We start from the raw sequence: 114,484 nt of genomic DNA, 5'->3' as shown, positions 1-114,484 counted from the left end.
TTGCTGTAATGAAAATTTCACAGGATGAACCTAAAAATTTTTTCAAAGGGAAGCTGAACTCTCTTTCAATTGGCGCAAAATTTCACGTAAGGCAACCGTACGATGAGAATGTTGATTTTTGAATTCTGGAGGCAACTCTGCAAATGTGTGATGCAAAGGAGGGTAATAAAAAAGCGAATCGTACCCGAATCCTCCATTACCTTGCTCTTTGCGAAGAATCATACCTTGCACCTTCCCCTCACTTGCAGCCATCACGTTGCCATTTGCATCGACTACAACAAGTGCAGCCACAAAATAGGCTTGACGCCTTTCATCTGGAATAGCTTCCATCTCCATGAGAAGCTTTTGACGATTAGCCGCATCATCGCCATGTTTCCCTGCAAAACGGGCAGAATAGATACCCGGTTTGCCTCCAAGTGCTGGTACCACCAATCCTGAATCATCCGCCAACACAGCCATCTGGGTATGTAAAGCATAGAAACGCGCTTTTTGAAGAGCAATTTCCTGGAACGAATGACCTGTTTCCGGCGCCTCCTCCACATGTATCGGAAGTGGTAACAAGTCATATGAGTTACCCATCATAGCTTGGAATTCTTCAAATTTGTGCTTATTTTTTGTAGCCACGCAAATTTGCAGAAAAAAAACCTCCATGTAGATATTTGAATTTTATAAAATACCACATGATTAAAGGTTAGAAATGGATTGTAAGGATTCGTGAATATCTAGATGAGCCACAGTTGCTCCACTCAAACCAAACCACGATTGTAATACAGTATTCATAAAAGATTCCTGACCTGTCGTATAAAACATATGCCGAGACTCAGAAGTTCCGTTGGCGAGCATCTCTCTTTCACTCAGAAACGAATGGACTAACTGAGTGACAGAACGCGCAGAGGAAATAGTTTGGATGCTAGGACCGATTACTTTTTGAATACTTTTTTCTAATAATGGGTAATGCGTGCATCCTAAAATGAGCGTATCAATTTTTTTTTCCAAAAGAGGTTCAAGTGATTGACGAACTATAGATTCTACTTCTGCTCCATCCCACTTCCCCGCTTCCACCAGCGGAACGAAAGCAGGACAAGCTTGAGAATGGACAATCGCTTCTGGCAACAGTTGGTGCACAGCCTGTGTGTAAATACATGATTCTATAGTTAACGGCGTACCAATGACGCCTATTCTCTTCGAAATGGAATGGGATACAGCCGCTTCAGCACCCGGTTTGACAACACCTAATACAGGGATGGGGAGATGCATTTGCAAATAACGCAACGCAACCGCAGTGGCAGTATTACAAGCAATAACAATTAACTTAACACCTAAAGCACAAAAATAAGTACAGATTTCAACGGCATAGCGCCGAACTTCATCAGCGTGTTTTTCACCGTAAGGACAACGAGCGTGATCGCCCACATAGATGATAGATTCATTCGGCAGAGCACGAATGATTTCTGTAGCCACAGTGAGGCCGCCAATGCCAGAATCGAACACTCCGATAGGCGCGTTGCTGTTCAACATATTTTCCTCATTTCTCTTGTTGATGTTATCCTTTAAACTGCACCTCTTCCGACATGCGCCTGTTCAGGAGTTCGAGGACTTCCAATATGCGAGATTTTTCCTCTGCAGAGACAGCTTGCAAAACAGATCCAAGGTAAGCCCTCCGAGCATCGAGGACGCGCTCAATTAATTCTGCACCATGAGCCTTCAATTGAACTCGTACTACCCGGCGATCTTCCGAATCGCGCATACGAACAACAAAATCTGCTCTCTCCAAGCGATCAACAAGATCAGTTGTTGTACTGTATGCTAAATAAAGACGATTGCTCAAATCACCAATCGTCAATTCGCCGTCTCGATTTAGAATCACCAACGCATCGAATTGCGGAGGCGTAATGCCATACTGTTCTAAAAGAGACCGCCCGCGCCGTTTGACAATGCTATAAATCTGACGCAGGCAAAATTCTATTTCTACCACGTCATCCGGAAAGTTAGGCATGGGGTTCTAGCACCTCAATTTCATTCTTGACAGGGTGACAGATTGAAGTGAATTGTATCATCTGCGCTTGACGAGATCAACGAAACACCACCTCTGCCTGCCTCAATATTCCCTCTAAGGAACAAGCAGTGTAATGCCTCCATCCATGCGAATGGTTTGACCTCGTATCATTTCTGCTTCTTTTGATGTCAAAAACAGTGCCAAATGAGCCACATCTTCGGAAGTGACCATCCGATGATATGGAAGTCGCTCTTTCACTTGCTCCCAAGTACGTTCAATTTCCGGAAAATGTTCCAAAGCGCCTGTTTCTACCGCTCCTGCCGAAATTGCATTCGCGTTAATGCGCTGCGGCGCCAATTCGATGGCCAGATAGCGAATCAGAGATTCAATGGCTGCCTTTGAAGCTCCAACAGATGTATAAAAGGGAAAAACGTGATCGGACCCAAACGAAGATATGGCCAATAAACTACTTCCTTCAGCCATCAAGGGCACTGCACGCTGTGCAGCTATGAGCAGTGACCGAGCATTGACATTTTGCGTCCAATCCCAACCTTTGACATCCACGTCTAACGCCTTACGATTTCGTCCAGAAGCCGCATTATGCACATAGACATCCAATTTGCCGTAATATTTTTCAATCTCGTCAAACATGGAATGAATTTTATGTTCTTCAGCAAGGTTAGCTTTGACCATCAGCGCCCGTCTGCCTATTTTCTCCACTTCAGCTACCACTTCGCGTGCTGCTTCGCCGTTGCGAAAGTAGTGAATGACTACGTCAGCACCTTCCTGTGCATAAGCAAGTGCCAGCTGTTTCCCAATCCCTCTTGAACTCCCGCTCACGCAGACTACCTTATCTTTATACCGCCGTTGTTGGCTATGGCTGCTCATGCCAATCGTTTCCCCCTCGCTTTGTAAGCCGAGCATGCACAACTCATTCAGTGGGTTTTACCACTATTCTGCCGGCACTACGTGTGTCTGTTTCAAACACCTGTGGCAATTCATGAAGTGTTGTTACACGCTCAATCATTGCGTGACTATTGAGAATCCCTTGTTCTGCCATAGAAATGAGTTCTACAATTTCAACCTTTTCTGAAGCATAACTGCCCGTAACCGTAATTCCTTTGCGAACAAACTGTTGCATCTGAGCAATCTGGACGTCCCCATCGTGCATGCCCAGAACCATCACTGAACCGCCAGGACGGACAAAATCAAGCGCTGTTTGTAACGAGCGAGAATTTCCGTAGGTATCCAACACCACATCAACTCCACCGCCCGACCAACGTCGAATCTGTCTACCCAGTGCGCGCGCATCCGTTTCCAGACTTTCCACCTGTTCGGCTCCAGCCCGTTCAAACAAAGCTAAACCTTCTGTGCGACTCGAAAGTCCCATGGCCCGCACACCCAGTACGTGCAAAAGCATCACAGCCGCTACACCCAGTCCTCCGGCACCAAGCACTAACGCCGTCATGCCCGCTTCAAGATGAGATTGACGAATTGCGTGATAGGGTGTTGCAAAAGCATCCACCAATAGAGCAGCAACTTCTGGAGTCAATCGGACACCATCATAAGGAATCAATTGTGATTTCGGCACTTTGACCAATTCAGCATAGCCGCCCCACATCTGATAACCAATTACCTTTTGCTGAAGACAGAGATGATGGTATCCTGTTTGACAAAGTCGACATTGCCCACAAGGTACAAATGGGTAGACCAGCACGGATGAATGGACTGAAGAAACGTTAGCATCGCAAATCCTGCCCGCAATTTCATGACCTAACACTGCCGGAACAGGAGAACCAAATGGCAAGGGCATCCGACCCTCAACCACTTGACGATCGGATCCACAAACACCACACGCTTCAACTTGAACAAGCACTTCCTCGGAAGTTAAAACCGGATCGTCCACCGTATCCACATACAGACCCTTTTCTTGAGAAAAAAGGACAGCCAGCATGGTTTAAGACTCCCGTTTTTGCCGATCACGTTGACGAGCGGCAGTCAACATAGATTCGACAATGGTCATTTTCTGCATCTCAGCCGTGCCCTCTTCAAACCAGAGTGAACGAGCATCGCGATAAAGTCGTTCTACCGGACTGCCTACCATATACCCTACGCCGCCATAGAGAGCAAGTGCCGCGTCAGTAACTTCGCCTACCATTTTAATGGCGTGCGCCTTAGCCATGGAAGCTTCAACAGAAATCGTTTCACCGCGATCGTACTTATGAGCCGCATCCAAACAAAGCAGTCGTCCAGCCTGAATGGAGATGGCCATCTCGGCCAGGCGCATCTGTACCGCTTGACGGCTAGCCAAAGCTTTGCCAAATGTGGTTCTGCGTCGAACGTGCAAGAGCGCTTGCTGTAACGATTCTTCTGCTACCCCAACTGCACTCTGGGCAATACAGGCACGGCTCTGATCGAGAAAACCACGCAACGCCAAGTCAAATCCTTGTCCAATTTCACCCAATACATTTTCCTCAGGAATTCTACAGTTGCTAAAAGTTAGAATGCCGTGCGTGCTGCCTTTGTCACCCATCATTTGTGGTTGCATTTCTATATGTAAACCGACCTGATGCCGCGGCACAATAAACGCTGTTAATCCCTGACGGCCAGCATTGGCATCTGTTTTAGCAATCACGACAAAAATAGTCGCTTCGTCAGCAAAGGTGATTAAATGCTTGCGGCCATTCAAAACAAACTCGCCGTTTTCGTAAGTTGCAGTGGTGCGTAAATCAATCCCTGTGCCGTTGTCTGGCTCAGTTAACGCAAACGCCACCAAACATTGTCCGGATGCTACTTGTGGCACCCATTCTTTTTGCTGTTCTGGGCGACCGTTACCAACAGTTCTCCAGATACTGTTGTAGGCATGCACCACCATGCGAATGGAACCGTGACAGCGAGCTACCTCTTCTAAAATCGGAAAATACATGGCCAGAGGCAAACCTTCTCCTCCAGCCCACGTCGGTTGTGTCAAACGGTGAAAACCAAGCTGGCGAATACGCTGCCACAACTCTGGAGGAATTTTCTCATCACGCTCAATCTGCTTAGCCCATTCCACAGCCTCTTCAGTACGAAACTGAATAACTCGTTGACGGATAGCTTCCGCTCTCTCCTGAAGCAAAGTGCTTGTCTCCTCAATCAAAATGGATTCTCCTCTCCATCAACATTCTCACTTAACGATGCTAGATTTCTTTTACTTAAGTAGACTTGGCTATTTATTAAAGAGCTAACATCTGGCGTAACTCTTTCTTTTTAATTTTTCCGGAATGCGTCATTGGCAATTGTTCCATAATTTTTAATCGATCTGGAAGTTGAAACTTGGCTAATCCAGCCTCAGATAAAAACTGGCGTAACTCGTCCAATTGCAGAGTGGTTCCTTCATGAAGAACTACACAAGCTACTGTATGTTGGCCCAGCGTTTCGTCAGGCGCACCAACTATAGCCACTGTTTGAATGGATGGATGGGCGGCGCACACATCCTCTACACTCTTTGGATCAATCTTTGTACCGCCACGATTGATAATATCGTCAGCACGTCCCATAAATATATAGCGGCCTTTTTCATCTTGGCGAAACAAATCCCCAGAGTGAAACCAACCTTCACTATCCCATTGGCGCGCCGAAGCCTCGGGATTATCGTAGTAACCTGCACTGAAATTAGGTCCTCTTGCCCACATCTCACCAGGTTCTCCTGGTTGAACAGGCTGGTATTCTTCGTCCATTAGCACAATCTCGATACCGGGTACCGCTTGACCAACGGTTTTACTGATGGCTTCAATACCATCATCAGGCCGCGTGCAACAAGCCACAAAACCTTCTGTCCAACCAAACATGCCGCCGACTACAATGCCAGTTTCCTCTTGCAACCGTTGCAAAATGGCACTTGGTACAGGTGCGCCAGCATAAATGAAAAGTTTTACAGACGAAGTATCAGCATCCCGCAATTTAGGCGCACTGGCTACATGAATCAGATGGGGCGGCGCACCACAAAGAAAAGTGGGCTTTTCTTTGGCAATCCATTGCAGAACTCGACTCACGGCAAAACGCTCCATCAATACCATTCGCCCACAGGTGGCAATAGGCATCATCACGCCAACCAACATCCCTGTTTGGTGACAAATCGGCGCCATATTCAGCGTGGCTAAACCCCTTTGAAAACCATAAATTTGCGCATAAGCTCGACAAGACCATAAGTAATTGGCGTGTAACTGCACAACTCCTTTCGGCGATCCGGTTGTGCCTGATGTAAACACCATGACAAACGGATCGAGCGGATCTGGACGAAATTCATCAAGTAAGGAACAATTTTCCGGCGTAGCGCTGCAAAGTTGTTCAAAAGAACGAACCGGCAAGGATGGGGAGGATTGTGAACCTTGGAGAATGACGTGCTCTAAGCTAGGCAACTGTTCTTTGACAGCGAGCGCTGTTTCAATCAACAACTCGCCGCGGAAACTTTCTGCCACAATCCAAATCTTAGCTGCTGACTTACGCAAGCTGTACACTAATGCCTCGCGACCTAAATCGGTTTGCAAAAGAACCGCAACGGCTCCAATTCGAGCGGCGCCAAAAAGAGCTACAACATAGTCCAAACTGTTTGGCATCTGAATAGCTACCGCATCACCTTTACGAACTCCAAGTTGGAGGAGAGAGGAAGCAACAGATTCCACCTCCCGCCATAACTCAGCATAAGTCAATTGCCTTTTTTCATCACGATGCAAAAGGTCAGGCGCAAGTCGGGCATTTTGTTCTAAAACATCAACAAATGATTCTTTGGACCATATATTTTGCTGCAGATAATGTTCTGCCCGTTCTTCTGTCAAGACCATGCCTGGAAATCGCTTCATAGCCCTGTCTCCTTTTTATTTCGCAATAACCTGCCTTCAATGATCAGATATGGACAGTCTCCCTTTGAGGTACTCCACTACACCAGACACCGTGCTCAAATGATTGAAATCCGAATCAGGGATTTCCAAATCAAATTCATCTTCAAAAGCGATGGCCAACTCGGTTAAATCCAAAGAATCCGCGCCGAGATCGTCCACATAATGATTTTTTGGGCGAATGGACTCCACATCCACCTGTAATTGATTCGCTGTTACCTGCTTGACACGACGAGTGATTTCTTCCACTGTCCACTGTTCTGCCATATTGAAAACATCCTTTCCTTGTATCAAATGAATATTTTCTGTCTATCTTCAAAAACTTTCAAATCCGCCAGTGAGAAGCGTCAAACCGCCGTCAATGCGGATAGTTTGTCCAGTGATAAAACGAGATGCGTCACTCGCCAAGAAAACGGCTGCATCGGCTACATCCATTGGATTGGCCAACCTTCCGAGTGGAGTGTGACGAATCACATCTTTGCGATACGCTTCGTAATGATTGCCGCCATAATAACGAGCTGAATCTGTGTCCACAACGCCCGGATTCAAAGCGTTGCAAGTAATGTTTTGCGATCCATACTCAGCAGCAATATATCGAACAAGCGATTCCAGCGCAGCTTTGGCACTTCCTAAAACTGCGTAACGCGGTAAGGTAAAGTCACTGCCCATACTGGACATGGCAATGATTCTGCCATATGAGCCTGTCATGAGCGGCACAGCCTGCTGCACGCAGATGACTAAACTATGTAACACCATTTTATAGGTGCGCTCCAAATGATAATCCTTTAATTCTGCAATGGATTTAAAGGCACTGGCGGCTGCGTTTGCTACAAACACATCCAAACGTCCCCAACGTTGGCGAATCTCTTGAAACATTTGCTCAATCTCTTCTTGCGATTCCATCTCTGCCCGCAAAACCAGACAATCTCTGCCCATTTGACGAATTTCTTCAGCAGTCTCATGAGCGGCAGCTTCATCACGACGATAATGCACTGCCACGTCTGCTCCAGCCATTGCCATAGCTAAAGCTGTCGATCTGCCAATTCCCCGGCCGCTACCCGTGATAAGAACTTTTTTCCCGGATAGTCCAAAAGTTTGCATATACTTTTCTGACCCTGGATTCATGAAAAGTCCCACCCTTCCTACTCTTGATTTACAAAGCGTACGCCGCTTCAAAAGCTTCACGCATCGCTCGAACTGCATTCAATTGACTGGCGTCCTTGGCACCACCCACTCGAAAAATGGGTATGCGTTTAGCTAATACTTCGACATCGAAAGAAGATGTTTCCTGGCCTGTGCAGAGAATAATTTGATCGGCTTCGAGAAGTTTTTCTCCTTCAGGAGTCTGGCCCCATAAACCTGTTTCGCGAATTTCTAGCGGTTGAAATTGCTTAACCAACTTGACTTCTGGACGATTTAATTCTCTGCGCACAATCCAGCGTGTCGTTTTGCCAATGCCTGTTGCCCATTTGTCCGATCGCGACACAAGCGTAATGGTTCTTTGTACAGGAACACTTACTTCCGTTACGTCATACTGCTTTGCAAAGCGACTCACTTCGGCAGGAGGTGCGGCGGTTTCCAGTAAATACTTGGTTACATCACAACCGATTCCTCCCGTTCCTAGCACCAAAAGACGCTTGCCAAGGATGACTTGTCCAGTCAAAACTTCAGGATAAGTGACCACGTGCGGCAATTCAACCCCTGGAATGGAAGGAATGCGCGGATGGACTCCCGTAGCCACAATCACTGCATCAAACGAGGTCAATTCGCTCGCATGGACATTGTGCGACAAACGCACTTCCACATGCAATTGCTGCAACACATGCTCAAAATAACGCAGTGTTTCATAAAACTCCTCTTTGCCAGGGACACGTGCCGCTAAGCGGAACTGTCCACCAAGTTGCGCTTGACGTTCAAAAAGCACCACCTGATGTCCACGAGAAGCAGCGGCTCTTGCAGCTTCTAAACCAGCAGGACCTCCGCCTATCACGGCAATCTTTTTCTTTTTTTGAGCAAAAATAATTGGATAAAGACTCTCTGCGCCAGTACGCGGATTCACCATGCAACTGACTGGCTGTGGAGGTTGAGCCATTGTGTGATCCAGGCATGCTTGATTACAAGCCACACAGACGTTTAAAAACTGCCGTTGCTGTGACAATGCTTTGTTAGCAAATTCTGCATCAGCAAGCCAGGGTCTAGCTGGTGCAATAAAATCTGCCCAACCTTGAGAGAGAATGTGTTCAGCTACTTCTGGTGTATTCACGCGATTCGCAACAAGAATTGGGATATTCACCACTTCTTTTATACTTGCTGCTACCGTTGAAAATGCTGCTCGAGGCACTACAGCAGCCACCGTAGGAACCTGAGATTCATGCCAACCTATGCCAATATTCAAAGCATCTACGCCAGCCATTTCTAAACATTTGGCAAATTCCAAAGTTTCATCAGGGTTCGTGCTTCCCGGCATACAATCTAGGCCAGACATTCGAAAAATCAGCGGAAAATTTTCTCCCACCTGTTCACGAATGGCTCTCACAACCTCCAAGCTGATACGCATTCTGCCAGCTAACGAACCGCCATATTCATCCTTACGGTGATTTGTCAACGGAGAAAGAAATTCGTTCAGCAAATATCCTTCAGACCCCATCACTTCAATGGCGTCATAACCCCACTTTTTCGCTTTCAGAGCTCCACTAGCAAATGCCTGGATGGTTCGTTGAATATCATCGATTGACATTTCCACAGGTGTCTCACGTGTCCAATTGGATGCTATAGCGCTTGGGGCATAGGACGGCATACCTGTCTCTTTAGAAAAAGCATAGCGTCCAGAATGAAATAGTTGCATGGCTACTTTGCCGCCAACTTGATGGATTCGTTGAACCAATTCAGCAAGAAAAAAATCATGTTCCGAATCGGTGAGACAAAACATATGGTCCCCACCGCCTTCAGGCAACACAGCGACTCCGCCAGTGATCATCAATGCAGCGCCTCCCTTGGCGCGCTCTTCGTAAAAAGCAACGAGACGTTGAAAGACTTCAGGCTCTGCCTCTAACCCTAGATGCATAGAACCCATCAATACACGATGTGGCAAATGAAGTGTGCCAATCTTCCCAGGATTTTTCAAATTTGAAAACTCATTGATCTGCTCTGCAGAATATGACATGGCGGCCCTCCTGCAATTGAAAATAGCAAATATAGGGTGTAAGATATTTTTCGATTTACAAAATATCTGATTCTCAATCTCGACGATCCTCTCTATGAAAAGGACTATACTATATTTTGGCGTAATTTTATAATCAGGTCATAAATTTTTGCCCAAAAATTATCATCAGGTACTAAAAATCTGTGGTTATTCATAGGAGTAGAACAAGGGGGATAGGTCAGATGATGGAAAACCTCTTCCACCATTCCGGATTTCTTGAATCTATAAAGCAGCACGTGAGAAAATTCCCTACCAAAACTGCTGTAGTGGATATCAGCAACCCTCAATCGATAACTATGAGTTATCAAGAATTGCAAGAGACTGCTGAAACGATTGCTGCTAATCTGCTGGCCAAAGGTCTGCAAAAAGGCGAAGCGGTTGCCTACCAATTGCCAAGCGGATGGCAATTTATCGTGATCACCATGGGAATTTGGTATGCTGGCGGCGTGCCATGCCCACTTTTGCCCTCACTTCGCGAACGTGAGGTTCGGTTTATTCTGGAGCGTTCCCAAGCTCGCTTTTACATTTACCCGGATACATACAGAAACTTTGATTACAGCCAATTGGCGCATTCCTTAGAGGACAAATTTGCGGATCTGCAATTCTTCTGCATTCCTCAGTCAGAACAAATTCCTGCGCTCTCTTCACTAGCTGGACTCGCTGATCCACTTGATCACGAGTACCATTTGCAACCACACGCCCCTACCCTGGACTCTATTGCTCAATTGTTATTTACATCGGGTACAACAGGAGAACCCAAGGGAGCTTTGCATACTTTTTCCACATTGTCTTATGCTTTGTTTCGCCATACGCAAACTTTACGCCTTTCTCACCAAGACGTTATTTGGGTTCCTTCGCCGCTGGCTCATCAAACCGGTTTTCTCTACGGCATGATGCTTTCACTCTTCCTTGGCGCCACTGGCGTGTATCACGCTGCATGGCATGTGGAGAAAGCCAAACAGGCCATTGAGAAGGAAGGAGCCACATTTGTCCAAGCGGCCATGCCCTTCCTCTCAGATATCACACATATGTCAGAGCCACCACAGGGATTGCGCATTTTTGTGGCAACGGGCGCCGCTATACCAAGACAATTAGCTGATTTAGCCAAACAAAAGCTCGCTTGCAAAATTGTTGGCGCATGGGGTTCAACAGAAACCTGCTTAGTTACGGTTGGTCATCCGGACGATCCGGTTGAAAAACTCTGGGGCACGGATGGACGAGTCATGGAAGGAATGTCTATTCGCGTAGTCGACGAGAATGGACAAGTTCTCCCCCCTGGTACAGAAGGTAATTTCCAAGTCAAAACACCCGCTATGTTCATTGGTTATCTGCATCGCCCCGATCTTTATGAGGCTGCTTTGACGAAAGATGGTTATTTTGACACAGGCGATTTAGCCATTGTGGATGAAGACGGATTTATCAAAATCAGTGGTAGAAAAAAAGACATCATCAATCGTGGTGGAGAAAAAATTCCGGTAGCCGAAATTGAAAATCTGCTTTATACGCACCCTTCTATCGCTGATGCAGCTTTGGTCGCCATGCCAGATCTTCGTCTTGGTGAACGTGCTTGTCTCTTTGTCGTTGGCAAAGAAGACAGCCAGCCGTTGAAACTGGAGGATATTACAGGATTCTTACAACAACAGGGTGTTGCTAAAATTTATTGGCCAGAACGTCTCGAATGGATTGCTGAGATGCCTCGCACAGCCAGTGGAAAAATCCAAAAATATTTGCTTCGTCAGCGGCTTCAAGAAAAGTCACTCGACGCATAAAAAAACTGGTTAAAAGTGGACAACGCCTTGGAAAGGATGAAATCAGATTGCAAGATGAGATCTCTTTTCAACAAAAACTCCAAGAAGTACAGGATTTTGTTGCCACACGCGGCCGCCTCTTCAGTAAACAAATTGAGGCTTCTGGACATGTTGATAAAAACGTCATTGAAGAATTGCGCCAGCGAGGCTACTTTCGCTTAACTGCTCCAGAAAATCTAGGTGGTCTGGGTTTCAGTATGCATCAATACCTCGAGATGCTCTTTTATTTTGCTCAGCTGCACGGTTCATTGCGGGTGCTTATTCACGTGACCAACAGTTTATGGCGATCACTTGCATCTAAAGCAAGCCAACAACAGTTAGAAAACTTTGTCCGACCTTTTGTCAACAGTGAAAAGTGGATTACTTTTACTCTCACGGAGCCCCATTCCGGATCGGGAGCGGACTTAAAAACAACTGCCCGGCGCGATGGAGATGACTACCTTCTGAACGGGGAAAAATGGATGATTATTTTTTCCGATTTAGCAGATTACTTTTTACTTTTCTGCCGTTTGGAAGATAGCCAGGGTAGCGAAGGTACGCTTGCCTTTCTGGTCCCCCGTGACTCGCAAGGATTAACCATCGAACTGATGCAAGATGCTATGGGAGTTACTGGAACACGTCACGGACATCTATACTTACGTGACTGTCGTGTTTCTGCCAGTATGCGACTTGGAGAAGAAGGCGACGGACTAACCGTAGCTTTTCAAGGTTTTCTAGACCCTAGCCGTTTAGCGATTGGTATGACTTGTGTAGGACTTGCAGATCGAGCCCTGCAATTAGCTGTGCAGCATGCTTCAAAGCGAGTAACATTTGGCAAAACGCTTTTGGAGCGCCCCACCATTCAAATGTGGATTGCGGAAATGGCTACGGATATTGAGGCTGCTAAACAATTGGTGTTTAAAGCTGCCGCAGATTTTGAATCTGGCTTAACCATTGCTCGACAAGCCTCTATGGCCAAACTTTTTGCATCCGAAATGTTGCAACGCGTGACTGATTTGGCCCTGCAAATTCATGGTGGAATTGGGTATTTCAAAGGAGAGATGGAGCGCATCTACCGCGATGCTCGAATGTTACGCTTTGAAGAAGGTACCTCAGAAACACAGAAAATGACAATTGCTCGCAGCGTTATTCGACAGTACCGTCAAAACCAGTCATAAAACTGATTCGCCACAGTAATTCAACTTGAATGGAAGAGAGGCAGAACACATATGTCAAAAATCCCCTACCCATTAGCAAGCCGTGAGAACCATCCTGAGAATAGTGTGGTACAAGTGGGTGATATCCAGATTGGCGGAAAATCTGCAACTATTATAGCTGGTCCATGCTCTGTAGAATCTAGAGACAGCTATGTGGAAATCGCTATTGAATTGCAAAAGGCAGGCGCACAAATTTTGCGTGGAGGTGCTTACAAACCACGTACTTCTCCGTATTCTTTCCAGGGTATGGGTGAAGAAGGTCTGCGAATTATGGCCGAGGCAAGCGATATTACAGGATTACCAACCATTTCAGAAGTTATGGATGTAGAAACGCTGCCCCTCGTTGCACATTATGTTGACATACTGCAAATCGGCGCAAGAAATATGCAAAATTATCCTTTATTAAAAGCTGTCGGAAAAACCAAAAAGCCAGTCATGCTCAAACGAGGTCTAGCGAATACCATTGAAGAATGGCTAATGTCCGCAGAATATATTTTATCAGCAGGAAATCCTTCTGTGATTCTCTGTGAACGGGGAATTCGCACGTTTGAAACAGCTACTCGTTTTACACTGGACTTAAACGCCGTTCCAGTCATAAGAAAACTCTCTCACTTGCCTATTTTAATCGATCCGAGTCATGGAACAGGACATTCTGGATATGTGCCTGCACTTTCTCGGGCTGCTATTGCTGTTGGCGCAGATGGCATTATGGTGGAGGTACATTCCAATCCTGCTGAAGCTCTTTCTGATGGTCCCCAGTCGCTTACAGTTGAAGAATTTCGCAGACTTGCTCCGCACATTCATCAGCTATCCGACTTTTGCCAACCCTTCTTCGAAGAGGCGAAGAATGCGCGGACTGCGAAAATCAGCGTCTCATGACGCAACATTAACGTTTAAAGGAAGCTGCTCCATCATCCACGTAAAATTCGTGACCGTTGACAAATGAGGCTTCATCGCTAGCAAGAAATGCGACAACTTGGGCAACCTGCTCCGCAGTGCCAAACTGTTGTCGCATTTGCGCTTTACGCACATAATTCCATACGCGTTCGTCTTCACGCCACCTGTCAACGAGTGGCGTATCTATCATACTCGGAGCTATAGCCACTACTCGGATATTGTATTTAGCCAAATCGAGTGCAGCCGCCTTTGTCATACCGACTACTGCCGCTTTCGTTGCGTGATATGGCAACTGTCTACGATCAGCCAAGAAAGCGTAGATAGAGGCTGTATTGATAATTACTCCGCCACGCTCCTTCATAACCGCCGCCGCCGCTCGAATGCCGTAAAAAACCCCATTTTGATTGATGGCTACTGTACGAAGATATTCTTCCAACGGCATCTCCAATAAGTCCAGTTTACCTTCCCCAAATATTCCAGCATTGTTAAACATAATATCAAGTTGCCCATAGTGTTTTACAGTGGTTTCAACTAGTAACTGAACGCTTTCATAGGAAGAGACATCTACCGGAACAAATATAGCTTTACCGCCTTTAGCAAGAATCTCATCAGCGATTTTTTTTCCTCGTTCTTCTTGAATATCTGCTACCGCAAGTGAAGCCCCTTGTTGAGCAAGCAATTTAGCACTGGCCGATCCGATTCCACCGGCAGCACCAGTGACTATGGCAACTTTCCCAGCAAATCTTTGCATATTCATGAGCTACTCCTTATCTTTAACCATATTTTCAAATAACTGAATACGCGTTCTCCATTCCTCGGGTATAGGTAGAGGTTTCTGCGTTTCCAGATCCATATGCACATAGACAGTATGAGCACGGACGAGCACATCTTGATGGCGTTTAATTTCAAAATCTACTTGCAGGCTTGTCCTTCCCATCGATACGGTGCGAACGCCAATAGCCAGTTCTTCATCGTAACGTGCAGAAGAGAAAAACTCTAATTCCGTTTTGACTATGACTGTATTGCGCATTTCTCCTTGGTGAACGGCGACTCCTCGCCTTATGTATTCTGCAAATGCTACGTCAAGATAAGTTAAATAATGCGCGTTGAAGACCACGCGCTGAGCGTCTACTTCATCCCAACGCACGCGCAATCGATGATGAAAACGATAATGATTCAAGATAGGTCACTTGCCCCCTGCCTGGTAAGTTTATTCCTCTGTTATCTTACACGATTCTTTGCGTTGCAACGACATGGATTTTTTCGGCTGGGGGCTTTTATCAAGAATGATCCCCTACAGATGGTTGTAGGGGGTCAACAGTTCAAATTGATAATTCTCCCATACGTACAAGTTCCACAACCGCTTGCGAACGACCCTTTACATTCAATTTTTTCATCACATTAGAGATGTGATTTCTCACTGTTTTTTCGCTCACGAATAGTTGGGACGCGATTTCTTTTGTCGTTTTGTCCTGTACTAATAATTCAAAAACTTCTCGTTCGCGATTGGTGAGCAATGACTTGGCACTCGCCTCTTTGCCCGAAGACATTTCGCTTATCCCTCCCTGCCGCATCGAGTACAAGAGCGGGATACAGTCAGGGTATAGTATGTGAGACTCGATTTCTCTGTGCATGCCCTCATCAACATAGGCGGAACTGACATATTGTATGATAAGAAGGGTTTTGTACACATGCGAGGAAATGTAATGCTCTAGAAAGTAAAATCCATTTGACTTCAGTAATACAGGACGAAGCAAGAGCTTCTATTAAACGTGTGTATAGGAATGCAAATAAGGGGGAACATGCATGACAATGCCGATTTCACGTCGGCCTTTGGGTAATTCTGATACTTTTCTGTCGGCCATTGGCCTTGGATGTTGGCAATTTAGTCTTGGCAAAGGACTGGTGGGAAAGTTTTGGGATGTTCTAGACAAAGAACGCATTCAAGAAATTGTGGATGAAAGCCTTCAGAATGGCATCAACTGGTTTGATACAGCAGAAATATACGGACGAGGAGAATCAGAACGCGCACTTTCACAAGCACTCCTAGCCAACGGGTGTCAACCGGGAGAAGTCTTTATTGCTAGCAAATGGTGGCCGATAGGTCGTCGCGCCAGCCATATTCTATCATCTATTCAAGAACGTCAAGAATGTTTGGCGCCTTATCCTATCGATTTATACCAAATTCACCAACCGTATGCTTTTTCAAGCATTCGAAGTCAAATGGATGCTATGGCTAAATTAGTCGAAAAAGGAGCCATCCGATATGTCGGCGTAAGCAATTTTAACGCCAAGCAAATGCGAATAGCTCATCAAATATTAAGTAAATATGGTATCAAGCTAGTTTCCAATCAGGTAAAATACAGCTTACTCGATAGAAGAATAGAGCGTAATGGCATTATAGACGTTGCAAAGGAATTGAAAATAAGCATTATTGCCTATTCGCCCCTTGAACAAGGACTCTTAACTGGAAGATTTCACGAAAATCCCAGTGCGTCAACAACGCTATCCGGTCCACGCAAATTTCAGGGCAAGTTTAAACGTCAAAATCTGTTAACCACCAAACCTCTGATTGACGTTTTACGATCACTTACTGAAAAATATCAAGCTACTGTCAGCCAGTTGGCACTCAATTGGCTCATTACGGCTCATGGAGAAACTGTACTGGCTATTCCTGGTGCTTCAAAAGTCAAGCAGGCCCGTGACAATGCTGGTAGCCTTCAGTTTCAATTAGAACCGGAAGATATAGAGAAAATTGATAAAATCAGTAAATCTACCCAAAACAGATAGAGAATTTTTCTCTGTTTTTCTCTCAGGTTACAACCGTTTGAAAAGATAAGAAGCCCTTAACTTTCGAGGGCTTTTCATCTTTTTCAAATTAAGTATTCCACGCCTGCCTTCTCTACTTTTCAAACTGCGGAAAATAGGACTCTTGTATCTAATTTATCGAGCCGTTGTACCGCCATCTACAGCTAGAATTTGTCCAGTGACATAATCGGAAGCTTGACTGGCTAGAAAAAGAGCTGCCCCTTGCAAATCGCGATCGGTCCCATAACGACGAAGTGGAATACCTTGCAAAATAAAATCCCCCCGATGAGCAAGCACATCTTTTGTCATTTTGGTTGGGAAAAATCCGGGTGCTATGGCATTGACATAAATTCCATAGCGAGCCCATTTGACTGCCAAATCTTTCGTCAGTGTAACAATACCACCCTTACTGGCGTTATAAGGTACTGCGTCAAGTCCTTCAGGATCCGTTCCGCGCAATCCAGCAACTGACGCAATATTAATAATTTTTCCCCTGCCCTGTTGCTTCATTTGTCGGCCCGCAAATTGTGACATCAGAAATGTACCCGTTAAATTGGTATCAATGACTTTCTTCCATGCATCCAGAGGAATATCAAGAGCGGGAGCCCCCCAAGAAGCACCAGAATTATTCACCAAAATATCTAGACGGCCAAATTTTTCAAGAGTAGCTTCGACAACTCGCTGAATGGACGCTGATTCAAGTATGTCAAGCTCCATCCCTTCAGCCTGAAATCCTTTTTCCGTAAGTTCCCGAGCAGCCTGAAGGCAATTTTCAACTCGTCGAGAGCAGAGCACAACCGTTGCTCCTGCTTCCGCATAAGCTTCTGCAATTTGCAATCCGAGTCCACGTCCACCTCCGGTGACTATGGCAACTTGACCATCCAATCGAAATAAATTCAATACGCTCATTCACGAGCCCTCCCGACCGTTAGTTAGAAATCGTTCTAAACGCTTTCATTGTGCCATAGACAACAAGCTGCTGGGAAGTCAGACAAGAACAAATTTTATTCTCCTCTTCCTAATTCATCGACAAGAGAATATAATAAAATCGCGTTTCAACTTGTAGTGATGTTATATCGTTATGATATTTCCATACATCAACAAGTCAAGAAACCAAAATGATTTGAAACGAATCTTGAAAATCTAAAAAATGACCCTTCATGAGGAGGTGAATTGGTATTGCGTGGTGGCGTACCCATGTATCAAAAAATTAAACGCCAATTGATCGAACCCATTGAACGTGGCGAATGGCCAGTGGGCCATCCTCTGCCATCAGAAGCCGAATTATCTCAACAATTTCAGGTCAGCCGAACGACGATTCGACAAGCTATTGGAGATTTGGTCTCGATGGGCTATGTCACTCGGCAGCAAGGGAGAGGCACGTTTGTCTCGCAAGCACGGCCGCATATTACGGCAACCAAACTGTATGGCTTTGCAGAAGAATTGAGACAGCGTGGTGAAGAGGTTCAAATTCAAATTCTTTTTATGCGTGCATTTCATTTCATAGACAAAAGTGAAATTGTCCTTCCTTGGACATTGGATGGTCAAACATGGGAACTACAACGGATTGCTCACATTGATGGGCAGCCTGTTTTTTGGGAAACCTCATATCTGCGGTTGCCAAATGACTTAAGCGTAGCTTCTTGGGAAGAAGACAATACTTCATTTGAAAATGTTTATGGATATTTTGAACGTTGTGGCGTTAGAATTGCTTCCGGATTGCAGACGATTCACGCCGAAACAGCCATGGAAGAGACTGCCGCCCTATTACAGGTAGCAATTGGCTCTCCCTTGCTCGTAGTAGAGCGCATCACGCAAGATGATACGGGTGATCCTGTTGAGTACTCTATTGTCAAATACCCTGCCGCTCTCTATCGATACGAAGTGAAATTGTTGCGCCAGGAGGATAACTTTTCCATATCCTGAGATATTCAGAAGCTTCTTAACAGACCCATTCGTTTATTCGTCTCTTTGACAGAAAGGAATGTGAAGGTTGATGCATACCCCGCCAAGCGTTACAACAGAACCCAATTCGCCTCACAGAAAAAGTTTTTTCGATCATTTACCGCTTCCTTCAGTCCGTAACCGTAAAGGATACCACTGGTTTGTGGTTGGAACCGTTTGTATAGGCGCTTTCATGGCTGCGCTAGATGCAAGTATTATTAATATTGCCTTGCCCACCATGCAAAAAAGTTTTCAAGTAACCATGGGCGCTGTCGAATGGGTAAGTTTGACCTATCTTTTAACGCTTGCTGCACTCATCATACCGCTCGGAAGAATGGCCGATATTTTTGGACGACGCTGGATGTATGCCATTGGTTTTAGTGTTTTTATCGTTGGTTCATTTCTTTGCGGCATTTCTCCAACGCTCGCCATCATGAACGGAGCGCGAGTTCTCCAAGCCATTGGCGCCGCTATGCTACAAGCCAATAGTGTAGCCATCATTACTGCCGCTACTCCTTTGTCCGATCGCGGTAAAGCCATCGGTATTCAGGGGAGTGCGCAAGGAATTGGTTTATCGTTAGGTCCTGCCATAGGTGGAGCCATCCTCTCCACCATTGGTTGGCGTTGGATCTTTTTTGTCAATGTACCTGTAGGTATTATTGGTACATTGTTGGGTATTTTGCTCCTGCCAAGAGATGAAGAACGCAAGGAGAAACGAGAACCTTTTGATATCTGGGGAGCTATTGTTCTCGCCCCTACCCTGGTTGGCATCATTTATTTTGTCAAAGAAGGCCAAAGCGCCGGATGGACGTCTCCAATTGAACTGGTTGCACTGATTGTTGGCGTTCTGGGACTGATTCTTTTTATTGCAATGGAATTGAAGAAAAAAACTCCTCTATTGGATTTGAAACTGTTTAAATTCCCGCAAATCACGATTGGAAATATTACTGGCGTGCTGTCTTTTGCGAGTATGTATTCCGTCACCTTGCTCGGACCTTTCTTTCTCGATCGCGTTATGCATCTTGAACCATACCAAGCTGGACTTCTGATGATGATCGTTCCGATTGGTATGACCATTTTTACACCCATATCTGGAATTTTAGCCGACCGCTATGGAGCTCGTATATTGACCGTTTCTGGAATGGCAGCAACGATGTTGGGCGGGCTAGCATTATTTTTAGCGAGTGGAACGCTCACCTATCCAATGCTGGTTGTGGGACTGTTTTTAGTCGGTTCTGGGCTCGGCCTGTTCACTCCGCCCAATAATGCGAGTGTTATGAATGCATCTCCCAGAAATCGATTAGGAGTAACTGGCGGCATTCTCAATATGGCAAGAACACTTGGCATGAGTCTTGGCGTTACACTCGGTGGTGTTTCCTATGAGGTGATGCTCTCTTTGCAAGGCATTCATAATGAATCGACAGCTACCCTGTCCGAAATGAACATTGCCTACCACCAAGCCTTTTTGATCACTGGTGCTGTGGCACTCATTGCTATGTTCTTGTCTTTCAGTAAACGAGCCGCCAAAAAAGTAGAAGAAGCGGCGTAAAGATTTCCTGAATTCCCCTTCTCCTCATGAGGATATTCGACCTGGTACATGCACATGATGAACATGTCAAGGAGATATTGAAATGGAGGAGGGGAAACGTTGAACGTCGATCCAGAATTGGTATGGTATATAGGTATATTTCTCTTCATTTTTTTACTGCTCGGTGTACTCCGAATGGTAATGACCAAATATGACTGGTGGAGCTTTACCAAAGATGAGTTTGCTGTCGCCAATGTACCGGAAGGCGGTATGGCTCATGGAAACGATGAAGCGTACCATATCGCACGTATCACTCAAAAAGCAAGCGGCCATCGTCAAGATACACCAGAGAATATGGCCATACAACTTTTTCGTTGGATGCAGCCCGTTGCCCCCTATTTACCCGCTACTTTAGCTGAACCTGATGTGGTCAATCGAGAATACGCTATTTTGCAAGCTTTTTGTTTTGTAAACGAAATGCGTCAACAAGTGAAAGATGAAAACATCCAAAAGCAAATTGAAAATAAATTCTGGGAACTTTTTCGTGACGCAACTCCTTATACACATGACATTTCGGACAAAATGGACACTTACCACCAAGCAGTCCATACTACAGAATCCAGTAAAGAACAATCTATACTCGTGGGGAAAAAATTTTCCTCCTTTTGTCATCAACCAGAAGATAAACGTCTTCAGCATATGGGCAGTGAAACCTATGAACGTTTAACTCATCGAGTCAAACACCTATTTTCGCTGAAGCAAGTCGTTGCTGTTTAGAAGAGTTTCAAAAAATTGCGAGCAAGCTTGCTTTAAACATACATGACCTCCAAGTCCATCAAAAAGATATCGACTTAGAGGTCATGTAGGGCTTTGAATAATAATGATTAAGCCTAACACAAAACAGGCTATGGTTAGCGAGCCGCAGAGATGGTTTGTTCCAAAACAGGTCTTGCAGCAGGGACTCTTGGATCGACTCGATTCTCTTCAAGTGCGTGTTGCCTGCAAGCTTCCGAACAAAAACCTTGCAATTTCTCTTGACAAGAAGGACAACTCAAATGGCGTCGATGACAATCCAAATAAGCACAATTCACGTGGATGTCCCATGCTGTTCCACAATGTTCACAAGCACTGATGACGACATCCTCTTCGGTACGGTTAATAGGAACTGCCATCCGATTATCGAAAACGTAACATTTTCCATCATATAATTTCCCTTGCACTTCTTCGTCCTGTGAGTAGCGAATAATACCGCCATCTAATTGATAGACATCAGTAAATCCTTTGTCTATTAAATAACTCGTCAATTTTTCGCAACGAATGCCACCTGTGCAATACGTAAGAATTTTTTTTCCTTTTAACATCTCTTGATGCTCATCAATCCACAGTGGAAATTCACGAAACGTCTCCACATCCGGAGTAATTGCACCACGAAAATGCCCAATTTCTGACTCATATCGATTCCGTCCATCAATAACGATAACATCTTCGTTTAAGAGCATTTCGTAAAACTCTCTGGGAGATAAGTGTTTTCCAGTTTTCTTAAGCGGATCGACCGTATCACCGAGTCCAAGATTGACAATTTCCTGTGTCACACGAACTCGCAACTTATCAAAGACAAGTGTATCTGTTACATCCTCTTTGATATCCATATTGGCAAAGCGTACGTCTTTTTTGGTTTCGAGACAATACTGCTGGATAGCTTCCACCGCACCGCAAACGGTACCATTTAATCCTTCACGAGCAATCAGCAACCTCCCTTTCAGTCCCAGCCGCTCGCAAAGAGAACGTTGCCATTCAGCAGTCTCCCGTGGATTCTGAATCTCCACATATTGATAGAACAGCAGTACTCTATAGGATGATTGCAATGGTTTTCCCCTCACTTCAAATTAACAAATGCCTCATAGACTAGACTTAGAAATGGACAAAAGTCTTGTCTATCATCATGAATCATTATATCACGATCCTTTCGAGACGATGAACTTTTACGATTTAAACCAAGACGACAACTCTTTCTCAATACTGCTCTTTACTTCCCGCCATATATACTGAGCTTTAGCAGTTTCATGCGCAGAATCCTTTTGAACATGTAAGGCATCTGTAGCAATCCAGGAAGTCAGAGCAGCCATAGAAATAAAAAAAACAGCTTCAACCTTTCTCGGCAATCGCATCAGTTTATCCCCCAAGATAGATCAAACTCTTAGACTTCATTCTTGCCAAGCTTCCGTTCAGAAAAACAAGGAGATGTCTTCAAGCAGTGAAATCTGCTTGAGACATCTCCCAGGAAAACTTTCGTTACAATAAGATTACTTATTTATGCAACCATGCGCCAATTGCATGATATGTTACTTGACGATTCATGGCTGCAATGGATGTGGTTAACGGTATACCCTTGGGACAAACCTGAACGCAATTCTGTGCGTTGCCGCACTCCTGAATTCCGCCCTCACCCATTAAAGCTTCCAATCGTTCTTCTCGATGCATGGCGCCAGTTGGATGCGCATTAAACAGGCGAGCTTGTGAAATGGCAAAAGGTCCAATGAACGAATTTCTGTCATTAACATTTGGACATGCCTCAACGCAAGCACCACAAGTAAAGCAACGTGAAAGTTCATAAGCCCATTGTCTATCCACTTCTGGCATACGTGGACCTGGACCCAGATCGTATGTACCATCGATTGGAATCCAAGCCTTCACTTTTTTCAACGCTTCAAACATGCGGCTGCGATCGACAACGAGATCGCGCACTACCGGAAACGTACGGGCTGGACTAACTCGGATAGGCTGCTCCAAAGTATCTACCAGTGCGGTACATGCCTGACGAGGTTTACCATTGATAACCATCATACAAGCACCGCAAATTTCTTCCAGACAATTCATTTCCCAAGTAACCGGAGCTACCCTCTTGCCAGATTTATTGACCGGATTTCTCTGAATAGCCATTAAACAAGCAATAACATTCATTCCTGGCTTGTAATCGACTACGAATTCCTCTTTATAAGGGCTTGAATTGGGTCCATCTTGGCGCTCAACAATGAGGTGCACCTTACGAGTTGCTGTAGTTGTTGCTGTACTCATTCTTTCGTAGCCTCCTTTGTAACCGCATAGTTACGCAGACGAGGTTTAATGAGCGATACGTCCACTTCCTCGTAGGTAATGACAGGTCCATCTGGAGTATATTTTGCCAAGGTGGTTTTCAAGAAATTCTCGTCATCTCGATCGGGAAACTCTGGTTTATAGTGCGCACCACGGCTCTCGTTACGCAACAAAGCTCCATTGGTAATGGCACGAGCGGAAATTAACATGTTTTTTAAATGGCGAGTAAATTGCGCCATTTGATTTTCCCAGCGCGATTTATCAACAACGCCAACTCGTTTATAGCGTTCCTGTAATTCTTGAATCTTTTCATCAGTTTCTTTTAATTTCTTGTTTTCTCTGACAACCGTAACATTGGCGTTCATCCAATCACCAAGTTCACGATGCAATTGATAAGGATTTTCATCCCCATCCATTTTGAGTATCTCTTCAAATTCATTTTCATATTTTTTGCGATACTGCTCATACAGGGTATCGGGTAAGGCATCCACCGATTTACGGACGTTTTTCGCGTATCGTACAGCGTTAGGACCAGCAATCATACCACCATAAATGCAGGAGAGCAGTGAGTTGGCTCCCAAACGATTGGCACCATGATATTGATAATCACATTCACCAGCCGCAAAAAGACCGGGAATATTCGTCATTTGGTCAATGTCCACCCAAAGTCCGCCCATTGAGTAGTGAACGGCTGGGAAAATTCTCATAGGCACTTTGCGAGGGTCATCGCCCACAAATTTCTCATAAATGTCTAGGATATTGCCAAGCTTAACGTTCAAAACGTCAGCCGGAATATGAGACAAGTCAAGATAAACCTGATTTTGTCCGTCAACTCCCAATCCCATTTCTACACAAACTTTGTGAATGGCACGCGTAGCAATATCGCGAGGAACCAAATTACCGTATTCTGGATACATTTCCTCAAGAAAATACCATGGTTTGCCGTCTTTGTAAGTCCAAATTCGGCCTCCTTCACCACGCGCTGATTCCGACATCAAACGCAACTTGTCGTCACCAGGAATTGCAGTAGGATGAACCTGAATCATCTCAGGGTTAGCGTAAAACACGCCTTGTTGATAAAGTTCAGACTGGGCTGAACCTGTATTGATCATGGAATTGGTACTCTTGCCAAAAATCAGGCCGTTTCCACCTGTGCACATCACGACTGCGTCAGCTCGGAAAGATCGGATCTCCATTGAACGCAAATCTTGCGCAATAATGCCGCGGCACTGACCTTCATCGTCAATGACAGCACCTAAGAAATCCCAACCCTCATACTTTTGAACCAAGCCTGCCACTTCAAAACGTCGCACTTGTTCATCAAGCGCATACAACAGCTGCTGTCCAGTCGAAGCACCAGCAAATGCAGTACGATGATGTTTGGTTCCGCCAAAACGGCGAAAATCCAGCAAACCTTCCGGAGTGCGGTTGAACATGACCCCCATGCGATCCATCAAATGGATAATTGCTGGAGCAGCTTCGCACATACCGAGTACTTGCCGTTGGTTGGCGAGAAAATCTCCGCCATAAACCGTATCGTCAAAATGTTCCCAAGGAGAGTCACCTTCTCCTTTGGTGTTTACAGCTCCATTGATTCCTCCCTGAGCACAAACCGAGTGGCTGCGTTTGACAGGAACCAGCGAAAACAAATCAATGGGCACGCCTGCTTCGGCGATTTTAATCGTAGTCATGAGTCCGGCGAGACCGCCGCCTACCACGATGATTCGTTGATTGCTCATGGCATGTCCCTCCTTAGGCCGGGTGTGTAAAGGCAATGAGAGCATCCACGCCAATGCCGGCTAACACGACAAAAACAACCATGCTCACCCAGGCTGTAATCCGTTGCGCGCGCTGGCCAACGGTGATGCCCCAGTGAATGCAGAATGACCATAATCCATTGGCAAAGTGGAATGTTGAAGCTACGATACCTACGATCATAAACCAGAAATATGCAGGATTTGAAACTAGCTGGTGAACCATGTTGTACGTCGGGGCATTTCCAGAAAACCTCGTGGTCGCCAAGTGATAAATGATGAAGACGAAGGTGATGATGCCCGTAATTCTTTGCAACGTAAACATGAGGTTTCGCCGCCAACTATACTGCCCCGAATTGTATCCGGAAACAAAGGCGACATAGAGGCCAAAAATAGCATGATACGTTAAAGGCAAAAAAATGAAGAAAAACTCAACAAAATGTAATAATGGAATGGATTGAATGGCTGCCACAGCCTGGTTGAAGGCTGCTGCTCCGTCTGTCGCAGTGGCGTTGGTCAGTAGGTGCTCAATCAAAAAGAGCCCAACCGGAACCACACCTGCCAAGGTATGCAGACGCCTGAGAATAAACTCCGCATGACTCTGGGCTTTTGCCACCTGTTTGCCCCCTTTCGTCGGGCTTTTGCGTACCTCTAAATGATAGATTTTAGAAAGTTGTTAGGATTGAACGTATGTGCTTTTCCCAACCAATCTGTCTATCATGGTTTGAAGCCGCAGCCCTGTGCCAAGTAAATTGTAATGATGATATGAAAGGAGATCAAGGAAACACCGGAACTGAACTTATTTCTGCAATTCGTTCGTGTTCACAGTTTGTTCATTTTCTGGCGGCTTTTGCTGTAAGTGATTTAAAATTACTCTTGCAAGATGATCTCCAATGCCTATTTCTCTAAAATCAACTAAACTTGCTTCCCGAATGGCTTTGACAGAACCAAAGTGTTTCAACAATGCTTTTTTTCGCACAGGCCCTATACCAGGAATGCTATCCAACACGGACAACAAGCCTGTTTTGCTACGTACTTGGCGATGAAAGGAAATGGCATAGCGATGTACCTCTTCCTGAATGCGCTCAAGTAAATAGAAGGCCTGTGAATGCCGATCTAATTCAACTGGATAATCTTCATCACGAAAAAACAGCTGACTGGTTTTATGCCGATCATTTTTCGCCAGCCCACATACAGGCAATTCTAAATCGAGTTCATTCTCCAGCACATCAAGCACTGCCCGTAAATGCCCCTTGCCTCCGTCGATCACAATTAAATCAGGCAGGGGAAGCTGTTCTCGCAACACGCGTTGATAGCGTCTGCGCACAACTTCACGCATAGATTCATAGTCATCAGGACCTTGAACCGTGCGAATTTTATATTTGCGATACTCCTGACGAACGGGTTTACCGTCGATAAAGACAACCATCGCTGCAACAGGATCTGTTCCTTGAATATTAGAATTATCAAAAGCCTCAATCCGCATTGGCGTTGGAATCGCCAATACCTCTCCCAATTCTTGTACTGCGCCCAGCGTTCTGTCCATATCACGTTCCATCAAGCGCAGCTTCTCAGTCAATGCAATTTCCGCATTTTTCCGAGCCAGATCCACAAGTTGACGTTTCAGGCCTCGTTTGGGCTGCAAACATTTAGCATGCAACCATTCAGCAAGTGTCTGATCAGGGACACCGTCCGGAAGCAAAATCTCCTGAGGTGGTTTGGCGCCATGGAAATAGAATTGTTCCACAAAAGACATGAAATCTTCTTCCGGCTGGTTATAGTGGCGTACGATAGAAACAGATCGCTCAATGAGCTTTCCTGAACGCACGTAGAAAACTTGCACACAAAGTAGTCCACGATCTGCAGCGAAAGCAAAAACATCGCGATCGACCCTATCCGTTACAGTGACTTTCTGTTCTTCCATCACTTTATCTATGCTTTGAATCAAATCACGCAATTCCCTGGCTCGTTCAAAACGAAGTTGTTCAGCAGCTTCTTCCATTTTTTTTTGCAAATCAGCTTGTACTTCTTTGTGACCACCAGATAGAAAACTAGTAATTTCCTTACCAATCGTTTGATACTGGGATGGTTCGACTGGCAATTCGCAAGGTGCTAAACATTGGCCAATATGATAGTAAAGGCAGACTTTCTTTTTTAACGTTTTGCATTTGCGCAGCGGATAGAGCCTATCGAGCAATTTTTTGGTTGTTTGCGCTGCTGTCGCGTTAGGGTATGGACCGAAATATTTTGCTTTGTCATGATGGACACGCCGTACAATCTCTAATTTCGGATGAGATTCATTCGTCAGTTTGATATACGGATAGGTCTTGTCGTCACGAAGCATGATGTTATAAGGAGGGTTGTACTGTTTAATGAGATTACATTCCAGTACCAGAGCCTCTACAACTGTGTCTGTGACAATATATTCAAAATCGACAATGTTACTCACCAATAACTGCGTTTTTGCGTCATGAGTTCCAGTGAAATATGAACGTACGCGATTCTTCAAAACTTTTGCCTTGCCAACGTAAATCACCTGACCACGCACATCTTTCATAAGATAGACGCCGGGTTTATCTGGGAGCAACTGCAGTTTGTCCTGTATCAACTGACTCACGATTTCACCTCCAGACCACGCAGTTCAGCCACCACACAGGCTGTCTCGTGATGAATGCTTTGCAACCATATTAAATCTCTGCCATGAACCTGAAACATCTCTACTTGGCCGTTGAGTGAAAAAACTGTCGGTACTTCGCCAGCCTGGACACTTTCAACTCTAGCCATTTTTACTTGCCATGTTGTATCAGCAGATTTTGACGCAGAATAGGTCCCTATCCACCATGCTTTACCACGAGTATCTTCTGATAAATAGATTTGATGGGCTGATAACGCATCTTGTGGTGCAGAAAAAAGTATCAACTGCCCCTGGTAACTCAATTTACCCCAACTTTGTGATTTTTTTGGATGAGCTGCTTGCAAGGTTTGGTCTGTACCTGTGAAATAAATTCCATCTTCATCTATTAAAGGTGATTGTATCCAGCCAAACGATCCAGACAAGATTTTTTTCTGTGACAAAGCAGTGAGTGGATTTTCTCCTTGTAATTGATACAACTCAATCGGCAAAGATAAGGAAGCCTGCCCTGATCCTGTCACTTGCATCTCAGACTGAATGAGCAACTGATGATGTCCTACAGCAAATACGTATTGAAGAGGGTGCTGAATATCCATAGGATAAGACTTCACCAAACTTGATTGTTGGCTCTCGATATTGGCCAGATAAACCTGTGTGACTTGGGAATGCGTGATTGAATGACTCCAATTGACAATCGCCACAAGCCAGTAGCCGGTTGAAAATAGTTTCCAACTGTGAATTTTCCAATCTATACCAATTGATTTAGAAACCGTTTGCTTAGAATCTGGCGGCAAAAGATCGATATTGAACTGGCTTTGTCGATTAGAGTTGGAAAGTACCTCTCCCGTTTTAGCCAATTCATACATTGAAATATTGAGTCGAGGCCAATTGTCAACAGGTGTCTGCAAAACAGGAACCACAAACTTGTTTTGAACAACGAGCGCCTGACTTAAAACAGTTGAATTCATACCATCCGGTAACGTATACACGCCAATGGTTTCAAGTGGACTCGCTTGATAAGTAGTCCAATCCAGTGGTTGATGTTCATGGGGCGTAGGAAATCCATAGTTTTTTATATTTTCTATGCTCGATCCGGACAAGCCATAGGCAAGTAAACCGCAAGAAAGCAAGATGACAGCCACGAGTGACCATAATGTCCATACTGAACCTCGCTGACGTTTTAAAGCATGTTGAGCCACTATCATAGCTCGCATTTTTTGCAAGGTCTGAGTCCAAAAAGCTTCTTCTTTACAATCCAATGAAGGTGATAGGGCAAAACCGGTTTCAACCTCTTCATTGATTGTATGATTTGGAGACAAAAACAATTGGCTAGGTATTTGTACTCCAATTCGTTTCGCAATTTGTCGGCTTAAGCGCCTGGCTGTACTCGGACGAGATAATAGAGAACTTTCAAATTCCTGGCGACTTGGCAAATGGGTCACGAGAAAACAGAAAATTTCTTGAGTACGTTCTTTCTGTTCAGTTTTGTCAGTTACCTGAGATGAAACTGATTGCACGATAACTTGAAAATAAATTTCGAGCAACTGTTCTGCTGCCCATTCTCGCCATGATATCGTCGTACGCCCTGTCAGCACCGCTCTCACCTCTGCTTTCCTACAATACAACGGACATCGCATATAAACAATAAAATCCCTGACAAGTCAGGGATTTTATCAGGATGCATAGATGATATGGTGGGTCATGAAGGACTCGAACCTTCAACCTGCCGATTAAGAGTCGGATGCTCTACCAATTGAGCTAATGACCCACATATGGTGACCCTAAGGGGATTCGAACCCCTATTACCGCCGTGAGAGGGCGGCGTCCTGAACCGTTAGACGATAGGGCCATGGCTGCCGGACTAGGACTCGAACCTAGACTAACTGATCCAGAGTCAGTCGTGCTACCATTACACCATCCGGCAATTCGCATCGACAATTGGAGATTATACAGACACCTCCTGCGCTTGTCAATGCTCATTCTAGGTTATTCCACACGAGTCATAACCTAATTTGATTTTTCTATAAAATTCGCAGCTTCCAATAAACGGTTGTGACATTCCTTGCGTCCCAGTAAAGTCATAACATCAAACAATCCAGGCCCCACAGTAATACCTGTCAAAGCAAGGCGGGTAGGATGGATCAAATCCGCTGCTTTGCATCCGATTTGCTCGCTAGTTTGACGATAAAGCTGTTCGAGAGGCCAAGCTGCAAAAACTGGCAAGGTTGCCAGCAAGTCTGCCAATTGACGCAGACGTTGAGCTGTTTCAGGATGTTGGAAATGCTTTTTGACTCCCTTGTCATCATAAGAAACAGGCGGGCGAAAGTAACACTCCAACATATTCCACACATCTGCTTCCTGACGTGATTTTTGTTGCAAAAACTGAAGCAATGTGCGCAACCAAGCCAGTTTTTCCCGTGATTCCTCAGTTGACACCCATGCTTTTTCTAACAAACCTGGCCACATTTCATACAACAACTGATCGACTGAACGCGTTCGGAAATAATATTGATTGAGCCATTCCAGTTTTTTGACATCATAAACAGCAGCATGTTTCGCCACTCGTTCTAAACGAAAACATTCAATAGCCTCTTCACGTGAGACAATCTCCCTATTTTCTCCTGGCGAAAAACCGAGCAACAATAAATAATTGACAAGTGCTTCTGGCAAAATACCTGCTTCTCGGTACTCCTCCACACTCGTTGCACCATGTCGTTTGCTGAGCTTACTTCGATCTGGTGCAAGAATCATTGGAACATGGGCAAATACGGGAATTTCTGCATGAAAAGCCTGAAAAAGTTGAATATGGCGTGGAGTATTTGACAGATGCTCTTCCGCGCGAATAATATGCGTAATGCGCATTTCCACATCATCAACACATGAAGCAAAATGATAGGTAGGCGTGCCATCCGCTTTCCAAATGATAAAATCATCGATTTCTTCGTTCTGAAAAGTCACATCACCACGAATCAAATCGTGGACTGTAGTTTCGCCATGTACATCCGTCTTCAAGCGAAAAACAGCACGTTCTCCTGCTTCAATGCGACGTGCGGCCTCCTCGGGCGCCAGATGTCGGCAACGCCCACTGTAACGCGGTGCTCGTCCCTCCTTTTGGGCAGCCACACGCTCTTTTTGAAGCTCTTCAGGAGTACAGAAACAAGGATACGTCAAGCCCTTTTCTTGTAATTTTCGCAAATATGCTTGATAAATTTCCGTTCTCTGCGATTGCCGATAAGGCCCGTAAGCGCCACCCACTTCAGGACTTTCGTCAAAATCCAATCCCAGCCAGGCAAAAGAATCAAGAATTTGACGATAAGACACCTCGGTGGATCTCGAAATATCCGTATCGTCAATACGCAGTATCACTTTCCCTTGATTCTGCCGGGCAAACAACCAATTAAAGTAAGCCGTTCGAGCCCCACCTATATGCAACGTTCCCGTAGGACTGGGGGCAAACCGGACACGTATAGAAGTTTTATCGGCAGTTCTGATTTCTGTTGTCATGGTTGATTTCCTCACTTTGGTTGAAAAAATGTATGTAAGTCAGTCTCCTCGTTCAAACTATCGACAAAACAACGAGGTGAGATACGTCATGGAAAAAGAACAGCGGCCAAATAACCAACCTGTGCAAAGTAAAAATTCAGGCAGTTATCATCCGGTATCAAATCTTGAAGAGCCAGCAAGTCGGGAACTTGGGATGGTAGAACATCAACGTCTCGATCTCGCTTTAGAAGAATTTCCGGAAGGACCTTACGGAGCGACAACCAACGAGATCAAACTCGGTAAAGTGTCTGAGTGGAAGCCCGGCCAAGCATACTCGGGTCGTTTTCGAGACAGTAATCCTGTCTCTTCAGACCGAACTGTTGCCGAAACAGAACCTCCCTTCGATAGTTCAGAAGGCTCGATAGAAGGACAAAACTAATTCCCAGCTTACCCTGATTCCCCTTGCAAAGCGAGACGCAGCAGAGCTTCCACACACTGCTCGTTCTCGTTTGCAAGACCGATGGAGATGCGGATGTACTCACTGAGTCCAAAGCCAAAACGTACCAAAACACCCTCTGACATCAGCTTCTCAGCAACTTGCCGACCATTTCCCACGCGTACAAGTATAAAATTGGCGTCTGATGGAACCAATGTATAACCCGCTTGTCCGAGTCTTTCGTATTGCTGTTTTCCTTTCCGCACCAGTTGCAATGACTTTTGACGATGTTCCTCATCATAGAGCGCAGCAGCGGCAGCTCTCTGAGCTAAACGATTGACATTAAAAGGTTCACGAATGCGATGAGCGTATTGCCAAATATCTGGGCTACCCAGCGCATAACCAACTCGCAATCCAGCTAAACCATATAGTTTGGAGAACGTGTGAAGGACAATCCATCTTCCTGTCTCGAGCAAATCCTGAGACCAAACCGCTCGATGGGGTGACATGGCATATTCGTCGTAAGCAGCATCCCATATGACAATGACTTGCGGGGGCAAACGCTTGACTAACTCTTCCAGCTGATTCTTCTCAAGTACGGTTCCACTCGGATTATTTGGAGAACATACATACAACAGTTTTGTGCGTGGATTGACTGCTTCTAAGAGACGTTCCGGGTCAAAGCGAAAACTCTCTGCCTCAAGGGGTACAGTGACCACTTTCGCCCCCATTAACAGTGCGCCTGCTCGATATTGTGAGAATGAAGGAAAAGTGACAATAACCTCATCATCGGGCGAGAGAAACGTTTCCGACAACAGGCGAATGATTTCGTCCGATCCATTTCCAACAAGCACAGCGTCCTTCTCACAGCCATGATATTGGGCAATCGCATCACGTAGATAACTGCTGCTACCGTCTGGATAATGATGCAGTTGACCCAATTCGTCAGCTATTGCTTGCAATGCTTTTGGGGATGGGCCGAGAGGATTTTCATTAGCATTCAGCTTTAAGACAGCCTTTCCACCAAAGCGCTGAACAATCTCATCATCCGTCAGTCCAGCTTGATACGGATCAATCGAGTGAAGAACAGGTCTTACTCGCTGTTTGACAAACATGACGTTTCCCCACACTTTCTCCACACAAATTCACCAGAGTCAGGTCATTATCTGCTAGAATAAACGCATTGTATCACAGCTTATTTCGAGGAGAGAATTTTTTATGGTCCATTCGTCCAAATTTCAAATACCTACCTTGGAGGATATTCGCGACGCCGCCAAGCGCATTGAAGGCATCGCTCAAGTTACCCCTCTCGATTACAGCGCTACCTTTTCAGAATTTACGCGTAACAATATCTATATTAAAATGGAGAACCTTCAAAAAACAGGTTCTTTCAAAATTCGAGGCGCATATAATCGCCTGGCTACGATGCCCATTGAACAATTGCAACGCGGTGTGATTGCTGCCTCGGCTGGCAATCACGCACAAGGTGTGGCTTTTGCAGCGTCACGTCTCCACGTTCCTTGTACAATTGTAATGCCAGAGAATGCTAGTCTTGCCAAAATTGCCGCTACTCAACGCTATGGTGCCAACGTTGTGCTGTACGGAGAATCTTATGACGACGCCTATCAACAAGCACTGGAACTTTGTCAAGAGCAAAGCCTAAGCTATATTCATGCTTTTGACGATCCGATGATTGTAGCTGGTCAAGGTACGGTAGGTCTGGAAATTCTCTCATCGCTCCCCAAAGTAGATGCGATTGTGGTTCCTATGGGTGGAGGAGGTCTGGCTACAGGAATCGCGATCGCCGTGAAAACGCTATCGCCAAATACGAAAGTTTATGGTATTCAATCAGCCAACGTCTCATCATTTCGACAATCACTGGATATTGGTGAGGTGACTACAGTTCAGGCTTCAGCAACCATCGCAGATGGCATTGCTGTAAAACGTCCGGGAAATCTGACATTCGCACTGGCTCAACAGTGGATTGACGATGTCCTGACTGTTGAGGAAGAGGAAATTTCACGAACAATGGTCATGCTGCTCGAACGTTGCAAATTGGTAACGGAAGGAGCTGCAGCCTCTGCTATGGCCGCTGCTCTATACCATAAAATACCTGAGAATCTCGGCAATGTTGTGGTTGTACTTTCCGGTGGCAATGTGGATGTAACGATACTTTCTAAAATTATTGAACACGGACTCATTGAAGCTGGACGCTATGTCAGATTGTCTGTAACCGTACCCGACAAGCCCGGCTCATTACGCGATGTGCTGGACATTGTAGCGGATTTACGAGCCAATGTACTTAGCGTCCAGCATCATCGAGTGGGGAGCAAAATCCTCTTTGGCTACACTGAGATTGAAATTGACTTGGAAACGCGCGATAAGAGACATATCGAAAGACTGACAGCCGTATTGACATCACGTGGATACCAGCCAACGTTGGTGGATTAGGAAGTCGTGTCCATTTCCACTTGAGCTTGAAATTCTTCGCTTTGTGTACGCACTTTTTCGGCTCGCCGCTTTTTCTTTGGCGGCGGTTCGATAGGTGCGTTTTTAGTCTCCGCTCTTCCTAATCCAGCCGAAAGAGCAAATTGCAGGGCCTGATCAACCGTAAGGGAGCAATCCTGCACCTGGTCACGTTCTACCAGAAATGTCGGCCCGGCAAACTGGAAGGCATTCGGTACATAAACAGAAAGCATTTTCCCTTCCGGATCAATCTCTACTGGCAAAGACTCGGCCGTTACAAAACCGATCACTTTCGTACCCATTTCGGGCGGCCACTCCACCAAGACCACTCGCTGAAACCCTTTTCGTTTGCCCAGTAAATTATCAACTACTTCTTTACTCATAGTATAAAGGGATTTTATAAATGGAATCCTGCTCATGAGTCTATCAATGAGCTCCAGGGCTTGTCGGGATACATAAAATCTTGCCATCGCCCCAACCAAGGTGATGCCCACAATCACGATTAAAAATCCAATTCCAGGAACATAAACTCCGTCTATCCAGTTCACAGCATTGCCAAACAAACTGTCCACTTGATTAAAAACAAACACGACCAACCAAATGACAAAAGCGATTGGCAAAACTGTCACCAGGCCGACGCCAAAATATTGAGCCAGCCGTTTCAACATACTGCGACCCCTCTCTTGCGAAACTTCACCCTGTTATACTTGGTAATCAAAACTTACACTCTATTGTACGCCGAAACCCTCAATGTAGGATATAAAAACCTATCGCCATAACAGCATAAGCCCCTACAGCCATGGCACCCTCCAACCAATTCGACTCTCCATCCACCATCAATATGGCTACAAGAAGAATGGCAGCCGTCAAACTGACCAATTCTGGTACAGAAAATTGAAAGAACATAGGATGTCCGACAATGATTGAGAAAAAATATAATACTGGCGCAACAAACATAGCCACTTGCAAGCTGCTGCCGACAGCTATTTCGAGTGACAAATCCATACGATTTTTCCAAGCCATCCAGACCGCAGAAGCATGTTCTGCGGCATTGCCAATAATAGCGACCACAATAACGCCGAGAAACATCTGGCTCCATCCAGCATGGCTTGCCAAATGCTCGACAGAATGGACAAGAAAGTCACTCTCTACAGCAACCAAGACAGTGACAATCAGCAATATCAATAAAGAGACAGGAAGATTGACAAAAAGAAGGTTCGAATTCTTGATTCTTCCCGGATCTTCTATATCCTCATTTCTTTCTTCCTCCAAGTCCCCAAGCAATTGGCGATGGGTATAGAGTGAAAACACCAATCCTAAAATATAGACCAAAAACGATACTGAGCATACGGCTCCAGTCATAACGAGCAGTGAGTGATATCGACTGGCACTAAAAATCACAGGCAAAAGAAACATAATCGGTATTCCGAGCATCAGCATGGCTGTCTGGCTGTGGGCTACTCGAATATTGAAACGTTGAACAGGATGTTTTAACCCCCCAACTAAAAAACTCAACCCGAGTACAAACAGCAAGTTACCTAAAATGGAACCTGTGATAGAAGCTTTCACCAATGTAGTCAATCCCTGTGACAGTGCAAAACAACCAATAATAATTTCTACTGCATTGCCAAAAGTAGCAGAAAGCAGACCACCTAGTCTAGGACCAACTTTGACTGTAATTTCTTCTGTTGTCCTCCCCATCCAGCCTGCCAAAGGGATAATGGCTAAACAAGCAGCCATAAAATTTAAGCCTGCCGAAGGAACAGTCATATGACACAAAACGCTCAGCGCCACCAAAAGAAGGGTTGCAGCTAAGAGCAAGAGCGTTTTCAAAGCGTTTCACCTCGTAGATAAAGCAATATATGATACAATAGTTCTCACAGCTTGCAGGAGGCGCGTACCCAATGATTCATTTTCCTTCTGTCAAATCTCTGCGCGGAGAATTAAAACGCAGTGAAATACGCGGCAACATGAGATATCAATTGACAACCAAAGAGTTTATACAACAACGTGAATCTCATACCTACCGTATCGCACTACAAAATATCCTCGGCATGACTGAATGTGATGAGAAAGAGGCCAAAAATTTAAAGATGAGTTGGACGAATTCTTCAAAATATGGAAAACTTTATAAAATTGTAGCCAACGCTATGTTTGTGATATTGCCAAACCGTGTAGTCGAACAGCGATCTGTGCAATTTTACACCTGGCTATCTCCTGCTTTTGCTGAACAAATGGAAGCTTTGCTATCCAATCCAGTCACTTAATTAAAATTTTACAGATTGAAAATTCGTTCCATATACTCATTTATGACATGAAAGCCTTCGAATATCATCGAAGGCTTAGTTTTAGAATGTAGGCGATATTTTATCGGTTTTTCTTGATATTCTGGCAGACTTACAGTAAAAATATTGATCTTTACATATTTAAAGTTCCACCCACAGTCGAATTATTGAATGGCGCAGTGAGTACATAGCGTGTTTTATCTGAAAATCCCCACACAATCCACATGATTTCATAAACAGGTGTTAAAAAGATATACATCCATACCCAGGCGCCGCTTTTATCATAGGCCTGTAACAATTTTACTTGCCAAAGAATCAGGTATACGATGTTAACTATCGGAATGAGCAGTATTAAAACCCACGCACCATTTTTTCTAATCAATAAAAGTTGTTGAACCCTATTGGCGACAGGCACCCATGCCATCCAAGCAATATCCCGCCGTCCTGCCAACTTTGCCAAGTTCATAAACGCAAGAGCATTCAAAACATAAAAAGTAATAGAAATAAACCCATAAAACAAAATAATGCCTCCCAAACCCATACCTCCCATACAATCGATTTGAAATCTAATGTTAGATATTTATATGACTTATCTGTATGTCATAAATACTGAGTTTTCATATGATTTGTATTTGCCATCACCAGATTTTTCAACTGAGGGTAGCAAAACTGCCAAAACTGAAGTGGTCTGTTTTCTACGTTTTACACTTATCGTGATCGGGAGCATCTCCTATACCGAATGTATCAAACGTGTCAGTCCACTTCAATATATGAACCCCTCCATATGGTATTCTAAAGAACGTTTGAGCCACTGAATTTCAATAAAATACCCTTGAGCGAAATACAAATCCATTGCCCATTGTATAATTTATTTCGATTAATCCTATATGCTTGCAGTGAATTTATCTCTATCCGTATAATAACCTAGAATCGTGCATTAGATTGAGAGGGGCGTACCTGCATGTCTGGCCAATTTACTGTTGATGTTTTTGTGGAAATCCCGAAAGGCAGTCAAAATAAGTACGAATTTGATGAAAAAGAAGGAGCTTTCCGCTTAGACCGTGTTCTTTACTCTCCTATGCACTATCCAGCTGAATATGGTCATATTCCTCATACGCTGGCTAAGGATGGCGATCCGCTCGATGCGCTTGTCTTAACATCTGTACCGACGTTTCCTGGATGCCTCATTGAAACCCGAGTTGTGGGTGTGCTGGTTATGTCAGATGAAAAAGGCCAAGATGAAAAGCTGATTGGTGTGGCAGAAAAAGATCCACGCTTTGCACAAATTCAGACACTAGAAGACATTCCACCGCACATTCTCAAAGAGATAGCCCATTTCTTCCAAGTATATAAAGATTTAGAAAATAAAGAAGTAAAAATTGAAGGATGGAAAGGAACTAAAGAAGCTCAAGAAATCCTTCAAGACGCTATCAATCGCGCAAAACATTAAAGTAAGAATGAAAATAGTCATCAAATTTTGGGCAGAACAGTTTCTGCCCTTTTTCATATCTTTAGGTCTGATTCATTTATCCAGCTATTCAGGCAAACGTTTGTAAAGGAGAAGATTGCATGACTATACAGTTCCCAAGAATTGTATCACTTTGTCCTAGCAATACTGAGTGGATTGATGCATTGGGTCTGATAGACGCAGTGGTTGGTGTAGATGATTATTCTGATTATCCTGACCTATCAAACCATCCTGCGAAACGTCTTGGTCCTGACCTGCATATCCGAATGGAAGAAGTCATCTCACTAAATCCTGATTTGGTTGTAGCATCGCTTTCTGTACCAGGAATGGAAAAGGTAATTGAACAACTTCAAGAGACTGGATTACCCTATATCGTAATTTCTTCACATCGGTTAGAGGATATCTGGAATGATGGTCTTAAAATTGCTGACGCTCTTGATATGAAGGAAATCCGTTTGCGTGCTCATCAGTTACAAGACAATTTAAAGAGGAGAGTAGAACTCATTCGAGAGCAAGCAGAAAAGTTCACTGTAAATAAAAACAAACTGAGCGTCTATTTTGAATGGTGGCCCCATCCAATATTCTCACCTGCAAGAGATAATTGGCTTAGCGATGTATGTGAAATCATCGGTGTGAAAAATTGCTTTCAGGATATCCCTGGACAACAGATGAAAGACGAGACAGGTGAACAAGTTGTAGCAGCCGCTCCCGATGTGATGGCAGCTATTTGGACCGGTATTCCTCAACACAAGGTTCCGGCCAAAAAATTATTGTCCAGATCTTGGGTTCCAAAAATACCAGCTTTTTCATCAAGAAGAATCTATATTCTCTCAGAAGGACTATATTGTCGCCCTTCCCCCCGTTTAATGGAAGGCATTGAACAATTGTTTAGACTGCTTCACACGAGTCAAGAAAACCTGTCTTCACAGGATGCAGAACAATACGGACCTATTCGCTATCCGTTTCTAGAACTATCAGATTCAAAAGATATTCTTGATACTCTGAATATCTAAAGTTTTTATCCAACAACTCAAATCTATCAGTAAGACTGCCAATCGTCGGAATCTGGATTTTCAGGGCGCCGTCTTTTTATCACCCAAGACTTCCCTTTTCTTATCCCTATAATCATGAGACAAATTAAAATAATTGCGTAAGAAATTTTTAAAGCATAGGGAACATGGAGGGAGGAATGCAACCAATCTGCAATTTCATAGGCTGCAATAGCAATAGCAGCAAACATCCAATTAGGAAAACCGTAATTCATCAAACCCCTCCATTTCGCTCTATTCATTATACACTATTGATAAACTCTATCGGGACAACTTTCTTGTTCCTATGACGTTTGGTCATTTTTCTTGCATTCGCTATACTACTTTAAGAAGCAACTATGCTCAAAGGAGAGAATTAAATTGGCAGGTCAAGCTCATGCAATTCACTGTCCGAAATGTGATAGCGTTCTGTTTCGAGAAGAAAAAATTGTTGAACTCGATTCTAGTGTGGTTATTCGAGAGGATTTACCCGTAAGTGCACGGGCCATTAAAACTCAATATCGTTATGTATGCTTATCTTGTGGAAATCTTTTACATCATGAGTGGACAGGCACACACCCATCTTAATCGTCAAACTTAATGTAGAACAGAATTTTCAAAAAAGCGGCGTAATCTATACGCCGCTTTTTACAATGCTTACACTACTGTATCAATTTATTCAAATGATAAGGAACCTGATTTACTCTCTATTTTCGCATGAAATTCCTAATTGGAGGGCAAAGTAAAATCGGATGGATTGCCTATAGAGAGGATGAAAGTTTTCGATGCCGGGACGCCACGCAAGAAAGCATCGTACACCTGTTAAAAAAATTAGTTCCGTTTTTTTTCTTGCCGGAGCATTGGTCACCGGAACCTTATTGGGTTTACATAAATTCCCCAAACACACGATTCATGCAGCACATTCCCAATCGCAGACATCGCGTCTCCAGATGAACGAGCCCTATCAACTGCTGATTCTTGGCACAGATGCTCGACCAGGTGACAAAAATGGCAACAGTGACGTCCTTATGATCATGCGTGTCGATCCTGAAGCTCATCGAATTGCACTACTCTCCATTCCTCGCGATACACAAGTGGCATTCCCAGATGGCCGATTCCGAAAGATTAACGAATCCATGCAAATCGGCGGTGCCACTTTAAGTGAGAAAGTCGTAGAAAAACTAATAGGCTTACCTATAGATGGTTATGTAGTGGCTCATTTCGACAGTGTTGTTCAACTTGTTAACTTGCTGGGGGGAATCACACTGCATATTTCTAAACCCATGCACTACGATACAGGCGATAAGGTACACCATCGTATATGGCTCAATCCTGGTTTACAGCATGTAGATGGAGAAGATGCCCTAGGTTTTGTGCGCTTTCGCCACGATGAATTGGGGGATATCGGAAGAACAGAACGGCAACAAGAATTTATACAAGCCATTTATCAGCAAATTTTACAACCCAAAAACTTATTACACCTTCCTGAAATATCCAAAATTATGTGGAACTCTGTAGATACCGACCTCTCTATGTGGGATGTTATTAAAATGATTGGACACATGGAACAGTACAAAAACTATTCCATCATTCATGAAACACTTCCTGGTTCCTTTCATAATCCTAACCCACTTTATGCTGGAGACTTGAGTTATTGGGTAGTCAATCCGCAACAAGCCAAATTTGAAGCTCACAGATTTTTGCTTAACGGAATTTGCAACACGCAGACCATCCAAAATCCTTCTGAGACAAATAATTGGAAACCACCGCATCACTAAATGGATGGCTTCTTGGTCAGGCTCAACCGCGATCGCGCGTGACAATGACTCTGCGGTCAGGTTTGGGAAGAGATAACTTTTTCCCTCCCCAGGTCAAATGGCGATTTGCCTGATAACTCCATATAGTGGAGATTAATATGCCAATGGTTTGACCGACCAGCACTTGTATACCTATCATTTCCAAACCGCGCATAATCCAAGTCGTCAATGCGACACTTACAGCAGATATCGCCATAAACAGCAACATCCGAATCCAACCCGGCTTGTGTTCTTTTTGCTTAGCATCACGCCAAGTTAAAGCGTCATTCCATATGTAATTGTTCACCATAGCCATTAAAGATGCCAAAACGGAGGCCAAAACATGATTCATTCCAAGCAAATAAATAAATCCGGCCATCAGTCCTAAATTGACCCATACACCACTGAAGCCAATCATTGCGAAAAGTGGAAAACGACGATCTTCCTCACTTTGCCACATCAATTTCCAAAGATGAATCAGGTAATTCCACTGTTCACGGATACTCATCTTTGACTCTCCTGCGTCTCTAGCTTTAAATTGATAGGGTATCTCATGAACTGTACGATAGTTAGCTTTCATCAAAATTTCTATAAGTATTTTCCAGCCAAGTGGTTGTAATTTAACCCCTTGTACAACTGTACGTTTAAATCCAAAAAAACCACTCGTACAATCAGAAATAGGCCTTAAGCGCTTGAGTAATAACCGTCCAATAGAACGTGCTCCGAAAGAGATCAGCTTTCGCACTCCGACTAAACCGCCATCTGAACCGCCTTCAACAAAACGGCTAGGAATAACAATATCAATACCTGCTTTTAATCGCTCCACCATAGCGGGCAAAAGTTCAGGTGGATGCTGTAAATCAGCATCCATAACAATAATCCATTCCGATTCTGTTTGGTGAATGCCTTCGACAACAGCTGTACCAAGACCCTTTCCATTCTCACGATGGTAATAGCGAACGCGTTGGTCCAGAGCGGCCATTTTCTCCAATTTTTGTGGTGTTTCATCCGTACTATCATCAACAAAAAAAATTTCATAATCAATATTTGTATCTGCAAGTGCTTGATGAATCTGCTGCACTAAATTTTGAACGTTATCTTTTTCATTAAACGATGGTATGACCAAAGAAAGTTCCAACCGCCACCGTTCCTCTCCAATACTTCATCTTATATATCATACCATAGTCGGGATGCTGGAGAGGAGAATTTTTTTCTTACATAGGCCAATATCCGTGAAGTGTCCAATCAGAAAGAGGGGGTAAATCGCAAGGTGAATTAGAAGATAAAAAGGGCCAAGGATAATAGGGATGTAAAGCAGGATAGCTGGAAGTCATCCAATAGACAAATGTATTTGACGATCTCGATTTACTGATTTGTTGACGCAAATTCCATGGCAAAATGTAAACTTTTCCTCCTAAACAATAAGGCAGACTGACTGCAATTTCCGTTGAAAAATGCCCTTCCTTTACGGACGGATTATCATGTTCACGCATTCTTATCGTCTCCTCATAACTGTAGACGTCCTGCAACATGCCGTTTGCCATCCGTCAAAGCATGCACAATTACATTATCTTATGTTGTGCAGCAACTTACGGTCACAAGTGAGACGAAAAGAGATTAAGAAGAGATGTCTGTAGTTTGGCGAGTTTTGCGTTCAATCGGTTGCATTTCCATAAATTCTACAACTCTGCCCATCAATCGAATAAATTGTTCAGCATCTTCAGATCCTAATTCTGTAAGCAATTGTCGAGCAATATTACAGCGCTCCTGTTGCAATCCACTTAAAATTTCAAATCCTTTGTTTGTAATTTCGTGAAAGACTACCCTTCGATCTTCTTGAGAACGTTTTCGTTCAACCATTTGCATCTTAACTAATTCATCACACACTTGCGTCACTGCTCCAGGACTCAGATCAGCAACTCGGGCTAAATCAGACGCTTTTGTTTTACCTTCCTGATATAAGTGACGCAACAAATAGGCTTGAGTGGGTGTTAACCCAAAACGCTTAATGGGTGAATGAGCCTGTAATACCCGCGACAGTTTGGTCAAAACTTCTTCAAAAGTGCGCACTTGTTCTTCTGAAATGGCGCTGTGCATCATATTTCACCTCGTGAGTCATCATTACCACCAGTTTAGTCCTCTAATGCCTGACCAGCAAGTCAAGAGTAGGTGCGCTTTTTGGTTTGCTGATGAAGCCAGTAGCCCCCGGCCCCTACAATAAGAATGGGAATGATACCCACCAAGAGATACAAATTATTCCCCATAATTCCTGCATACACTAAGGATACCCCTATATAATACGGAACAATAGAAATCGCTGCAGTCCACACATAAGTCCAAAGACTAACAGATGACATCATACCAGCGGCGTAATTTACAACAAATGCAGGAATCGGCAGTAATCTAGCAAAAAGTAAGCCTAATCCACCTTTTCTCTCGACCCATCCATTCACCTGCTGCCACTTTTCCTCCGATACAAAGCGTCGAATGACCGGCACTCCTAGCGTACGTGCCAAAATGTAAATCAAAAGAGCACTTAAAGTTGAACCCAGCCATGCATAGAAAATACCCCATCCTATACCATAAACCTTTAAATACATGACCAAAAGACCTTCTGATGGAATGGGTGTCATGCAAAAAAAGACCATCAGCAAGATAGCCGCACCAATCCCCAGCCATCCCCAGGATTTGAGTATATTGGACAGTTGATGATGACGATCAGCATACAAAGCTGCAACAAAAATAGCGACTCCAACCAAAAAAATGGCCAGACTCTTCCACGATAAAGCCTTACCTATAGTTGACATTCGGCTTCGCCGCCAATTCTTCTTTAAGTGTATATTTACACAGTATCAAACTCTGGCGGCCGAGGCAACGATACGCTCGGCCGCATGAATCTTGAAACTAATCCTCTCCTGGTTCGTCTGCTCGATGCACAAAATTCGGAATTCTTTTTTTCGATCCGTTAGGAATTTCTGCTTCTTTCTCTGCAGAAATATCAAAAAAATGTTCTTTTTCTTCATCAGTATGCCTGAGACCTTCTAAATCGACGCGGCGATAAGAATAACCTGGTACTCGATGAGAACGGATATTGGTCAAAGAATTCGCCTCCTTTGCAAACTTTATCATCTCGCGTCCTGTTTTCAGACATACGTTTTACAAGATGTTAAAATCTAGCCGACGCTCTTCTATTCATATCCTGGTTTCATTCAGGGAAAAGTAAAAAAGGAGCCATTCCTGTAATGAATTAATTTCGGGTTTGAAATGAAAAGAGCGCCTCCTGTATGCTGGGTTCCGAATGCAGGATACATTCATTCCCTAATTGAGGAGGACGCTCAACGTGAAGTATAAGATGCAGCAGAAGCAAAATCAACGAATTCAACAAATTACCGATTGTACCCTGATTGTGGGAGCTGACATTGCAAAGGAAACACATGTAGCGAGAGCCATTGATTTTCGTGGGATTGAGCTCGGTAAGGAATGCGTTTTTGCCAACGATGATGAGGGTCTGACGAAACTCGTAACGTGGATGAAGGAGTTACAACGGCTGCATGGCAAGACGGATATCGTCTTTGGAGTTGAGCCGACCGGACACTACTGGTTCCCGTTAGGCGCCTTCATCCAAGAGTTGGATGTACGATTCGTGCTGTTGAATCCGCACCACGTTAACAAGAGCAAAGAGTTGGAGGATAACTGTCCCACGAAAAATGACTACAAGGATGCCAAGGTCATTGCAAATCTGGTGAAAGACGGCAAGTACACCGAACCTAAACTTCCGACTGGCGTTTATGCGGATTTGCGGATCCTCATGAACCTGAGAGAGAAGGTAATGGTGAACTTAGGTCAGGTACAGCAGCGGATTCAGAACTGGCTCGACCGGTTCTTTCCGGAATATACCCAGGTTTTTAAGGACTGGGAAGGCAAGGCATCTCTCATTACACTGCGTAAGTCCCCGCTTCCACAGGACCTCACCTCGCTAGGCGCCAGCGAGATTGTGAATCAGTGGAAGAGTAGCGGTGTAAGGCGGGCTGTAGGCATGAAGCGAGCGAAACGGCTCGTTTCAGCCGCTGAGAAGTCCATTGGTCTTAAAGAGGGGCTCATGGCTGCTCGGTTGGAACTGACGGCTCTGCTGGAGCAATATGAAATGTTTTTACGGCAGCGTGATGAAATCATGGCTCAGGTGGAACAACTGCTGAACCAGATTCCAGGCACTGAAGAGATGCTGAGTGTGCCAGGGATGGGTGTCACGACACTTGCCGGATTCCTGGCTGAAGTCGGCGATCTCCAAGGATATGACCATGGGCAGCAGATCATTCGGCTAGCCGGTCTCAATCTGAAAGAGAACAGTTCTGGCAAGAGAAAAGGGAAAACTGGCATCTCCAAACGTGGTCGTTCTCGGCTGAGGGCATTACTCCTCCGAGCGGTATTACCGATGGTTGCCACGAACCCCGAATTTAAGGCTCTGCACCACTATTACACGACACGAGCGTGTAATCCGTTGAAAAAGAAACAGTCGCTCATTGCGCTGTGTGGAAAGCTCATTCGTGTTCTGCACACATTGGGCACAAAGCAAGTTCAGTACAACGCCGAGGATTTATTGGGACCCATTCGGAAGTCCCAAATACAGATGGCTGCTTAATCGAATCAAACTCGTCAGTTCGATTTACTTGCTTATGAACGATGAACACCAAGACAAACAGAAGCACGGATAAGCCGTAGAAACATACACCGTAAGGGCAACGACCCAGTAAAGGAGCAAGAAACGGCATCCACCCCTTGAGAGGTAGTACGAAGGAATGTGAGGGCACAGACCCAGTGTGACATGGGAGGGTAAACCGCAAGGGACAGCGTGGACATCCAAAGGTGCGAACATCATTATGTTCCATGTATTGGTAAATTAACGCCAATCTCTGTTCCTGCCACGGAGTATCCGTTTGAAAATTGGCACATTTAACATTCCGACGCTTCCTCTCAAGTTGTCAAGGTACGTAATCGTGAGAATGAGTGAGTAAATAGAAGAAAACATTAATTCTTAGTGGGAGGTGTTTGGGTTTGAATGAACAAACGATGACGGAAAAACCATTTAGTTTGATCACTCGGGAAGAATTAAAATCCATGGTAGATGCAGGTATGACTGACGCTCAAATTGCCGTTCAATATGGTGTAACCGCCAATGAAGTCAATCATAAGCGAAGACTTATGAATCTCTTGCAAGGACAATTATCTGCAGCCGAACTTGCAGAAGCTGTCCACATAGCAGAAGCCGTCAAGCACCTGCCTTGGAAAGGAATTGAAGAAGTTAAATCCGTTGTAAAAAAATATTCTTCACAGCAAAAGCCTTGGTAGTGATTCTTTTACTTATTCCGTTCTGGATGTCCATACTATTGAATTGCGGTTATCAATCGGCATGTCGACTCCATCGACATCATAAACCATTGATAAACAACCTATCATGGTGGAACCAGGAGCAAGCGAGCCAAATCCAGAATTTTCTTTCTGATGAACATTTCCCCCCATCACCACATTGCATTTTCCCATGATGAGGAAGGAACAGGAGTCGAGATGGTCAATTTTCATCATCCATGATTTTAAATTTGCAAATGCATTTTGATCCTCCAACTGTCTCACTTCCTAATTATGTATACCTTAACTACGTCAGAATATCATTCAAATTGAATCGGAACATACTCATCAAAATCATCGCCCGGTTGGGCGATTTTTTGAATACGAACCAACAATACTCCATCTTTGAAATGGGCAATAACTTTATCAGAATGAACGCGAACTGGAAATTCTATTATCCGTTCAAAAGGTCCGTGATGCCGCTCAATTTGCAGAGCGGTGTCATCTTTACCACTGAAATCGGTTGAACGACCTCGAATAATCATTTGTCTATCGCTGACTCGTATTTTAATATCATTTGCACTCGAGGCGCCGGGTACATCAAGCACAACTACCAATTCATGACCGCGATCGTACATATCCACTGGAGGATACACCTCATGGCCTCCTGAAAATGGAGAGGGATTACCCTGTTGCATTTGAGGAAATGGCATATTCTTAAAAAAATCTTCTCCCAGGAGTTTTCTCCAATCCCGTAAATCCCCCATATTTTTCAACATTTCAAAGGGATTAGAAAAATTTCCCCAACCAAAATTAGAGTCGTTCTGATTGGCCATTCATGCTCCCCCTGCCTCTACCTTTCACCATGATGATGTACGCTCGGGTTTTGCAAGGTTTTCTCAGAGTCAATATGATCTTCATCCTTTAAAAAACTTAATGTACGGTAGATTTGAGTTTGATGGCCTTGCAAACTTCCCCATCCCTCATTCTTTTTTGTATGCGAAACCATGTGCGAAATAAAATTGTCCCCATAGCTAACTAAAGAACCTTTTTTGACAGATTTGACACTCCAATCCTGTCCATAGAATTTCATTTATTCACCTACGTCCTCTTTTTGATTCGGCGCCTTGGGCAGATGCGCTTCCATGCGCTGAAGCATCTGTTGCAACCAATCTTCTGTCGGTCGTTCTACATTCCCAGGGTGATCAAGTATATCGGGATCGTGCAAGAAACTTTTCATATCTTTGAGAACTGCATGATCGCCACTTACCGAACCGAATCCTTGATTGGTTTTTTTATAACTCCGAAAATGAGATGGCCAATTATTGCCCATATTGAGACATGATGCTCCTTCTATTTGTCCAATTCGCAGTGTACCTATGGCAAATGTCGGGGAAAAAAACTCACGCATACGTTCTCTACCTTCTTTTTGACTGTGGATGAGACCCATCACTGGAGAAACGGTAACCGCTGCCAGTTGCAAATACTCTTCCTTCATAATCCTGATGCTCAGTATTTGAATTCAGAGGCTTGGCTTCTGTCTGGTCCACCCAATGAGAAGAAGCTAAATTCTCTATGGATTTTGGAGATTGTACAACACGTGGACTAAAATTATTGCCTAAATTTAGCGATCCACTTAATTCTTGTACATCGATACTCTCCAGCTTAAAAATCAGTTCGTCAAAATTTGCTTCATTAATGTGAAGTTCTTGAATATTTACGCGAGATGATTCGCGATTCAACAAATTTTGCAAAATATTTTTCAGTTCTTCTTGCTGTTGTTTAATCTCGTCTAATTGCGCTTTGGTGCTACGCTTCTTTTTCCACAGCATAGACGTCCACCACCTTTTCGCCAATTGGCCAATGAATGGGACAAATACGCTTGCTGCGTGTCCATGCCATGATTAATCTATGCCCGCGTCCTTGAAAATAGGACAATTGAAGCTTAAAGTCTGTCTTACTTCTTCCAAACAGGGCTGAATAGTTTTGAAAACTGCAGAACGCATGTGAATATAAAACGGCGCGGTTGTCATATTGACTAACCGCACCATCCAAATCATGTTTGTTCAACTCATATCCACTCAACACTTGCTAAAACCGCAAGCTTCACATTCATAACAGCCACCTGTACGAATCAGCGTATGTTGGTGACATTCGGGACACCAGTCTTTGGCAAGCGTATACGTGCGCAACTCACTCTGCACCAACGCTTCTTCTGTTACAGTAGCTTCTAAAGCATCCAGACTTGACCCTTTTAAGCGACGCAACGGAAAAGTCTCAGCGTGCTGAATCAACGACTTGGCAATAGCATCAGGCACTGAAGTGATACGATTATCTCCAAAGCCAACTGCGTTAGATCCGCCAATGCCCGAGAAGTGCTTGACCAGTTCCGCCTCCTTATTCGGATTAGCCGAATCGCGAAGATAAAGAGTAATAGCTCGACCTAAAGCCTCGTTTGCCGCATAGACGTCCGATCCAGCTTTACCAATATTGACAAACATCTCCACCGCCACATGCTCTGTCGGATCGTCATTAATTGTAATAAAAGCTTTACCAAGCGGTGTATTTTTGCGATACGTGGCTCCATATAGAACATCCGGACGCTTGCGCTTTCGGTAACCTGTAGCTGCCGCCGCTTCTACACTTGCTCCTTCTTGAGGGAAAACTTCACTTTCCATCTTTGTCTCTTCTTCTTTGAGAGACAGCACCTGTTCCGATCGCGAACCATCACGATAAATGGTAATTCCTTTACAACCAACCTCATAAGCCAAATCGTAAAGTCGTAATGTATCCTCAATGGTATATGAATGGGGAGCATTACATGTTTTCGAAATGGAACTATCAATCCATTTTTGTAAAGCACCCTGTACGCGCACATGATCTTCCGGAGCGAGATCCATCGCGGTCACAAAATAATCCGGCAACTCTTGATTGGGATGCTTTTGATGAAACTCATTAACAATCTCAGCACTTTCCTCAAACATCCCAAGTCGAGAATTGCGGAAATAAGACCAGGCATAATACGGCTCGCAACCTGTCGAACAACCAACCATTGTACCTGTAGTTCCTGTAGGAGCAATTGTCATCGTGGTGACATTGCGAACACCAAATTGACGAATAGCCTCTACAACATGAGGTTTTTCACGCGCCATCTGTTTCATATAACCGGATGCCAGAAATTTATCTGCGTCAAATGCGGGAAACGGTCCATTTTCTTTAGCCAACTCAACAGATTCTAGGTAGCACCATTCAGCCATCAATCCCATCAAAATATCTATAAATTTGACTGAGTTCTCCCCACCATAGCGATATCCACAATAGAGCAACAAATCATGCAACCCCATAATGCCAAGTCCAACACGTCGCTCCCGCAACTGATTCTGTCGATTAGCCTCAAACGGATAATAAGTTGCATCGATAACAGCATCCTGAAAACGAAGCCCAGTACGCGTTACCCATTCCAAATCTTCCCATAAAACGTGATGGAGAAGAAATTCTGCTTCCGAGTCCGAAAAGTGCTGGCGAAGCAACGATAGAATATACTGTTCTTTTTTCTTGTCAGCGAATTCATGTCGTTCGGCAGTATCGCGGAATCCGACAGCAAATTTGCTTAATACAACCGCCCCTAAATTGCAAATGCCGTTTGCAGGGAGTGGTTGTTCACCGCAAGGGTTTGTCGCTACTAAAGGATTAAAATAATATGAATTGGATAAATGATTAGCGCGCCCTAAAAAGACAACTCCCGGTTCAGCAGACTTCCAAGCTGATACACATAATTCTCGCCATAATTCCTCGGCTGGCAATTCTTCTGTAATCTGCAGAGTACCTCCATGGCCTGCCCAGGACTCGAAGTCCCCATCAAATTGCGTCATATCTGCGAGAGGTACAAAGCCAAGTGACCATTGTCCTCCTGATTTACGGGCTTCCATAAACTGTTCAGACACACCAACTGAGATATTGGCTCCCGTAATGACACCCTCTACCTGCTTGCAACGAATAAATTTTAAAATATCTGCGTGTCTGTCGTTCAATATCAACATCAGGGCTCCACGTCTAGAGCCGCCCTGCAAGGTCAACTGACACCCTACACTCATAATTTCTCCCACGCCTACCGGACCAAAGCCGTAACCAAACACCTCATTGCCCTTGTCATAGAGTAATCCCCACGAATAGGCGCCTGAAGAACGGCCATTCACACCTCGCACATAACTGTAGCGTGGCCGTAACGATGAAAGATTAATTGTCACACGCTTTCCGTCACCCATTTTTTCCCACATATCACCCAATGTAGACGCAATCGTCCCCCGCTGATCTCCAGGATAAAGGACACTTCCAACAACATCGCTAAGAATTTGTACACCGCTATACAACAATTCGTCATAGAGCTGACGAGCATTGACGGTCTCCAAGTCAATTATCGGTAAGCCAGCTGCCAACCAATCCTCAATTCGACCGTTCCACAATTCATCGTATCCTTCTACTGAAGTATCAGGAAAAACAAACGTCCAATTCGCTTCTTCTTCCACAGCCCGCAAAAATTCTTTATTCACACGTACCACTTTCGTACTGTTGGGATATTCTGTTGCCAAAAAATCTCGAATGTCTGCATGCCAAATATCCAACATTAACTGTAAATGCGTATTGCGTTTCTCATTGGAAACAGGTACTAAGGTTCCCTGAGGAGGAATACGAGAAAGATTCATTCCAACCCCGCCTGATCGGGCTTGAATTTCTAGAGTCTGTCCAAACGATTCTGCATAATCGCGCGGTGTAGGTCCCACACTGGGAATGACAAAACAGTTGTAACTGGTCGTCTTCATTCCTGTTCCCATAGAAGCATTAATGCGCCCGCCTGGAACATATCGCCAGCGACTCTGCAACTGATAGAAATCTTCCTCAAACTTACCCGGTTGCAGCGTGACGCTTGCAGCGCCGCGTGCAATTCGCCGCCACATTTGGCGCGGGGCCGTTTCAAGCAGCACATCTACCTGCTGTACAGGCAGTTCTTCCCGAACCCCATCCCGCAGTTCAACAACAACCTGGGATTGATCGGATGAAATCGAAACAATACGCGCCAACTCATGATAAGCACGTTTTTTATCCAGCACTGCTACAACTAGAGATCCTTCCGCTAAGGATTCCTTCCTGACATCCTTCATCAGGTAACGATCAGCCACAATTCGTTCACCTGTAGCATGCAGCCAATCCTCATCTGTAAACGGAAGCATACTTGTATCCTTTGTAACACTCACCCGGCATTCTCCTCTGCTCCATGCTTGTCTAAAAGTTATGTAACATTTTTCTCCATCAATGCAAGCACTTCTTTGGCAAAAGTCTCCACATCACGAAACTGGCGATATACACTGGCGAAACGGACATACGCCACTCCATCAATCGACCGCAATTCTTCCATCACTCGCTCACCAATGGCAGATGAAGGTACTTCCCGTTCGTATTCAGCCCGCAAACTCTGTTCAATGTGCGTGACAACTTCATCAAGCTTATCGGCAGAGATAGGGCGTTTCTCACAAGCACGTTGCAACCCGCGATAGAGCTTGTCCCGATCAAATTCTTCACGCATTTTATCTTTCTTGACAACCACTAGAGGCCGTAATTCCACGCGTTCCCAGGTTGTGAAACGTTTACTGCATTCCACATTGACACACTCTCGTCTTCTGCGGGTTGCTGAATCTTCTTCGCTCGATCTCGATTCGATAACACGGGAATTTTCGCTACCACAAAACGGACAGCGCACAGCTTTCCACTCCTTACATCTCAGTAAAAACCAGCGGGGAGCCACTCAAATGGACACTATATATAGTGCGATGATGGAAACACCGACGATTATAAACCCTAAATATAGCGTGCGCAAGAATTGACAAATTTCAACTTTTGAGATCCAATATTTCTGCAGAAATTTCCGCCACCGAAGAAAATGTCTGCAAATTCCCTGAAAGATGGCCATAAATCCTCTGCCAGTCCTGCATTTCTCTTGCATTTAAATGCACGCCGCTCTCTACCCAAAAAGTGCGGATGCCAGTGGTAAGACCAGCCGCAATATCTGTCCAGAGATTATCGCCAACAATCAATGTTTCTTCAAGAGAAACGGCATAGCGTTGACTTGCATAGTGAATCATATAAGCGTTTGGTTTACCCACTGTTACTGCTTCCACACCACTCGCAATAGATACAAACGCTCCAAGCGCTCCATTCCCTGGTTGAAAGCTGCCGCCTTCGAGCGGAATACGAATATCTCCATTGGTCAGCAACAAACGTCCCGTAAGCGCAGCAATACGACTCAGACGTCCCAAAGACTGATAAGTTGCGTCCATATCCAATCCAATCACAGCGGCAGTAAACGATTCCCAATGAAACTGTTCCCATTTTTCATGGCCAGCATAAAATGGGACAAATTCTGCTTCAAGAAGCGCCTGGCGCAACCCGTTTTTTCCTATATACGCCACATGGCTACCTTTCTCCAACCGCCACTCTGCACTTAAAAAAGCTGCCGCCGCTTCTGCGGCGGTGCAAACTTCATCCGAATTCGCAAAGATACCTAAAGAACGCAGGTGATTGGCTGTTTCCTCCGGAGTACGAGTGGCGTTATTCGTAAAAAATACTGGCTTTATCTTTAATTGACGCAACCGTTCTACGAACTCTGGAGCTCCAGATATGACTTGTTTTCCGCGAAATAGGGTCCCATCAAGATCTAACAAAGCTAACGAAATTCCTAAACCAGCTTTTTTCTCTTTTTTTGGATGCATGTTTTCTCCCTCCACGCATCCATCATGGACGAGACTTCCTAGCCGCGCAAGTCACTCTTCTATCGACATCCGATTCCTTAACAATTGACAACTTATCGCATAGATGCCATGTTTTTACCTTTTGCCCAGACATCCGGAGGCGTGAACTGCCGTAAGGCAACCGCCGTTTCCCTAAGCCAATGCACTCGTTGGCGTTGCCACTCCTGAAGCAATGTTTGCCATTCAGAATATTGTTTTCCTTCCGATACTTGAGGCAAAAAAGTCGATATGGCTCGATCCGCTCCACGCGCAACATAAATAGCCATCACCGTCATTTGCAGCAACAACGGTGTATAATGAACCGGATCGGTCGTAGCGTAATGCAATCGAGTCAATGAGCCAGCTGCAAGATCTCGATAGTAACTGGACGCTGCTAGTGATGTGTAAATATTGGACTGATTTGACATCTTTTCTCCAACTGGTGTTTGCAGCATCTCTTCAAAAATGGAGCAGAATACTTGATGTGCGTAAATGCTGTGTTTAATATTCTGCAGCGCTGGAGCGTAGGTGGATTCAACTGCATAATCCATGGCGCATTCCTCCAAATTTTTTCAGGCCCATGCTAGGCACAATTCATTTATATGTCACGGCTCATACACAGGTGACAGAAGGAATTGGTCAGCGTGTATGCGAAATCTAGACAGACGAGAGGCCATGATGATCAATGTAAGATTGCAAAATGCAAATGGGGTGCACGATTGCAAAATTTACTACCTTGGCAACAAATCAGCCAACATGTATGGCAAATAGACGTGCCAACAAACACATTGCCGCCTGAGTCAAGCACAAATCTTTATCTCATTGCTGACGCAGGTTACGGTTTATTGGTCGATCCAGGTTCTAACCGTCCAGAAGTTGGGCAAACCATACAAGCAATCGCCGACCAATTGCGTATTGAGCTATGGATCGGAGTGATGGCGACACACTACCATCACGACCATACGGACGGACTTGGACTGTTGTCGAAAAGGTTAAATTGTCCAGCGTATCTCCACAAACTAGAAATTGACAAATATTGCGCAGAACATTCGGGGGAAATGAGACCGCTAGAACTCCCTGACAAGTTTCAATGGGCATCCATCGAAGTGAGCATTCAACATTCGCCAGGTCATACACACGGGCATGTTTATGTACAGATAAATCCAGATAACGTAATTTGCGTTGGAGATCATCTCAGTGCCACAGGCACAGTTTGGGTTGGTCCTCCCGACGGTCACATGGACGATTTTTATGAATCACTGGAATGGCTTATCCAAGCAGAAGGGAGACTGGCTCTGCCAGGACATGGACACCCCATCTCCCATCCACAACTGGCTGCTCAAAAAATGTTGGATCGGCGATTGCAGCGAGAACAGGACATTTTAAAACTGTTGGTGTCAGGAGAAAAAAGTTTGGACGATTTGCAAATGGCTCTCTATCCAAACTTGCCTACCGCGGCCAAAATTTTTGCCAAACGCACCCTACTCGCGCACCTTGTTCGTCTTGAATCGACAGGAGAAGTAAAGCGCTCATTTTGTCCTAAAAATAAATCCACTCTATTTTTTAGAACAGGAAACTACTAGGAGGATTTCTTGTGTCATCAGTACAGTCCATCGGATCGAACAAATGGAAAACTGTCCTAAACACCCGCCGCATAGGCTGGTTCATTTTGATTGTCGCCCTTTTATTCCGAGTTGGCAAAGCTTACGCCACAAAATCCATTCCTATCTACGGCGACATGGTTCACTACAACCATTCGGCATTATTTTTGCTGCTACACCATGTATACACCTATTGGGGGAGCGGACCTGCTGCACAAATCACCCCAGGTTATCCACTTTTTTTAGCTGCTATGTACGCCGTAGGTCGTCTCTTCAGTCCCAATGTTCATGTATGGATTCATATGGCTTTAATGGGTCAGGCTGTTTTGTCAGCCTGGAGCGTTTATTTACTATATCGACTGTCTCTCCGTTTGACTCCTGCTTGGGGAGCGGTACTCGCTGCTCTGCTTTTTCTGACTTACCCAACAGCCATATGGAGTCCGCTGACTTTACTTACTGAAACACTTTATGTTTTTACACTGTTGCTTTTTGTGACCGCCTTTTTTCGTGCACTCGAAAAACCATTACTCAGACGTTTTTTTCTTGCTGGACTCTTGCTCGGCTTATGCACCCTTGTACGACCGACTGTATTTCCACTCATCATCGCTCCAGTTTTACTGTTCTTACAATCCGCGTACAGACGGCAGATGGGTCGAAGTTTGCGCAACTGGGCTATTTATGTCATCGGATTTATCTTGCCAATGTTTCCCTGGTGGATTCGCAATGAAGTTGTCTTTCACAAACTTATTTTGACAGATGAAGATGCAGGAAATCCTCTGCTGTATGGAACCACAAGGCGCTTTTTGAACGATCCGGCGCTTGGACGCGGCCTATCGCCAAAACAACAAGAACACCTTGCTCTTGTACGTATAGGTCAACAGTTTGCTCATCATCCATGGCAATCATTACAATGGTATACGGTAGACAAACTACAACTGCTCTTTTCTACGCCATGGTACCTTGGTCAGCCATCCCATACGTTCACAGGCCACTTATTAAACTTCTGGTTACACGCTCACTTAGTTTGGGTTATTCTTGGAAGTATAGGTCTAATATTAGGATTACAAAAATTAATGGGACGTTGGCTTACAGCATTGGTTTTCTATTTTGTTCTTGTCCAACTGCCATTTATTCCAATTAATCGATATGTATATCCTGTCATGCCATTTTTCTTTATTGGCGTAGCCTATTTCTTGTACTTTGCCTATACTCGTGGTCAGAGACAACTTTTAACCAACCAACAAAATAGGAAAGACCCGCAGGATGAAGACAAAACATGGGGGCTCAATACGTAATGAAAGTAGCTGTACTTATTCCCTGCTATAATGAAGAATTGACCATCGATAAGGTCGTTCGAGATTGGCGCAAGGCGCTGCCTGAAGCAACCGTATACGTGTACGACAACAATTCCCGCGACAATACTGCGCTTATTGCTAAAAAAGCAGGAGCAATTGTACGCCGAGAGACGCGTCAAGGAAAAGGCAATGTCATTCGTTCCATGTTTCGAGATGTCGATGCTGATATTTATGTCATGATTGATGGAGATGATACCTACCCGGCCAGTGCCGCACGAACTTTGATGCAACCTATTCTGGACAATGAAGCGGATATGGTCATTGGAGATCGACTATCGAACGGATCTTACAGTGCTGAAAACAAACGCCCTTTACACGATTTTGGAAATCGTATGGTACGTTCCCTGATTAATCGTCTATTTGATTCCAATCTACGGGATATTATGACTGGGTATCGTATCTTTAACAGACGATTTGCCAAAACCATGCCCATTAAAAGTGAAGGATTTGAAATTGAAACAGAGATGACGTTGCACGCTTTGGACAAAAATTTTCGCATTGTTGAAATTCCGATTGATTATCGTGATCGGCCAGAAGGCAGCGTTTCCAAATTGAATACATTTCGCGACGGGATACGCGTATTAAAAACCGTTTTTCGCATTTTCAAAGACTATCGACCACTTGCTTTTTTTACTGCTGTGGCCCTCATCTTCTTTGTTTTAGGTTTAATAGTGGGTATCCCAGTCATCAGCGAATTTATCAGCACACATCAAATCGCCAAAATCCCATCTGCTATTTTGGCAGTCGGTCTGATGATATTAGCAACTAATTCCTTAACTTGCGGCTTTATTCTGGATACCATAGTCAGTCAACATCGCGATGAATACGAGTTGATGCTTAACCAACACGCTTGGCAACATCCTTTATTTGAAGAGAAAGAGAGGATACATTGGTGAATTATTTACTGATTCTCTGCAATATCATCTTGCTGGTTGGAGGCCAAACGTTATGGAAAATTGGCATCGGAAAGCAACATCTTGACAGTTTAAAAGCAGTCATTTTGGTCATGTTTTCCCCTTGGGTGATTGCGGGTCTCGTCTTATATGTGATTGCTACAGTGATTTGGATTTATTTACTATCCAAAATGTCTCTCTCCCTCCTGTATCCTATGCAGAGCTTGGCATATGTAGCAGCAATTCTAGTTTCTATCTTTATTTTTAAAGAACACGTATCTGCTTGGCGTTGGGCAGGAGTAGCGGTCATTTTAGCTGGTGTGTCACTTGTTGTAAAGTAAGAGAAATCACAATCAATGATTTCTCTTACTTTACAACTCCATCTATCCAGCTTATCCAAATCAAATATGAACTTCTCCTGTGAAAACCTCTACTGCCTCTCCAGTCATCAAAACTCGTCCATTCCGAATCTCAATACGCAAATCTCCACCAAGCAAATGAACGGTAACTTGCTCAGCCAAAAGTCCTGCAGCTACTCCTGCAGCCACACTTGCACAGGCCCCAGTACCGCAAGCAAAAGTAATTCCAGAACCTCGTTCCCAAACACGAAAATCTAGTTCATACGGTGTTTTTGGCGTGACAAACTCAACATTGGTCCGATGAATAAAACTCGGATGATGTTCAATTTTTGGACCAATCTCCTCAACAGGATACTCTTTGGCATTCTCGACAAATTGAACAAAGTGTGGGTTACCAACGGACACCAAGTACCCTGAATAAATGTCACCATTAACCTCTATACTTGCGCGTCCTGCGCGATCTGCTTCACCACGAAACCCGACTGCTTCTGGACCAAATTGGACAGTCCCCATATCCACTGTTACGCTGGGAACGTAACCATTTGCGTCCGGATATACTGTTGCGTCAACTATGCCTGCTTTGGTCTCAATCTGAAAATTCGTTTGTCCGTGCACATAACCGTGCTCATAAGCGTATTTGGCAACACAACGAAGACCATTACCACAGTTTTCTGCTTCAGAGCCATCTGCATTAAAAATGCGCATACGTATATCAGCACTCTGAGAAGGTCCAATTAAAATCATTCCATCAGAACCAATCCCTTTACGAACATCACTTAATTGAACAGCCAAATCAGAAAGTTGATAGTTGGTCAGTTTTTCCTCAAACTCAGATATATAAATGTAATTGTTGCCGAGTGCATGCATTTTAGTAACTTTCATCGATTCTCTCCCCCATGAATCATTCAGCAATACTTTACACGATATCAACCGCATCATAACCTCATTATTGACTCCAATTCAAACCGATGCAAGCGGAAATGCACTTGCATAGAACAATCGCAATGTGCTATAATTCTCACGTTGTCTTTTCGTAATTACATGCGGCCATGGCGGAATTGGCAGACGCGCTAGATTCAGGTTCTAGTGGGGGCAACCCCGTGGAGGTTCAAGTCCTCTTGGCCGCACCAATTAAACCCTAAGGCTTTTGAGATAAGTACTCAAAACCTTAGGGTTTTTAGATGTAAGAAGTTGGCTATTGAATATAAATGCAAATGAAAAATGATATGTTAACAACATGACAACTCATAAAGATTTTTTAATATTCCACTTTCGTACACTGCCTGAAGCAAAAATCACCCTCCAGTCTTCATGTTCAGTCAGCATTTCAATGGAACAGACTACAAAATCAAACTAACCGCAAACAAAATTTATGATAAAAGTTTTAGAAAACTAAAAATCGAGCAAACTGATTTCCATGACATCTCAAAAGGAGTTGAATAATCTTGACGATGAATGAAAATTCCAATGAAGAATATCGTTTTGCCAATATTCCCACAAATCTGCTTGAGAAAATTCGTCAACTTGAAACTGAACTTGCTGCTGAATTAGACGAATCGATTGTCCTTTTAGCATACGAGAAAAAACATAGAAATCGTTTGCAAGCATGATCCATTTCTCTATTCAGGTCATCACCTGAATAATGGGTTAGAAATCCAGTCGCTTGCAAACTACTACTTTTCTTTCTATGATTGAATAGATCACAGTTTGTAAGCTTGGAGTGGGTACAACATGAGAGAGTATTTATTAGAATTTTGGACGGATAGAAGGGTTATGTTTCTTTCACTAGTTTTTATCGCATCAATTATTCTCACTTTCTCCCTTCACCACTCACTGAAGCTATGGTTCGCCTTCCTATCTGGTGCTGTTGCTTGGTATTTTATTGAATATATCGTACATCGTTTTATTTTACACGGTATTCTCTCTAAAATTATGCCTAGAGCCTATGAGGGGCACGTCCGGCACCATACGCATCCTGAAGAGATGAAAACTCTGCTCACCCCTAATCAATATAATATTCCAGGCTACCTAGGCATTTTTTTACTATGCATATGGATTTCGCATTCCTTAGATATCAGCTTTGCCTTTTTAACGACACTGTCTATCTGTCAACTTTATTATGAATGGTCTCACTTTGTTTCCCATCGACCCATCGTGCCACTTACACCTTGGGGAAAATGGATGAAAAAATTTCATCTTCTTCATCATTTTCAAAACGAACATTACTGGTTTGGTGTTACCAACTCTACTTTGGATGCACTGGTAGGAACCAGTCCCGATCCGAAAATAGTAGAGCGTGTTTCATCTGCAGATAAAAATCGCTATCGATATAGAGACAAGAAAAAAAACGTCCCTATTGAAAATCAAGATGGTTACACCGCCCAGTCCAGTGAAGCGCCATCCAATTTATAATGGAAGTCGTCACATTAACTAGAAGGGCTACTCAGCTAGCCTCTTTTTTAGTTTAATTTCAGAAAAAATTGCTGTAGGCCTCATCAGTATGATTTTATCGAATTCGCCCCCAGCATCAATTCATGACTACGGTACTGAGCCTCATCGATAACAATGAGAATCATAAGCGATACATTCTTTCTACAGTTTCCTGATCATACGACAGCCACAAACCCCTGCCTTCAGATAGGTCAGGGGCTGTGGAATCTAGTAGCTATTTTTCTATTTCAAAATATACCTTATCTAAATGTCAATTTCCTGATCCTGAACCGTAGGTTGTAGCTGTGGTAGTTCCATCACTGTTGTGAATTTCCATTATCAACTCTTTTGTATAATGAATTTCAGATTTCTGTAAACGTAAAATAGATTCATCGAGTACAGGTAAGGCATTATGATAGGGATGTTTGGACCAGTTGTCGAGCGACTCATTTTTATTCAATTTTGCGATTTTTGCATCGATGGAAGTCAATCTTTTTTGATCTTTATCATGATCGCGAATCGCCTTGGCAAGTAGTCCTTTCTGGTGTGGATGATGCTCATATTCTATGACTAACTTCCATGCGTCTTCATTTAATTTCAATACATTCAGACGTTTTTTTTCTAAACGTTTTAACTCTGCATTTTTCTGGGTTGTGGATAATGTCATTTTGGGAAGATTGCCTTTTTGTTGGACAAGATTTTGTTCAGACGCATAAAGTGCTGAAATTTGTGCACTGATATCTTGAATTGTAGCAAGAAGTTGCGCAGCATTTCCTGACGGGACATTCTCTGTGTTCACTTGGCTAAGTAATTGGGTTTCTATATTTTGATTTTCTTGGTATTTTTGTGCAAACGATGCATTCGATGTATCTGCAAACACCATTGAACTTGCCATTGACATGGTCACGAGTAAAGTGCCCAAACTGAGCATAAACTTGGTTCTTTTTTTCATTTTGATTCCTCCTATACAGGTGTAAGATAGAAAACATGTAAAATTCATTTCTTGTATCAAAAGATAGACAATCCATATGTCAACTGTATGTCAATCAGCTCACTCCAAAATTATTTTTCTATTACTCGCAAATATAAAGCGGAAAACGCAAAGTAAATATAGTACCAACACCAACCGTCGATTGAACCTCAATAGTTCCTTGCATTTTTTCGACTAAATATTTAACAATCGTCAAACCTAAACCAGTTCTCGCAACTGAAGAAGTTCGTGAAACAGACCCAGTAAAAAATCGCTCCCAAATGTGATCAAGCATCTCTTCAGGAATACCTTCCCCCGAATCTGAAATGCAAACTTGCAATTTTTCGTTTTCTATAGAATTGATGATTTCAATTTTGCCTTGTGAAGTGTGACGTATGGCATTATCCAATAAATTAAAGAGGATTTGTGTTAGCCGTTCAGGATCCCCCCAAATTTCAATATCCTCAGGAGTTTCAACCATGCGAAACTCAAGATTTTTTTGTTCAATACGCGCACGGATTCGATGAATAACATCCTCAACAAGAGGTGTCCAGGAAACTGCATGACAATTTAAAGTTAAATGACCTGTCTCAATTGCAGACAAATCTAACATACTATTTAAAATATTATTGAGTCGATTTAATTCTTTATAAATAATTTCAAGATATTTTCTTTGATCAGTAGCTGGAATAACACCTTCTAATATGCCTTGAACAAATCCGCGAACTGAGGTTAGCGGAGTTCTAATTTCATGCGAAACATTGGCGATGAGATCTTTACGCATTTCTTCTAATTTTGATAGTTTTACTGCCATTTGATTAAAAGTTATGGCTAGCTGCCCTACTTCATCATTTCCTTGCACGGGAACTCTTTGATTAAAATTTCCCTGACCAATAAATTGAACAGCTTGTGTAATTTTCAATAGCGGATGGGAAAATTTTCTTGAAAAATAATACAGAATACCTATCGTTATTATTAAAATAGGTATAGCAATGAGAACAATAATTTGGGTCACTTGATTGGCTTGAAGACTTTGAATGGGCGTATGCAGGAATAAGGCTCCTATAATAACTCCCTGTTCTCGAATAGGCAGCCCTATGGTGAACATGGACTCTCGATTCACTTTACTAAAAGGACCTACAATCTGTATGATTTGTCCATTGACTACTTTTTTAACCGCAGATGTGTTGTAAATATCACGATTCCGAATCAGTTGGCGAGATAATTGCTGAATTTTTCTTAAATCATTGCCTTGATTCAAAAGAAGCAAATTAATGGTTACATCATCTCGTTGTTTCAATCTGGCCAATTGTTTTTTGAATCGTAAATTTGATTGTGGTATCTGATTTGCCCTTTCAATTTCAGGCAGAAGAATCTCAGCATCACGATGAAGTACAACAAAACGTTGTTCGACAAGGTAATGACGAATCTCCATATTGATAACAAAAGATAACAATGTAAAAGCAAGGAAAATAACACTCATGTATACAACAAGAATTCTACGAAACATAGAAGTCAGCATTACTTGTCCCCCACCTCAAATTTGTAACCAATACCACGTACTGTAGAAATTTGATAATGAGGATTGCTAGGAATTTTTTTGCGAAGACGTTTTACAAGTACATCAACTGCACGATCTTCACCTAAAAAATCGATACCCCAAACTAAAGCGATTAATTGTTGCCTGGTTAATACTTGATTGGGATGTTGAGTCAAAATAGATATAAGTTGATACTCTCGTGGACTGAGTTCTAGTTTTTTATCTTTGATATAAACTTCATGTGCTTGGTTATCGATCTTAAAATCATGGTAACGTACTGTGCTTAACTGTGTTTGCATTTGTGACAAATAAGAGCGACGAAGTAAAGAAACCACTCTAGCCGTCAGTTCATTGGGATCAAAAGGCTTAACAATATAATCATCTGCCCCCAACTTGAAACCTTCTAATTTGTCAGACATTTCCCCTCTTGCCGTGACCATTAAAACAGGGACAGGATGATTCTTCTGTATGATTTGGCATAATTCCCAACCATCCATTTCCGGCATCATCAAATCCAATACCACAATGTGGATAGTCTCTGTTTGTAATTTCGAAAGTGCTGAATTTCCATTATGAGCTGTACTGACTTGAAATCCTTGATTCTGCAAGTACATCCGGATTAGATCGATAATATTCGGATCATCATCAACAACCAATACTCTAAAATCATTTGCGCAAAAGGTTTTCATCCACATATCCCTCAATTATTGACAGCCTAAAAATTTAATTTTTTATTCTGCATCACAGAGACTTGCTCCTCTTTTGAATTAGATATCTACTTTGATAAGCATTAGAAAGATAAACAAAAAAACGCCGCAAGTTTTCGAAGTGTCCACTTCGGCGTTGAGAAATTTTCTATAATTTATTTTAGATACGAATCTGATGTCTTCATGCTTGTTTTTGTGTTGAAACAGTAGAATTGCTCATTTGTCCAGAACGATGAGGACGTAACAGAACCAAGCTACATATAAATGCGATGGCATAGAATAAAATAAAGAATTGAAAACCTTTATCCGTTGAATTTACCAGGGCGCTTTTGATATTTGTACTTAAAACGCCTGCCGTGCCAAGAAACGCTTGCGACGCAACAGAGGGTGGCACACTGACCTCTGCAACAACTAACGCCAATGTCAGTGACAATGACATCCCAACATTTCGAAACGTATAAAACATACCTGAAGCAGCACCGGTCTGTTCCCGAGGCGCAGATGAAAGCACGGCCTTTGTAAGCGCCGGCCACCCTAGACCATTAGCAGTAGACATCAAAAGTTGTGGAAGAATGATTGCCATTACACTCAATTGCGGGCCTAGACTGCCTAGGAAATACACTCCAAGCCCCAAAAAGAACACCCCTACAAGCACCAACCGTGCCGGCCCAAAACGATCAGCCGCTGCCCCACCTAATGGTCCCATCACAAGCTGAGGTGCGGATAACGGAATCAACAATAAACCTGCTGACAAGGGACTTAAACGCAACGCACCCTGCAAATACAACGTTAACAGAAACGTTGTTGCAAAGTAACCAATCGAGTAACTGAATGTAACGCCAAGTCCTGCTGAGTAATGACGATGTTTGACTAGCGAGAGATTAAATAGAGGCGCTTTCACACGTAATTCTATCCAAACAAACAATATGAAAAGTACCAGCGTCAAAACAAATAACCCAAGAGTGCGCAGCGATAACCAACCCCAGGACTGTCCTTCGGAAAGTGACACAAGCAATCCTACAAGCCCTAGACCAAACGTGATCATACCAAGCCAATCTGATTTGACCTGTTGCTTAGGTGACACATCCGCACGAAGTACGATCATAGCGGCAATCATGCCTATGATGGCAAATGGAATGGTTACAAAAAAAATAGAGCGCCAGCCAAAAGCGTTTATCAGCGCGCCACCTGCAACAGGTCCTACGATAGAGCCTATTACCCAAGAAGTGGAATTAATCCCCAACGCCTTACCAAGTTCATTAGCAGGAAACGCTTTAACAATGATGGGTGTGGCAGTGGCTAGAGCTAATGCAGCTCCTGTTCCCTGAATAAAACGATATACAATGAGTGCACTTCCAGAATTCGCAATACCACATAAAAACGTGGCTACTGTGAAAATTGCAAGACCAGCTATAAATATTTTTTTAGTACCTATGAGGTCCGACCATCTACCTGCAGGAAGAAGAAAAACCGTACTGGTGATAATGTACGACGTAATCGTCCAAAGTCCAGTTACAACTGAAATATGGAGACCAGACATAAGCCGGGGCAAACCAATAACGACAATTGTGGCATCCACATTCGTTATAAACGAAACTAAAGTAACAGCTGCAAGTATAGACCACTTCAATCTTATATCTGATTGCGCCACAAAACACCATCCTTTCAAATGGAAAGACATTTACTTATAGTAACTTGAGCGGTCTAGGTTTGACAATAGATGATTTGTACATGGCTATGGCCTTGAAAATGTCATTTAAAATTCTTACATGATTGAATAAAACGCCAAAATATTTTTGATTTTCAACACAATCCAACAAACCGGAACATATGTTTGCATCCAAAGAATATTATGCTATGCTTAGGATTAGAATGTACGCATGAATGGAGTTTTGTGGCGATGGATATTAGCAAACGTCAGAAAGAAATACTTGATTTTATAGAAAAATGTATAGCAGAAAATGGATATCCGCCATCCGTTCGAGAAATCGGAGAGGCAGTAGGACTCGCTTCTAGTTCAACCGTCCACGGTCATTTAGAACGGTTAAGCCAAAAAGGATATCTACGAAGAGATCCAACTAAACCTCGTGCAATCGAATTATTAAAGAAGCATACTCAAATCGCGAAAAAAACTTCAACAAATTGGGAATCGTCTTCTGCAATTTACTATGCTCCCATTATTGGAAAAGTAACCGCTGGTAAACCCATCACAGCTGTAGAGCATATAGAGGGTTATTTCCCTTTGCCAGATACGTATCATTCTCCTGAACAAATTTTTTTACTTAAGGTTCAAGGTGACAGCATGATTGAAGCTGGTATTATGGATGGAGACTTACTTTTTATTCGCCAACAGTCAACTGCTCAAAACGGTGATATTGTCGTAGCAATTACGGATGATGAAGAAGCAACTGTAAAAAGATTTTTTAGAGAAATGAACAGAATTCGACTTCAACCAGAAAACTCTTCGCTACAACCCCTTTATTTCAATCATGTAAATATTTTAGGAAAAGTAATTGGGTTATATCGTTCTTTTTCATGACTTTATATTTTATGAACAATAAAATATAAACTACGATTTACTTCTACATCATATAGAAAAGTCACTTATTCGATTAAAAATCAAGATAACTTTTTTGATATTCGACTGTTTGATTTATACGATTTTTCAGAAAGAGTACTGAAGCAAGTTTAGAACTTTATATAAAGTATTTTCATAACTCATAAACATGAATGAATAAAAGTCTGAAAACCGTTTAAAATCACATCATAGAATGGGCAGCAAATTTATAAAACTAGGACAGCATGCTGCCCATATCCCACATACAAAAGTTAGCCCAATAAGCCAGATGTCTGACTCAACGCACTTCCCAGCTGATTGACTGGATTGGAGCTACTTCCTGAGGAACTCAGACTACTACTCAACTGGTTTGCTCCCTGACTTAATGCACTTCCCAGCGAGTTCCCCAGTTGTTGAGACCCTTGGCCTAAAGCATTTGTCAAAGAGCTTGTTAGATTAGAAAGTGTACTTTGTACACTTGAAAGTGGATTAGCGACTCCAGGTATTGATTTCATATTCCATACTAGAACATTCCCGGTTGTATCACCATGTATCCATAAGTCCAGAAAAACCTTGTTTTATCAGGGTTTTCTGGACTTTTTATGTTCAGAGGTTTTGCTCAGTTTGGAACAAATTCGTTACTTTTTCGTTACTCATTCGTTACCGTGATCTCGTTCATACACTTCATAGTTGTGCAGCTGTTCCTTCATCTCTGTGATCCACGATGCGTCCAGCCGACTCCCTTTTCTCGACTCATCACCTAACCCAAAGTACGTCTGCACCGTCCACGGCGGCAAATAGACGTCTTCTGCATCGATACGGATATACTGATCACTTGCGCTTCCATTGGAATTCGGTGAAAAATCACCACAGGTTTGCCCATACTCAGCATCCGCGCCCGTCCATTGCCGTTGTGCCTGACAAATCGTTCTTCCCTGTTCTTCCACAAGAAAACGGCACGCCCTACAATCTCCGCAAGTTCGTTTACGTATGTCAGCATTAGCTCTCAGAATATAGGCATCCTTGCGTTCCATGAGCCGCAAGGCACCGTTTTGAAGCAAAGACTGGATGAGCGTTCGTTCCGTGAGAATGTTCCACTCTACAGGCGGCTCATCCGAAAACTCCATCTCTTCCCATTCTTCCTGTTCCTCTTCACTTGCCCACGGCGGGGGAACCGTATTGTCGTGAATCACCGCAGGCCCGTATAAAATCTGCGAACGCTGCCCCCACATTGTACAGTTTTGATGCAAAGGTTTCACAATATGGTAGCGAAAAAAGAATTGCGTGTCTTCTCTTTCATCTCCTGAATACACTGCGCCATACAACCAGGAAATCAGCCCCGTAATGGAATGACACTCCACAGGCGGCTCCTCGCCAAACTGGGCAATCAGTTCCCAGTCCGCCGGTCTACCCTCTTCCAGCGGCCTAAAAAAATGCTTCTGCCAACGGTTGAATCTCTCTTCCACAGGTATCGTCAATCTCATCCGCCTCCGTTTCTATGCAACGAATATTACGCAATATCTGAAATATCGCGGATACGGCTTCTTCCGGTGCACTTCTCATCAACAGGTACAAGTAGTGCGGGTGTGGGCGAACGTCCCAAAGATACGGCTGCACAAGTTCATATGTGAACGCCCGCACTATTCCCCCGTCTTCCGTGACCACCTGCACAGGAATCCGTCGATAAAACCACGGCGCTCCCTCTCGGCGATCCAGGCGCTTTTGCATCGCTGGCGTGACTTCCCACAGCACACCGTAAACTTTTTCTTTAGGTTTTCGTTCAATGTTGGCGATGCCACCCTTGCGACTTGCCGAATAGCCATTGAAGCGAAGCCGATAACCGCTCAAAACTCCTAGTCCGTACCTGGAAGCGCCAGGACAGGTCCGTGCAAAATCCGTTTCATCCATGCAACTGCCATACGCAAAGTACAACATATGATCCACCTCCCATTCTCATATATTCCATTGTCTGGAATTTATGATACAGGATATGGAAATCATTGTCAAGCCCTTCCGCGTACCCATAATTGGGTCGCCAAGAGACGCAAACGATCCGAACCTAGCGTATCAAGATACTGACGAAATCTCTTTTCTCTATCCTCAGAAAGGGTGTTCATCTCCGGTCCTGTATCATGGGCAAAGAGTTTAGGCAAGCGCTCTGCACCAGGCATGTGTTTTCTCAGATAGGCCGATTGCAGAATGGTGGCGTGCGCCAATTGGATTTGACGCTGTAAAATGACGGGATCATGCGTGGAATTGGGATAGCGAAACTCTACGGTGGGCACACCGGCATGGGCTTGCTTATGCGTACTGATCATGTAATAACGATCCCCGATTCGATTTCGGTATTCGCCAATGATTTTTTTGGAGGCTTCCACAGCCGTATCGGTACGGCGCAATCTTTGCAAGTGAGGCAAGTGGAGCGGTCGAGTGTAGTTTATCCCACGATGATTGGCAGGCCTGCCTTCCGAGTGCCGCGCCGCACCCATCTGATAGTAGCAGCTTTGAAATCCTGCAACCGTTCGCGCCAAACGCTGCCAGCGATATCCGCGATCATCCAACTTATCGTTTCCAATATGAATATGCAGACCAGTATGGTTCGTTTGGCGAAGTGCCCCGGACTCATGGAGGATTTGCATCATGGTTCCGATCTTTCTCCAGTTTTCCGGCGTATCCCGAAGTACGGGGGAAACCAGTTCCACAGCCGGTTCTTCCAAACTGCCATCTCGTGTAGGATTCCAGTAGCCCTCTGTTCCACGGCTGTGATACTGACGAAGCATCGGTACATCCGTGATCCCTTCCTCCTTCAATCGTTGCAGCGTTCGCTGAAACGCTCCTCTATCTGCGAATTCCACTTCCAATTCAAAGCCAAACGTAGTATCCGATCCATCCAGTACCTGTTCGGTTTCAAAGGAACCTGCGCCAGACATCGCCCGTGCTTTCAAGTCTTGCCATGCGGCGTCGTTCTCGCTCATCAAGATACCATCATGTTGGTGCCTTTCATGCCACTGTTGCAAGGCTGTGTCACGTTCCTGCTCTACAGCCATCTCTTCATTGACAATCCTTTGCATGAGCATTGGAGCGCCTTCCACTCGATGTCCTACCACGCTGTCTGCCGAAGGCGCTGTCTCGGTTTCTGCATGACGACCCAAAACATTGTAGGCCCGCATGTGTCGGCACGGCGTTCCAGCAGGTTGGTTTCGATGAAACGCATAGGCTGAACAACTGCAACTGACCGCCTGTTCCCCTGTATGATCGGCTACCACGACATAATCTTCATTCGTGCCCGAATGAGCAATGAGCATGCCATCTTCAAACTGTTCAAACCAAATCTCTGTCTGCCCTGCATTGCGCCTGGAGTTGGCGTCTTCCATGTCTACCGTACCCGTTTGAACAGGAACGATTTCTTGTCTATGCACTCGAGCCAAAAACCGCGTCCTGGCCGCTTCCACAGCACGGTTTCGCATCCCGACAGGCTCTCCGCGCAGCCTTGCCCACGAAGTTCTTGCTTGCTCTGCCATCTCGCTGGTCATAAGGACCTGTAGATAGGACCGTACATTCCGATCACAAACAGGTCCCGTTCCTCTGGAGACCGAGACCTGATTGGACAACCCCCTGTGACATACGGCACAAATCGTCATGAAAAACCCCTCCTTCCCCAGGGAAAGAGAGGGCGGCAAGTGTCTACGTTAATCAAGTGGGCGTTGTCCAGAATTTCGTGGAAATTTGAAAGTGGGAGTCTCCCTATCCCTTTTGTTATCATCGGTTTGGGCTAACAGAAAGGAGAATGCCTCTAGGAAGTCAAGACTACACGAGATTGGGCTGAAAGACCAGAAGCAGTTTACTTCGATACGACTTAAAACCTATCTGACCAACTGGCTCTGCTGGATATGATGAAGATGACCAAGAGGGGGTTCTTGACGCTAGCGTTGCCAGTTCCGATGAAGCACGGCTGTAGAATAGGTTCGGTCATGGTTTGATCAGCAGGGAGAACCCACTAAAAATGTTTTGTCCCTGCATTATCATAAACGGATAGTCCACGATTTTCTAATCGTCAGTTCATGGTTGCCACGAAGAAGAAGTTGCAGTTTCTGTTGCAAATTAGGCTACGAGCCACCTATGCGATGGAATTATCGAATAAGAAAATGCGCGTGGCCAAGAGCAATACGAACGTTGGAAGAAGGGTAAATTGGTATTGAAGAAAAAAGACCGTTACGAGAATCTACAAAAGAGTGGGATATAGCAGGAACAACAGTAAATATAACTGAATATTAAAACTTTTATTTCTATTTTCAGGGGCATCCATTATTTTGACATTATATGAAGTTATCTATAAAATAGAGTAAATTTCTATATATTTTAAATATTTGGAGGTGTTGGGATGAAAACTATTTTAAAAAAAATTGTAGGCGGAGTATTTGCTCTATCTACTATGATAGGCATTAATATTCCATCTGCATATGCTAGTACTTCACAACTTAATGCTGTTGGAAATAAACAATCATTTTCAGTCAATGGGAATGCAATATATGTTCAAAAGATGTCTAATGGAAACCCTTTTGATAACGTAGTAAGAGTAACTGTAAACGGGCAGACTACTACTGTAACATACAATAAGATTACTAAAACAATGACCGTTCTAAATTCAAATAATACACAACAAACTTTTAATTTGACAGACTTAAATTCAGGGTTAGCTACTAAAAAAAGTACTGCTATTAGTCCCAATTACATCTCTGAGCGGGTTTCAGAACAGTGGTGGGGAGATTATGCTCAAGACAGCATTTTTAGCGGTTCTACCCAGTATTGGATGGTTGCGATTAACTCTAACAATACATCTTATGCGTACTGGTCGGGAGCTGAGACCAGCAACAACTCAAGCGTTCTAAATAATTATTGGAGTGCTGTTTCTGCTACAGAAAATTCAGAATATGCATTTTATGCAGCTACAGGTTTAAGTGCATCTAGTGCATTAGTTTCGGTTATTACCTCTGAAACTGGCGTAGGTGCTATCGTTGGTGTAGTCGTCGCCGCGGGATTTGCAATTGGAGCAGCATACGAAGCCGCTCAAGCGTGGACTGATCACCACACAGACGTTGTAGATTTTTATCAAATTCCTGGAGCTTAATCTATATTGGGTATTGAACAAGGTGGGGCGCATATATTTTAAAGGTGCCCCTCTTAAATTTAATGCCGGATAGGTGATTACTAGTGAGTGTAGGAATGCTCATATCGATTATTTTATGGGTTATAATTTTGCTTTTATTTATTCTCATTTTAATAAAAAGTGTCAGCCGAATTATACGTAATATATCTTTATTAGGAATATTCATATGTTTAATAATTATTTGCGAGTTTATTTACTTTAGTTTCTAATATGTAAATTTTATTATAAACACTAAGTGTAAGAATCAACCCGAGTACAACTCAGAGAAATGGTAACCAAGAGATAATCTTCTAAGTAATTCTTTTAAAATGGGGTATTTAGAAATACACTCATAACTGCTGATAGCTCGAATAGTCTGAATATGAAGTTTATATAGAATAAGATCTAACCCAGCGAACTTTTTTCCATTAGATAACACATAAAAAGACATGCCGTTAGTCACACCTCTTTTCTAATTCTTGGCGTTACTGATATTGATCCTTCCAAACCCCAGCTACGCTCTCAATCCTTCTATGACTACGTTTTTCCTTCGGAGCTAAAATCACTACACCTTCAAACTGCAATGCAAATATCTTCCACATTCCACCTAGTGTACGTTGAGCCTTGAGTTTCCATTCTTCACACCAGCGACGCACTTGTTGTTAACTCATCCCAAATTGAGCCACTAATTCGGCAGTTTCCAAAAAATCTTTCGATGAAGTAATGCTCTTAACATTGATTGTTATATGCTTGCCCTTTTCTGCAACCTCAAGTTTTTCACGCATTAACTGTCTAATCGTGCTTAACATTGGCCCAACGATTTCACGAAGCAATTCTTCATCTAAAATCACTTTCTGGATTTTCACGAAGAATGCTCAACAATTTTTATGCAGTTCCAAATTCGGAAAGTCTATATCGTCCCTTCTCGCTTGAACGCCAGACATGTGTATCCCCTCCCTACAGGAATTCTACAGCCTGGATCGCTCATTGCAAAATTTCGCTCATATGTCACGAAACATTCATTATTTATGAACCAAAACGCATAGTATGTATACCTATCTTAAAAAAACCTTTATGAACCCAGAAAAAATGGCCTAAACTACTCCTCTATTTGATCTCGTTACTGTAGTGAGCATTTTTGTTTTCTTCATGCGTGTTCATCACGTGACTTCAGAATCGTAAGCTGTTCTTCGTACGTTTGAGCCGGTTTTAGTTCAGTCATAACAATCCTTGCCAAACAAAATAAATCGGCTCACCCTGGTCCGCATCGATGAGAGGCGTGGTGAGCTCTGTTCGTATCAGAATACGACTTAGAAATTCAAAGTGCAACGAGAGCGAAGGCTTAGACTTCTTTCAACGCTTTGGCCGCCATCCGATAGATAAGAACCATACCCCCCACCATTACCAGCAACAAAAGCCAAAATCCAACGCGCGTTTGAAACGTCAAAAACCGTCCCATGCGAGGATATGCCAGAAGCAACAAAGAGCCTACCAGATAGACAAAAATAGAAGCATTTCGCTTACTGACTCTCGTCCGCGCCGCGACACGGCGTTGATGATACAAAATCTGCAACATCTGCTCCCGGTATCCCAACCACATCTCGGCATAGTCCGGCTGGAAGTCTGCCGCATCGCGCGTCATCGTAGCCAGCGTTAAAAGCACCTCCACATCCCGTTCTCTAGCGGCGCGAACCAAGGCCTCAGCAGGGGTTAAACTCTTTTGCCTCCACGTCTCGGATACTTCGCCAAACAACGCCCGCACCGCTTTTCGTTTCGCCAACTTTGCGACCTCATCCACAGCCACTTCCAACCGCCCTGTCGCTTTCAAGGAGTGAACCGCAATCGGGATCGCCTCATCCAGAATCGCTGTCGTCATTTGCTGTTGGTACTTTTCATACGCCCCATGCAGGCTTTTCACACGAAACCACCAAAAGCCAACAGCGCCCCCCGCAAACGGAGCAAGCGCAGGTTGTTCCACGCCTATAGAAAGAAAAGCGGCCACCAAGATCCCCATGAAAGCAGAAACTAAAATCGCGTTTCTCACCGACACGCCTGCAATCCTGGCTTCTCGCCACCATTCTGCTGTCCAGGCTCGCCCCACATCCCGAAGCCCGACCTCACTTTGAAAGGATTGTTGCCAAATCGCCCTTTGTCTCGCTTTCGCCAAATCTTTGTCCACAAAAGCCAAGAGCGCTGAAAAAAACAGCAAAAACGCAATCCACTGCGCCATCTCGCTTGGCCTCCTTAGCCCAAATACACCTGTTCAAACTGAGGATTTTTCTGAATCGGCAAATCGGGCAACGATATCCCTTGTCGTTTGGCACGCTCCACCATGCGCGGCGTCATGCCATGAAACACGAACACATCCTTTTCACCGTTCCAGGTCGCCAAACGGACAAACGGCACCGTTTTCGTACTTGGATCGTAGGGATAGATTTCAGACACTTCCACCACCCGTTTGCCAAAGCGTGTTCGCTCACAACCAATCACCACTTGCGTCACGCTGGTGAAAATGTTCGCCACCGTCGACATCGCAGGTTTTTGCGGTGCCCCTGCCGCGAGTAAACACATACGCTGGACGATCCCCTGCGCTTGCGGGGGAGCATGCACCGTGGTGAACGTATGTCCGGTCACAGATAACCCCGCTTGCAAAAACGCATACGCCATGGCCTCCATGCGGATTTCACCCACGCCCACATGATCGAAAAACATCCGCAGCGTATCCGCGATAGAGTCTAACATGGTGATTTCGCCCTTGCCCTCTGCGTTGGCTCCCTTGTTATAGAGTCTCGCCGACCATCGGCAAAGCGGCTGAAGTTCCGGCATCTCTTCGACAATCCCAACCACTTCGTTTTCTGGGACATGACCCAGTATGGCCGCGCAAAGCGTCGACTTCGCGCTCCCCGTCCCACCGGCCACCACATAGCTATAGTGAAGCGTAGGAAACAGAGCAAAAAGTTGCACCATTTCTGGCGAAAGCATTCGCAGTTCCATCAGTTGCTCCAGGCTGAAGTTGAAAAGCGGTTTGCGAACCGTCAAAAACATGCACTCTCTGGGCAGAATGACCCCAAATTCATCCTTGACGGTCCAGGCACTGGCCCCGCCCCGAACGTGCATGCGATACCCATCGGCCAACATCGCATCGCACCGCGGATTGGCCAAATCAAATTTGTACGTCGTACCCGACAGTTTCTTGCTCACAAAATCCACAATTTCCTCGTTTTGCATCACCAGCCCCGGTACCACTTCTCGCTCTCCTCTTCGGGTCACAATGACTTGTGTGCCGCCGATGACCATGATATCCGAGATATACGGATCGTCCATCACCGCCTGAAGCTTGCCATAGCCATACATGTTGTTCAAAACTTCCTGAATCGCTTCTTCCTGATACCGCGCGGGAATGCGAATCAGCCCGGCCAGCCTTCCTAAATACGCATGGGCCTCGCGCCTGGGCGGCAGGTTGCGAAGCCATTCGTTCTCTTCGCGAACCCGCTCCATGAGGCGCCGGGTTTCTTTCTCTACCTCTTTTTGCCGCTCCAGCACGGCTTCATCTTCGGCAAAATAGGCTTCGGACTCCTGTTGCAGTTTTTCCAGTTCTTCCAGGATACCCGTCATCCCTTTTTCCCGCCTTTCGACGACTTGGCCGTGGACGAAGCCTCCGCTTCACCTGTGCTCGTGCTGCCATCCATCATCGGGACGCCACTCGTGGCCAACGTCATTTGCGCCTGCCCGTTTTGCAAACTTTCTCCCACCAACTGGAATTCAGGATACGTGAGGAACAAGATGAACACTGGCGTTTTCCCCGGCACCTCGGCCAGCACACGAATCGGCCCCACCAGAGCTTCTGTACTCTGGTTGTTCGGCTCCTGTTTCGTATAAAAGACCGCAATGTTCTGACCAGGTTCCACACTGTCCGCCAGTACCGACGAAGGCGTATACGCCACGACTAAACCATTTTGATGTTCATGCGCCTGATAGTAGGCCAGCAGTGCAGGAATGTCGGTTTGCCCGGCCACATCCGTCGTGGAAATGGGTTGACCTTGTGTCACGCCTACCTGCAAATACCGCCCGACCAGCATCTGTTTGTCCGTCAGCCAGTGCAATTGCCGAGCCAGTGCCACAGGCACAGTCTCCGTCGAGAAATCACCTGCCGTTAAAGCGGTGTCGGGTGCCAGGTTTTGTGAAGCCGTCACCACACGCACCGATTGCACTGCCCGGTTGTACCCTACATAGGCCAATCCACCTGCCGCAAAGGCCAACCCTACACTCAGCATCAAGTACGTGTGCCTTTTGAGCGTCCGAAACGCCATGTCCGCATCCCCTCTTTTTCCGTCTCCGTCTTTTGCACATCCTCCCGCCACAACTTGAGGCGAATCTGTTTCATTGCCGTCTCAATAGCCGGACTGCCCATCAACATTTCCCCCGCTTGCACTTCCTCAAAGAGCTTGTCGTCTTCCGGTACATAACCCAGCACCGGGTAGCCTGTTTGGCTCTCCAAAATCTGCGAAATCTCATGAAGTACACCCGGTTTTTCCCGTGTACGGCTCAACACCAGATGCACCGGTTTCTCCGTCAGACTGAAAAAATCTCGAATTTCCGCCCAGGTGCTCCGATCCGTCCCGGTCACACCAAGGACGACATCCGCTTCCCGCATGGCTTCCACCGTGCAAACCATGCGGCTAGGATGCGTATCCAAAATCACGGTGTCCGCATACCGCGAGAGCAGATACATCAGTCTTCGAGTGCCATCTGCTGAAAGTCCCATAGGCCGTTGACCTTTCGGAATGACCCAAAAACCATACCCTGTACGAATCAGATTCTGTTCCAATTCCGCGTCGTTGAGCGTATTGGAGAGTACCTCAAACCGATCCGTGGAAACGATGGGATCGACACGCAGGAGTCTCGCCAGATTTCCCATATTGTCCAAATCGACCAGCACGGTCCGTTGGCCCTTCTGATGCAGGTTTCTGGCTAACAAAATGGAAAACGTGCTTTTGCCCACTCCACCCTTGACTCCGGTGATCGTGAGAATCGTTGCTCGTTTCGCTAGCGGGCGCAAAGGTTCCACAAATGGCACGGTTTGCCCCCGCAAGGAAAACGTCTGTTTCGAGGCTTTTTGGCGGATCATCTGTTCCATGAGATCATTGGCAGAAACACCTGCAGGGTTCAGCGCGGGCGAAGGTTCTTTCGGCGCATCCAGCGCACGCTCTTCTCGCTTGGCCCACTTTTCCAGATATGCCGGATGTGGCGGATACGGCAGCATCTCTGCGCAGCCTTCCGGCGGCACGTCAGGTTTCAGTCCCGGCACGCTCAGAATCACGGGTACACCGTAGACCGAAGAAAGTTGTGCCGCCATCCCCGCGTCCTCTTTTCGCGTGAGGATGACCAGTTCTATACCGCTTTTCGGAAAATCCTGTTCCCTGGAGAGCGTCTGCACGGGATAACCTTTTTGCCGATAGACCTGTTCCATCTTCTTCCATCGCGCCACGTCCCGATCAAACCAAATCCACAAGTGAAAGCACCTCCAATATCGGCATCCAGTGCCGCCGAAACGATGGATCGCGCATCGTCAATGGCTTCCCTATCAAATAGGACGTCGCGTTTCGCTCATCCCAGGGAATTGTAGCCAGCGGCACCTCACGCTCCTCGAACGGCCAAGGTTTCCCCACTTCCCGTTCGTATCCGTTCATGACCCATACCGTCTTTCCTCGCGCTCTTTCCAGGCGAGAGCGTACAGAACACACAGACAAAGGGTCTGGCGCGGCAGAGAGAATCAAAACATCGGGTGCCACTTCCGGCTCTGCGTGATCCAGGAACACCACAGGCGCTTCAACGGGAATATCCAGCCACCGTTCAGCCACAGGTATCACCCGATTCCATAACCGATACGGGGCGTCCCGATCCGCGTAAATCCATGCACCGCGCACACATCCTGCCAGATTCCAGGCGAGAAAACTTTGCCCAAATCCCTCCACCGCCACCTTCATGGAATCATCACCACCGATGGCGAAAGCGGCTCAGGGCGGTGGTAAAAGTAGCCCTGCACCAATCCCACACTCTGGCGTTTAGCCCACTCGGCCTGTCGCTCTGTGGCGACACGCTCCAGGATGACGCGAGAGAGCATTTCTTTCGCAAAGGACAGGGCTGCCCGCATCGTTTCTTCGTGGCCCATCCAGTTGATTTTTAGAAAATCCGGGCGCAAGTAACTGCATCGTTCAAACTGATTGAAACCCGTTCCAAAGTCATCCAGTGCCACTTGCAATCCTTGCTCCCGGTAGGGAAACAACCACCTCTCCACTTTTTCCGCATCAAAACTGCGGCTCTCCGTCAACTCCAGCACCAGATTACGCGGAGAGTCTTCCGGCCAAAAAGGCAATCGTTCCGCTGCCATCGTTTCCGCCGTGACGTTGACAAACACCAGAAGTTGCGGCGAAGACCGGGCGCGTTTCCAGGCTTCCCGCAAAATATACTGTTCCGTTTCCACCAGCGTCCCGGCACTGTGGGTAATCTCCAACACTTCTTTCGCGTGATGCAAAAGAATTTCTAGTCCTACCTGTCCACCCGTCACGGGATCGACAATTCGTTGATGCCACAAAGCCAAAACAAAGCCCCCCTCTCTTTTCAGGAAAGAGAGAAGGGCTGGTCAACGCCACAGCCCTATCAAGAGAGTTCCGTGGCCAAATCAAAGAGGCGAAACCCTCTTGCGTTTGCCATTTGCGCATCCGGCAGAACCTCCACACGGGCAAAGTGAGACTGAAAATAACGTGCAGCCCCTGCTCCAGCACCCCCCGCCAAAAACACCGCCTGCACTTTGCCCAGTGTTTGCGCCCCCAGTTTCGCCATGACTTCTCGCATCACAGCGGTATAGACTCTCTGGCGCACCATGTCCACCTCGTCCGTCAAGGTGTGCATCCTGCCGCCGAAAAAGACGCTGCCTGTCTCCAAGAGCTCCTGATACAACGCCCGATCCGACAAGGAGGGACTCTCCCCCGCCACACGTCCAAGTAAACGGGATAACTCCTGCATGAATGTATGCCCGCCTACATCGACCGAGCCCGACAAGCTCTCCACATACCGAAACGGTCTCGTCTCAAAGACCACAAAACCTGTGGTGCGCGTACCGATATCGACCAATAGCAGATATCCACCATGACGAAGCAACGCCTCGTCGCGAGGCTTGAGCGTTCGGGTATCCAAAAGCCCTGCCATCATCGCTCCCATTGCCTGCGGCACCACACGAACCGAGGCAGCTGAGACCTTGAGTTTGCGACCTTCCACCGTCACCGCGCCCTGCATATGAGCCAAACGTTGTTGCAGGGACTCTTTTTGCAAAGCATAGTGGGCAAGTGGCAAGCCAGTCACCACGCGAGGGGCATCTCCCTCGTCTCGCATCAAAAGCGCCAGTGTGGTAAGAACCAAAGCTTCCGTATCTTCATCCTCATGTTTTCGGCTCGACAAATTCACAATCGCATCCAGGCATTCTCGTTCGGCCAACTCGCCTAAAAAGAGATGCCGCCTCCCCTGCCCCGTTTCCAAAACCACCTCATAAGGCACAACATCCCCCAACATCGTGGTTCTCTCAAATCCGTCCCCTACGACCGCCGGAAAGAGAATGTCCTGTTCACCGTTCGTCGCCTTGACATACCCATATCCCAAATCCAGTCCCACGACCGTCATCGTTTCCATCGCCCTTTCTTCACTGACTTTTGAAAACCTAAACTGCTGTCCCACCAGTCTTTGCAAGCGAGAGAAAGTTTTTTTCCATGCAAGCCGCCGAGCTTTTCCAACTTGCGATCATACGGAACCAGCACACGCGGCTGATACGGCGTCAAAAGCGGCTGAACGATTTTGAGTTCGGAGCGTTTTCTCGCCTGATTGACCACCACCGATACCTTGTCCGGTTCGACTTTCGCCATGACCAATTTTTCCGCATGTTCTTCCACTCGTCCCAAAGAATCCGGCAAGGTCCTGACGGCCATGACCACCTCACTGACCAAGGGCAACAAAAGTCGATGCAGAGGTGTCCAGCCCTGAGGCATATCCACAAAAACCAGATCCATCTCACTCATCGCCAGTTGCACCAGATACAAGGCATCCTCCGGATCCAACAGGACAATATCCCGGCTCTGGGGGCTGGGGATGAGATGAACCCCTGTTTCATGGACATGACAGATCCCATCCGCAACAGCGGCAGCCATATCTCCCCCGCGCCAGCCGCGTACATCCGCACTTTGCAAAAAGCCAAATTTCTCTGAAATGTCCCCGTTGACATCCAAATCCACAATGGTCACTCTTTTGCCATGCAAGGCCGCATACAGCGCCATATGCGCCCCCACGGTCGAACGACCCGCACCACCTTTGGGGCCTTCCAGCATGATGAGCGGGGTGCCTCGTCGACGAAAAAACGCGGGGGCTTGGGGTGGCTCTGGCATCGCGGGCATGAGCCGATTGGAAACCAATGCTTCCTCCGTGCGGCGCAAAACTTCACGCGGTGATTCCTGTCCATTCCGCAGCGGCGTGGATGGTGCGTTGACCCAGGTATCCGAAACCGCCAATTCTCCCTCTTCTACCGCTTCTGTCCACTCGATCCGTTCATTCGCCTCATTCGCCTCATTCGCCGCATCGTTTTTGACCCTGGAATCCAGTTGCTCCTGTTTTGCAAGGAGCGCAAACACATCCCCTGGCGGCAAGATCGACGTTACCACAACTTGTGGAAACTTCGTCTGAACGGCTTCCTGAATCCCCATACGCTCATCCACCAGAATCCATTCGAGCGTCCCTTGTTCGAAGGCACGCGTTAACTCCGACATCTTCTGTACCCGCACCACGTCCCCCAGAACCGTCAGCTCCGCCAGCGTTTCCTTGGCCTTGTCCTCTTTCACCAAGAGCGCAATCAAGATGTCACCCTCCCCTCTTCCATCTCCGGCGTAAGTTTGGCCTCTGCACTCAATCTCGGCATCTCTTTCACCCCTCCCAGTCAAACCCGTCTTTCGGCAACACAGGTTCCGCTTCGTCCCATGTGAAATCTGTTTCCTCCTGCACTTGTGTATCCTCTTCCTGGGTAGACTTCATCGCCTCGTCGACAGGTGATGAAGTCGCCTCCATTCCCCAAAAGGAAAGGAGCCCACCTGACAAAGCGTCTGCCAATTCAGAGATTCGTTCGGACACCGCTTGACCTTCGCGCATCGCGACAAAGGCTGTGTGTCCAAAGTCCGGGAACACCATCGCCGCACCGTCAGGGATCTCCTCCTCCTCAGGCCAACGATTGACCATCCAAATCACACCTTCTATGGGCGTCTGTCGCGCCGGATCCGAATCGGTCACCCAGATGACAGCATCCGTTTGCAAAAGCGCCCGCTGCGCAGCCTGCTCTATCGAGGCGCCGGAGACCCCACTTCCGTCCAACACACGCACGGCTGCCTCAGCAGGAGCACTGGTAACAATCCAGGAAGACGATTGCCCCCAGTGATGGACAGGAGAAGCGGGGGGTGCAACCAATACCGCGTCCATCCCCTTTTGCCGCAGTGCCGCCGCCAGATTCCAGGCCACAAACGACCCACCTGCGCCAGGCTCGGATAGCACGGTCACGGTCTGTGACGTTTGCCATACAGGGGCGTCCCCAAATAGCCAAGCCAACAGCTTTACGGCATCGATGCTCTGTGCAGACCCAATCACCTGGCATCCGAGCGCTTTACCCTCACGGGCCACCATCGAATTTCTGGCCACCAAACCCACCGTTTTCCCCGCTTGGACGCCCTCTTTTGCCGTCTCCAACACCGTTGTGAGGATATAGCTAGCTTCCTCTCGCGCTTCCGTCACTCTCGTTTCTCCCAGGACATTCCGAACCCAGGTTTCCATCGTCTTGTCTGCCAGCTCCAGGTACACCTTCATCCTAGTTCACCCGCGTTTTCAGCTTTTTCGACAGTTTGAAGCGCACGCTTTGATACGCTGGGACTTCCATGAATTCCCCCGTTTTCGGGTTTCGACATAAGCGAGCCGCGCGTTCCACCGGCTCAAAAATGCCGAACGGCACCAGAGGAACTCGTTCACCTTGACTCACTGCATCACTCATGGTTTCAATGAGCGCCTGTACCACGCGATGCACGACGGCTGATTTCTCTCCACACCGAGATTCCACTTCACAAAGCAATTCTTCTTTGGTCATCAATGCTCGTCACCTTTCTGATGAAAAAATTCGCCTTCTCCCCCTGGAAGGAGGCGAAGGCGAAAACGAGGTAACAAGGGGACTTTAGGGGCGGATTGTCAGGATCGAACCCTGATTTGTTAAGACAAACAGATAACCGTTGTTGTACACGGCTGAGGCGACTCCCCCTGGAATCGTTACGCCGCCGTAACTCATCGTATTGTTGGCATTCTCTACTTGAATGGTTGTACTCGTCGACTGATTGAGATTCGCATAAAAGGTAAATCCATCTCCTGCAGCCAGAATATTATCTACGGTTGTGGATAACTGGGTGAGTTGGTTGTTGCTTGTGTTCAGAAACCAATCTCCCTGACTGCCCGTGATATAGATACCACCGTTGCCTGTTGCCATGGCAGCGTCCTGAGAGGGGGGACTGTACGTTCCCTGGTTCACACTTCCTATCATGCCTTTCCCTAACACCGCGCCGTTTGGACTGATTTCGGCCCAGTCCAGGTGACTGGTGTCACTGTAAAACTGAAAACTCGACTGAAACACCGTATAAAAGTTCCCGTTGACAGCGGCTAATCCAAAATAAGGACCATAGGTGACGGTGGAAGCAGGCGGTGTTAAAGATACGTATGGGTATTGATAGTTTGTCGTCTCAAGAGTCAAACCATAGTGCATGGTGACATAAGAACCATTTTCCGTCGCGTATACATTGGAATAAGCTATTTCTCCTGGCAATGCAGCAGCGTAGAGTGGCGTAAAGCTGTAGTTTTGAGCCGAGCTTCCATAACCAAAGATAGTGACCCCATCCGTTTGAGAATTGATCGTAGCGACTTGTAAATTGTCATCATTGTATCCACCGTAACCACTGTTTTCTATACCATATTCATAGAAAAGTCCGCCTACCTCACCCAACCATACAGGGGGATAAGAGAGACCGTTGTATGTGGTTTCTGGTGTGCCGTTATTGGCATGATACGCAAAAATTTGATTCGTTCCTGCCGTATAGAGCGTATCTCCATTGACCATGAGCACTGAACCTTCCACACTATAACTATCGACTACCTCTGGTGTCGTACCCACCACCGGCTCGGTGAGGCTCGCGCTGGTGGTGCCCACCGTTGCCGTGATAACGGCATTCCCTTCACTGTTGGGAGCCGTCCAGTTCGTCGTAAAATCACCGCTGCTATCTGGCTGGGTCACGCTCTCCGGAGACACGGATCCCTCGTTTGCAGCAAAGTTGACCGTCAGTGGATAACCTGAAGTTCCCAGGTTCTGTCCGTCCGCCGTGACTTGCGCCGATACTGTATAGCTACCGCCTTGTGCCGCACCCGATGATGGTGCGCTCGTCGTGAGTGTAATCTGCGGCTGATAGACGGGTTCTTGCGTGCTGTAGACACCCGTTCCTCCCGGCGTCTCTGCCGTGAGCGTCACCGTTTGTTCCGTGTTTGGCGCTGTCCACTGGATGGCATCATTGCTACCACTCGAACCTACGTTCGTCGAGGATGCCGAAAGACTCCCTGCCGAAGCCGAAACATCAACTGTAGCATTGCCGACGCTCTGTCCATCCGCCATCACGTCGATGTAGAGATCATAGGTTGCACCGGTCAAAGTGGGTTCTCCGTTGTTTTGGACCACCAGTTGAAATTGCGGCCGATAGACGGTTACAGAAACCGTATTCGTGAGTCCATCCACCGTCAGTTGCATCTGTGCCGATACCAAGGTCTGACCTTGGGTGCTAGCTGGTGTCCAGGTGAAGGAGATATCGCCATTCGCATCTGTGGTTGCCGACGCTTCACTCAGCGTTCCCTGATCGACCGACATTTGCACCGTTTGTCCCGGCAACGGGTTCCCGCTATCATCGGTGACCTGCGCCGTCAGATCATACGTTTCACCCGAGATCATCGGTTCGCTTTCGCTTTGAGACGTACCATTGGCACTGGCCTGTTCATGAAGTACGGATGTGCCGTTCAAGCTGATCGCAACATTCATCTCCGGCTCTACGACAATGACCGTATCTGTTTGCGCATCGTTACCCACCGATGCCGTCAACGTCACATTTTCTGCCGTTCCCGGTGCCGTCCAGGTCGTGCTGAAATCTCCCTGACTATCCGTCGTGACACTCGTGCTTCCGAGGGTTCCAGCACTGGCTGAAAGCGTCACAGTTTGGTTGGTCACCGGTTGACCTCCCAGCGTGAGTTGCCCAGATACGGTGTAGGTATTGTCGCTTACCGCGCCAGAAGATGGAGCATTCGTCGTGATGGTGATTTGCGGAGCGACCACAGTGACCTCTGTCTGTGCGGTCTGTTGACCACTGGCCGCATCGATCTGCACGCTGCCAGCATCGGGCGGCGCTGTCCACTCGGTGCTAAACTCTCCGTTCGCATCCGTTTGAACCGTCTGCTGCAAAAGCGTACCGCCGTTGTCAGTACCTGTGGCCGAAAGCGTCACGATTTGATTCGACACCGGCTGGCCATTCAGCGTCAGTTGCCCGGAGACCGTGTACGTTTGACCCACTTGTGCACCGTACGACGGTGTGGCCACGGATATGGTGAGTTGAGGCGCTACGACTCGAACCGTTGCTGACTGGGAAACTCCGTCCGCACTGGCTGTCAGTGTATACGTTCCTGTCGTTGTCGCGGTATACTGCGCCACATAATTGCCGTTGCTATCTGTATACGCGCCTGTCGGATCAAGCGAACCGCCAGTCGCAGACAAATTCACCAGGGCATTCGCCAGCCCCTGACCGTTGTTCGTCACACTCCCTGTGATGTTTACAGGTTCGCCTTCCTGTACGGTTTGCGGTGCACTTAGCGTCAACGACACTGCCCCACCCGGATACGTCGTGTCATACTTGGCATCCTGACCATCCGGGTTGGTCACTTCCACCGTAATCGCATCATTCGGCTGAAAGACAAAGCTGCCATTTCCATATCCTTGAAGACTACTGACGTCGATACTCGATGCCGACATCCATGTGGCATTCGGTGTCACACCGCTTTGGGCTCCTGTCTGCCAACCTGCCGTGGTATCCAAAAGCGTTACGGTGGCCCCTTCCACAAAGTTGCTGCCGCTGATCGTCAGCGAAGGGCTGGCACCGCTTGTGGTATTCCAGGATACCCCCGAAATAGAGGGTGCCGGGTTCGTTACGGTGACTCCGCCGCCTGACCCGTCAGAACCACCACCGGATGAAGAGGCGTTCTGGTACGTGCCGCCCCAAATCTTCGCCGCAAACGAACGGGCAGGCGTCAGTGCCTGGTGCCTTGTGGACAAGGCCACATACGACACGCCCCCCACCGTGGCGACAATAGGAAGTACCGTGAGCGTCATTTTCATAAGCCCCGTTATGGTACTTTTCTCGTCTTCGCCTCTTCGCAGGCGTAAAAATCGTTTCCACATTCGACAGCCCCCCTTTCTCTGCATGACTTGACATTGAGAGTGTGGAGGGCAAAGTGGTAGGAGACACTTTCATTCCTTGTTCCAATACGCTTTTTCGATTAGGCTAGGATGTAAAAAAAGATGGAGGATTTTTATGTGGAATCATTACGTGGATGTCGAAAATGAAATCAATCTCATCGTACAAAAAGAATTTTTAGAACGCGATTTTTTTCAAACATTAAAAGCTGGACAGTACACGATGAAACAACTGCGACACTTTGCCATTCAGTACTCTTATTACAGCAGACACTTCCCTCGTATACTTGGCGCAGCCATTTCTGCCATGGCTCCGATCGATTCTTGGTGGGTGCCTTTAGCAGACAATTTATGGGATGAAGCGGGTAGAGGGGCCGTGGGTCATTCACATGAACAACTGTATAAGACGTTTTTAAAAAGTGTTGATCCTAATATCCAACTAAATGACTGGGGTATGCCGCCTGAGCCCATGGGAAACGCTGTTCAGACTGCCATAGAGACCTTTCTTCAATTCTTTCATCAAGCAATGCCACTCGCTGCGATGTCCGCTGTTGGACTAGGTTCTGAAATGTTTGCGGGGAGAATTATGGGGGAAATTGCATCCGGACTTAGCCATCCAAATTATCAAAAAAAGCAATCCCTCGAACTTTTATTTTGGCATTGTCACGCAGATGAACATGAACCACGCCATTATCAATTATGCAAAAATGTATTAATTCAATATTCTAAGCCCGAAGAATTGGCTATCCAATGGGAAGCAGGAAGCTATATCGCTCGTTCAGAAGCTACCATGTATCAATCTTTACACGAGGAAATGCTTCTATTAGATGCTTAACGTGATCTCAAAATATTTTTTCATTTGTAGTAAAAAATATTCCGAAAGTCACGATTTACTTGAGTCAATTTCCTGCATTTGAAATCAAGGGTTTTGCAGAATGTAAATTCAAGCCTATCATTTTGCAAAACCCTTGGCGATGACTGACCGTACATTATCTTTACCTCTACGTATAAGAGACATTTCCTCTTTTATGTATTCTATACCTAACATGATAGATTTTACCTTATTATCGCTGTTTACTTCAACCCAATGTTCAATAATCATTCAGTGAATTACAGAAGAAATTTATAGAATCAGCCATTTCAAAAATTTCTACTTTGTCTCATTCAACTCAGCCATGAACATTCATACGGAGTAAAAAATGTACTTGTATGGGGGTGAATTCTCCCCATTTATCCTTAGGATAGTTCAACATTCAGATCAAACTGACAATCTATATTGATTCATCAACTTGTAAGCCTCCATTGCTTGTCTACGCTTCAGCTTAACGCTACCCCGTATCAACACTAAATTTCACCGTCTACATGCATAAAAAAGCTAGCATCGAGACAAGTTAAAATATCCCTGTTTTGGAGGAGAGATTTTATGTCCAAAGTTTCTCGGCATATAACCCAAAACGCCCAATGGTTTTTAGAACGGTTAGAAGATGCCGATCTCCAAGTCGTTTATGATCATCTGTGGATGCAAAAAAAAAAAAATTTCTATCTTATGGATTTGGCTTGAAAGTTCAGTGAATGCTGGTGAACTTCAAAGGAGAGTCTTTGAACCCCTCACACGAGAGCCATTCATACACCAACACTCTATATGGGATGCCATTCGACAACGCTTACCTATCAAGCAGGCTCAACTCTCTTCTTCCTTAGTTGAACTCGAACATAAGCTTCTCAAAGGGCACGTTCTTCTATGTGTCGAGGGCGCTACGGACGCCTTGTCCATGCCTGTTCAAAGTATGCTACAACGTGGAATTGAGGAACCCCCCAGTGAGACGACTGTCCGCGGAGCCCATGAAGGATTTGTCGAATCTTTGGAGACCAACGCTTCTCTGTTACGAAAAAGGCTTCCCTCCCCTGATTTGTGCATGGAATCTTTCATACTGGGTTCACAGATTCCTTCCGAACTCAAAATGTTTTATCTGCGTTCTCGTGCAGAACCCTCCTTACTGGAAGAAGTTCGTTCTCGTCTTCAAAAACTTCAAACCAAGGATGTTTTATCCTCTGGTGAAGTCGAACAATGGATTGAGGATGCACCATGGTCAGTTTTTCCGACCATTGGAAATACGGAGAAGCCGGATAAAGCCGCTGCTCAAATTTTAGAAGGGCGTGTGGTACTACTCCTCGATGGGGATCCAACCGCACTTTATATGCCGCATTTGTTTATTGAATCAATTATCAATACAGAGGATTATACTTCTCGTCCCTATTATGTTTCCTTCATTCGTTTACTTCGGACCCTAAGTTATTTTTTCAGCATTCTCTTACCTGCTTATTACATCGCTATGTTAAATTTTCACAAAGAAATGATCCCAACCGCATTACTCCCCAAATTACAGGAATCCAGTGCGAAAGCGCCTTTTCCGATCACCCTGGAAATTCTCATTATGATCATGATGTTTGAAATTGTTCGTGAAGCCGGAATTCGTTTACCGAAATCCGTAGGTTCAGCTGTCAGTATCGTTGGCGCTCTGATTTTAGGTCAAGTTTCTGTCGATGCCGGTATCGTCAGTCCACCCACCATCATTGTTGTCGCCTTTTCAGCCATTACGGGATTTACCCTGACACCCGTAGCGGATGTGATTGCTCTTTTGCGCATCGCCAATATCATCGTCGCTTCCTTTTTGGGGTTATATGGCGTCATTCTCTTTATGCTTGGCGTACTGGTTCATGTCGTCAGTCTAACGTCCTTCGATTCGCCCTTTTTGGCACCCTTGGCTCCTTTATATCTCAAAGATTGGAGAGATGGATTTGTGAAATTCCCTATTCGCTGGTTATCCAGAAATCCGCGTTCGTTACATGATCGCCAAAGAGTGGGATGGAAAAAATGAATCGTCCAAAGACTAGCGTATGGATCACTTGCCTTAGCATCCTTGGGATATGTCTCGGACTCACGGGTTGCGGAGAAGGTACAGAACTCAAATATGTCTCTATGGTCTCTACGGTAGGGGCAGAAAAACTCAACAATCATCAAGTGCGATTATATTTGGTTCCGCTTTCTATCGAAGAAACAGAAGCACAGCAACAAGAAGGGAGCAGCCGAGAAAGTCGTCTTCACACGCTCATTGTGAGGGACGGTATGACGGCTTTTGATATCGAACGAAACGTGATCCGTGAGACCAAGCATCGCCTCCTTTTTACTCATGCCAAAGCCGTCGTGATATCACAATCTATGGCTAAGCACGATTTAGACTGGTTTTTAGATATTTGGTATCGAGATCAGCAACCTCGTTCTCGCGCTTACGTGTTTGTCACCGATGATCCTGTCAAAGATATTTTGACGAACGCGACCTGGTTAGAACCTGAAGTATCTTTTCCATTATCCTTTGGCATGGAAAACATTCGCTTTGTATCAAATTATGTTACCGTTGATCTGATCCAATGTTTGAAAGCTCTCCATGAACCTCCGTATTGTAGCTTTTTGCCTATGCTCCATTTACATGCCAAGAAAAAGCCAATGACCGTGGAATACGAAGGAACTGCGCTCATTCAAAAAAACCATATGGTCGATGAACTCAATACTACGGAAACGCAAGGTCTCATATGGTTGCTCGGTCAAGAAAAAGGGGGGAGTTTGGAAATCGGAGAGTCGCATCAAAGAAGTGTCGTTGAAATCACTCGTGAAAAAGTGGAGAAACATTTTCAATTTTCTAATGGGCAGCTTCACGTAGAATATACCCTTCGATTGCGTGGAACATTGGCTGAAGATGGTGAAAAAGGAGACAGTTGGAATCCTCAACATCTTCATCAACTCGAAGAAAAGGCTAACCAAACGGTTCAACAAATTTGCCAGCAAACTCTGCAAAAATTGCAACAAAAAGACCAGACTGATGCACTGGGTGTTGGACTTATGGTCTATCGAAAACAACCTGGTGTGTGGCATAAATACGCATCTCATTGGAACGATGTGTTTCAAAAAGCAGATATTCATGTTCACCCCGTAGTAACCATTATGCATCCCGGGTTAATTCGTTGGCTCAAACTCCCCTATTAAATTCAGAAAGGAAGTATACCCTGTTGGCCATTCGACCGTTTGAGGCTACGTTATTATCTCTCATTACTCTTCCCGTCATGGGACATTTATTTATGGTGGCCCCCTTACTCCAGGCGGGCGGTCGTGACATTTGGATCAGTATCCTTTTGGGAAGTCTTCTTTTTTTAGGTTTAGCTCGATGGAGCGTACATATCGTCGTTTTGCGTCAAGGAAAATCTTTATGGGAATCCACAAACCATTTTCCCAAACCTTTACTCACCATTTTTAAAAGTTACTTTTTACTGTACAATGTCGCACTCGCTATCCTCTCATCTACCCTGTTTATTTCTTTTGTGAAAATTAATTTTTTATCGAATACGCCTACACTAATCTTGATCATCTTTTTAATGTTGATCGTTGCCTATAGTTTATCGAGGGGTCAACAAGCTATCTATTGGACAGGCACATTTTTAGCAGGATTGGCCATGCTGACGGGAATCTCTGTTTCTCTGATTGATCATCATTCGAAAGATTGGATGGAGTGGCTCCCTCTTCTCGAGCACGGATGGCATCCCGTTTGGATAGGCTTAGGGGTCTCTTGTTGTATGTGGACCGAATGTCTATCACTCCTTTTTCAATTACCCTATCAACATCCTTCAGAAAAATTATTGTATCGTTGGTGGGCTATCGGTATCATCCTGAATGCCATTATGATGATTATTCCTGCTATGGGAGTTATCTCAATCTATGGTTTAGAATGGGCTCAAACTTTTTTGTTTCCGACAGAAGAAACCCTCCGATCTATGGATCTCATTCTCATTGATCGATTTGACACGTATGGACTCGGACTTGCCGCCATGGGTACATTGATGCGGATAGCCATCTCTTTGGGATTTGCAATGGAAACTTTTTGGAATCCGGAAAAACACCAAACCTATATGCTCATCTTTTTCCTTCCTCTGCTTACGGTCACTACTTTTATTCTCAGTCGTTCTTTTACGGGCATCGAAGCCTGCCTGATAGGATATATCGGTAGTTCCGTCTTTCTCGTAATTCTGGTAGCTTTCTTCCTTTGTTTTCAACGGTATTCCCCACAGAATCAGGAAAAACACCAAAAAAGGCGATAGTTCTTCCTCCAATCAAGGGAATCCGCATTTCCCTTCAAATCTTCGACTTTTCAAGTACTATAGAACTTCTAGTCCCCTAAGGGCTCAGTTGTGGGAAATTTCTCCTCTTTGGCTTCATCCAACCTATGATCCCAGCAAATCCCCATGGCATAGTCTACCTGTTCAACGCGAATAAATCCGGTATGAAAAATACGTATATTTTTTTCGATTGAACAAAGATCCTGGCAGTAAATGCAGTAAAACGATTTCATCAGACACCATCCTTCAACAAGTGGATTTGATGACACGTGCTTGCAAAAACTGGCCCGGGTGATGTTGAATCATACCTTCCTCTCCGTATTTTTCTTGGATACGATATCCTCGCTCGGTAAGCTGTTGAATGAGATCTTGTTGAGCTTTCCAAGGCAAATTTCTCATGAACGGCTCAAAAAAGTTGCCAGCTTGAAACCAAAACCGAATGATTTGGTCAATCTCATAGGTCTTCCCCAGGATTTCAACAGGTTCCAAAGTGACCTCTTCGTAAGTACATTCCAATGTAGAGAGAATATTCCGAATAGTATCCTCCTTCGGCATACGATCCACTGAATCCTTCGACATTGATCGTGATTGTTGAAAGATGGGAGCTAACCACTCTTCTAAAAAGGGTTCGGTTTGTGGAAATTGGAGACCATATATGGTGGTCAACCACGCTCCTGGTTTACATACACGATGAATTTCTCGTAAAGCTTGAGGGATATCTGTAAAATGCAAAAAGAGAAAACCTACCGCTGCGTCAAAAGTATTACTTTCAAAGGGTAATTCCTCGGCTGTCGCCTGCAAGAATTTTACAGAAGCGCCCGAATAGGGCTTCTTCATCGCTCGATTCAGCATACCCAGCGAGGGGTCAATCGCCGTGATTTGCCCAAACAAACCTACTTTTTTGTAAAGTCCGGCATCCAAAGTGAGCATGCCTGTTCCACAGCCAAGCTCCAATACGTGCATATTCGGTTGCAAGCGAGCATTTTCCAAAAGTGCGGCACGTAATTCCTTCGCATTGGAAAGACGATTCATGATCTCATCATAATCTTCCATTTGACCAAAACCGGCAAACCGATTGAGTGCAGCACGCTTTTCAAGGAAACCGGTTTCCTGTAGAAAAGCTTGAAATTCCTTGAGATGGTCTTCTCCTTTTTTTGTTAAACGAATGGATAAACGATCCGATGAAGATACCCATTCTGCAACACCATAATCCAAGATGAGTTTACATTCTTCTTCCAACGGATAAGAAGCCCAGGGACGATGATATTGACCACTCACAAAATCTGTAACTAACATAGGCTGATAATATTGAATTGCCTGATAGTCATCATATGCATTAACAAGAAATGCAAGAGCAAACACCGTTTCAGGAGAATATCGCTTCATACTCGTTTCCAGTAATTTCGAAGCTACCAGTATCATGCTACCTTCGAGCCCGGACTGACCCAGACGTAAATGCGCATAAAAGGCAGCTGTGCTGGTGATCGCGTCAATCATCGCATTTGTGGCAACGACTTTCTGATAGTAGGGTTGAATGGCTGGACGGGCAAACCAGTGCTCAGGCCAATATTGTCGGACTAACCGCCGAGCCTCTTGATGAATTAACTGTTGATGATGCGAAGTCATTGTTGCAACGGAAACATGTGTGAGTGTTGGGCCGACCAAGACATGCTCCTGTAACAATTTTTTCATGATGGGAGCCAGTCTGGGCAATTCTTCAACAATTTCTTTCATACGAACCTTCCTTTTCTAGTGCGAATGCTGTCTCATTTTATCAATTTTATCATGTTCGAAAGAAAAAGGATTCCTATCCAAAGAAATGCGTATGTTGGAATAAAATCAATATTCGGAGCACAGAATAAATATAGAAACACATCCTTTCGATACCGTAGGGCTCACGCTTCACCGTGCGTGGGCCACTCCCATGAGAGGGGGAACCTGTGTGCAGGAAGACATACTGGATACAGGAATGACCAAGAGGGTCGATGAATTAGGAAGAATCGTCATTCCCCAAGAGTTACGAATGAGTTTAGGCATAGAGTGCGGAGATGAACTTGAATTTTTGTTAGATGAGGAGAATTTGATTCTTCAGAAATATGTACCGGGATGTGTTTTTTGTAAGAATACAGAAGATCTTCTATGGTTTCACGAGCAGCAAGTCTGTCGTCATTGTACGCAGCAATTACAGCAATATATGAAATACTAACTTGAATGAGCCACAGTCAAGAAAGCCCAGACTGTGGCGAATGACTTGTGTAGCCTCAGGCAACAGGTACAGTCTTACAGGTCGTCACGGCTGTAGGTACCAGCAAAAAGAACAATACAAAGATAATCAAAAATACAATAGCCCAGCGTGTCAGTCCATCGAGCATTTTTCAACCCTCCTTTAGCATTAAAACATGCTAAACGAGTCTTCATGGAACCGGACAAACACACGAATTTGAAAACGAATCCATCTAATTTACCTGGATTCGGTTCAGTTGACCTGCCCTCCAATCGAATAGGAAGTATTCAGAAAGGTTGAGGGAGTCATCATCGCCCAATCTTCCACAGCCATAGGTCGTGCCCAGTAGTATCCTTGACTTAAATCGATGCCCAGTTGTTGAGTGATTTGTACCTCCTCTATCTTTTCTACGCCCTCGGCAATCACTTTTTCTCCGGAATCCATGTAACACAATAGATGAGATAGTAACCGCTGTTTTCTATCTGAAAGATGAATGTTTTGAATGAGTGAACGATCTATTTTGATGAAATCGGGTTCCAATATCACCAAGGTAGACAAATTGGCATGTCCGACACCCATATCATCTAAAGCAATTCGAACGCCTAGAGAACGTAAGGGTCGTAACATCTCAAATAGGGTTTTCGGATCATAAGCTATGTATTCAATCATTTCAAAGATAAGTTGGCTGGGCGGGCAATGACTCTCTTGCAACAGATGTTCTAATTCCTCCAAATAGGCACGCTCCGTCAGACTATGGGGACTAACATTGACAAAAATCGGTTTAGATTGCCATTTTGCTGGCAACTCCAAACGTTTCTTCAAGCTCATTGATAAGGCTAGCCGGTCGATTTCAGTAGATAGTTGATATTCATAGGCAGCCTGAAACCATACATCCGGCGGTATCCCCTTCCCCTCGCATTGAGGGCGACTTAACGATTCATACGCAAAAAAGTGCTCTTTGCGATGATGAACGATAGGTTGAAACACCACATCTAGTTGTCCTCTTTGAATACTGGATAAGATACTTTGCAAAACGGAAGTGGGTATATTTGGTCGATTAGACAGTTTATACCCCCCCCCCCCCCCGAGGGATATTTTACCATTTTTGATGTGTGAATCTTGTACCATGTGTATCTTACCCACCCCTCTATCGTTTGAGGGCCACCCGTTTCCTACGGATGGCCCCCTCGTTCTTCTCGCCCTATGCGGCAACCCGGCGATCCTAGGCACATACCCTTAGACCCGTAGCTTTGCGTCCCAATGTTTCCATTGGTATGCTTTGATACGCATTTCTGAAATTTCTTCCTACCTTATCTTCCTACAAATTCCGACAATTTTCAACCTTTTGTCACAAAAGGAAGGTCATATACCTCAAATTCATTTCGAGTGCGAACGTACGATCGAGCGAGTACACAAGAACATCTTCTTACCAATCCGCTGCGCTATGTGCCATATCCGCGTCGAGTTCAAGACCAAGCCAATAACGCAGGTATGGATTGGTGTGTTTCTGTGCTTCTGGCCACAAATGACGAGCTAAACGGTAGGAACAGATCCACGGACGATGGGTTTCCGGCAAGAAAGACCGATCAAACTTGGCATTATGGACCACCCGTACAGCGTCCTGGATATGCGTCAGAATGGTTGGCCACACTTCTTCCCATGTGGGTTTGTCTTTGACTTGTCGATTGGTGATGTGATGCACTTCCGAAGCTTCCGGCGGTATCGTTTGTTGGGGATTGACAAGCGTCTGATAGAGTGGGCGAATGCCGTTTTTGCTCACCTCGACCAGTGAAATGTCCACAATCCGATGGATGGTTGGGTCTAGACCTGTCGTCTCTGTATCCAGCACCACAAAGCGTGTATCCTGTATACGCATGTAGGTTCACTTCCGTTTTTGGATATTGTAACCAAAATAGGACGTTGGAACAAGCCTGTAACCGACAGAACACGCTCTGCGGTCACGAAGATATACCGTGTGGATGGAAAAATGCTCCTGTCACAAAATGTGTAGCGGGTACGTCTATACAGGTGAACAATCGAAACTAGGGGTGGTTTTTGTGCAAAAACGAATCTGGGGACTGACGGCGTCTATGCTTGCATTGACGTGTTTGACGGTGACCGGGTGTGGAAGTCAAATCCAATCTCATTTCCAATCGACGACTTCAAATTCATCTGGTCAGAATAAGATAGCTACTCAATCTGGAAATACAACTTCATTAAAAACTAAGGCTCATTTAAAGAAATCGACATCTTTGCCTTCTAATGTAATGAATAGTAAATATTCTGATAACAACAATATGAATACTTTATCAGCAACAGAGCTAGCAAACTATGCTAACACTCATGGCCCCATGCCATTTAATAGTAAAAACATTCATCGTTCTGTACCTAATCAGAATCTATCTATATTTGGAAGCTATATTGTGACAAAAAATAATTCGAAATTTAATTCAAACAGTTTTAAAATGGTTGATTTTTGGAATGGAACTTTAAAAGAGCAAGTTTTTGCCTTAGAAATTGCCAAACAAACAGGCGGTTCTAAATATATAGTTGGTCTTGATTACGGGAAAAAAAGTGAAGCGTTTGTTTTTCCAAATCGCATTTGGATTACTAACTTTACAGGAGACTATGTTGTTTTTTATGTTCCTAGCCCAGCACAAGGCAATCCCGTATATGCATTAAATTTATACAATGGAACCTTACTGCCAAACCAAACTGTATCTTCTAATATGGTAAAAGAAATGTCAGGAATCAGAATGGGTGGATATAGTTTGGAGATAGCTGGTTTATCAAAAAGTTATCCTGTTTTTCAATAGCTTTTTTGTACAGCAAGAGGATCATATGATCCTCTTGCTGTACAAAAATTTAAGATGGTAACGAAATAGCTGCATCCAGATCTAATGAACCTCCACTATATTGCCAAATTTGCGCAACCACTCCACCAACTGATGGAGCATTCCAAGTAGGTAAACATCCACTTGCTGACCAATCAGCAACCCATAAGTGACTTGTATAACTATCAAGACCAGTCCAGCTATTGGTGATAGTATTCCAATCATATGGATCTGTGTAAATACCAGCTGGATAACCAGAGTTAATGAGTTCCTCAGAGCCGATGCCAAAATTGCTTTCGTGGTCTAACGGAGCAACGAGAAGTAAACTCTAATCGTCCAAAATTAGAGGAAACTCACTGTGATTCTGCTCCATGACTGTGGATATGTTCGTCATTGGCAAAATGGACGCACGAAAACTGTGGATAAGGTCTGCCAATCAAGGTTTTTGTGATGGCTGTTGTCATTGAGCCCGCTTCAGTCGACTTCGTGTCCACCCGCGGTTTACTGTTCCAGTTTGAGTGTAGGCGCAGTATGCCATCACATGCATACAGAGCATGCACTGGTCAACGTGAGCCTCTACCGCCTTACGTCCACGTTTGTGCACACGCCGTAAACTGTATCCATCTTTCAGCATCCCAATAATTCGCTCAATCCCTGTACGGGCGTCATACAACGTATCGAATGTACGGCTGTGCTGTGGGAACTCAGGGTCAACCTGAGGTGTTGTCTCAAAATCAACCCGAAGCACCCGACCCTGGGTGGCACCGCTACAGCACTGGATGTGTTTGTGGTGCGGGCAGACAAGCCCTTTCTGTTTCGCCTGAGGATTGTGAACTGGACACGTGAATATGTACTGCTCCTTTTTGAGGTCGGATCCTTTTAACTCCATCTTGTGTCCAGCAATGCAATGTGGCACCCCGTAGCGGTCAATCATATCAATTCCACGGACATCGCTCGGTTTGTCCTGGCGACCCCTGGGATTAATGGGAGCAACCAGTTTTGCCCCAAGTACATCCCTTGTTGCCTGCTGGTTCCTTGGACTCTGGTAAATCCCATCGGCAAGTACATATTGCACAGACTGTACCTGTTCCTCAAACTCAGCTTTGAATCGCTCAAGTGTAGGTAGCAAGGTAAAGGCATCGTATTCCTCTCCCTTGCACACTTCTCGGGTGAGTGGAAGTTGTCCCTTGGCGCCACTGAGTAACGAAACTTTGTGGCCAATGTAGGATACGGCGTTACTCTTACGAACAATGCCTACGTTATCGTCCGTGGGGACGGCAGGGCAATCACAGTCTTCTTTGTGGCGACAGGTTTTCATCTGTTTTCCGTAGGTCGCCTCCGCTTCAACATGCGTTGTATCGGCGACCAAGGTATCCTCAACCTCTAACACACCCTGCTTCAGGTTGAACGCAACGACCAGCCGTCGAGCCTTATCCCATAATCCGAAGTTTGTCATGATTTCGTCGAAGCGGGCAAACGAGCGGTAACTGGGGAGTTTGCCTGTAAACCCGCAAGCTTCAGCAAACAACGGGTTGGAGCGAACCTGTAGGTAGACACTCTCAGCCATGCTCTCAACGTATAGCAATCGGGCCAACTCGAACGCCCGCATCATAGGCATAAAGTCGTGAGGCTTGCGGCCTGAACGACTTCGCGTGACTGTCGACGTATTAACCGCCTGTTCCATTGGTGTGGGGAGTTCTAGCCCAAGAGCAGAGTTGGTGACGTTGCTGGTTCCGTCCGACCGATTTATCCGTTCCTCACGCAACGAGTCATATAGATGCCAGTAGTATTCCTGCTCAATATTTCGGAAGATGTCCCAAGGGAAAGTCAGTGCGGGGATAACAAACGGAACATCCATATACTGTTCCCATTGACGGGGAATCAAGGGGAAAGGAACCAAACCAGATTGCGCGTGTTGTGATATACTGGATTTCGCCATGGAGCTTCTCCTTTGTTGTGAATGGGTTTTGGTCGACTTAATTCTACCAAAAGAGGGTTCCGTGGCGTATTTATATCTAGCACCAACTCGACGATTTTCATCCACCATGATTTACCTTGTATAAACATTCAAATACTATCGATAAACATACAATTCACATGACTTGGATAGACCCATGGACTCTCTGAAACGCCTGTAATAAAGTTCTCTGATCATTCCGTTTTTCTTTGGCGAAATAAAGTGAGTCGTATCTTACATTCAAGATACCTGTTGTAACGGCAATTATTTAATTTTGGCACTGGCTCTCAATAAAACCAATGATTACTTGTCTATTTAATTCATAGTACTCATACCCGTTAATTACACCAAAAGAACTAGGATACCATCCGGATGCATTTGCTTGTTCAACATCCCCGAAAATTGTTTTCCGAACGATATTGTTGTACAAATTGCTATCATTCCATGCTGTTATTGCAGTTTGTGCTTGCTTTTGACCCCAATTGTAAGCTTCTGAAGGTGTATCTACGGTATAAGATTCATACCCAGAGATTACTTCACCATTACTACAAGTATAGGAACTTTGAGAGTTGTTGGGGTTTGCCAGCATCGGACCAAGTAAAAACCAATATCCATACGTGTTATCTCTTCCGTTATTCACCATCCAACCTGCATAATTGTTTGTATTGTCAGTATTGTCAGTATCGCCAATATTGGAAAATTGCATGCAATAATAGGAATTAAAAACTTGACTGTCTCCAATAAAAGCGCCCATTCCCATTTCTCCGAGATAAAAATCATCATAACAAGAATCGTCAACAGGATTAGAGTTACTATCTAACCCATGATAAGCGGTAGTTGCCATTATCAATCGCTCCTTTAAACTTTGATTAATTTGAATTCCACCCGGCCGGAGTGGTGAGGGGGCTTTCGTTTTGCCCCTCTACTCTTTACAGCGTTTGAACTTACGCTTTTGAAAACCATCTGCATGGATTTTTTTCGTCCATTCCAACACCAATTGCATACAAGCTCTCTGTTTCCCGTCTCCACGGCTTTTCTCCGGTAACATCCTGGAAATTTGCGTGATTTCGTCTTCAAAACACTCATACAGTTGAACCGTTGCTTCTTCTCTTCCCGTATCAGTTTCATTCAGCAGTGAATGTACTTTCTCTATCGAGCATTTCATGACAATAACCTCTCTCGGATATGTTGGATCGCCTGGCGATGAATTTTGCTCACCATCATCTGACTCATTCCCAATTGCTCAGCCACTTCCCGTTGGGTACGTCCTTCGTCATACAGAGCTTGTAGAACCTGTTGCTCTCTTGGAGGCAGATGCGTCAGTATTGGTGTTAGGATGAAATAGTGGACACAACGAATCGAGAATGTAAGAATAAGGCGATTCGAGGTGAGCCACATGACACAGAAATACGACAAGGAATTCAAACTTCACGCAGTTCAATTGGCTTTGGAGAGCGGGAAACCAGCGAGCCAGGTGGCTCGGGAGCTCGGTATTTCGCAAAAGACGTTGTATGGCTGGATGGCAAAATACAAGGAGGATCCTTCTACCCCGTTCGTCGGGAGCGGGAACCTCAAGCCGGAAGCGAAGGCCCTACGGGATCTTGAGCGGGAAATCCGTGAACTGCGAGAGGAGAATGCGATCTTAAAAAAAGCTGTGCGCATCTTCACAAACGACCGGAAATAAGGTACCAATTCATCCACAGACACCGCTCCAAATTTTCGGTTGAGAAGATGTGCAAAATATTGGGGGTATCTCGGAGCGGGTACTATGCTTGGCTCAGGCGTCCTGAGAGTGAGCGTTCCAAGCGCCGGAAGCGAATCACGAAACGAGTCCATCAGATATTCGTGAAATCCCGTCGTCTATATGGCAGTCCTAAGATCACGCAGATCCTGCGCCATGAGGGCGAACGGGTGGCTCAAAAGACAGTGGCCAACATCATGCGGGAGAATGGGCTTAGGAGCCGCACAGTCCGCAAGTACAAGGCGACGACGTATTCGAACCACGACTACCCGGTACAGGATAATGTGCTAAACCAAACGTTCGTAGCAGAGCGTCCTAACCAAGTATACATGGCAGACATCACTTACATCCCAACGGATGAGGGATGGCTCTACCTGGCCAGCTTGGAGGATTTATATAGCCGCAAGATTGTGGGCTGGCGTGCGGATGCACGGATGACAAAAGAGCTGTGCATCGGAGCGCTGGAGCAGGCCTGCAAACGCCAGAGGCCAACAGAACCAGTGCTGCATCATTCGGACCGTGGGAGCCAGTACGCCTCTCATGACTACCAGGAAAAGCTGCAAGAGTACGGGATGGTTGGTAGCATGAGCCGCAAGGGTAATTGCTTTGACAATGCGTGTATTGAGTCGTTTCACAGCATCATCAAGCGAGAGCTCGTGTATCTGGAAAAGTTCAAAACAAGGGAACAAGCCATACGACGGATCTTCGAATACATTGAGGTCTGGTACAACCGGGAGCGGGTACACTCATCTATCGGGTTTCTAGCACCGGCTGAGTACGAAAGAAGATATTTCCAAGTGTCGAGAGTCAAGGCAAGCTAAGCGAGACAAAAGTAATCGTGTCAGAATATTAAAACTTACAATTTCTCTGTTTTGAGGTGTCCACTATATTGACTTAATACCAGTATTTCACGAAGGGCTATCTTTTCTTCCCAAGCCATTGATGATGGATCGGGTATTTGCTCTATCCGTTCTTCACCATTCTCCATATCCACTGGTGCATTGAGTATCAGAACTTCCCGATTCCACCGTTTCCACTTCCGATATTCATCTAGCATGGCATGGCGTATGATCTTGCGAATCCAAGCTACTTCTTGTTCAGGGGTATAGGTGGTCATGCTCGGTCACGTCCTTGCACATGTCCCCGTCCACGTTCCCAGTAGAGGGCATAGCCAAGCAGTTCGTCCTGGATAACCTTGGCCTGTTCCGCCAACAACAAACTCACCTGTTCCAACCGCTTCTGGTCTTCCTCGTTCTCCAACATTTCCGCGCACCTGGTATAGGCTATCAACGCTTTGTGCGTTTGGGTCAACGCTTCAATAAGGCGTTCTTTGCATATCATGTGGTATCATCCTCTCAAGTCCATGTTTGTTTTTTCGGTCACACTTTTCGTGACCAGGTGCCACCCTCCAACGGCGGTTGCCGCTAACAACACGCCGTTGAGGATGAGCACTGTCCAACCTCCCACATGGGTAGGTAGTGGTCTTGTCGTGAAAATCACCAACATTTCTCCCACCATCACAGCCAGAAAACGCGTAGGTAAACGCTGAAATACTGGCCACGTTTTCACCATCTGTACCACCAGCATGACGGCCAAACTTCCACCATCCACGGTGTGCAGGGAAGAGATTGTAAACAACGGTTCCATTTTTTTTGCACCTCCCTTGCAGTTCTAAAATCCCCCCTACTTTTAAAACCGTTTTGACTGGCCATTTTGATTCACTTTTTTCAAAAAAATTTTTGCAGTTGCTGAATAGCCTTTGTTTTCAGCCGATGAACCGTACTCTGAGATACCTTCAGTTCCTCCGCTAACTCTCGTTCCGTCTTGTCTTCCAAAACGAGACCCACCATGACTCTTTTCTGTTTTTCGGGCAACGTCTCCAAAACCAACCTCATTTCCACTTCTTGAAAATCTCTTTCCGCATCCGTGGAAGGCAAAGTCTCTATGGGCTCCTCACCTTGCTCATTCGCTTGATTTAAGGTCAATTGTTCATGATTTCGATACCGACTCTCCCTGCGCCAATAGTCCACCGACTTTGCTTTGGCCACAGCGATCACAAAACGTTTGATATCCTCTAACGTTTCAAGGGTGGGCATACAGAGGCTTCTTTCTCTTCCATCTCTCGAAGCGCTTTCCAAACGTCCAATCGCAAACTCTGAAGACCATCTTCGTCGTGCAGTATCGGTGATGATGGCATCAGAATCTGATCCACGATGGGCCAGTACACTTGGGGATTCATAAGGAACCTTCTTTCTCTATCAGCAAGGCGGGTATGAAAATGACGACGAAGCACGAAGAAATGTGACAAACATAACGAACATATGTTCGTATCTATCCTACAACATTTTCCACGTACCGTCATCCCCTCTGCCAGTATTCCAGAATATGCAAGACGGTTTGTCCAAGATGAGCACGTTTACACAATTTGCAGAAGGGAAAGGATGATGGAAGAGGTGATAGAAACACTATGCGCAAATTTCATCCGCCAAGAAGTCGGTTTGGTCTATGGTTGGAGAGAAACGGTATATCCTTGATGGAGTTGTCTAGAAAGAGTGGTATTCATCATACGACGTTGAGCAAGCTGGCAGGTCATCCTAGTCAAAGACCTTCTCGTTTAACCGAGCGGAAATTACGGCCGGTGTTGAAGGAGTACGGAGTGGATACAACAGATTTTTGGGATCTTGGCCTGTAGTGAGGAAAGAGCGTTTCTCAGACACCAATGTCGCTCATGCGAAAAACAGGTTTCCACGTAAGTCACAGGAGGCTCAAGATTCATGAAGTTGACGTGGAGGAGGAGTCCGTTCTTCGCCATAGGTGTCTGAATCACGCTCTTTTCTCATGAATATGACACTTCTGGCAAAATCAGCACGGTTTTAGCGGATGCTGGCTCGAAATCGGCAATGCAGGAAGCCACTGCAACCCCTGCTTCCTGAAAGCATCAAATTCCTTTACCGAATGCGCCGTAAAGCCCCGCGCTTTAGCGCTGGGGATATAAGGCGCTTGCCGCAAGGCGAATCTTTTGTTTTTCAATTTCATTAGATAGGCCGTTGTTATATACTATTCTCATGGAATACAAATCCAATCACAACGTCGTCTACTCTTGTAAATACCATGTCGTATGGTGTCCAAAGTATCGTCGCCGCGTACTCACTAGCGAAGTGGAGGAGCGGCTCAAAGCGATCCTGCGTGAAGTGGCAGAAGAGCGTCAAGCGGACATCATCGAACTTGAGGTCAAGCCGGATCACGTCCACCTTTTAGTCGAGGTCGATCCTCAGTTTGGCATCCATCGATTGGTTCGGTTGATGAAAGGGCGCAGTTCCCATCACTTGCGTGAAGAGTTTCCTTGGATCAAAAAACGCTTGCCAACGCTTTGGACAAATTCCTATTTCGTCTCCACGGTGGGAGGTGCCCCGCTTGCCGTCATCAAGCAGTACATCGAAAACCAAAAAAACGTCTAGCAAGAAAGATCACACTCCCTCTTTTGTGTGTGAAGTTCCTCTGCGAGTCACGCGCCGCCAAGAACGAACATTAGAAGCACGGTTTGAAGCAGGACACCAACTGTATAATGCGTTGTTGGGTGAAGCCAGAAAACGGCTCTCCCTTGTCAGACAATCCATATGGTATACAAAAGCCAAGAAAAGTACGGACAAAAAAGCGCGGCAGGCTCACTTTGCGGCAGTCCGGCAAGCACACGGATTTTCCGCCTATGCCCTTGAAGCGTTTGCGGATGAAATGCGTCGTACCACGTGGCTTGGCGACCATCTGGACTCCCATGTGGCGCAGAAACTGGCGAAACGGGCATTTGAAGCGGTGCAAAAGGTTGCATTTGGCAAGGCGAAAATGGTACGGTTCAAAGGCAAACGCGGTCTTCACAGTCTCGAAGGGAAAAGTAACGCCGCTTGCATCCGTTGGCGGAACGACCGCGTATTGTGGAATGGCTTGGAACTACCTATGGCGAAAGGGGCAGAGAGTGACCCTATGATTCAACACGGGCTTTCCTCCCGTGTCAAATATGTGCGCTTGGTTCGACGGGATGTGCGTGGAAAAACTCGCTACTACGCGCAACTTGTCTGCGAAGGTGTTCCGTATGTCAAAGTGAACGAAAAGGGCGAGCGTATTCATCCCATCGGCAAGGAAACGGTGGGGCTGGATGTCGGGCCTTCCACCATCGCTATGGTTGGAGATACCCAAGCAACACTAACCATGTTTGCAGAAGAAATCATCAGAGACCACAAGAAGATTCGTCGGTTGCAGCGCAAGCAAGACCGCCAGCGCCGTGCCAACAACCCTGATTGCTACGATGAAAAAGGACGTGCCATAAAAGGGAAACACCCAACGAAGAAAAGTCGCCATCAATTAGAAACCGAAGCGGTACTCAGGGAACTGCATCGTCGGGAAACAGCCCATCGGAAAACACTGCATGGACAACTGGTGAATCAGGTCATTGCAATCGGCCCCCATATAAAGACCGAAAAACTCAGCTATAAAGCGTTTCAGAAGATGTACGGGCGTTCGATCAGCGTTCGTGCACCAAGACTGTTTCTCTTCATCCTCACCCGCAAGGCTGAAAGTGCTGGCGGGAGCGTGAAGGAATTCAGTACGTACCATACCACATTATCACAAGTGTGCATTTGTGGTCAGAAGCACAAGAAACGGTTATCCGAGCGTGTCCATGCTTGTGATTGTGGCGTGGTGATGCAGCGAGACCTGTTCAGCGCGTATCTTGCAAAACATGTGGAAAACGAACGCCTGCAAGCGGCTGGTGCCTACGAGCATTGGCAGGGTGCGGAACCGCTCCTGCGGACGGCTTGGCAACAGGCGTACAACCAACCTGCGAGTGGAAGGCCAGCGTCTTCCTCCTTCGGAACCTATCGGAGTCAGAGCGGGTCGTCCGAAAAAGAAAGTCTGCCCCAACATGAGGCGCAGGAGGTTGTAGCGATGGTGCAAACCACCGTGAGAGCCTGCGAGAGTGCAAAGGTATAGACTTTTAGAACCCCCTGGCTTTAGCTATGGGGGAGGTTCAGTGTTCATGAATGAAGCCCCATACCCCTTTCTTCACAAACACTGGAAAGGGGCTTGCTCATGTCGTCGATTCCCGTTGATGTCTCCGTTCTCCTGGTACTGGGCGGTCTTGGTGTTTGGGGTGCACGTGCGGAACGATTTCGCTCCTCTGCATCGGTTGCAACAACCGATCCCGTGAAACTTATCGTCCCTCGGGAGTCCTATGTGCAGGATGCGTCGCAAATCACGAAGTGGCTTCAGGGATTATCCATGTTTGGTCGCACTTGGAACGATCAACAAGTCAAGGGAAACACCACCTTCACCTGGACAGTTTTTCGCCAACAGGACGGCACCGCGTTTACCGCCCTATCCGCACCTTTGGATCGCCTGCGCGGCGTAGAAGCCACACTCCCCTCTCAACTGGAGTGGTTGGACGATGAGAAAGAATGGCTGAAAGAGTTTGAATCCCACGAAGCCCTCTCCATCACGCTGGAGTCGCCTGACTTGCCTATTTTGGACTATGCGCACATCACAGAGGACTGGATGGCGAATCTGCCCAAAGGCACAGGCATTCGTGTCCAATTTTCACCGGTCTTTGAAAAAGATGCTGAGCGCATCGCTCGAAAACACCTGGAAAAGCGAACACCTGCCTCCTCCTCACCATCACCTGTCATTTCGTTTTGGAACGAACTCAAGGAAGAAGCGCTCTCTGACTGGCAACGATCCGCAGGACGCAGTGGTCAACGCAGCGCAACCGCATCTGGGCGTCCTACCGTTCCCAAACCTGTCCTTTTGCCTCATGAAAAAAAGGTCGTTGCAGGCTTGGAAGAACGTCTGGCCAGGTCTCGCGACTGGTTTCAGGTACGCCTGTTTTTCCTTGTGTCCGCAGCTGATAAGCCTGTCATGATCCCGACGCTTCTCGCCAAAATTCGTACGATTGCTGGCCACAACGCCTTTGTGCAAGGGAAAAAGCCGTTTTATCTCACCGCGCACGAGTTGGCTCAATTTGTTCATGTACCGCAAAGCGATCAAGTCCTCTCCATCCGTAGCGCAGCACGAACCCTGTCTCCCAACGAGTTGAACGAGGGGCTTCGCATAGGATATCTCCAGCACCCCACGCAATCGGGGCGGTTGGTGCATCTCACCTACAAGGCGCTCTCCGAACATTTTGTTCTTACAGGTGCGACAGGCAGTGGCAAATCTTCCACACTGGTCTTCATGATGCAAAGTCTGCTCGAAGACTTCGTTAAAGAAAAACCCGGCGCACCCGGACTGACCTTTATCGATCCGGCGGAAGAAACGGTACTCATCCTCCTCTCGCGCCTGCAGCAACTGTTGCCGTCTGACAGCCCTCTCTGGGAAAAAGTACACTACATCAGCTTCGGCAATCAGGATGCACCCGTGCCCATGAACTTTTTACAAGTCCTCAGCACCGACGCCATGTTGGAACTCATGCAAAAACAGTATGGCGGGGGAGCCAGCCTGGATGAAATCCTCGACAAGTCCATCGCGGCTCTGCAAAGCGTACCCGAAGACCGACACGTTTTGGCCGGGATGATCCCTCTCCTCAAAAACGAGGGCTGGAGAAGACAGGTTGCCCGCAAAATCGACGATCCCATCCTGCGTCAATATTGGGAACAAACGTTCGAACAAACGGTTAAACCCGCTCACATCGCACCAGTAGAGCGACGGCTCCGACCGTTTGTTTCCGGGTATCCGGCACTCTACTTTGCTCAACCGGATTTCGCCTTACCGATACAAAAGTGGATGGACGAGGGGCACATCGTTCTCATTGACGTCAAACCCCTCGGTCACACGCTGATGGATTTAATCATGGGCACGCTCATCGAACGCTACTATCAGGTGGCGCTCCAGCGCACGCCAAACGTCTCCAGACTCCATCTGCTTGCGGTGGACGAATGCCACCGGGTCCAGGTGAGCGCTATGCGCAACATCATCCGGGAGACGCGTAAATTCGGACTGGCGTTAGGTCTCATTACTCAATCCGTCCAACAATTCTCTGGCGAACTGCTCGATGACATCATCGACAACATCGGCACGGTGTTTTCCAATCAACAGGGACCGGACGGCGCCAAAGTGGCCGCCCGTATCTCCCGCAACACGTTTTCGTCCGAGTACCTGACCCAATTGCCCAAACTTGTCACCGCCGTCTACAACCGAAGTCTGAGTCTCTCTATCGAAACAAAAGGAGATTTTCCCAAACTCTCTCGTGCTCCGTGGCCGGATACAGGGTTCATCGAGAACCCCAATTCTACGGAGCAAGAGGCCAGATTGGCCGAACTGAGGGTGTTTGGATGGCAAAAACAACGGGAACTCGCCCCTTGGTCCGTGGAAGAAGTCAAGCAACGTATGAATGCGTATCTGCGAAACGGCACATGGGATGAAAACGGGCCTTCCCTGGCTCAAACCTCCCGCCAAACATCGAGAGAACTCACCGCCGACGATTTGCTCTGACCACGCCTTAGACTCCTTCCAGATAAGAAACAAAGAAGCGAGGCGATGGAGACATGCTCAACCAGGAACAGCAACAACGCAGAGTTGCCCTGGAAAGGACGTACACAGAATTTTTTGCACCAGGCATCCAGTGGCACGTGGGTCAGGCGGTTCGCGTACCCGGCCTTGCCAGTAAGAAGCGGCCTGACGGTTATCGATACGGCACCATCGAAGCGGTATTCCCCCGCTTTGTTGTCGTGAAATTTGATGACTACAGAGAGACCTTCTCCCCCTCCGAACTTTATGTACTCACCAACCAGTCAGGACTTGAAGCCGCAGGTCATTGAACCTCAACCTGCGGCCACTTCAATTCCCATTCACGTACACTGTCATCGGGAAGGAACCGAGCACATGATTCTCCGGGTTCAAAGCACCCTGAATGGTTTTCGGAATCATCGGACTCGTGTAATTCGCGGTCATCGTCACTTCGGCGATACCGCTTTGCACCTGGACATTCAGCGTGATCTGAGACAACCCCGCGCCGGAAAGATTCATGGCAGAAGTTTCTGCCTGAAACGCCGATAAAGCCGCCTCTGTTGCCGCACCTGTCTGCAAAGACCCTAAACTGTAACCTTTCATCTCGGCCACGCCTTCCGGATCGTTGCTGATGGTCTGTTGGGCACTCCAGGCCGCCGCGGCTGTCGCATGCTGTAACGCTTCATACGCCAGATTCTCCCCCTCCACAAACAACAGCAGCCACACCAGAATCCCGCCCAGCGTCACTACGATGAGACCGTAGTATACACGGCTCAACACTACGCCCCACCTCCGCCGTAATACGTTTGATTGACATACGCGGCCTGCACCGAAAGCGTCCAGGTGGCAGGTAGGGGATTCGGGTTTCCAAAGACATCCTCCAGTCTAGGAAATGGAAGAGGAAACTGATACGTCATCTCCACCCCCGCAACCGGTGCACTATTGCCTGTGGTCACGGCCACGTCGCTCAACTGAAACAGCGTTTCTCCATTCACCGTTGCAGGCAGCCCTTCCGCAATCAGCGTATCCTCCGCCGCCGCTTGCGCTTCCCCGATGTTCTGCGTTTCGGCCGCAATCTGCGCTGCGGAAAAAGCCGCATTCAAAAGTTCCTGACGAACCATGAGCGCTGCACCCACGGTCAGCATCAGTCCCAACACCACAACACCCAGGGTTGTGTTGATGAGTTCCGTATACAAGGAAGCCAGCGCGGTATAGCCAGCGCGATATCGCCAGAAACGCCTGTTTCTCATGAACATCCATCCTCTCTATCGAGGAAAGAAGGCGGGGGCAAATGAAGGCTTGGCCATCACACATACCCCCTCCCTGTATATGCAGCCGTCAAACGTTCGAATCGGGGGAATTTACCAGTTTAAATAGACGGAATATCGTAATTTTTTAGTTTTATATATGGTTGATTTTGCATGTATAGGTTGTTTTCTGGTATTTGATAGACTTCATTTACTGTTTTAGTTTCGCTAATGTTAGCAATTATTTAACTTGAATGGATAGATATCACTAACCTTTTTCTGTTTTTTGTGGTGTTCCTAGGAATATTTTTGCGCTCCGGTAATCATTAAATTCGAGTTCGGTAATCACTCAATGCGATTTTCGGTAATCACCAGCACTTTTCAAAACCCTTGATTTTTCGGCATTTTTCAAGTGCGGTAATCACTCGAAAAAGTTGGTGATTACCGTTCTCAGCCCTTGTGCCACTTGGCTTCACGGGCATTTTTGTCGCTTCGGTAATCACTCGACGATCAGGGTATGTAGATCGTCGATTCAAAAATTGATTTTTGAGATCGTTTTCGACATCTCGGCTTAAATGAATTTGATTTAACTTAAATTTTGACCTTTTTTGACTTTAATTTCGATTTTTCTTTTAAAAACACCCTATGATCGTCGAGTGATTACCGCACTGCTGGAAATTAACCTCGATCCCTTGCAGGACAAGGGAAGAGAACGGTAATCACTATATATTTTTGGTGATTACTAAATATATTTAAATATATGCCGTTTTCCCTTGTGCCACTTGAGATCGAGGCGGTAATCACCCAATTTTCGCTTGTGATTACCGGTGATTACCGCACTCGAAAAAAGTCGATTTTTCTCAGACAGCACAAGGGATTTGAGGCTTTCGAGAAAATTGGAAATTGCCGAAAATACCCCCTCAGATGCCGAGTCTACTTTTGGACGCCTCACAAACCTCGCAAAAAAACAGGCTCGGTCTCCTTCACCTGCCTGCTTCTTCTTCTACACACCGCCGAATTCGGCTCTATTTTCGTCTCTGTCGCATTTTCGACGGCAGTCTAGTCCTTCTTTACCTGCCCGTACTCGAAAATGCGAATATCGGACAAATAGAGGCCGCAAATGCCGAGTCCACTTTTGACCAACTCGCAAACCTCGCAAAAAAACAGGCTCGGCTTCCTTCACCTGCCTGCTTTTTCTGCACACACCGCCGGATTCGGCTCTATTTTCGTCTCTGTCGCATTTTCGACGGCAGTCTAGTCATCATTACCTGCCCGTACTCGAAAATGCGAATATCGGACGAATAGAGGCCGTAGATGCCGAGTCTACTTTGAACCTCCTCGCAAACCTCACAAAAAAGCAGGCTCGGTCTCCTACACCTGCCTGTTTCTTCTGCACACTCCGCCGGATTCGGCTCTATTTTCGTCTCTGTCGCATTTTCGAAGCTCATCTAGGCCCCCCTTACCTGCCCGCACTCAAAAACGCGAATGCCGGGCGAATAGGGTGCTTAGACAAAGAGTTCCGCTTTGACTCCGCACAAGATCACGCCTGCTGCAAACGTTGTTCTCTTCGATACGCCGTCCAATCGCCGTCAGGCACGACCATGCCGTTACGCCCGCCGCGCAAAAACCGGCTCAACTGTTGCTCGGTCATGTAGTACACCACGCCCTCGATGTTATTCTGCGCATCCCAAACATGCGCTTTGCTATAGAGCGTAGGGTACCCCTCCAGTCGATCTAGTGCCGCCATCCCCCGCGCCGTGACCCGAAGCCACTCACCTACTACGACGCCTGGCTTGTCCAGTAACACTGCCGGGTACGCTCCCAGAGATACCATCTGTCCCTGAATGCAACCTTTCCCAAGCGTGTTCAAGATATGCGGCTCCACAACACCACGGTTGTACTCGCCTTTTCGCAAACTGCCATACACAAATACCGTTGTATCCTGCATCCCAGTCTCACCTGTTTTTATTTTCTATTTTACCTAATTTTAGGAATATGTCAATAGAGCGGCCAGAGCATCAGGGTGCCCAACAGGGACACAACGGCAAAATACACCGCCATCGGCGCTTTGTGGCGCACATCCGCTGGTGTGTATCTTGTGCAGAGGCGAGGCCAGAACTTCTCAGTCACCAACGCCAGAAAGAGTGCTAGGAGCACCAGAAGACCTCCAAACCACCCAAATCCAAGGCCGATGAGCACCACCATCTCCACGTCGCCTAAACCCGTGCCATTTTTTCGGTGGGAGCGATACCAAAGGAGGCCAAGAATCAAGGCTGTACCTGCCAGACTGGACACCGCGAGTACCTTCTCCCCACCATGAACTTGTCCCGTTCCGATTTCCAAAAAAACCATTCCGATTCCACCGAGGATGATCAGCGTCTCGGACACCTTGCGAATGGCCACATCCAGCACAGCGTTCACAACCAGTATCAGCGTCAACAAGAGATGCACAGGAACTGTACCAAACACCGAACCCGCCTCCCAAAAGAAACATCTATTTTCAAAAAAATCAGCATAGAAACAGCAAAATCCGCCTTTTTGAAACCTAGATTTCGACTACCTTCTAGCTACTTTTCGACTACTTTCCTTGCAACTGTTCTGCCATCCAGAAATCCATGCCATACCCGACCGGTTTGGTGCACCACCACGTCGCCATCGGCGCACCGACACTACCGTTTCATCACGCTTTTCCGACGTTTTTAGTTCACCATTCCGACTGTTTTGGTCGACCATTTTCGTCAAGTTGGTCGACCATCTTGACGTTTTTGGTTCACCATTCCGACTGTTTTGGTCGACCATTTTCGTCAAGTTGGTCGACCATCTTGACGTTTTTGGTTCACCATTTCGACCGTTTTGGTCAACCACGCTCATGTCTCATCTCTTGTATAGCAAGCATTTACAGTTTTTTGCCCGACCGTACATGCTGACATTTTGGTGTTCCGTTCATACATACCAAGACGACCGTATCTGCTGACAAAAAGGTTGACCCCAAAAGACCGTACCTTCCGACGCATCCACCGACCGTACCCACTGACAAAAAGGCGCATCGTTTGCGTCAATCATTCCCACCGTTCTTCCCTCGCCACAAAGAACTGCATGTCCGCCCGATCATCCTGCAACCGCCTCCAGATGTCCGCCAGTTGGTCTCGCCGTTTCTCCGTGGGTGCAATCCACATCACACGGCGAAAACTTTCATGAAGCCCCTCCACTGCAGCGGCCCAGCGCTGCAATTTGTGCAAAATCACACGAGCAGACTCGGTATCGTTGTCATACTCAATCCACCAAAAGCCTTGTTGTCCTTTGAGCGCCGCATCCGGGCGTACCACGCCTGTACGCATATCCGCATCACTCTCCCCCAACGCCACATGGCGAACGTACGCCAGTTGATCCGTGGCTTCCCGCGTGCTGTACCAATCCGCGCCGTCTCGCCCGTACCGATGGATATAGCGCATGAGAATCGCTACAAGAGCCAACGTATGACTGGTTTGGTGACTGACCGGTTGCGGGGGTTTGGGCAAATTCAAAAAGTGTTTGGCAAAGAGTGCCCCCATCTCGGTCAGGTAGACAATTTCTGCCCCGTCCCGATGAAGACGGCGTTTCGCAAGCGGGTTTTCCAGATACGCTTCACGAAATTGCCGTCTGTGTCGCCAAAGTTTTGTAGGACTCCAGTCTAGTAGTTCGCACAAGTCTTCCACGCGAATCACACCGGCATCCGCTACCGCGCCAATCATTTTTTCAAAGGCTGTGTAGTCTCCGTCTTTCCAGTGCAAAAGCACCTGCCATCTCTCCTTCTGACAAAGAAAGAGTGGAAGGCTATTTTTGTGTTCCCCTCGACCTTTTTGGCTCACTTTTTCGACCGCTTTGGTTGACCCTTTTCGTCAGTTTGGTCAACCATCTCGACGTTTTTGGTTCACCATTTTGACCGTTTTGGTCGACCATGTTCTCGAATAAATCCTTGCTTAGCAAGCTATTACAGGCTTTTGTCCGACCGTACCTGCTGACATTTCGATCTTCTGTTCACGCATACCAAAATGTCCGCACCTACGGTCAAAAAAGTGTGCTATACTTTCCACCATCACCCCATCCGAGGAGACGATGGAACATGCCTAAGATGATTCGTTGGGAAACTGATCATGAAGTCATACTGGCCTACTGGGAACAATTGAAATCCCTGTCCCCTTCTGTACGCAAAGCCGTTTGGGAAGAGACAATCCTACGTGGGATTCGCGCAGAGGAAAAACTGGCCGAGCGGCGCAACAAACGAAGTCAAGCGACGGTCAAAGCGTCCACACCTGTACCCAGCCGTCCCATCTCTGTGGATGAACCCGCATCCACGCCCGTAACGCAAGAAAGCGCCAAGGAAAAAACCTTGCCGCCGGAAGATGTCATGGACTTTTTGAAAGAGTTTCGATGAGAGTTGATGGGATGAGAGTTTATCTACGATTTAGATCTCAACATTTATTTTTTCTGACACGTAGGTTTGAATACGGACGTGCTCAGACTTTTTCGCCTGATACAAGCTTGCATCTGCCAGGCGCAGTAAAGTTTCTTCTTCTATCGAGTCTTCTGGAGAAGATGCAATTCCGATAGATGCCAAAATAGAAAGCGTATGCTCTTTCCATGTTACAGGTTCTTCTAGGACTTTATACAGATCCAGCATGGTTTGGAACGCTTCTTCCTTGTGAAATCCAGGAAAAAGGCATGCAAATTCATCCCCTCCAAGCCTTGCTACTCCATATTCCGATCCTATCTTTTTTTGTAATCTTTGAGCCACGGTCTTCAAAACGAAGTCTCCTGCCAGATGACCATAGGTATCATTAATTTCTTTAAAATTATCTAAATCCAGAATCGCTAAGCTGAGGGGCGTATGCTCTTCCCTAGAACGTTCCATTTCCTTTGTCAGTAGTTCATGAAAAAAACGACGATTAGGGATTTCTGTAAGATAATCATAGTGAACCAAAAAATCATTTTCTCGGTCTAATTGTTCTTTTTCGATAACTAGACCTGCGATTTGAACGTAGGGCCATATGAATGGACGTTCCGCGTCTGTCAGTGTACGTGATGGATGAAAAGCCATACCCATCCATCCCACACGATGACCTTTGGTATTTAAAATAGGAAAACCGTAGACAGAATCGATTCCTAGATCTCGACATTGTTCTTGGAAAACCATAAGCATGGGGTCTGTCGGGGAAGACAGTGACGGTTCATCTGAAAAGTGGAGTTCCCATGCAGACATGTCTATGGATAAACGATAAGTTGCGAGTAACATCAACTTTCGTTTATGATCACGTCGTTCTTCTGCCCAAATCGCGGCCATAGATTCAGGAAATCGAATATGTAATCCCTGAAGGACTAAAGACAACACTTTTTGGGGAGATTCCCCCGTCACAATCCCTTGCATAATTTTCATTTGCAATTGGACAGCCTCTAAAGAGAGAGCATATACCAGCTCCTTCTTTCCTTCCGCCACAAAACTCACCCCACCCCGAATAAGGAATGCTCTATATCATACGCTGTCCATTATATCGAACCCAAGCCATATAGCTACCCAAGAATTTAACTAAAAACCAAAAAATTACGACCGATCTACTGATGCCATCTACAAGTTTCTCAACACAAAACACGAGGCAATAGCTATAGAAACGTCCATCCACCTTAACGTGGAGAGAATACCTACATCTGCTGTGAATCCTCTCATCGCGGTCTGCCATATGGCTTTCCTCTTCACTGTTTTCTCCACTCCCCTCGTGCAAAAAGATACTCCCCTTGCCGAACGCCATACATCACACCGCGTTTCGTACCGCGTTTCCCTGTGGCTTTCTGAATCGTCACACTCTGCGACTGAATCCGCACATCACTGACTTGCTCCAAATGCAAGGCCACCTCGCCTGCCTGTAACGCGTGAATCGTGGTCCCCGGTGGCAAATTTCCTTGGGTCCAGGCGATATGCGTCGATGCCCATAATCGTCTTCTTTTCCCATTCGCTTTCCTACGCGGAAGTACTCGCCCATCCACCACTCGATGGGCGCGAAAAAACCAGCGAAAAAACGACCACAGGAATTTCGGCAATGGTTTTCCCGCCGGGTCAAACTTGCGTGCGGCATAGGCGCTAATCAGGGACAATACGATGGCGGTCGCCCATTTGGGGATATGAAACACTACCGCCAGTACAATCAAAGGTCCTGTGTATACCAGAGCCGCAAAGAAAGGAAGGCTGGCGGCAAAAACCAGCACATCCTCCAGATAAATGTGCGCCATGCCCGTCGTCTGCACCCACCACTGCGGGCTTCGAAACGCAATCTTTTGATGCCAGAGCTTCTGATAACTGCGTGGCATCATCCCACCGCCTTTTGGATGAGCGTGGCAAAATAATCCACGATGGACAAGAGGACCACCGGGTCTGCCAGATAAATGAGAACAAACAGGATTCCGAACAACTCCAGAATCAGTGCGGCGCGTTTCCCGGTTGCCGTCATATGAAGTATCCTCCACCCAAAGTACCCTAAAGCTACGAGTGCAAGAATGCCGAAAAACGGTCGCATCAGGTTGAAAAGGGGGCCGCTGGCCACCGTCTGCGGGTTGAAGAGCATGATGGTTCCCTCCTTACGCTCGAATGTGAAGCCATAGCGCGATGTGCACCAAGAAAGGCCACGTCAAAATGTCGATACCGTGCCACAACAGACGGTGGAGAGGGCGGGAAAACGGCAAAGATACGATGATGTGTGCCGCAATCCAAAGAACCCCCAGCGCCATCGCATAGAACAGGAGGAGTCGTTCCAGGATTTCCTCGCCAAGACTTTGTACGGGGATGGTGAATAGCGGCACGGGATTTCGGATGAATCCGTTCCAATGCAGACGTTTTTGCAGACTTGGCGTAGGCATCGGCCAAAAGAGCATGACGCCTTGGGGATTCAAAAGGTCGATGAGCGCATGACTCGTCCAACCCACCCAGATTCCACTGGCGACCCAGGGGGGCAGGTGCAAAAGTTGAAACAAGAACACATACCCAAACAGGATCGACAAGAGGCTGTGTGTGGCAGTGCGGTGGCGAAACGTGCGGGATACCAGACGCAGAGGATCGACGTGCAAGGTGATCCAAGATTGCGGATGATCAACATCGGGTATCACCGCAACCAGAGCCGCTATGGCCACCGCCGCTCCCGCCTGCCAGGAGAACGCGCCTTCTCCCACCAGCACCGATTCCATGAGAGCCGCCCCAAAGGCCGCATGAGTGCGATAGATCACAAGAAAGCCCCCTCTCCTTGATGCGGAGAGAGGGCGGGGCGGGCAATACGATCAGGATGATGACTCTATTGTTTTTCATTCACGCCTAAGTACTTCTTGAGCGCATCTTGTAGCAAATGCGAGAAATTCACTTGATGCTCTAACGCTAAATCATCCAGCCACTTGGGAATCGTTAACGTTTTCTTGACGGCTCTCTGCTCCATCTCATCCCGGAAAGGAGGCATCCATACTTCGATAAGTACAATGGCTTGATGTTCGTTGGACTGAAGATGAGAAATGGGCGTTGGTTCCGGAAGTGTTTCTCCATCTTGTTCCATTCCGTATAAATGCAATGCCATTGCCTCACGGGCATTCTTCATGGCTTCTTCTAGGCTAAATGCGCAAGGTAAACAACCCGGAAAATCAGGAAATTCTATGGATATTCCATCCTCAGCGAAATGAAAAATGGCTGGATAGATGTATCGATCTTTGTACATTTGCCAACCTCCTATTCCACTCATCCGACAGGTGAACTGGAACCTTCAATCGGGTACAGGAAGTCCTGCCTGTTTGAAAATACTCCTTACTGTCTTTACAGGAATATCTTTCACTGGATGGGTCACCGTTACTTTTCCAGGTTTGATGGGATGTTT

The 114,484-nt window shown here is 45.8% G+C and carries 125 protein-coding genes, 4 tRNA genes and 1 riboswitch (1 of these 130 only partly in view); of the genes, 39 read left to right on the top strand and 90 right to left on the bottom strand.

The annotated features are described in order from the left end of the window. Positions 1-42 precede the first annotated feature (42 nt). The 10 genes from rdgB to ACOJUR_RS09230 all read right to left on the bottom strand — a co-directional run bounded on the left by rdgB (position 43) and on the right by ACOJUR_RS09230 (position 10,036). Positions 43-624, bottom strand: a complete 582-nt coding sequence (gene rdgB / locus ACOJUR_RS09275; RefSeq protein ID WP_420949849.1) for an RdgB/HAM1 family non-canonical purine NTP pyrophosphatase — start codon at positions 622-624, stop codon at positions 43-45. Positions 625-684: 60 nt separating this feature from the next. Beyond that, complete coding sequence (gene murI / locus ACOJUR_RS09270) at positions 685-1,518, bottom strand: glutamate racemase (protein WP_420949848.1); 834 nt, start codon at positions 1,516-1,518, stop codon at positions 685-687. 25 nt (positions 1,519-1,543) lie between these two features. Then, positions 1,544-1,996, bottom strand: a complete 453-nt coding sequence (locus ACOJUR_RS09265; RefSeq protein ID WP_072873152.1) for a MarR family winged helix-turn-helix transcriptional regulator — start codon at positions 1,994-1,996, stop codon at positions 1,544-1,546. 114 nt (positions 1,997-2,110) lie between these two features. Further along, entirely contained in the window at positions 2,111-2,884 is a 774-nt protein-coding gene (gene fabL, locus ACOJUR_RS09260) for an enoyl-[acyl-carrier-protein] reductase FabL (RefSeq protein ID WP_420949847.1), read from the bottom strand. A 43-nt stretch (positions 2,885-2,927) separates the two neighbouring features. After that, a complete protein-coding gene (locus ACOJUR_RS09255) occupies positions 2,928-3,950 on the bottom strand; it encodes a zinc-dependent alcohol dehydrogenase (RefSeq protein WP_420949846.1) in 1,023 nt (340 codons plus the stop codon). 3 nt (positions 3,951-3,953) lie between these two features. Then, entirely contained in the window at positions 3,954-5,135 is a 1,182-nt protein-coding gene (locus tag ACOJUR_RS09250; RefSeq protein WP_420949845.1) for an acyl-CoA dehydrogenase family protein, read from the bottom strand. Positions 5,136-5,211: 76 nt separating this feature from the next. Further along, positions 5,212-6,837, bottom strand: a complete 1,626-nt coding sequence (locus ACOJUR_RS09245) for a class I adenylate-forming enzyme family protein (protein ID WP_420949844.1) — start codon at positions 6,835-6,837, stop codon at positions 5,212-5,214. A gap of 36 nt (positions 6,838-6,873) precedes the next feature. After that, positions 6,874-7,140 carry an acyl carrier protein gene (gene acpP / locus ACOJUR_RS09240; RefSeq protein ID WP_420949843.1) on the bottom strand — a complete coding sequence of 89 codons (267 nt, stop codon included), beginning with the start codon at positions 7,138-7,140 and terminating at the stop codon, positions 6,874-6,876. Positions 7,141-7,188: 48 nt separating this feature from the next. Further along, on the bottom strand, positions 7,189-7,998 hold the full coding sequence (locus ACOJUR_RS09235) for an SDR family oxidoreductase (protein WP_420949842.1): 810 nt from the start codon (positions 7,996-7,998) through the stop codon (positions 7,189-7,191). 28 nt (positions 7,999-8,026) lie between these two features. After that, positions 8,027-10,036 carry an oxidoreductase gene (locus ACOJUR_RS09230; protein ID WP_420949841.1) on the bottom strand — a complete coding sequence of 670 codons (2,010 nt, stop codon included), beginning with the start codon at positions 10,034-10,036 and terminating at the stop codon, positions 8,027-8,029. 221 nt (positions 10,037-10,257) lie between these two features. On the opposite strand from ACOJUR_RS09230, the gene ACOJUR_RS09225 reads away from it, so the two are divergent. Genes ACOJUR_RS09225 through aroF form a run of 3 tightly spaced genes read left to right on the top strand, consistent with a single transcriptional unit; the run spans position 10,258 to position 13,958 of the window. Further along, the gene (locus tag ACOJUR_RS09225) at positions 10,258-11,844 is read left to right on the top strand and encodes an AMP-binding protein (RefSeq protein WP_420949840.1); all 1,587 of its coding nucleotides are present in this window, start codon (positions 10,258-10,260) and stop codon (positions 11,842-11,844) included. Between the two features lie 47 nt (positions 11,845-11,891). Continuing rightward, a complete protein-coding gene (locus ACOJUR_RS09220) occupies positions 11,892-13,040 on the top strand; it encodes an acyl-CoA dehydrogenase family protein (protein ID WP_420949839.1) in 1,149 nt (382 codons plus the stop codon). A 51-nt stretch (positions 13,041-13,091) separates the two neighbouring features. Next, positions 13,092-13,958, top strand: coding sequence for a 3-deoxy-7-phosphoheptulonate synthase (gene aroF, locus ACOJUR_RS09215; protein ID WP_072873144.1), 867 nt, complete (start codon positions 13,092-13,094; stop codon positions 13,956-13,958). A 7-nt stretch (positions 13,959-13,965) separates the two neighbouring features. On the opposite strand, the gene ACOJUR_RS09210 is transcribed toward aroF, so the two are convergent. From ACOJUR_RS09210 to ACOJUR_RS09200, 3 genes are all read right to left on the bottom strand, one after another. Beyond that, positions 13,966-14,727 carry an SDR family NAD(P)-dependent oxidoreductase gene (locus ACOJUR_RS09210; RefSeq protein WP_072873244.1) on the bottom strand — a complete coding sequence of 254 codons (762 nt, stop codon included), beginning with the start codon at positions 14,725-14,727 and terminating at the stop codon, positions 13,966-13,968. A gap of 9 nt (positions 14,728-14,736) precedes the next feature. Continuing rightward, a complete protein-coding gene (locus ACOJUR_RS09205; protein WP_072873143.1) occupies positions 14,737-15,156 on the bottom strand; it encodes an acyl-CoA thioesterase in 420 nt (139 codons plus the stop codon). Positions 15,157-15,298: 142 nt separating this feature from the next. Continuing rightward, a complete protein-coding gene (locus ACOJUR_RS09200; protein ID WP_072873142.1) occupies positions 15,299-15,526 on the bottom strand; it encodes a helix-turn-helix domain-containing protein in 228 nt (75 codons plus the stop codon). Positions 15,527-15,782: 256 nt separating this feature from the next. Here ACOJUR_RS09200 and ACOJUR_RS09195 point away from each other — a divergent pair, with 256 nt between their 5' ends. Continuing rightward, positions 15,783-16,766 carry an aldo/keto reductase gene (locus tag ACOJUR_RS09195; protein ID WP_420949838.1) on the top strand — a complete coding sequence of 328 codons (984 nt, stop codon included), beginning with the start codon at positions 15,783-15,785 and terminating at the stop codon, positions 16,764-16,766. Positions 16,767-16,919: 153 nt separating this feature from the next. On the opposite strand, the gene ACOJUR_RS09190 is transcribed toward ACOJUR_RS09195, so the two are convergent. Then, positions 16,920-17,693, bottom strand: a complete 774-nt coding sequence (locus ACOJUR_RS09190) for an SDR family oxidoreductase (protein WP_072873141.1) — start codon at positions 17,691-17,693, stop codon at positions 16,920-16,922. A 264-nt stretch (positions 17,694-17,957) separates the two neighbouring features. Between ACOJUR_RS09190 and ACOJUR_RS09185 the strand changes: the two genes are divergently transcribed. The 3 genes from ACOJUR_RS09185 (at position 17,958) to ACOJUR_RS09175 (ending at position 21,033) form a co-directional block, all read left to right on the top strand. Next, complete coding sequence (locus tag ACOJUR_RS09185; protein WP_203114112.1) at positions 17,958-18,710, top strand: GntR family transcriptional regulator; 753 nt, start codon at positions 17,958-17,960, stop codon at positions 18,708-18,710. Positions 18,711-18,780: 70 nt separating this feature from the next. After that, a complete protein-coding gene (locus ACOJUR_RS09180; RefSeq protein WP_072873242.1) occupies positions 18,781-20,277 on the top strand; it encodes an MFS transporter in 1,497 nt (498 codons plus the stop codon). Positions 20,278-20,376: 99 nt separating this feature from the next. Next, positions 20,377-21,033: a hypothetical protein gene (locus ACOJUR_RS09175; protein WP_072873139.1), complete on the top strand. Its 657-nt coding sequence runs from the start codon at positions 20,377-20,379 to the stop codon at positions 21,031-21,033. Between the two features lie 134 nt (positions 21,034-21,167). On the opposite strand, the gene trhO is transcribed toward ACOJUR_RS09175, so the two are convergent. The 11 genes from trhO to gltX form a co-directional block, all read right to left on the bottom strand. Then, positions 21,168-22,121 (bottom strand): oxygen-dependent tRNA uridine(34) hydroxylase TrhO, encoded by a 954-nt coding sequence (gene trhO / locus ACOJUR_RS09170; protein ID WP_072873138.1) that lies wholly within the window; start codon positions 22,119-22,121, stop codon positions 21,168-21,170. Positions 22,122-22,238: 117 nt separating this feature from the next. Then, entirely contained in the window at positions 22,239-22,424 is a 186-nt protein-coding gene (locus ACOJUR_RS09165; RefSeq protein ID WP_203114114.1) for a hypothetical protein, read from the bottom strand. A 139-nt stretch (positions 22,425-22,563) separates the two neighbouring features. Further along, the gene (gene sdhB / locus ACOJUR_RS09160; RefSeq protein ID WP_072873136.1) at positions 22,564-23,331 is read right to left on the bottom strand and encodes a succinate dehydrogenase iron-sulfur subunit; all 768 of its coding nucleotides are present in this window, start codon (positions 23,329-23,331) and stop codon (positions 22,564-22,566) included. Beyond that, positions 23,328-25,088, bottom strand: coding sequence for a succinate dehydrogenase flavoprotein subunit (gene sdhA / locus ACOJUR_RS09155; protein WP_072873135.1), 1,761 nt, complete (start codon positions 25,086-25,088; stop codon positions 23,328-23,330). Before sdhA ends, sdhB begins: the two co-directional genes overlap by 4 nt. 13 nt (positions 25,089-25,101) lie before the next feature. Next, a complete protein-coding gene (locus ACOJUR_RS09150) occupies positions 25,102-25,719 on the bottom strand; it encodes a succinate dehydrogenase/fumarate reductase transmembrane subunit (protein ID WP_072873134.1) in 618 nt (205 codons plus the stop codon). Between the two features lie 183 nt (positions 25,720-25,902). Beyond that, complete coding sequence (gene uvrC / locus ACOJUR_RS09145) at positions 25,903-27,720, bottom strand: excinuclease ABC subunit UvrC (RefSeq protein WP_420949837.1); 1,818 nt, start codon at positions 27,718-27,720, stop codon at positions 25,903-25,905. Continuing rightward, positions 27,717-29,330 (bottom strand): hypothetical protein, encoded by a 1,614-nt coding sequence (locus ACOJUR_RS09140; protein ID WP_420949836.1) that lies wholly within the window; start codon positions 29,328-29,330, stop codon positions 27,717-27,719. The genes uvrC and ACOJUR_RS09140 overlap by 4 nt, the downstream gene beginning before the upstream one ends. A 97-nt stretch (positions 29,331-29,427) precedes the next feature. Continuing rightward, a tRNA-Lys gene (locus ACOJUR_RS09135) sits at positions 29,428-29,503 on the bottom strand. A 5-nt stretch (positions 29,504-29,508) separates the two neighbouring features. Then, positions 29,509-29,584, bottom strand: a tRNA-Glu gene (locus ACOJUR_RS09130). 1 nt (position 29,585) lies between these two features. Then, positions 29,586-29,659: transfer RNA gene (locus tag ACOJUR_RS09125), tRNA-Gln, on the bottom strand. 83 nt (positions 29,660-29,742) lie between these two features. After that, a complete protein-coding gene (gene gltX, locus ACOJUR_RS09120) occupies positions 29,743-31,239 on the bottom strand; it encodes a glutamate--tRNA ligase (RefSeq protein WP_420949835.1) in 1,497 nt (498 codons plus the stop codon). Between gltX and ACOJUR_RS09115 the strand changes: the two genes are divergently transcribed. Beyond that, entirely contained in the window at positions 31,238-31,657 is a 420-nt protein-coding gene (locus tag ACOJUR_RS09115; protein WP_420949834.1) for a hypothetical protein, read from the top strand. The genes gltX and ACOJUR_RS09115 overlap by 2 nt on opposite strands. An 8-nt stretch (positions 31,658-31,665) precedes the next feature. On the opposite strand, the gene hisC is transcribed toward ACOJUR_RS09115, so the two are convergent. Further along, positions 31,666-32,793: a histidinol-phosphate transaminase gene (hisC, locus tag ACOJUR_RS09110; RefSeq protein WP_420949833.1), complete on the bottom strand. Its 1,128-nt coding sequence runs from the start codon at positions 32,791-32,793 to the stop codon at positions 31,666-31,668. Between the two features lie 79 nt (positions 32,794-32,872). Between hisC and ilvA the strand changes: the two genes are divergently transcribed. Further along, complete coding sequence (ilvA, locus tag ACOJUR_RS09105) at positions 32,873-34,105, top strand: threonine ammonia-lyase (protein WP_072873128.1); 1,233 nt, start codon at positions 32,873-32,875, stop codon at positions 34,103-34,105. Here the strand turns inward: ilvA and ACOJUR_RS09100 are convergent. Together ACOJUR_RS09100 and cax are read right to left on the bottom strand one after the other, a co-directional pair. Beyond that, on the bottom strand, positions 34,102-34,788 hold the full coding sequence (locus ACOJUR_RS09100) for a DUF502 domain-containing protein (RefSeq protein WP_072873127.1): 687 nt from the start codon (positions 34,786-34,788) through the stop codon (positions 34,102-34,104). The two genes, ilvA and ACOJUR_RS09100, sit on opposite strands and share 4 nt — an antisense overlap. Positions 34,789-34,867: 79 nt before the next feature. Next, entirely contained in the window at positions 34,868-35,953 is a 1,086-nt protein-coding gene (cax, locus tag ACOJUR_RS09095; RefSeq protein WP_420949832.1) for a calcium/proton exchanger, read from the bottom strand. Between the two features lie 71 nt (positions 35,954-36,024). Here cax and ACOJUR_RS09090 point away from each other — a divergent pair, with 71 nt between their 5' ends. Further along, positions 36,025-36,387 carry a hypothetical protein gene (locus ACOJUR_RS09090; RefSeq protein ID WP_203114119.1) on the top strand — a complete coding sequence of 121 codons (363 nt, stop codon included), beginning with the start codon at positions 36,025-36,027 and terminating at the stop codon, positions 36,385-36,387. Positions 36,388-36,538: 151 nt separating this feature from the next. Here ACOJUR_RS09090 and ACOJUR_RS09085 read toward each other — a convergent pair whose 3' ends face one another. Next, the gene (locus ACOJUR_RS09085) at positions 36,539-36,940 is read right to left on the bottom strand and encodes a DUF5684 domain-containing protein (RefSeq protein WP_420949831.1); all 402 of its coding nucleotides are present in this window, start codon (positions 36,938-36,940) and stop codon (positions 36,539-36,541) included. A gap of 426 nt (positions 36,941-37,366) precedes the next feature. Here ACOJUR_RS09085 and ACOJUR_RS09080 point away from each other — a divergent pair, with 426 nt between their 5' ends. Next, positions 37,367-37,855: an inorganic diphosphatase gene (locus ACOJUR_RS09080; RefSeq protein WP_072873123.1), complete on the top strand. Its 489-nt coding sequence runs from the start codon at positions 37,367-37,369 to the stop codon at positions 37,853-37,855. A 119-nt stretch (positions 37,856-37,974) separates the two neighbouring features. Beyond that, complete coding sequence (locus tag ACOJUR_RS09075; protein ID WP_420949830.1) at positions 37,975-38,886, top strand: ABC transporter substrate-binding protein; 912 nt, start codon at positions 37,975-37,977, stop codon at positions 38,884-38,886. Between the two features lie 26 nt (positions 38,887-38,912). On the opposite strand, the gene ACOJUR_RS09070 is transcribed toward ACOJUR_RS09075, so the two are convergent. Beyond that, positions 38,913-39,137, bottom strand: coding sequence for a hypothetical protein (locus tag ACOJUR_RS09070; RefSeq protein ID WP_072873121.1), 225 nt, complete (start codon positions 39,135-39,137; stop codon positions 38,913-38,915). 145 nt (positions 39,138-39,282) lie between these two features. Between ACOJUR_RS09070 and ACOJUR_RS09065 the strand changes: the two genes are divergently transcribed. Next, complete coding sequence (locus ACOJUR_RS09065; RefSeq protein ID WP_420949829.1) at positions 39,283-39,489, top strand: hypothetical protein; 207 nt, start codon at positions 39,283-39,285, stop codon at positions 39,487-39,489. A 197-nt stretch (positions 39,490-39,686) separates the two neighbouring features. Then, positions 39,687-40,679 carry an LCP family protein gene (locus ACOJUR_RS09060; RefSeq protein ID WP_203114121.1) on the top strand — a complete coding sequence of 331 codons (993 nt, stop codon included), beginning with the start codon at positions 39,687-39,689 and terminating at the stop codon, positions 40,677-40,679. A 22-nt stretch (positions 40,680-40,701) separates the two neighbouring features. On the opposite strand, the gene ACOJUR_RS09055 is transcribed toward ACOJUR_RS09060, so the two are convergent. From ACOJUR_RS09055 to ACOJUR_RS09035, 5 genes are all read right to left on the bottom strand, one after another. Continuing rightward, positions 40,702-41,835 (bottom strand): glycosyltransferase, encoded by a 1,134-nt coding sequence (locus ACOJUR_RS09055; protein WP_420949828.1) that lies wholly within the window; start codon positions 41,833-41,835, stop codon positions 40,702-40,704. A gap of 76 nt (positions 41,836-41,911) precedes the next feature. After that, positions 41,912-42,190, bottom strand: coding sequence for a hypothetical protein (locus tag ACOJUR_RS09050; RefSeq protein WP_072873117.1), 279 nt, complete (start codon positions 42,188-42,190; stop codon positions 41,912-41,914). A 124-nt stretch (positions 42,191-42,314) separates the two neighbouring features. Further along, positions 42,315-42,794: a MarR family winged helix-turn-helix transcriptional regulator gene (locus tag ACOJUR_RS09045; RefSeq protein WP_165611931.1), complete on the bottom strand. Its 480-nt coding sequence runs from the start codon at positions 42,792-42,794 to the stop codon at positions 42,315-42,317. Between the two features lie 62 nt (positions 42,795-42,856). After that, positions 42,857-43,504 carry a TVP38/TMEM64 family protein gene (locus ACOJUR_RS09040; RefSeq protein ID WP_072873115.1) on the bottom strand — a complete coding sequence of 216 codons (648 nt, stop codon included), beginning with the start codon at positions 43,502-43,504 and terminating at the stop codon, positions 42,857-42,859. Between the two features lie 97 nt (positions 43,505-43,601). Beyond that, positions 43,602-43,796 (bottom strand): hypothetical protein, encoded by a 195-nt coding sequence (locus ACOJUR_RS09035; protein ID WP_072873114.1) that lies wholly within the window; start codon positions 43,794-43,796, stop codon positions 43,602-43,604. Between the two features lie 253 nt (positions 43,797-44,049). Between ACOJUR_RS09035 and ACOJUR_RS09030 the strand changes: the two genes are divergently transcribed. Both ACOJUR_RS09030 and ACOJUR_RS09025 read left to right on the top strand, forming a co-directional pair. Beyond that, positions 44,050-45,336 carry an IS110 family RNA-guided transposase gene (locus ACOJUR_RS09030; protein ID WP_420950530.1) on the top strand — a complete coding sequence of 429 codons (1,287 nt, stop codon included), beginning with the start codon at positions 44,050-44,052 and terminating at the stop codon, positions 45,334-45,336. Between the two features lie 413 nt (positions 45,337-45,749). After that, on the top strand, positions 45,750-46,043 hold the full coding sequence (locus ACOJUR_RS09025; RefSeq protein WP_072873113.1) for a helix-turn-helix domain-containing protein: 294 nt from the start codon (positions 45,750-45,752) through the stop codon (positions 46,041-46,043). Positions 46,044-46,055: 12 nt separating this feature from the next. Here ACOJUR_RS09025 and ACOJUR_RS09020 read toward each other — a convergent pair whose 3' ends face one another. The 9 genes from ACOJUR_RS09020 to ACOJUR_RS08980 all read right to left on the bottom strand — a co-directional run bounded on the left by ACOJUR_RS09020 (position 46,056) and on the right by ACOJUR_RS08980 (position 53,373). After that, on the bottom strand, positions 46,056-46,316 hold the full coding sequence (locus ACOJUR_RS09020; protein ID WP_072873112.1) for a hypothetical protein: 261 nt from the start codon (positions 46,314-46,316) through the stop codon (positions 46,056-46,058). Positions 46,317-46,360: 44 nt separating this feature from the next. After that, positions 46,361-46,876, bottom strand: a complete 516-nt coding sequence (locus ACOJUR_RS09015; RefSeq protein WP_072873111.1) for an Hsp20/alpha crystallin family protein — start codon at positions 46,874-46,876, stop codon at positions 46,361-46,363. 257 nt (positions 46,877-47,133) lie between these two features. Beyond that, the gene (locus ACOJUR_RS09010; RefSeq protein ID WP_072873109.1) at positions 47,134-47,451 is read right to left on the bottom strand and encodes a hypothetical protein; all 318 of its coding nucleotides are present in this window, start codon (positions 47,449-47,451) and stop codon (positions 47,134-47,136) included. A gap of 7 nt (positions 47,452-47,458) precedes the next feature. Continuing rightward, the gene (locus ACOJUR_RS09005; protein ID WP_420949827.1) at positions 47,459-47,872 is read right to left on the bottom strand and encodes a hypothetical protein; all 414 of its coding nucleotides are present in this window, start codon (positions 47,870-47,872) and stop codon (positions 47,459-47,461) included. Beyond that, positions 47,850-48,110, bottom strand: coding sequence for a hypothetical protein (locus tag ACOJUR_RS09000; RefSeq protein ID WP_420949826.1), 261 nt, complete (start codon positions 48,108-48,110; stop codon positions 47,850-47,852). The genes ACOJUR_RS09005 and ACOJUR_RS09000 overlap by 23 nt, the downstream gene beginning before the upstream one ends. Positions 48,111-48,121: 11 nt before the next feature. After that, positions 48,122-51,268 carry an adenosylcobalamin-dependent ribonucleoside-diphosphate reductase gene (locus ACOJUR_RS08995; RefSeq protein WP_420950529.1) on the bottom strand — a complete coding sequence of 1,049 codons (3,147 nt, stop codon included), beginning with the start codon at positions 51,266-51,268 and terminating at the stop codon, positions 48,122-48,124. Positions 51,269-51,327: 59 nt separating this feature from the next. Further along, the gene (gene nrdR / locus ACOJUR_RS08990) at positions 51,328-51,795 is read right to left on the bottom strand and encodes a transcriptional regulator NrdR (protein WP_072873106.1); all 468 of its coding nucleotides are present in this window, start codon (positions 51,793-51,795) and stop codon (positions 51,328-51,330) included. 130 nt (positions 51,796-51,925) lie between these two features. Continuing rightward, entirely contained in the window at positions 51,926-52,804 is an 879-nt protein-coding gene (locus ACOJUR_RS08985; RefSeq protein WP_420949825.1) for an HAD-IIA family hydrolase, read from the bottom strand. 92 nt (positions 52,805-52,896) lie between these two features. Then, on the bottom strand, positions 52,897-53,373 hold the full coding sequence (locus tag ACOJUR_RS08980) for a hypothetical protein (protein ID WP_072873104.1): 477 nt from the start codon (positions 53,371-53,373) through the stop codon (positions 52,897-52,899). Positions 53,374-53,541: 168 nt separating this feature from the next. Between ACOJUR_RS08980 and ACOJUR_RS08975 the strand changes: the two genes are divergently transcribed. Genes ACOJUR_RS08975 through ACOJUR_RS08960 form a run of 4 tightly spaced genes read left to right on the top strand, consistent with a single transcriptional unit; the run spans position 53,542 to position 57,012 of the window. Next, entirely contained in the window at positions 53,542-54,405 is an 864-nt protein-coding gene (locus ACOJUR_RS08975) for an MBL fold metallo-hydrolase (RefSeq protein WP_420949824.1), read from the top strand. An 11-nt stretch (positions 54,406-54,416) separates the two neighbouring features. Then, positions 54,417-55,718, top strand: coding sequence for a glycosyltransferase family 39 protein (locus tag ACOJUR_RS08970; protein ID WP_420949823.1), 1,302 nt, complete (start codon positions 54,417-54,419; stop codon positions 55,716-55,718). Continuing rightward, positions 55,718-56,674, top strand: coding sequence for a glycosyltransferase family 2 protein (locus ACOJUR_RS08965; protein ID WP_203115564.1), 957 nt, complete (start codon positions 55,718-55,720; stop codon positions 56,672-56,674). The genes ACOJUR_RS08970 and ACOJUR_RS08965 overlap by 1 nt, the downstream gene beginning before the upstream one ends. Further along, the gene (locus ACOJUR_RS08960; RefSeq protein WP_072873100.1) at positions 56,671-57,012 is read left to right on the top strand and encodes an EamA family transporter; all 342 of its coding nucleotides are present in this window, start codon (positions 56,671-56,673) and stop codon (positions 57,010-57,012) included. Before ACOJUR_RS08965 ends, ACOJUR_RS08960 begins: the two co-directional genes overlap by 4 nt. Before the next feature lie 60 nt (positions 57,013-57,072). Here the strand turns inward: ACOJUR_RS08960 and dapF are convergent, their stop codons facing one another. Continuing rightward, entirely contained in the window at positions 57,073-57,912 is an 840-nt protein-coding gene (dapF, locus tag ACOJUR_RS08955) for a diaminopimelate epimerase (RefSeq protein ID WP_420949822.1), read from the bottom strand. A gap of 161 nt (positions 57,913-58,073) precedes the next feature. On the opposite strand from dapF, the gene ACOJUR_RS08950 reads away from it, so the two are divergent. From ACOJUR_RS08950 to ACOJUR_RS08940, 3 genes are all read left to right on the top strand, one after another. Then, a tRNA-Leu gene (locus ACOJUR_RS08950) sits at positions 58,074-58,160 on the top strand. A gap of 315 nt (positions 58,161-58,475) precedes the next feature. Next, positions 58,476-58,640, top strand: a complete 165-nt coding sequence (locus tag ACOJUR_RS08945; RefSeq protein WP_203114128.1) for a hypothetical protein — start codon at positions 58,476-58,478, stop codon at positions 58,638-58,640. A gap of 121 nt (positions 58,641-58,761) precedes the next feature. Further along, positions 58,762-59,442, top strand: coding sequence for a sterol desaturase family protein (locus tag ACOJUR_RS08940; RefSeq protein WP_420949821.1), 681 nt, complete (start codon positions 58,762-58,764; stop codon positions 59,440-59,442). Between the two features lie 289 nt (positions 59,443-59,731). On the opposite strand, the gene ACOJUR_RS08935 is transcribed toward ACOJUR_RS08940, so the two are convergent. The 4 genes from ACOJUR_RS08935 to ACOJUR_RS08920 all read right to left on the bottom strand — a co-directional run bounded on the left by ACOJUR_RS08935 (position 59,732) and on the right by ACOJUR_RS08920 (position 64,328). After that, a complete protein-coding gene (locus ACOJUR_RS08935; RefSeq protein ID WP_420949820.1) occupies positions 59,732-60,412 on the bottom strand; it encodes a hypothetical protein in 681 nt (226 codons plus the stop codon). 121 nt (positions 60,413-60,533) lie between these two features. Continuing rightward, a complete protein-coding gene (locus ACOJUR_RS08930) occupies positions 60,534-61,952 on the bottom strand; it encodes a sensor histidine kinase (RefSeq protein WP_420949819.1) in 1,419 nt (472 codons plus the stop codon). Further along, the gene (locus ACOJUR_RS08925; protein ID WP_420949818.1) at positions 61,952-62,659 is read right to left on the bottom strand and encodes a response regulator transcription factor; all 708 of its coding nucleotides are present in this window, start codon (positions 62,657-62,659) and stop codon (positions 61,952-61,954) included. Before ACOJUR_RS08925 ends, ACOJUR_RS08930 begins: the two co-directional genes overlap by 1 nt. A gap of 199 nt (positions 62,660-62,858) precedes the next feature. Next, the gene (locus ACOJUR_RS08920; RefSeq protein ID WP_420949817.1) at positions 62,859-64,328 is read right to left on the bottom strand and encodes a DHA2 family efflux MFS transporter permease subunit; all 1,470 of its coding nucleotides are present in this window, start codon (positions 64,326-64,328) and stop codon (positions 62,859-62,861) included. A 249-nt stretch (positions 64,329-64,577) separates the two neighbouring features. On the opposite strand from ACOJUR_RS08920, the gene lexA reads away from it, so the two are divergent. Beyond that, positions 64,578-65,216: a transcriptional repressor LexA gene (gene lexA / locus ACOJUR_RS08915; RefSeq protein ID WP_420949816.1), complete on the top strand. Its 639-nt coding sequence runs from the start codon at positions 64,578-64,580 to the stop codon at positions 65,214-65,216. A 671-nt stretch (positions 65,217-65,887) separates the two neighbouring features. Here the strand turns inward: lexA and ACOJUR_RS08910 are convergent. From ACOJUR_RS08910 to ACOJUR_RS08900, 3 genes are all read right to left on the bottom strand, one after another. Then, complete coding sequence (locus tag ACOJUR_RS08910) at positions 65,888-66,712, bottom strand: hypothetical protein (RefSeq protein ID WP_420949815.1); 825 nt, start codon at positions 66,710-66,712, stop codon at positions 65,888-65,890. Continuing rightward, positions 66,660-67,169 carry a gamma-glutamylcyclotransferase family protein gene (locus ACOJUR_RS08905; RefSeq protein WP_420949814.1) on the bottom strand — a complete coding sequence of 170 codons (510 nt, stop codon included), beginning with the start codon at positions 67,167-67,169 and terminating at the stop codon, positions 66,660-66,662. The genes ACOJUR_RS08910 and ACOJUR_RS08905 overlap by 53 nt, the downstream gene beginning before the upstream one ends. 68 nt (positions 67,170-67,237) lie before the next feature. After that, positions 67,238-68,875, bottom strand: a complete 1,638-nt coding sequence (locus tag ACOJUR_RS08900; RefSeq protein WP_420949813.1) for an amidoligase family protein — start codon at positions 68,873-68,875, stop codon at positions 67,238-67,240. Positions 68,876-69,615: 740 nt separating this feature from the next. Between ACOJUR_RS08900 and ACOJUR_RS08895 the strand changes: the two genes are divergently transcribed. Further along, complete coding sequence (locus tag ACOJUR_RS08895) at positions 69,616-70,362, top strand: geobacillin-26 family protein (RefSeq protein WP_420949812.1); 747 nt, start codon at positions 69,616-69,618, stop codon at positions 70,360-70,362. 680 nt (positions 70,363-71,042) lie between these two features. Here ACOJUR_RS08895 and ACOJUR_RS08890 read toward each other — a convergent pair. From ACOJUR_RS08890 to ACOJUR_RS15990, 12 genes are all read right to left on the bottom strand, one after another. Next, the gene (locus ACOJUR_RS08890; protein ID WP_420949811.1) at positions 71,043-71,246 is read right to left on the bottom strand and encodes a hypothetical protein; all 204 of its coding nucleotides are present in this window, start codon (positions 71,244-71,246) and stop codon (positions 71,043-71,045) included. A 476-nt stretch (positions 71,247-71,722) separates the two neighbouring features. After that, positions 71,723-72,610 carry a hypothetical protein gene (locus tag ACOJUR_RS08885; protein ID WP_420949810.1) on the bottom strand — a complete coding sequence of 296 codons (888 nt, stop codon included), beginning with the start codon at positions 72,608-72,610 and terminating at the stop codon, positions 71,723-71,725. A 14-nt stretch (positions 72,611-72,624) separates the two neighbouring features. Next, the gene (locus tag ACOJUR_RS08880; protein WP_203114137.1) at positions 72,625-73,995 is read right to left on the bottom strand and encodes an ATPase, T2SS/T4P/T4SS family; all 1,371 of its coding nucleotides are present in this window, start codon (positions 73,993-73,995) and stop codon (positions 72,625-72,627) included. After that, complete coding sequence (locus ACOJUR_RS08875; RefSeq protein ID WP_420949809.1) at positions 73,992-74,741, bottom strand: SAF domain-containing protein; 750 nt, start codon at positions 74,739-74,741, stop codon at positions 73,992-73,994. The genes ACOJUR_RS08880 and ACOJUR_RS08875 overlap by 4 nt, the downstream gene beginning before the upstream one ends. Next, complete coding sequence (locus tag ACOJUR_RS08870) at positions 74,654-75,892, bottom strand: MinD/ParA family ATP-binding protein (RefSeq protein WP_420949808.1); 1,239 nt, start codon at positions 75,890-75,892, stop codon at positions 74,654-74,656. The genes ACOJUR_RS08875 and ACOJUR_RS08870 overlap by 88 nt, the downstream gene beginning before the upstream one ends. After that, positions 75,876-76,367, bottom strand: coding sequence for a hypothetical protein (locus tag ACOJUR_RS08865; protein WP_420949807.1), 492 nt, complete (start codon positions 76,365-76,367; stop codon positions 75,876-75,878). Before ACOJUR_RS08865 ends, ACOJUR_RS08870 begins: the two co-directional genes overlap by 17 nt. Beyond that, a complete protein-coding gene (locus tag ACOJUR_RS08860; protein WP_072875117.1) occupies positions 76,364-76,981 on the bottom strand; it encodes an EAL domain-containing protein in 618 nt (205 codons plus the stop codon). The genes ACOJUR_RS08865 and ACOJUR_RS08860 overlap by 4 nt, the downstream gene beginning before the upstream one ends. A gap of 59 nt (positions 76,982-77,040) precedes the next feature. Further along, positions 77,041-78,066, bottom strand: coding sequence for a ParM/StbA family protein (locus ACOJUR_RS08855; RefSeq protein WP_420949806.1), 1,026 nt, complete (start codon positions 78,064-78,066; stop codon positions 77,041-77,043). Then, complete coding sequence (locus ACOJUR_RS08850) at positions 78,054-79,277, bottom strand: CpaE/TadZ family protein (RefSeq protein ID WP_420949805.1); 1,224 nt, start codon at positions 79,275-79,277, stop codon at positions 78,054-78,056. The genes ACOJUR_RS08855 and ACOJUR_RS08850 overlap by 13 nt, the downstream gene beginning before the upstream one ends. A gap of 67 nt (positions 79,278-79,344) precedes the next feature. Continuing rightward, a complete protein-coding gene (locus ACOJUR_RS08845; protein ID WP_420949804.1) occupies positions 79,345-80,199 on the bottom strand; it encodes a hypothetical protein in 855 nt (284 codons plus the stop codon). Between the two features lie 73 nt (positions 80,200-80,272). Next, entirely contained in the window at positions 80,273-80,545 is a 273-nt protein-coding gene (locus tag ACOJUR_RS08840) for an HU family DNA-binding protein (RefSeq protein WP_420949803.1), read from the bottom strand. Positions 80,546-80,629: 84 nt separating this feature from the next. After that, positions 80,630-83,929 (bottom strand): beta strand repeat-containing protein, encoded by a 3,300-nt coding sequence (locus ACOJUR_RS15990; protein ID WP_476692316.1) that lies wholly within the window; start codon positions 83,927-83,929, stop codon positions 80,630-80,632. Between the two features lie 133 nt (positions 83,930-84,062). Here ACOJUR_RS15990 and ACOJUR_RS08825 point away from each other — a divergent pair, with 133 nt between their 5' ends. The 5 genes from ACOJUR_RS08825 to ACOJUR_RS08805 all read left to right on the top strand — a co-directional run bounded on the left by ACOJUR_RS08825 (position 84,063) and on the right by ACOJUR_RS08805 (position 89,092). Next, positions 84,063-84,779, top strand: a complete 717-nt coding sequence (locus ACOJUR_RS08825; RefSeq protein WP_072875103.1) for an iron-containing redox enzyme family protein — start codon at positions 84,063-84,065, stop codon at positions 84,777-84,779. Between the two features lie 588 nt (positions 84,780-85,367). Further along, positions 85,368-85,505: a hypothetical protein gene (locus tag ACOJUR_RS08820; protein ID WP_420949802.1), complete on the top strand. Its 138-nt coding sequence runs from the start codon at positions 85,368-85,370 to the stop codon at positions 85,503-85,505. Positions 85,506-85,512: 7 nt separating this feature from the next. Next, on the top strand, positions 85,513-86,823 hold the full coding sequence (locus ACOJUR_RS08815; RefSeq protein WP_420949801.1) for a spore germination protein: 1,311 nt from the start codon (positions 85,513-85,515) through the stop codon (positions 86,821-86,823). Continuing rightward, positions 86,820-87,986 carry a Ger(x)C family spore germination protein gene (locus ACOJUR_RS08810; protein ID WP_420949800.1) on the top strand — a complete coding sequence of 389 codons (1,167 nt, stop codon included), beginning with the start codon at positions 86,820-86,822 and terminating at the stop codon, positions 87,984-87,986. Before ACOJUR_RS08815 ends, ACOJUR_RS08810 begins: the two co-directional genes overlap by 4 nt. A gap of 23 nt (positions 87,987-88,009) precedes the next feature. Next, entirely contained in the window at positions 88,010-89,092 is a 1,083-nt protein-coding gene (locus tag ACOJUR_RS08805) for a GerAB/ArcD/ProY family transporter (protein WP_420949799.1), read from the top strand. A 264-nt stretch (positions 89,093-89,356) separates the two neighbouring features. Here ACOJUR_RS08805 and ACOJUR_RS08800 read toward each other — a convergent pair whose 3' ends face one another. Further along, positions 89,357-90,844, bottom strand: coding sequence for a class I SAM-dependent methyltransferase (locus tag ACOJUR_RS08800; protein ID WP_420949798.1), 1,488 nt, complete (start codon positions 90,842-90,844; stop codon positions 89,357-89,359). Positions 90,845-91,052: 208 nt separating this feature from the next. Between ACOJUR_RS08800 and ACOJUR_RS08795 the strand changes: the two genes are divergently transcribed. Next, positions 91,053-91,316 carry an AbrB/MazE/SpoVT family DNA-binding domain-containing protein gene (locus tag ACOJUR_RS08795; RefSeq protein ID WP_420949797.1) on the top strand — a complete coding sequence of 88 codons (264 nt, stop codon included), beginning with the start codon at positions 91,053-91,055 and terminating at the stop codon, positions 91,314-91,316. Between the two features lie 270 nt (positions 91,317-91,586). Here the strand turns inward: ACOJUR_RS08795 and ACOJUR_RS08790 are convergent, their stop codons facing one another. Together ACOJUR_RS08790 and ACOJUR_RS08785 are read right to left on the bottom strand one after the other, a co-directional pair. Then, on the bottom strand, positions 91,587-92,366 hold the full coding sequence (locus ACOJUR_RS08790; protein ID WP_420949796.1) for an EAL domain-containing protein: 780 nt from the start codon (positions 92,364-92,366) through the stop codon (positions 91,587-91,589). A 172-nt stretch (positions 92,367-92,538) separates the two neighbouring features. Then, a riboswitch (cyclic di-GMP riboswitch) is annotated at positions 92,539-92,623 on the bottom strand. A gap of 137 nt (positions 92,624-92,760) precedes the next feature. Continuing rightward, the gene (locus ACOJUR_RS08785; protein WP_420949795.1) at positions 92,761-93,210 is read right to left on the bottom strand and encodes a 3'-5' exonuclease; all 450 of its coding nucleotides are present in this window, start codon (positions 93,208-93,210) and stop codon (positions 92,761-92,763) included. A 181-nt stretch (positions 93,211-93,391) separates the two neighbouring features. Here ACOJUR_RS08785 and ACOJUR_RS08780 point away from each other — a divergent pair, with 181 nt between their 5' ends. Further along, positions 93,392-94,150, top strand: a complete 759-nt coding sequence (locus tag ACOJUR_RS08780) for a hypothetical protein (RefSeq protein ID WP_420949794.1) — start codon at positions 93,392-93,394, stop codon at positions 94,148-94,150. Positions 94,151-94,231: 81 nt separating this feature from the next. On the opposite strand, the gene ACOJUR_RS08775 is transcribed toward ACOJUR_RS08780, so the two are convergent. The 5 genes from ACOJUR_RS08775 to ACOJUR_RS08755 all read right to left on the bottom strand — a co-directional run bounded on the left by ACOJUR_RS08775 (position 94,232) and on the right by ACOJUR_RS08755 (position 97,523). Further along, positions 94,232-94,393, bottom strand: a complete 162-nt coding sequence (locus ACOJUR_RS08775) for a hypothetical protein (protein ID WP_420949793.1) — start codon at positions 94,391-94,393, stop codon at positions 94,232-94,234. A gap of 235 nt (positions 94,394-94,628) precedes the next feature. Next, positions 94,629-96,107, bottom strand: a complete 1,479-nt coding sequence (locus ACOJUR_RS08770) for a transposase (protein ID WP_420948996.1) — start codon at positions 96,105-96,107, stop codon at positions 94,629-94,631. A 286-nt stretch (positions 96,108-96,393) separates the two neighbouring features. Further along, entirely contained in the window at positions 96,394-96,969 is a 576-nt protein-coding gene (locus tag ACOJUR_RS08765; protein WP_420949792.1) for a hypothetical protein, read from the bottom strand. A gap of 78 nt (positions 96,970-97,047) precedes the next feature. Then, a complete protein-coding gene (locus tag ACOJUR_RS08760) occupies positions 97,048-97,290 on the bottom strand; it encodes a hypothetical protein (RefSeq protein WP_420949791.1) in 243 nt (80 codons plus the stop codon). Continuing rightward, the gene (locus tag ACOJUR_RS08755) at positions 97,287-97,523 is read right to left on the bottom strand and encodes a sigma-70 family RNA polymerase sigma factor (RefSeq protein ID WP_420949790.1); all 237 of its coding nucleotides are present in this window, start codon (positions 97,521-97,523) and stop codon (positions 97,287-97,289) included. Before ACOJUR_RS08755 ends, ACOJUR_RS08760 begins: the two co-directional genes overlap by 4 nt. Here ACOJUR_RS08755 and ACOJUR_RS08750 point away from each other — a divergent pair. Continuing rightward, a protein-coding gene (locus ACOJUR_RS08750; protein ID WP_420949712.1) for an IS3 family transposase occupies positions 97,522-98,687 on the top strand; the annotation gives its coding sequence in 2 pieces (ribosomal slippage) (positions 97,522-97,780 and positions 97,780-98,687; 1,167 coding nt in all). The genes ACOJUR_RS08755 and ACOJUR_RS08750 overlap by 2 nt on opposite strands. A 35-nt stretch (positions 98,688-98,722) precedes the next feature. Here ACOJUR_RS08750 and ACOJUR_RS08745 read toward each other — a convergent pair. The 5 genes from ACOJUR_RS08745 to ACOJUR_RS08725 form a co-directional block, all read right to left on the bottom strand. After that, positions 98,723-98,983, bottom strand: a complete 261-nt coding sequence (locus ACOJUR_RS08745; RefSeq protein ID WP_420949789.1) for a hypothetical protein — start codon at positions 98,981-98,983, stop codon at positions 98,723-98,725. Continuing rightward, positions 98,980-99,207, bottom strand: a complete 228-nt coding sequence (locus tag ACOJUR_RS08740; protein ID WP_420949788.1) for a hypothetical protein — start codon at positions 99,205-99,207, stop codon at positions 98,980-98,982. Before ACOJUR_RS08740 ends, ACOJUR_RS08745 begins: the two co-directional genes overlap by 4 nt. Positions 99,208-99,213: 6 nt before the next feature. After that, positions 99,214-99,513 carry a hypothetical protein gene (locus ACOJUR_RS08735; RefSeq protein ID WP_203115742.1) on the bottom strand — a complete coding sequence of 100 codons (300 nt, stop codon included), beginning with the start codon at positions 99,511-99,513 and terminating at the stop codon, positions 99,214-99,216. An 80-nt stretch (positions 99,514-99,593) separates the two neighbouring features. Beyond that, positions 99,594-99,962 carry a sigma-70 family RNA polymerase sigma factor gene (locus ACOJUR_RS08730; RefSeq protein ID WP_420949787.1) on the bottom strand — a complete coding sequence of 123 codons (369 nt, stop codon included), beginning with the start codon at positions 99,960-99,962 and terminating at the stop codon, positions 99,594-99,596. After that, entirely contained in the window at positions 99,941-100,105 is a 165-nt protein-coding gene (locus ACOJUR_RS08725) for a hypothetical protein (protein ID WP_420949786.1), read from the bottom strand. The genes ACOJUR_RS08730 and ACOJUR_RS08725 overlap by 22 nt, the downstream gene beginning before the upstream one ends. Positions 100,106-100,333: 228 nt before the next feature. Here ACOJUR_RS08725 and ACOJUR_RS08720 point away from each other — a divergent pair, with 228 nt between their 5' ends. The 5 genes from ACOJUR_RS08720 (at position 100,334) to ACOJUR_RS08700 (ending at position 105,668) form a co-directional block, all read left to right on the top strand. Then, positions 100,334-100,558 carry a transcriptional regulator gene (locus tag ACOJUR_RS08720; protein WP_420949785.1) on the top strand — a complete coding sequence of 75 codons (225 nt, stop codon included), beginning with the start codon at positions 100,334-100,336 and terminating at the stop codon, positions 100,556-100,558. Between the two features lie 373 nt (positions 100,559-100,931). Beyond that, entirely contained in the window at positions 100,932-101,324 is a 393-nt protein-coding gene (gene tnpA, locus ACOJUR_RS08715; protein ID WP_420950527.1) for an IS200/IS605 family transposase, read from the top strand. Then, a complete protein-coding gene (locus ACOJUR_RS08710) occupies positions 101,281-102,849 on the top strand; it encodes an RNA-guided endonuclease TnpB family protein (protein ID WP_420949784.1) in 1,569 nt (522 codons plus the stop codon). Before tnpA ends, ACOJUR_RS08710 begins: the two co-directional genes overlap by 44 nt. 99 nt (positions 102,850-102,948) lie before the next feature. Beyond that, positions 102,949-105,342, top strand: a complete 2,394-nt coding sequence (locus ACOJUR_RS08705; RefSeq protein ID WP_420949783.1) for an ATP-binding protein — start codon at positions 102,949-102,951, stop codon at positions 105,340-105,342. A 53-nt stretch (positions 105,343-105,395) separates the two neighbouring features. Beyond that, positions 105,396-105,668 carry a hypothetical protein gene (locus tag ACOJUR_RS08700; RefSeq protein WP_420949782.1) on the top strand — a complete coding sequence of 91 codons (273 nt, stop codon included), beginning with the start codon at positions 105,396-105,398 and terminating at the stop codon, positions 105,666-105,668. Positions 105,669-105,687: 19 nt separating this feature from the next. Here ACOJUR_RS08700 and ACOJUR_RS08695 read toward each other — a convergent pair whose 3' ends face one another. The 7 genes from ACOJUR_RS08695 to ACOJUR_RS08665 all read right to left on the bottom strand — a co-directional run bounded on the left by ACOJUR_RS08695 (position 105,688) and on the right by ACOJUR_RS08665 (position 110,380). Next, positions 105,688-106,134 (bottom strand): hypothetical protein, encoded by a 447-nt coding sequence (locus tag ACOJUR_RS08695; RefSeq protein ID WP_420949781.1) that lies wholly within the window; start codon positions 106,132-106,134, stop codon positions 105,688-105,690. A gap of 2 nt (positions 106,135-106,136) precedes the next feature. Then, positions 106,137-106,607 carry a hypothetical protein gene (locus tag ACOJUR_RS08690; RefSeq protein ID WP_420949780.1) on the bottom strand — a complete coding sequence of 157 codons (471 nt, stop codon included), beginning with the start codon at positions 106,605-106,607 and terminating at the stop codon, positions 106,137-106,139. A 1,000-nt stretch (positions 106,608-107,607) separates the two neighbouring features. Beyond that, a complete protein-coding gene (locus ACOJUR_RS08685; RefSeq protein WP_420949779.1) occupies positions 107,608-107,787 on the bottom strand; it encodes a hypothetical protein in 180 nt (59 codons plus the stop codon). Between the two features lie 357 nt (positions 107,788-108,144). Beyond that, positions 108,145-108,552: a gamma-glutamylcyclotransferase family protein gene (locus tag ACOJUR_RS08680; protein WP_420949778.1), complete on the bottom strand. Its 408-nt coding sequence runs from the start codon at positions 108,550-108,552 to the stop codon at positions 108,145-108,147. Between the two features lie 50 nt (positions 108,553-108,602). After that, positions 108,603-109,073 carry a prepilin peptidase gene (locus ACOJUR_RS08675; RefSeq protein WP_420949777.1) on the bottom strand — a complete coding sequence of 157 codons (471 nt, stop codon included), beginning with the start codon at positions 109,071-109,073 and terminating at the stop codon, positions 108,603-108,605. Between the two features lie 87 nt (positions 109,074-109,160). After that, the gene (locus ACOJUR_RS08670; RefSeq protein WP_420949776.1) at positions 109,161-109,475 is read right to left on the bottom strand and encodes a hypothetical protein; all 315 of its coding nucleotides are present in this window, start codon (positions 109,473-109,475) and stop codon (positions 109,161-109,163) included. A gap of 188 nt (positions 109,476-109,663) precedes the next feature. Next, positions 109,664-110,380 carry a replication-relaxation family protein gene (locus tag ACOJUR_RS08665; protein WP_203114161.1) on the bottom strand — a complete coding sequence of 239 codons (717 nt, stop codon included), beginning with the start codon at positions 110,378-110,380 and terminating at the stop codon, positions 109,664-109,666. Between the two features lie 326 nt (positions 110,381-110,706). On the opposite strand from ACOJUR_RS08665, the gene ACOJUR_RS08660 reads away from it, so the two are divergent. After that, entirely contained in the window at positions 110,707-111,018 is a 312-nt protein-coding gene (locus ACOJUR_RS08660) for a hypothetical protein (RefSeq protein WP_203114162.1), read from the top strand. A gap of 30 nt (positions 111,019-111,048) precedes the next feature. On the opposite strand, the gene ACOJUR_RS08655 is transcribed toward ACOJUR_RS08660, so the two are convergent. From ACOJUR_RS08655 to ACOJUR_RS08630, 6 genes are all read right to left on the bottom strand, one after another. Then, complete coding sequence (locus tag ACOJUR_RS08655) at positions 111,049-112,077, bottom strand: GGDEF domain-containing protein (protein WP_420949775.1); 1,029 nt, start codon at positions 112,075-112,077, stop codon at positions 111,049-111,051. 254 nt (positions 112,078-112,331) lie between these two features. Next, complete coding sequence (locus ACOJUR_RS08650; protein ID WP_420949774.1) at positions 112,332-112,943, bottom strand: hypothetical protein; 612 nt, start codon at positions 112,941-112,943, stop codon at positions 112,332-112,334. Beyond that, complete coding sequence (locus ACOJUR_RS08645) at positions 112,943-113,197, bottom strand: hypothetical protein (RefSeq protein ID WP_203114165.1); 255 nt, start codon at positions 113,195-113,197, stop codon at positions 112,943-112,945. Before ACOJUR_RS08645 ends, ACOJUR_RS08650 begins: the two co-directional genes overlap by 1 nt. A gap of 13 nt (positions 113,198-113,210) precedes the next feature. Then, positions 113,211-113,852: a metal-dependent hydrolase gene (locus ACOJUR_RS08640; RefSeq protein ID WP_420949773.1), complete on the bottom strand. Its 642-nt coding sequence runs from the start codon at positions 113,850-113,852 to the stop codon at positions 113,211-113,213. Positions 113,853-113,917: 65 nt separating this feature from the next. Continuing rightward, complete coding sequence (locus tag ACOJUR_RS08635) at positions 113,918-114,328, bottom strand: type II toxin-antitoxin system HicB family antitoxin (protein ID WP_420949772.1); 411 nt, start codon at positions 114,326-114,328, stop codon at positions 113,918-113,920. Positions 114,329-114,373: 45 nt separating this feature from the next. After that, on the bottom strand, positions 114,374-114,484 hold the 3' portion of the coding sequence (locus tag ACOJUR_RS08630; RefSeq protein WP_420949771.1) for a type II toxin-antitoxin system HicA family toxin. It continues 90 nt past the right edge of the window; only the last 111 of its 201 coding nucleotides appear in the window; its start codon lies off the right edge, out of view — the gene reads right to left on this strand; the stop codon is at positions 114,374-114,376.

Origin of the sequence: Alicyclobacillus tolerans (assembly GCF_048984885.1) — a bacterium.
In the GTDB taxonomy this organism is placed as follows: Bacteria; Bacillota; Bacilli; order Alicyclobacillales; family Alicyclobacillaceae; genus Alicyclobacillus_I; species Alicyclobacillus_I tolerans.
Note: the sequence above shows the minus strand (reverse complement) of the source record. Positions and strands in the feature narration are given on the sequence as shown.

Bases quoted from the DNA above. Each gene is read 5' to 3' on its own strand.
- murI (WP_420949848.1), bottom strand. From the start codon at position 1,518: ATGTTGAACAGCAACGCGCCTATCGGAGTGTTCGATTCTGGCATTGGC.
- ACOJUR_RS09265 (WP_072873152.1), bottom strand. From the start codon at position 1,996: ATGCCTAACTTTCCGGATGACGTGGTAGAAATAGAATTTTGCCTGCGT.
- fabL (WP_420949847.1), bottom strand. From the start codon at position 2,884: ATGAGCAGCCATAGCCAACAACGGCGGTATAAAGATAAGGTAGTCTGC.
- ACOJUR_RS09255 (WP_420949846.1), bottom strand. From the start codon at position 3,950: ATGCTGGCTGTCCTTTTTTCTCAAGAAAAGGGTCTGTATGTGGATACG.
- ACOJUR_RS09245 (WP_420949844.1), bottom strand. From the start codon at position 6,837: ATGAAGCGATTTCCAGGCATGGTCTTGACAGAAGAACGGGCAGAACAT.
- acpP (WP_420949843.1), bottom strand. From the start codon at position 7,140: ATGGCAGAACAGTGGACAGTGGAAGAAATCACTCGTCGTGTCAAGCAG.
- ACOJUR_RS09235 (WP_420949842.1), bottom strand. From the start codon at position 7,998: ATGAATCCAGGGTCAGAAAAGTATATGCAAACTTTTGGACTATCCGGG.
- ACOJUR_RS09230 (WP_420949841.1), bottom strand. From the start codon at position 10,036: ATGTCATATTCTGCAGAGCAGATCAATGAGTTTTCAAATTTGAAAAAT.
- ACOJUR_RS09225 (WP_420949840.1), top strand. From the start codon at position 10,258: ATGATGGAAAACCTCTTCCACCATTCCGGATTTCTTGAATCTATAAAG.
- aroF (WP_072873144.1), top strand. From the start codon at position 13,092: ATGTCAAAAATCCCCTACCCATTAGCAAGCCGTGAGAACCATCCTGAG.
- ACOJUR_RS09210 (WP_072873244.1), bottom strand. From the start codon at position 14,727: ATGCAAAGATTTGCTGGGAAAGTTGCCATAGTCACTGGTGCTGCCGGT.
- ACOJUR_RS09200 (WP_072873142.1), bottom strand. From the start codon at position 15,526: ATGTCTTCGGGCAAAGAGGCGAGTGCCAAGTCATTGCTCACCAATCGC.
- ACOJUR_RS09195 (WP_420949838.1), top strand. From the start codon at position 15,783: ATGACAATGCCGATTTCACGTCGGCCTTTGGGTAATTCTGATACTTTT.
- ACOJUR_RS09190 (WP_072873141.1), bottom strand. From the start codon at position 17,693: ATGAGCGTATTGAATTTATTTCGATTGGATGGTCAAGTTGCCATAGTC.
- ACOJUR_RS09180 (WP_072873242.1), top strand. From the start codon at position 18,781: ATGCATACCCCGCCAAGCGTTACAACAGAACCCAATTCGCCTCACAGA.
- ACOJUR_RS09165 (WP_203114114.1), bottom strand. From the start codon at position 22,424: ATGCGATTGCCGAGAAAGGTTGAAGCTGTTTTTTTTATTTCTATGGCT.
- sdhB (WP_072873136.1), bottom strand. From the start codon at position 23,331: ATGAGTACAGCAACAACTACAGCAACTCGTAAGGTGCACCTCATTGTT.
- sdhA (WP_072873135.1), bottom strand. From the start codon at position 25,088: ATGAGCAATCAACGAATCATCGTGGTAGGCGGCGGTCTCGCCGGACTC.
- ACOJUR_RS09115 (WP_420949834.1), top strand. From the start codon at position 31,238: ATGGTTGATTTCCTCACTTTGGTTGAAAAAATGTATGTAAGTCAGTCT.
- gltX (WP_420949835.1), bottom strand. From the start codon at position 31,239: ATGACAACAGAAATCAGAACTGCCGATAAAACTTCTATACGTGTCCGG.
- ilvA (WP_072873128.1), top strand. From the start codon at position 32,873: ATGGTCCATTCGTCCAAATTTCAAATACCTACCTTGGAGGATATTCGC.
- ACOJUR_RS09100 (WP_072873127.1), bottom strand. From the start codon at position 34,788: ATGTTGAAACGGCTGGCTCAATATTTTGGCGTCGGCCTGGTGACAGTT.
- ACOJUR_RS09090 (WP_203114119.1), top strand. From the start codon at position 36,025: ATGATTCATTTTCCTTCTGTCAAATCTCTGCGCGGAGAATTAAAACGC.
- ACOJUR_RS09080 (WP_072873123.1), top strand. From the start codon at position 37,367: ATGTCTGGCCAATTTACTGTTGATGTTTTTGTGGAAATCCCGAAAGGC.
- ACOJUR_RS09075 (WP_420949830.1), top strand. From the start codon at position 37,975: ATGACTATACAGTTCCCAAGAATTGTATCACTTTGTCCTAGCAATACT.
- ACOJUR_RS09070 (WP_072873121.1), bottom strand. From the start codon at position 39,137: ATGAATTACGGTTTTCCTAATTGGATGTTTGCTGCTATTGCTATTGCA.
- ACOJUR_RS09060 (WP_203114121.1), top strand. From the start codon at position 39,687: ATGCCGGGACGCCACGCAAGAAAGCATCGTACACCTGTTAAAAAAATT.
- ACOJUR_RS09050 (WP_072873117.1), bottom strand. From the start codon at position 42,190: ATGCGTGAACATGATAATCCGTCCGTAAAGGAAGGGCATTTTTCAACG.
- ACOJUR_RS09045 (WP_165611931.1), bottom strand. From the start codon at position 42,794: ATGCACAGCGCCATTTCAGAAGAACAAGTGCGCACTTTTGAAGAAGTT.
- ACOJUR_RS09040 (WP_072873115.1), bottom strand. From the start codon at position 43,504: ATGTCAACTATAGGTAAGGCTTTATCGTGGAAGAGTCTGGCCATTTTT.
- ACOJUR_RS09030 (WP_420950530.1), top strand. From the start codon at position 44,050: ATGCAGCAGAAGCAAAATCAACGAATTCAACAAATTACCGATTGTACC.
- ACOJUR_RS09015 (WP_072873111.1), bottom strand. From the start codon at position 46,876: ATGGCCAATCAGAACGACTCTAATTTTGGTTGGGGAAATTTTTCTAAT.
- ACOJUR_RS09010 (WP_072873109.1), bottom strand. From the start codon at position 47,451: ATGCGTGAGTTTTTTTCCCCGACATTTGCCATAGGTACACTGCGAATT.
- ACOJUR_RS09005 (WP_420949827.1), bottom strand. From the start codon at position 47,872: ATGCTGTGGAAAAAGAAGCGTAGCACCAAAGCGCAATTAGACGAGATT.
- ACOJUR_RS08995 (WP_420950529.1), bottom strand. From the start codon at position 51,268: ATGCTTCCGTTTACAGATGAGGATTGGCTGCATGCTACAGGTGAACGA.
- ACOJUR_RS08985 (WP_420949825.1), bottom strand. From the start codon at position 52,804: ATGCATCCAAAAAAAGAGAAAAAAGCTGGTTTAGGAATTTCGTTAGCT.
- ACOJUR_RS08980 (WP_072873104.1), bottom strand. From the start codon at position 53,373: ATGGATTATGCAGTTGAATCCACCTACGCTCCAGCGCTGCAGAATATT.
- ACOJUR_RS08965 (WP_203115564.1), top strand. From the start codon at position 55,718: ATGAAAGTAGCTGTACTTATTCCCTGCTATAATGAAGAATTGACCATC.
- dapF (WP_420949822.1), bottom strand. From the start codon at position 57,912: ATGAAAGTTACTAAAATGCATGCACTCGGCAACAATTACATTTATATA.
- ACOJUR_RS08940 (WP_420949821.1), top strand. From the start codon at position 58,762: ATGAGAGAGTATTTATTAGAATTTTGGACGGATAGAAGGGTTATGTTT.
- ACOJUR_RS08935 (WP_420949820.1), bottom strand. From the start codon at position 60,412: ATGAAAAAAAGAACCAAGTTTATGCTCAGTTTGGGCACTTTACTCGTG.
- ACOJUR_RS08930 (WP_420949819.1), bottom strand. From the start codon at position 61,952: ATGCTGACTTCTATGTTTCGTAGAATTCTTGTTGTATACATGAGTGTT.
- ACOJUR_RS08925 (WP_420949818.1), bottom strand. From the start codon at position 62,659: ATGAAAACCTTTTGCGCAAATGATTTTAGAGTATTGGTTGTTGATGAT.
- lexA (WP_420949816.1), top strand. From the start codon at position 64,578: ATGGATATTAGCAAACGTCAGAAAGAAATACTTGATTTTATAGAAAAA.
- ACOJUR_RS08905 (WP_420949814.1), bottom strand. From the start codon at position 67,169: ATGTTGTACTTTGCGTATGGCAGTTGCATGGATGAAACGGATTTTGCA.
- ACOJUR_RS08900 (WP_420949813.1), bottom strand. From the start codon at position 68,875: ATGACGATTTGTGCCGTATGTCACAGGGGGTTGTCCAATCAGGTCTCG.
- ACOJUR_RS08895 (WP_420949812.1), top strand. From the start codon at position 69,616: ATGAAAACTATTTTAAAAAAAATTGTAGGCGGAGTATTTGCTCTATCT.
- ACOJUR_RS08885 (WP_420949810.1), bottom strand. From the start codon at position 72,610: ATGGCGCAGTGGATTGCGTTTTTGCTGTTTTTTTCAGCGCTCTTGGCT.
- ACOJUR_RS08880 (WP_203114137.1), bottom strand. From the start codon at position 73,995: ATGACGGGTATCCTGGAAGAACTGGAAAAACTGCAACAGGAGTCCGAA.
- ACOJUR_RS08865 (WP_420949807.1), bottom strand. From the start codon at position 76,367: ATGAAGGTGGCGGTGGAGGGATTTGGGCAAAGTTTTCTCGCCTGGAAT.
- ACOJUR_RS08855 (WP_420949806.1), bottom strand. From the start codon at position 78,066: ATGGAAACGATGACGGTCGTGGGACTGGATTTGGGATATGGGTATGTC.
- ACOJUR_RS08840 (WP_420949803.1), bottom strand. From the start codon at position 80,545: ATGACCAAAGAAGAATTGCTTTGTGAAGTGGAATCTCGGTGTGGAGAG.
- ACOJUR_RS15990 (WP_476692316.1), bottom strand. From the start codon at position 83,929: ATGTGGAAACGATTTTTACGCCTGCGAAGAGGCGAAGACGAGAAAAGT.
- ACOJUR_RS08825 (WP_072875103.1), top strand. From the start codon at position 84,063: ATGTGGAATCATTACGTGGATGTCGAAAATGAAATCAATCTCATCGTA.
- ACOJUR_RS08820 (WP_420949802.1), top strand. From the start codon at position 85,368: ATGTCCAAAGTTTCTCGGCATATAACCCAAAACGCCCAATGGTTTTTA.
- ACOJUR_RS08810 (WP_420949800.1), top strand. From the start codon at position 86,820: ATGAATCGTCCAAAGACTAGCGTATGGATCACTTGCCTTAGCATCCTT.
- ACOJUR_RS08800 (WP_420949798.1), bottom strand. From the start codon at position 90,844: ATGAAAGAAATTGTTGAAGAATTGCCCAGACTGGCTCCCATCATGAAA.
- ACOJUR_RS08785 (WP_420949795.1), bottom strand. From the start codon at position 93,210: ATGCGTATACAGGATACACGCTTTGTGGTGCTGGATACAGAGACGACA.
- ACOJUR_RS08775 (WP_420949793.1), bottom strand. From the start codon at position 94,393: ATGATTGGAATACTATCACCAATAGCTGGACTGGTCTTGATAGTTATA.
- ACOJUR_RS08770 (WP_420948996.1), bottom strand. From the start codon at position 96,107: ATGGCGAAATCCAGTATATCACAACACGCGCAATCTGGTTTGGTTCCT.
- ACOJUR_RS08765 (WP_420949792.1), bottom strand. From the start codon at position 96,969: ATGGCAACTACCGCTTATCATGGGTTAGATAGTAACTCTAATCCTGTT.
- ACOJUR_RS08760 (WP_420949791.1), bottom strand. From the start codon at position 97,290: ATGAAATGCTCGATAGAGAAAGTACATTCACTGCTGAATGAAACTGAT.
- ACOJUR_RS08755 (WP_420949790.1), bottom strand. From the start codon at position 97,523: ATGTGGCTCACCTCGAATCGCCTTATTCTTACATTCTCGATTCGTTGT.
- ACOJUR_RS08745 (WP_420949789.1), bottom strand. From the start codon at position 98,983: ATGACCACCTATACCCCTGAACAAGAAGTAGCTTGGATTCGCAAGATC.
- ACOJUR_RS08740 (WP_420949788.1), bottom strand. From the start codon at position 99,207: ATGATATGCAAAGAACGCCTTATTGAAGCGTTGACCCAAACGCACAAA.
- ACOJUR_RS08735 (WP_203115742.1), bottom strand. From the start codon at position 99,513: ATGGAACCGTTGTTTACAATCTCTTCCCTGCACACCGTGGATGGTGGA.
- ACOJUR_RS08730 (WP_420949787.1), bottom strand. From the start codon at position 99,962: ATGCCCACCCTTGAAACGTTAGAGGATATCAAACGTTTTGTGATCGCT.
- ACOJUR_RS08725 (WP_420949786.1), bottom strand. From the start codon at position 100,105: ATGAATCCCCAAGTGTACTGGCCCATCGTGGATCAGATTCTGATGCCA.
- ACOJUR_RS08720 (WP_420949785.1), top strand. From the start codon at position 100,334: ATGCGCAAATTTCATCCGCCAAGAAGTCGGTTTGGTCTATGGTTGGAG.
- tnpA (WP_420950527.1), top strand. From the start codon at position 100,932: ATGGAATACAAATCCAATCACAACGTCGTCTACTCTTGTAAATACCAT.
- ACOJUR_RS08705 (WP_420949783.1), top strand. From the start codon at position 102,949: ATGTCGTCGATTCCCGTTGATGTCTCCGTTCTCCTGGTACTGGGCGGT.
- ACOJUR_RS08700 (WP_420949782.1), top strand. From the start codon at position 105,396: ATGCTCAACCAGGAACAGCAACAACGCAGAGTTGCCCTGGAAAGGACG.
- ACOJUR_RS08690 (WP_420949780.1), bottom strand. From the start codon at position 106,607: ATGAGAAACAGGCGTTTCTGGCGATATCGCGCTGGCTATACCGCGCTG.
- ACOJUR_RS08680 (WP_420949778.1), bottom strand. From the start codon at position 108,552: ATGCAGGATACAACGGTATTTGTGTATGGCAGTTTGCGAAAAGGCGAG.
- ACOJUR_RS08670 (WP_420949776.1), bottom strand. From the start codon at position 109,475: ATGAGCGTGGTTGACCAAAACGGTCGAAATGGTGAACCAAAAACGTCA.
- ACOJUR_RS08660 (WP_203114162.1), top strand. From the start codon at position 110,707: ATGCCTAAGATGATTCGTTGGGAAACTGATCATGAAGTCATACTGGCC.
- ACOJUR_RS08650 (WP_420949774.1), bottom strand. From the start codon at position 112,943: ATGCCACGCAGTTATCAGAAGCTCTGGCATCAAAAGATTGCGTTTCGA.
- ACOJUR_RS08645 (WP_203114165.1), bottom strand. From the start codon at position 113,197: ATGCTCTTCAACCCGCAGACGGTGGCCAGCGGCCCCCTTTTCAACCTG.
- ACOJUR_RS08635 (WP_420949772.1), bottom strand. From the start codon at position 114,328: ATGTACAAAGATCGATACATCTATCCAGCCATTTTTCATTTCGCTGAG.